99 protein-coding genes, 1 tRNA gene and 5 pseudogenes (1 of these 105 cut by a window edge) are annotated in these 114,355 nt (G+C 71.2%); 51 read left to right on the forward strand and 54 right to left on the reverse strand.

Translation table 11 applies throughout. From position 1 onward, the window contains the following. Positions 1–236: pseudogene (locus ACFY3C_RS16180) on the reverse strand (anti-sigma factor antagonist); the annotation flags it as partial. Between the two features lie 36 nt (positions 237–272). Continuing rightward, positions 273–368, reverse strand: a pseudogene (locus ACFY3C_RS16185) (ATP-binding protein); the annotation flags it as partial. Between the two features lie 388 nt (positions 369–756). Between ACFY3C_RS16185 and ACFY3C_RS16190 the strand changes: the two are divergent. From ACFY3C_RS16190 to ACFY3C_RS16200, 3 genes are read left to right on the forward strand one after another with little or no spacing between them, the layout of a single operon-like run. Beyond that, positions 757–1,530, forward strand: a complete 774-nt coding sequence (locus ACFY3C_RS16190) for a class I SAM-dependent methyltransferase (RefSeq protein ID WP_386572673.1) — start codon at positions 757–759, stop codon at positions 1,528–1,530. 6 nt (positions 1,531–1,536) lie between these two features. Continuing rightward, positions 1,537–2,460, forward strand: coding sequence for a menaquinone biosynthetic enzyme MqnA/MqnD family protein (locus ACFY3C_RS16195; RefSeq protein WP_390771153.1), 924 nt, complete (start codon positions 1,537–1,539; stop codon positions 2,458–2,460). Further along, positions 2,457–3,824, forward strand: coding sequence for a cytochrome P450 (locus ACFY3C_RS16200; RefSeq protein ID WP_390771154.1), 1,368 nt, complete (start codon positions 2,457–2,459; stop codon positions 3,822–3,824). Before ACFY3C_RS16195 ends, ACFY3C_RS16200 begins: the two co-directional genes overlap by 4 nt. A gap of 124 nt (positions 3,825–3,948) precedes the next feature. Here the strand turns inward: ACFY3C_RS16200 and ACFY3C_RS16205 are convergent. Then, positions 3,949–5,211, reverse strand: a pseudogene (locus ACFY3C_RS16205) (beta-ketoacyl-[acyl-carrier-protein] synthase family protein); the annotation flags it as partial. A 197-nt stretch (positions 5,212–5,408) separates the two neighbouring features. Between ACFY3C_RS16205 and ACFY3C_RS16210 the strand changes: the two are divergent. Continuing rightward, complete coding sequence (locus ACFY3C_RS16210) at positions 5,409–6,269, forward strand: helix-turn-helix domain-containing protein (RefSeq protein ID WP_390771155.1); 861 nt, start codon at positions 5,409–5,411, stop codon at positions 6,267–6,269. 234 nt (positions 6,270–6,503) lie between these two features. Next, positions 6,504–7,181, forward strand: coding sequence for a LuxR C-terminal-related transcriptional regulator (locus ACFY3C_RS16215; protein ID WP_386572677.1), 678 nt, complete (start codon positions 6,504–6,506; stop codon positions 7,179–7,181). A gap of 48 nt (positions 7,182–7,229) precedes the next feature. Here ACFY3C_RS16215 and ACFY3C_RS16220 read toward each other — a convergent pair whose 3' ends face one another. Next, positions 7,230–8,207, reverse strand: coding sequence for an aldo/keto reductase (locus ACFY3C_RS16220; RefSeq protein WP_390771156.1), 978 nt, complete (start codon positions 8,205–8,207; stop codon positions 7,230–7,232). A gap of 191 nt (positions 8,208–8,398) precedes the next feature. Here ACFY3C_RS16220 and ACFY3C_RS16225 point away from each other — a divergent pair, with 191 nt between their 5' ends. The 10 genes from ACFY3C_RS16225 (at position 8,399) to ACFY3C_RS16270 (ending at position 16,372) form a co-directional block, all read left to right on the forward strand. After that, on the forward strand, positions 8,399–8,881 hold the full coding sequence (locus tag ACFY3C_RS16225; protein WP_386572679.1) for a hotdog fold thioesterase: 483 nt from the start codon (positions 8,399–8,401) through the stop codon (positions 8,879–8,881). Next, entirely contained in the window at positions 8,878–9,894 is a 1,017-nt protein-coding gene (locus ACFY3C_RS16230) for an AvrD family protein (protein WP_386572680.1), read from the forward strand. The genes ACFY3C_RS16225 and ACFY3C_RS16230 overlap by 4 nt, the downstream gene beginning before the upstream one ends. Further along, entirely contained in the window at positions 9,891–10,892 is a 1,002-nt protein-coding gene (locus ACFY3C_RS16235; protein WP_390771157.1) for a beta-ketoacyl-ACP synthase III, read from the forward strand. Before ACFY3C_RS16230 ends, ACFY3C_RS16235 begins: the two co-directional genes overlap by 4 nt. Before the next feature lie 90 nt (positions 10,893–10,982). Then, positions 10,983–11,246, forward strand: coding sequence for a phosphopantetheine-binding protein (locus ACFY3C_RS16240; RefSeq protein ID WP_386572682.1), 264 nt, complete (start codon positions 10,983–10,985; stop codon positions 11,244–11,246). Positions 11,247–11,250: 4 nt separating this feature from the next. Beyond that, on the forward strand, positions 11,251–11,943 hold the full coding sequence (locus ACFY3C_RS16245) for a histidine phosphatase family protein (RefSeq protein ID WP_390771158.1): 693 nt from the start codon (positions 11,251–11,253) through the stop codon (positions 11,941–11,943). After that, complete coding sequence (locus ACFY3C_RS16250; RefSeq protein ID WP_390771159.1) at positions 11,940–12,233, forward strand: putative quinol monooxygenase; 294 nt, start codon at positions 11,940–11,942, stop codon at positions 12,231–12,233. Before ACFY3C_RS16245 ends, ACFY3C_RS16250 begins: the two co-directional genes overlap by 4 nt. 15 nt (positions 12,234–12,248) lie before the next feature. Continuing rightward, positions 12,249–13,802: an FAD-dependent oxidoreductase gene (locus ACFY3C_RS16255; protein WP_390771160.1), complete on the forward strand. Its 1,554-nt coding sequence runs from the start codon at positions 12,249–12,251 to the stop codon at positions 13,800–13,802. Between the two features lie 33 nt (positions 13,803–13,835). Then, positions 13,836–14,390, forward strand: a complete 555-nt coding sequence (locus ACFY3C_RS16260) for a carboxymuconolactone decarboxylase family protein (protein ID WP_390771161.1) — start codon at positions 13,836–13,838, stop codon at positions 14,388–14,390. Between the two features lie 35 nt (positions 14,391–14,425). Then, positions 14,426–15,406 (forward strand): aldo/keto reductase, encoded by a 981-nt coding sequence (locus ACFY3C_RS16265; RefSeq protein ID WP_389179119.1) that lies wholly within the window; start codon positions 14,426–14,428, stop codon positions 15,404–15,406. Between the two features lie 18 nt (positions 15,407–15,424). Next, positions 15,425–16,372 carry a 3-oxoacyl-ACP synthase III family protein gene (locus ACFY3C_RS16270; protein WP_386572689.1) on the forward strand — a complete coding sequence of 316 codons (948 nt, stop codon included), beginning with the start codon at positions 15,425–15,427 and terminating at the stop codon, positions 16,370–16,372. A gap of 62 nt (positions 16,373–16,434) precedes the next feature. On the opposite strand, the gene ACFY3C_RS16275 is transcribed toward ACFY3C_RS16270, so the two are convergent. The 18 genes from ACFY3C_RS16275 to ACFY3C_RS16360 all read right to left on the reverse strand — a co-directional run bounded on the left by ACFY3C_RS16275 (position 16,435) and on the right by ACFY3C_RS16360 (position 42,209). Then, positions 16,435–17,295, reverse strand: a complete 861-nt coding sequence (locus tag ACFY3C_RS16275) for a helix-turn-helix transcriptional regulator (RefSeq protein ID WP_390771162.1) — start codon at positions 17,293–17,295, stop codon at positions 16,435–16,437. A gap of 122 nt (positions 17,296–17,417) precedes the next feature. Continuing rightward, positions 17,418–18,854, reverse strand: a complete 1,437-nt coding sequence (locus ACFY3C_RS16280) for an MFS transporter (protein ID WP_390771163.1) — start codon at positions 18,852–18,854, stop codon at positions 17,418–17,420. A 96-nt stretch (positions 18,855–18,950) separates the two neighbouring features. Then, the gene (gene gntA / locus ACFY3C_RS16285) at positions 18,951–20,309 is read right to left on the reverse strand and encodes a guanitoxin biosynthesis heme-dependent pre-guanitoxin N-hydroxylase GntA (RefSeq protein ID WP_390771164.1); all 1,359 of its coding nucleotides are present in this window, start codon (positions 20,307–20,309) and stop codon (positions 18,951–18,953) included. Continuing rightward, complete coding sequence (fabI, locus tag ACFY3C_RS16290; protein WP_390771165.1) at positions 20,299–21,150, reverse strand: enoyl-ACP reductase FabI; 852 nt, start codon at positions 21,148–21,150, stop codon at positions 20,299–20,301. Before fabI ends, gntA begins: the two co-directional genes overlap by 11 nt. 45 nt (positions 21,151–21,195) lie before the next feature. Beyond that, a complete protein-coding gene (locus ACFY3C_RS16295) occupies positions 21,196–22,563 on the reverse strand; it encodes a condensation domain-containing protein (RefSeq protein WP_390771166.1) in 1,368 nt (455 codons plus the stop codon). After that, the gene (gene fabF / locus ACFY3C_RS16300; RefSeq protein WP_390771167.1) at positions 22,553–23,827 is read right to left on the reverse strand and encodes a beta-ketoacyl-ACP synthase II; all 1,275 of its coding nucleotides are present in this window, start codon (positions 23,825–23,827) and stop codon (positions 22,553–22,555) included. The genes ACFY3C_RS16295 and fabF overlap by 11 nt, the downstream gene beginning before the upstream one ends. A gap of 12 nt (positions 23,828–23,839) precedes the next feature. Continuing rightward, positions 23,840–25,579, reverse strand: a complete 1,740-nt coding sequence (locus ACFY3C_RS16305) for a thiamine pyrophosphate-binding protein (RefSeq protein WP_390771168.1) — start codon at positions 25,577–25,579, stop codon at positions 23,840–23,842. Continuing rightward, positions 25,576–28,245 carry an aldehyde dehydrogenase family protein gene (locus tag ACFY3C_RS16310; RefSeq protein ID WP_390771169.1) on the reverse strand — a complete coding sequence of 890 codons (2,670 nt, stop codon included), beginning with the start codon at positions 28,243–28,245 and terminating at the stop codon, positions 25,576–25,578. Before ACFY3C_RS16310 ends, ACFY3C_RS16305 begins: the two co-directional genes overlap by 4 nt. A gap of 66 nt (positions 28,246–28,311) precedes the next feature. Then, on the reverse strand, positions 28,312–29,601 hold the full coding sequence (locus tag ACFY3C_RS16315; RefSeq protein ID WP_390771170.1) for an ATP-grasp domain-containing protein: 1,290 nt from the start codon (positions 29,599–29,601) through the stop codon (positions 28,312–28,314). After that, entirely contained in the window at positions 29,598–30,809 is a 1,212-nt protein-coding gene (locus ACFY3C_RS16320) for an MFS transporter (protein WP_390771171.1), read from the reverse strand. Before ACFY3C_RS16320 ends, ACFY3C_RS16315 begins: the two co-directional genes overlap by 4 nt. 8 nt (positions 30,810–30,817) lie before the next feature. Further along, positions 30,818–31,831 (reverse strand): diiron oxygenase, encoded by a 1,014-nt coding sequence (locus tag ACFY3C_RS16325; protein WP_390771172.1) that lies wholly within the window; start codon positions 31,829–31,831, stop codon positions 30,818–30,820. Then, complete coding sequence (locus ACFY3C_RS16330) at positions 31,828–33,090, reverse strand: ATP-grasp domain-containing protein (protein WP_390771173.1); 1,263 nt, start codon at positions 33,088–33,090, stop codon at positions 31,828–31,830. Before ACFY3C_RS16330 ends, ACFY3C_RS16325 begins: the two co-directional genes overlap by 4 nt. Before the next feature lie 35 nt (positions 33,091–33,125). Continuing rightward, positions 33,126–38,057, reverse strand: coding sequence for an amino acid adenylation domain-containing protein (locus tag ACFY3C_RS16335; RefSeq protein ID WP_390771174.1), 4,932 nt, complete (start codon positions 38,055–38,057; stop codon positions 33,126–33,128). 14 nt (positions 38,058–38,071) lie between these two features. After that, entirely contained in the window at positions 38,072–38,824 is a 753-nt protein-coding gene (locus tag ACFY3C_RS16340) for a thioesterase II family protein (RefSeq protein ID WP_390771175.1), read from the reverse strand. Then, positions 38,821–39,030, reverse strand: coding sequence for an MbtH family protein (locus tag ACFY3C_RS16345; RefSeq protein ID WP_386572705.1), 210 nt, complete (start codon positions 39,028–39,030; stop codon positions 38,821–38,823). Before ACFY3C_RS16345 ends, ACFY3C_RS16340 begins: the two co-directional genes overlap by 4 nt. Before the next feature lie 2 nt (positions 39,031–39,032). After that, positions 39,033–40,028: a 2,3-diaminopropionate biosynthesis protein SbnB gene (sbnB, locus tag ACFY3C_RS16350; protein WP_386573118.1), complete on the reverse strand. Its 996-nt coding sequence runs from the start codon at positions 40,026–40,028 to the stop codon at positions 39,033–39,035. A 41-nt stretch (positions 40,029–40,069) separates the two neighbouring features. Then, positions 40,070–41,086, reverse strand: a complete 1,017-nt coding sequence (gene sbnA, locus ACFY3C_RS16355; protein WP_390771176.1) for a 2,3-diaminopropionate biosynthesis protein SbnA — start codon at positions 41,084–41,086, stop codon at positions 40,070–40,072. Positions 41,087–41,261: 175 nt separating this feature from the next. After that, positions 41,262–42,209 carry a LuxR C-terminal-related transcriptional regulator gene (locus ACFY3C_RS16360; RefSeq protein ID WP_390771177.1) on the reverse strand — a complete coding sequence of 316 codons (948 nt, stop codon included), beginning with the start codon at positions 42,207–42,209 and terminating at the stop codon, positions 41,262–41,264. 236 nt (positions 42,210–42,445) lie between these two features. Between ACFY3C_RS16360 and ACFY3C_RS16365 the strand changes: the two genes are divergently transcribed. The 4 genes from ACFY3C_RS16365 (at position 42,446) to ACFY3C_RS16380 (ending at position 46,094) form a co-directional block, all read left to right on the forward strand. Next, positions 42,446–42,736: a hypothetical protein gene (locus ACFY3C_RS16365; protein WP_386572708.1), complete on the forward strand. Its 291-nt coding sequence runs from the start codon at positions 42,446–42,448 to the stop codon at positions 42,734–42,736. A 196-nt stretch (positions 42,737–42,932) separates the two neighbouring features. Beyond that, on the forward strand, positions 42,933–43,112 hold the full coding sequence (locus tag ACFY3C_RS16370; RefSeq protein WP_390771178.1) for a hypothetical protein: 180 nt from the start codon (positions 42,933–42,935) through the stop codon (positions 43,110–43,112). A 47-nt stretch (positions 43,113–43,159) separates the two neighbouring features. Next, on the forward strand, positions 43,160–44,116 hold the full coding sequence (locus ACFY3C_RS16375; protein WP_390771179.1) for a ParB/RepB/Spo0J family partition protein: 957 nt from the start codon (positions 43,160–43,162) through the stop codon (positions 44,114–44,116). A gap of 106 nt (positions 44,117–44,222) precedes the next feature. After that, a complete protein-coding gene (locus ACFY3C_RS16380; protein WP_390771180.1) occupies positions 44,223–46,094 on the forward strand; it encodes a BTAD domain-containing putative transcriptional regulator in 1,872 nt (623 codons plus the stop codon). A gap of 63 nt (positions 46,095–46,157) precedes the next feature. Here the strand turns inward: ACFY3C_RS16380 and ACFY3C_RS16385 are convergent, their stop codons facing one another. Further along, positions 46,158–46,982 (reverse strand): SDR family oxidoreductase, encoded by an 825-nt coding sequence (locus ACFY3C_RS16385; RefSeq protein WP_390771181.1) that lies wholly within the window; start codon positions 46,980–46,982, stop codon positions 46,158–46,160. 206 nt (positions 46,983–47,188) lie between these two features. Beyond that, positions 47,189–47,890, reverse strand: coding sequence for a DUF5324 family protein (locus tag ACFY3C_RS16390; protein ID WP_386572713.1), 702 nt, complete (start codon positions 47,888–47,890; stop codon positions 47,189–47,191). Positions 47,891–48,133: 243 nt separating this feature from the next. Between ACFY3C_RS16390 and ACFY3C_RS16395 the strand changes: the two genes are divergently transcribed. Both ACFY3C_RS16395 and ACFY3C_RS16400 read left to right on the forward strand, forming a co-directional pair. Next, on the forward strand, positions 48,134–48,667 hold the full coding sequence (locus ACFY3C_RS16395) for a peptidylprolyl isomerase (RefSeq protein WP_386572714.1): 534 nt from the start codon (positions 48,134–48,136) through the stop codon (positions 48,665–48,667). Between the two features lie 123 nt (positions 48,668–48,790). Continuing rightward, a complete protein-coding gene (locus tag ACFY3C_RS16400; RefSeq protein WP_386572715.1) occupies positions 48,791–49,678 on the forward strand; it encodes a rhomboid family intramembrane serine protease in 888 nt (295 codons plus the stop codon). A 260-nt stretch (positions 49,679–49,938) separates the two neighbouring features. Here ACFY3C_RS16400 and crgA read toward each other — a convergent pair whose 3' ends face one another. Then, the gene (gene crgA, locus ACFY3C_RS16405) at positions 49,939–50,193 is read right to left on the reverse strand and encodes a cell division protein CrgA (RefSeq protein ID WP_386572716.1); all 255 of its coding nucleotides are present in this window, start codon (positions 50,191–50,193) and stop codon (positions 49,939–49,941) included. A gap of 140 nt (positions 50,194–50,333) precedes the next feature. On the opposite strand from crgA, the gene ACFY3C_RS16410 reads away from it, so the two are divergent. The 6 genes from ACFY3C_RS16410 to ACFY3C_RS16435 are packed head-to-tail and all read left to right on the forward strand — an operon-like array spanning position 50,334 to position 54,601. Then, positions 50,334–51,122, forward strand: a complete 789-nt coding sequence (locus ACFY3C_RS16410) for a DUF881 domain-containing protein (protein WP_390771182.1) — start codon at positions 50,334–50,336, stop codon at positions 51,120–51,122. A 22-nt stretch (positions 51,123–51,144) separates the two neighbouring features. Next, the gene (locus ACFY3C_RS16415; protein WP_390771183.1) at positions 51,145–51,834 is read left to right on the forward strand and encodes a class E sortase; all 690 of its coding nucleotides are present in this window, start codon (positions 51,145–51,147) and stop codon (positions 51,832–51,834) included. A gap of 16 nt (positions 51,835–51,850) precedes the next feature. Then, positions 51,851–52,048 (forward strand): hypothetical protein, encoded by a 198-nt coding sequence (locus ACFY3C_RS16420; RefSeq protein ID WP_186581498.1) that lies wholly within the window; start codon positions 51,851–51,853, stop codon positions 52,046–52,048. After that, positions 52,045–52,683, forward strand: coding sequence for an aminodeoxychorismate/anthranilate synthase component II (locus ACFY3C_RS16425; RefSeq protein ID WP_386572719.1), 639 nt, complete (start codon positions 52,045–52,047; stop codon positions 52,681–52,683). Before ACFY3C_RS16420 ends, ACFY3C_RS16425 begins: the two co-directional genes overlap by 4 nt. Then, positions 52,680–53,837 (forward strand): class E sortase, encoded by a 1,158-nt coding sequence (locus tag ACFY3C_RS16430; protein WP_390771184.1) that lies wholly within the window; start codon positions 52,680–52,682, stop codon positions 53,835–53,837. Before ACFY3C_RS16425 ends, ACFY3C_RS16430 begins: the two co-directional genes overlap by 4 nt. A gap of 14 nt (positions 53,838–53,851) precedes the next feature. Beyond that, positions 53,852–54,601, forward strand: coding sequence for a class E sortase (locus ACFY3C_RS16435; RefSeq protein ID WP_390771185.1), 750 nt, complete (start codon positions 53,852–53,854; stop codon positions 54,599–54,601). A 68-nt stretch (positions 54,602–54,669) separates the two neighbouring features. Here ACFY3C_RS16435 and pknB read toward each other — a convergent pair whose 3' ends face one another. From pknB to ACFY3C_RS16465, 6 genes are all read right to left on the reverse strand, one after another. Then, positions 54,670–56,646 (reverse strand): Stk1 family PASTA domain-containing Ser/Thr kinase, encoded by a 1,977-nt coding sequence (gene pknB / locus ACFY3C_RS16440; protein ID WP_390771186.1) that lies wholly within the window; start codon positions 56,644–56,646, stop codon positions 54,670–54,672. A 172-nt stretch (positions 56,647–56,818) separates the two neighbouring features. Then, positions 56,819–58,300, reverse strand: coding sequence for a penicillin-binding transpeptidase domain-containing protein (locus ACFY3C_RS16445; RefSeq protein ID WP_390771187.1), 1,482 nt, complete (start codon positions 58,298–58,300; stop codon positions 56,819–56,821). After that, positions 58,297–59,745 (reverse strand): FtsW/RodA/SpoVE family cell cycle protein, encoded by a 1,449-nt coding sequence (locus ACFY3C_RS16450; RefSeq protein WP_390771188.1) that lies wholly within the window; start codon positions 59,743–59,745, stop codon positions 58,297–58,299. The genes ACFY3C_RS16445 and ACFY3C_RS16450 overlap by 4 nt, the downstream gene beginning before the upstream one ends. Before the next feature lie 24 nt (positions 59,746–59,769). Continuing rightward, the gene (locus ACFY3C_RS16455; protein WP_390771189.1) at positions 59,770–61,311 is read right to left on the reverse strand and encodes a Stp1/IreP family PP2C-type Ser/Thr phosphatase; all 1,542 of its coding nucleotides are present in this window, start codon (positions 61,309–61,311) and stop codon (positions 59,770–59,772) included. Between the two features lie 140 nt (positions 61,312–61,451). Further along, positions 61,452–61,970 (reverse strand): FHA domain-containing protein, encoded by a 519-nt coding sequence (locus ACFY3C_RS16460; RefSeq protein WP_386572729.1) that lies wholly within the window; start codon positions 61,968–61,970, stop codon positions 61,452–61,454. A 10-nt stretch (positions 61,971–61,980) separates the two neighbouring features. Next, the gene (locus tag ACFY3C_RS16465; protein ID WP_390771190.1) at positions 61,981–62,829 is read right to left on the reverse strand and encodes an FhaA domain-containing protein; all 849 of its coding nucleotides are present in this window, start codon (positions 62,827–62,829) and stop codon (positions 61,981–61,983) included. A gap of 387 nt (positions 62,830–63,216) precedes the next feature. On the opposite strand from ACFY3C_RS16465, the gene ACFY3C_RS16470 reads away from it, so the two are divergent. Then, a tRNA-Leu gene (locus ACFY3C_RS16470) sits at positions 63,217–63,300 on the forward strand. 177 nt (positions 63,301–63,477) lie between these two features. Here the strand turns inward: ACFY3C_RS16470 and ACFY3C_RS16475 are convergent. The 6 genes from ACFY3C_RS16475 to ACFY3C_RS16500 all read right to left on the reverse strand — a co-directional run bounded on the left by ACFY3C_RS16475 (position 63,478) and on the right by ACFY3C_RS16500 (position 74,493). Further along, a complete protein-coding gene (locus ACFY3C_RS16475; RefSeq protein ID WP_390771191.1) occupies positions 63,478–65,232 on the reverse strand; it encodes a hypothetical protein in 1,755 nt (584 codons plus the stop codon). Positions 65,233–65,470: 238 nt separating this feature from the next. Next, a complete protein-coding gene (gene putP / locus ACFY3C_RS16480; protein ID WP_390771192.1) occupies positions 65,471–69,052 on the reverse strand; it encodes a sodium/proline symporter PutP in 3,582 nt (1,193 codons plus the stop codon). A gap of 92 nt (positions 69,053–69,144) precedes the next feature. Beyond that, on the reverse strand, positions 69,145–71,676 hold the full coding sequence (locus tag ACFY3C_RS16485) for a SpoIIE family protein phosphatase (protein WP_390771193.1): 2,532 nt from the start codon (positions 71,674–71,676) through the stop codon (positions 69,145–69,147). Between the two features lie 329 nt (positions 71,677–72,005). Beyond that, the gene (locus tag ACFY3C_RS16490; RefSeq protein ID WP_390771194.1) at positions 72,006–72,698 is read right to left on the reverse strand and encodes a class I SAM-dependent methyltransferase; all 693 of its coding nucleotides are present in this window, start codon (positions 72,696–72,698) and stop codon (positions 72,006–72,008) included. Beyond that, entirely contained in the window at positions 72,695–73,198 is a 504-nt protein-coding gene (locus ACFY3C_RS16495; protein ID WP_390771452.1) for a hypothetical protein, read from the reverse strand. The genes ACFY3C_RS16490 and ACFY3C_RS16495 overlap by 4 nt, the downstream gene beginning before the upstream one ends. Before the next feature lie 2 nt (positions 73,199–73,200). Beyond that, positions 73,201–74,493 carry a molybdopterin-dependent oxidoreductase gene (locus tag ACFY3C_RS16500; RefSeq protein ID WP_390771453.1) on the reverse strand — a complete coding sequence of 431 codons (1,293 nt, stop codon included), beginning with the start codon at positions 74,491–74,493 and terminating at the stop codon, positions 73,201–73,203. 425 nt (positions 74,494–74,918) lie between these two features. Between ACFY3C_RS16500 and ACFY3C_RS16505 the strand changes: the two genes are divergently transcribed. Further along, entirely contained in the window at positions 74,919–75,170 is a 252-nt protein-coding gene (locus ACFY3C_RS16505; protein WP_390771195.1) for a TfoX/Sxy family protein, read from the forward strand. Positions 75,171–75,346: 176 nt separating this feature from the next. Here ACFY3C_RS16505 and ACFY3C_RS16510 read toward each other — a convergent pair whose 3' ends face one another. Then, positions 75,347–76,024 carry a flavodoxin family protein gene (locus ACFY3C_RS16510; RefSeq protein WP_390771454.1) on the reverse strand — a complete coding sequence of 226 codons (678 nt, stop codon included), beginning with the start codon at positions 76,022–76,024 and terminating at the stop codon, positions 75,347–75,349. Positions 76,025–76,288: 264 nt separating this feature from the next. Here ACFY3C_RS16510 and ACFY3C_RS16515 point away from each other — a divergent pair, with 264 nt between their 5' ends. Beyond that, entirely contained in the window at positions 76,289–77,980 is a 1,692-nt protein-coding gene (locus tag ACFY3C_RS16515; protein ID WP_390771196.1) for an acetolactate synthase large subunit, read from the forward strand. 79 nt (positions 77,981–78,059) lie between these two features. Here the strand turns inward: ACFY3C_RS16515 and ACFY3C_RS16520 are convergent, their stop codons facing one another. Together ACFY3C_RS16520 and ACFY3C_RS16525 are read right to left on the reverse strand one after the other, a co-directional pair. Continuing rightward, positions 78,060–78,926, reverse strand: a complete 867-nt coding sequence (locus tag ACFY3C_RS16520) for a potassium channel family protein (protein WP_386572736.1) — start codon at positions 78,924–78,926, stop codon at positions 78,060–78,062. Between the two features lie 328 nt (positions 78,927–79,254). After that, positions 79,255–79,850: pseudogene (locus ACFY3C_RS16525) on the reverse strand (potassium transporter TrkA); the annotation flags it as partial. Between the two features lie 28 nt (positions 79,851–79,878). On the opposite strand from ACFY3C_RS16525, the pseudogene ACFY3C_RS16530 reads away from it, so the two are divergent. The 5 genes and pseudogenes from ACFY3C_RS16530 to ACFY3C_RS16550 all read left to right on the forward strand — a co-directional run. Continuing rightward, positions 79,879–80,160 (forward strand): annotated as a pseudogene (locus ACFY3C_RS16530) (RidA family protein); the annotation flags it as partial. Between the two features lie 415 nt (positions 80,161–80,575). Further along, positions 80,576–81,943, forward strand: a complete 1,368-nt coding sequence (locus tag ACFY3C_RS16535) for a DUF2252 domain-containing protein (protein ID WP_390771455.1) — start codon at positions 80,576–80,578, stop codon at positions 81,941–81,943. Positions 81,944–81,983: 40 nt separating this feature from the next. Next, the gene (locus ACFY3C_RS16540; protein WP_386572737.1) at positions 81,984–82,460 is read left to right on the forward strand and encodes a hypothetical protein; all 477 of its coding nucleotides are present in this window, start codon (positions 81,984–81,986) and stop codon (positions 82,458–82,460) included. Positions 82,461–82,509: 49 nt separating this feature from the next. After that, complete coding sequence (locus ACFY3C_RS16545; RefSeq protein WP_389179173.1) at positions 82,510–83,322, forward strand: hypothetical protein; 813 nt, start codon at positions 82,510–82,512, stop codon at positions 83,320–83,322. Between the two features lie 49 nt (positions 83,323–83,371). Continuing rightward, a complete protein-coding gene (locus tag ACFY3C_RS16550; RefSeq protein ID WP_386573120.1) occupies positions 83,372–83,701 on the forward strand; it encodes a rhodanese-like domain-containing protein in 330 nt (109 codons plus the stop codon). An 18-nt stretch (positions 83,702–83,719) separates the two neighbouring features. On the opposite strand, the gene ACFY3C_RS16555 is transcribed toward ACFY3C_RS16550, so the two are convergent. The 6 genes from ACFY3C_RS16555 to paaA all read right to left on the reverse strand — a co-directional run bounded on the left by ACFY3C_RS16555 (position 83,720) and on the right by paaA (position 88,571). Further along, positions 83,720–84,853, reverse strand: coding sequence for an acyl-CoA dehydrogenase family protein (locus ACFY3C_RS16555; RefSeq protein ID WP_386572740.1), 1,134 nt, complete (start codon positions 84,851–84,853; stop codon positions 83,720–83,722). A 131-nt stretch (positions 84,854–84,984) separates the two neighbouring features. Beyond that, positions 84,985–86,049 (reverse strand): 2Fe-2S iron-sulfur cluster-binding protein, encoded by a 1,065-nt coding sequence (locus ACFY3C_RS16560; protein ID WP_390771197.1) that lies wholly within the window; start codon positions 86,047–86,049, stop codon positions 84,985–84,987. Further along, positions 86,049–86,576 carry a 1,2-phenylacetyl-CoA epoxidase subunit PaaD gene (gene paaD / locus ACFY3C_RS16565; protein WP_386572742.1) on the reverse strand — a complete coding sequence of 176 codons (528 nt, stop codon included), beginning with the start codon at positions 86,574–86,576 and terminating at the stop codon, positions 86,049–86,051. The genes ACFY3C_RS16560 and paaD overlap by 1 nt, the downstream gene beginning before the upstream one ends. Beyond that, positions 86,570–87,289 (reverse strand): 1,2-phenylacetyl-CoA epoxidase subunit PaaC, encoded by a 720-nt coding sequence (gene paaC / locus ACFY3C_RS16570; RefSeq protein WP_389179185.1) that lies wholly within the window; start codon positions 87,287–87,289, stop codon positions 86,570–86,572. Before paaC ends, paaD begins: the two co-directional genes overlap by 7 nt. Beyond that, complete coding sequence (gene paaB, locus ACFY3C_RS16575) at positions 87,286–87,573, reverse strand: 1,2-phenylacetyl-CoA epoxidase subunit PaaB (protein ID WP_094218582.1); 288 nt, start codon at positions 87,571–87,573, stop codon at positions 87,286–87,288. Before paaB ends, paaC begins: the two co-directional genes overlap by 4 nt. Then, positions 87,570–88,571, reverse strand: coding sequence for a 1,2-phenylacetyl-CoA epoxidase subunit PaaA (paaA, locus tag ACFY3C_RS16580; protein ID WP_389179189.1), 1,002 nt, complete (start codon positions 88,569–88,571; stop codon positions 87,570–87,572). The genes paaB and paaA overlap by 4 nt, the downstream gene beginning before the upstream one ends. Positions 88,572–88,879: 308 nt before the next feature. On the opposite strand from paaA, the gene ACFY3C_RS16585 reads away from it, so the two are divergent. Genes ACFY3C_RS16585 through ACFY3C_RS16595 form a run of 3 tightly spaced genes read left to right on the forward strand, consistent with a single transcriptional unit; the run spans position 88,880 to position 91,664 of the window. After that, a complete protein-coding gene (locus ACFY3C_RS16585) occupies positions 88,880–89,686 on the forward strand; it encodes a DUF5819 family protein (RefSeq protein WP_390771198.1) in 807 nt (268 codons plus the stop codon). Next, complete coding sequence (locus ACFY3C_RS16590; protein WP_390771199.1) at positions 89,683–90,912, forward strand: HTTM domain-containing protein; 1,230 nt, start codon at positions 89,683–89,685, stop codon at positions 90,910–90,912. The genes ACFY3C_RS16585 and ACFY3C_RS16590 overlap by 4 nt, the downstream gene beginning before the upstream one ends. Beyond that, the gene (locus tag ACFY3C_RS16595) at positions 90,909–91,664 is read left to right on the forward strand and encodes a TrmH family RNA methyltransferase (RefSeq protein WP_390771200.1); all 756 of its coding nucleotides are present in this window, start codon (positions 90,909–90,911) and stop codon (positions 91,662–91,664) included. Before ACFY3C_RS16590 ends, ACFY3C_RS16595 begins: the two co-directional genes overlap by 4 nt. Here ACFY3C_RS16595 and paaN read toward each other — a convergent pair. Continuing rightward, complete coding sequence (paaN, locus tag ACFY3C_RS16600) at positions 91,661–93,352, reverse strand: phenylacetic acid degradation protein PaaN (protein WP_390771201.1); 1,692 nt, start codon at positions 93,350–93,352, stop codon at positions 91,661–91,663. The genes ACFY3C_RS16595 and paaN overlap by 4 nt on opposite strands. Positions 93,353–93,620: 268 nt before the next feature. Here paaN and ACFY3C_RS16605 point away from each other — a divergent pair, with 268 nt between their 5' ends. Further along, entirely contained in the window at positions 93,621–95,135 is a 1,515-nt protein-coding gene (locus ACFY3C_RS16605; RefSeq protein WP_386572749.1) for a 3-hydroxyacyl-CoA dehydrogenase, read from the forward strand. Continuing rightward, entirely contained in the window at positions 95,132–95,719 is a 588-nt protein-coding gene (locus ACFY3C_RS16610) for a TetR/AcrR family transcriptional regulator (RefSeq protein ID WP_386572750.1), read from the forward strand. The genes ACFY3C_RS16605 and ACFY3C_RS16610 overlap by 4 nt, the downstream gene beginning before the upstream one ends. 2 nt (positions 95,720–95,721) lie before the next feature. Here ACFY3C_RS16610 and ACFY3C_RS16615 read toward each other — a convergent pair whose 3' ends face one another. Next, positions 95,722–96,216, reverse strand: a complete 495-nt coding sequence (locus ACFY3C_RS16615; protein WP_386572751.1) for an Lrp/AsnC family transcriptional regulator — start codon at positions 96,214–96,216, stop codon at positions 95,722–95,724. 175 nt (positions 96,217–96,391) lie between these two features. On the opposite strand from ACFY3C_RS16615, the gene pdhA (ACFY3C_RS16620) reads away from it, so the two are divergent. Genes pdhA (ACFY3C_RS16620) through ACFY3C_RS16640 form a run of 5 tightly spaced genes read left to right on the forward strand, consistent with a single transcriptional unit; the run spans position 96,392 to position 102,140 of the window. Next, positions 96,392–97,537 carry a pyruvate dehydrogenase (acetyl-transferring) E1 component subunit alpha gene (gene pdhA, locus ACFY3C_RS16620; protein WP_386572752.1) on the forward strand — a complete coding sequence of 382 codons (1,146 nt, stop codon included), beginning with the start codon at positions 96,392–96,394 and terminating at the stop codon, positions 97,535–97,537. Beyond that, on the forward strand, positions 97,534–98,538 hold the full coding sequence (locus ACFY3C_RS16625; protein WP_145879093.1) for an alpha-ketoacid dehydrogenase subunit beta: 1,005 nt from the start codon (positions 97,534–97,536) through the stop codon (positions 98,536–98,538). The genes pdhA (ACFY3C_RS16620) and ACFY3C_RS16625 overlap by 4 nt, the downstream gene beginning before the upstream one ends. Continuing rightward, a complete protein-coding gene (locus ACFY3C_RS16630; protein WP_390771202.1) occupies positions 98,538–99,854 on the forward strand; it encodes a dihydrolipoamide acetyltransferase family protein in 1,317 nt (438 codons plus the stop codon). Before ACFY3C_RS16625 ends, ACFY3C_RS16630 begins: the two co-directional genes overlap by 1 nt. Positions 99,855–99,900: 46 nt before the next feature. After that, positions 99,901–100,791, forward strand: a complete 891-nt coding sequence (locus tag ACFY3C_RS16635) for an NTP transferase domain-containing protein (protein WP_390771203.1) — start codon at positions 99,901–99,903, stop codon at positions 100,789–100,791. Continuing rightward, on the forward strand, positions 100,788–102,140 hold the full coding sequence (locus tag ACFY3C_RS16640) for a molybdopterin molybdotransferase MoeA (protein WP_390771204.1): 1,353 nt from the start codon (positions 100,788–100,790) through the stop codon (positions 102,138–102,140). Before ACFY3C_RS16635 ends, ACFY3C_RS16640 begins: the two co-directional genes overlap by 4 nt. Before the next feature lie 75 nt (positions 102,141–102,215). Here the strand turns inward: ACFY3C_RS16640 and ACFY3C_RS16645 are convergent, their stop codons facing one another. Next, complete coding sequence (locus ACFY3C_RS16645; protein WP_390771205.1) at positions 102,216–102,458, reverse strand: SCO4226 family nickel-binding protein; 243 nt, start codon at positions 102,456–102,458, stop codon at positions 102,216–102,218. Positions 102,459–102,609: 151 nt separating this feature from the next. Between ACFY3C_RS16645 and ACFY3C_RS16650 the strand changes: the two genes are divergently transcribed. Further along, on the forward strand, positions 102,610–103,590 hold the full coding sequence (locus ACFY3C_RS16650) for an NAD(P)H-quinone oxidoreductase (RefSeq protein ID WP_386572756.1): 981 nt from the start codon (positions 102,610–102,612) through the stop codon (positions 103,588–103,590). Positions 103,591–103,603: 13 nt separating this feature from the next. Here ACFY3C_RS16650 and ACFY3C_RS16655 read toward each other — a convergent pair whose 3' ends face one another. After that, positions 103,604–104,245, reverse strand: coding sequence for a hypothetical protein (locus ACFY3C_RS16655; RefSeq protein ID WP_390771206.1), 642 nt, complete (start codon positions 104,243–104,245; stop codon positions 103,604–103,606). A 164-nt stretch (positions 104,246–104,409) separates the two neighbouring features. On the opposite strand from ACFY3C_RS16655, the gene ACFY3C_RS16660 reads away from it, so the two are divergent. Then, positions 104,410–104,946, forward strand: a complete 537-nt coding sequence (locus ACFY3C_RS16660) for a bacterial proteasome activator family protein (RefSeq protein ID WP_386572758.1) — start codon at positions 104,410–104,412, stop codon at positions 104,944–104,946. 122 nt (positions 104,947–105,068) lie between these two features. Here the strand turns inward: ACFY3C_RS16660 and ACFY3C_RS16665 are convergent, their stop codons facing one another. Continuing rightward, on the reverse strand, positions 105,069–106,703 hold the full coding sequence (locus tag ACFY3C_RS16665) for a protein kinase (RefSeq protein WP_390771207.1): 1,635 nt from the start codon (positions 106,701–106,703) through the stop codon (positions 105,069–105,071). Positions 106,704–107,046: 343 nt separating this feature from the next. Here ACFY3C_RS16665 and ACFY3C_RS16670 point away from each other — a divergent pair, with 343 nt between their 5' ends. Further along, positions 107,047–108,669: a protein kinase gene (locus ACFY3C_RS16670; RefSeq protein WP_390771208.1), complete on the forward strand. Its 1,623-nt coding sequence runs from the start codon at positions 107,047–107,049 to the stop codon at positions 108,667–108,669. Positions 108,670–108,720: 51 nt separating this feature from the next. Here the strand turns inward: ACFY3C_RS16670 and ACFY3C_RS16675 are convergent, their stop codons facing one another. Further along, a complete protein-coding gene (locus tag ACFY3C_RS16675; RefSeq protein ID WP_390771209.1) occupies positions 108,721–109,764 on the reverse strand; it encodes a phosphotransferase in 1,044 nt (347 codons plus the stop codon). Between the two features lie 134 nt (positions 109,765–109,898). Further along, positions 109,899–110,207: a hypothetical protein gene (locus tag ACFY3C_RS16680; RefSeq protein ID WP_390771210.1), complete on the reverse strand. Its 309-nt coding sequence runs from the start codon at positions 110,205–110,207 to the stop codon at positions 109,899–109,901. A 323-nt stretch (positions 110,208–110,530) separates the two neighbouring features. Between ACFY3C_RS16680 and pdhA (ACFY3C_RS16685) the strand changes: the two genes are divergently transcribed. The 3 genes from pdhA (ACFY3C_RS16685) to ACFY3C_RS16695 are packed head-to-tail and all read left to right on the forward strand — an operon-like array spanning position 110,531 to position 114,167. After that, positions 110,531–111,742 carry a pyruvate dehydrogenase (acetyl-transferring) E1 component subunit alpha gene (gene pdhA / locus ACFY3C_RS16685; RefSeq protein ID WP_386572762.1) on the forward strand — a complete coding sequence of 404 codons (1,212 nt, stop codon included), beginning with the start codon at positions 110,531–110,533 and terminating at the stop codon, positions 111,740–111,742. A 2-nt stretch (positions 111,743–111,744) separates the two neighbouring features. After that, positions 111,745–112,731: an alpha-ketoacid dehydrogenase subunit beta gene (locus tag ACFY3C_RS16690; RefSeq protein WP_145879113.1), complete on the forward strand. Its 987-nt coding sequence runs from the start codon at positions 111,745–111,747 to the stop codon at positions 112,729–112,731. 11 nt (positions 112,732–112,742) lie between these two features. Further along, the gene (locus tag ACFY3C_RS16695; protein WP_390771211.1) at positions 112,743–114,167 is read left to right on the forward strand and encodes a dihydrolipoamide acetyltransferase family protein; all 1,425 of its coding nucleotides are present in this window, start codon (positions 112,743–112,745) and stop codon (positions 114,165–114,167) included. A 74-nt stretch (positions 114,168–114,241) separates the two neighbouring features. Here ACFY3C_RS16695 and ACFY3C_RS16700 read toward each other — a convergent pair whose 3' ends face one another. Beyond that, positions 114,242–114,355: the 3' end of a Bro-N domain-containing protein gene (locus ACFY3C_RS16700; protein WP_390771212.1), read on the reverse strand. The gene runs 852 nt beyond the window's last position; the window shows 114 of its 966 coding nt (coding positions 853–966); its start codon lies beyond the right edge, outside the window; its stop codon occupies positions 114,242–114,244.

The following is a 114,355-nucleotide window of genomic DNA, read 5'->3' on the forward strand; positions in this document are numbered from 1 at the left end:
AGCTCCAGGCTGCGGCCGGCATCGGCGAGGCGGCGGGCGGCCTCGGTGATGGCCAGCTGGCCTTCGGCGGACCAGCTGCGCAGCTCGGTCAGGTCCAGGACGACCGGTCCGGTGCCGCGGGCGACGACCCAGCCGACGGCGCCGCCGAAACGGCGTACCGCTTCCGGGCCCAGGTAGCCGGCGACGGAGAGGATGCCGAGATCCTGTTCGATGGTGTAGCGCCAGTCGATGGTCATGCGGGTGGAACTTCCTTGTGCGGTGGCGGGGAGGGGCAGCCCGCCGGCCCCGGTGTCGGCGAGGGCGCCGTACAGCGGGGGCTGGTAGGGGTGACGGTCGTGGACGGCGAAGGCCAGGCAGTCCCGGCTCGCTCAGGATCAGCACACGACCCCTCGACTTCCTCGCTTGCGAGCACGGCATCCAGCCAATTGCAGAATTTCGCAATTAGTCTATCCGGCAGGCGTGCGGCGCAGGGAGCCGAGCCGAAGCGGGGTGCGGGCCGTCGCGGAGACCGGCCACCTGGGTGAGCTGGGCGGGCCGGCGCTCGGGATAAGGGTGTGCTGAATTCCCGCTGCGACGGGTCGGAGCGTCATGTGCTTTCCACTCCGGTTTCTTCTGCCTTCCTTCTGCCTTCCTTCTGCTTCCGCTGCCGAAGTGGCAGCAAGCTGTCAGTCCGGCGACGGCACTTAACGCGGCCGTCGGCGACATGTTTGGCTACTGAAAGTTCCGTGGAGGCCGGCGTTTTCGGGAAGGCGCGCAATGGAGAAATACGGCGACACCCTGTTCGCGCTCGATCGGGCGGAGGAAATTCGGCTGCGGTTGCTCGCCGAGGTGTTCGACCCCCTGTGCACGCGCACGCTGGAAATGCTCGGCGTGGCGCCTGACGCACGCTGCCTGGAGGTCGGGGCGGGCTCCGGTTCCGTCGCGCAGTGGCTGTGCGGGCAGGCCGGGGACGGCGAGGTGGTCGCCACCGACCTGGATCTGAGGCTGCTGGAGAGCGTGCCGGAGCCGCGGCTGCGCCGGCTGGTGCACGACGTCACCACCGACCCGTTCCCGGACGACTCCTTCGACGTCATCCACGCCCGGCTGGTGCTCAGCCATCTCCCGCAGCGCGACGAGGTCATGCGCCGCATGCTCCGGTGGCTGCGGCCGGGTGGGTTCGTGCTGATCGAGTCGTTCTGCTGGTTCCCCGTGGACAGTTCACCCCACCCCACGTACCGCAAGGTCATGCAGCGCTGGAGCAAACTCATCTGCGGGACGCTCGGCACCGACAGCTGGTGGTCCCGCACCCAGCCGGGTTCGTTCCTCGACTACGGCTACCGCGATGTGGGCGCGCACACGGTCACGCAGAACCTGCGGGGCGGGACCCGGCTGGCCGACTTCTGGCGGCTGACCGTCGACATGTCGCGCGAGCAGCTGCTCGCGGGCGGATACGTGACCCCGTACGAACTCGACGAGTTCTACGCCCTGTTGTGTGACGACACCTTCTGGGACCTGGCGCCCGCGCTGGTGCAGTCCTGGGGATACAAGTAGCCGCCCATGCCGTCCACCGAACTCACCGAACTCGGCGAACTCACCGAACTCGGCGAAGCCCGCCGGGCCGGTGCCGCCGGGCGGCTGCCCCGGGTCGGTCTCCTGTCGTTCCTCAACTGCCGTCCGATCCTGTGGGGACTGCGGCACTCCGGTGTCCTGTCCGGCCTCGACCTGGTGTCCCTCAGCCCGGAGGCGGCCGGGGACCGTCTGGTCGCCGGCGGTCTCGACCTGGGGCCGGTCAGCCTCGCCGCATACCTGCGGCACACCGACGACCTGCTGTTGCTCCCGGGATTGGCCATCGCGGCCGAGGGGCCCGTCATGTCGTGCAGCATCGTGAGCCGCCGTCCCCTGCACGACCTGGCGACCCCGCGGGTGGGGCTGACGTCCACCAGCCGTACGACGGTGCTGCTGGCCCGGTTCCTGCTGGAGGAGCGGTTCGGCCTGACCCCCCGCTACTTCACCGGACCGCCCGACCCGGGGGCCCTGCTGCACCGCGGCGACGCGGCCGTCGTCATCGGCGACCCCGCGCTGCGCGTCCACTTCGGCGGCCTGCCGCGGCAAGGGCGCACGCTCGTGCACGACACCGCGGCGCTGTGGACCGAGTGGACCGGGCTGCCCATGGTCTTCGCCGTCTGGGCCGTACGACGCGAGTACGCCGAACAGCAGCCGCACACCGTGGCCGCCGTGCACCGTGCGCTGCTCGCGGCGCGCGACCGGGGTCTGGCGGAGCTGGAGCAGGTGTCCGCCGAAGCCGCGCCGGGCTCCGGGTTCACCGCCGCGCAACTGCTGTCGTACTACCGGACGTTGCGCTACGGACTCACTGCTGACGGGCTGCGTGCCATCGGCCGCTTCGGTGAGCTGGCCGCAGGTCGCGGACTGGTTCCGGGGGACTGGACCGTCCGGCGATTCGAGTTCGGGAAGGCACGATGAGCGCCGCCGCGACCGGGCCGGCCGCCGCGGGCGCCGAGGGGGTGCCGCGCGTCCTGCTGCGCCTTCTCGACCCGCGGTCCCGGCCCGACCCCTACCCCGTGTACGAGGAGATCCGGGCCGCGGAACCCGTGTGGGTGCCGCACCGGCCCGTGGTGGTGTTCGCCTCCCACCAGGCGTGTGCCGCCGTCCTGCGTGATCCGCGGGCCAGCAACGACCGCCGGCACTCCCTGCTCCACCGGCAGCACGGCCCGGCCGGCGGCTCCGCGGCGGCACTGCCCCCGGTGGAACTGCCGTCCTTCCTGTTCATGGACCCGCCTCGGCACACCGCGCTGCGCCGGCTGGCCGCTCCCGGCTTCACCCCGCGAGCCGTGCGGCGGCTGGTCCCCATGATCAGGGAGCTGATCGACGATCTGCTGGACGAGGCCGCGGCCAAGGGGCGGCTGGACGGCGTGGCGGACCTCGCGTCCCCGCTGCCCGTGACCGTGATCTGCCGTGTGCTCGGCGTCGACACCGGGGAGCAGGGGTGGTACCGCACCCGCTCGTCGCTGCTGGGCCGGGCGGTCGACCCCTATCCGGCGTTTCTAGGCGTGCCCGCCCCCGGTCTCGCGCGGCGGCGCCGGGCCGAGGCCGAACTCACCCGGTTCTTCTCCCGGTTGGCGGCCGAGCGGCGGGCCGCACCACGCGAGGACATGATGTCCCGGCTGCTGGCGGCCGAGATCGACGGCGAACCGCCCTCGGACGAGGAGGTCGTCACCACCTGCCGCCTGCTGCTGAACGCCGGGCACGAGACGACGGTCGGCCTCATCGCGAACGGTCTGCTGACCGTGCTGGAGCACCCCGGGACCCTGACCGGCCTGCGGGCCGATCCCGCGGCTACGGCGCCCGCGGTGGTGGAGGAGATCCTGCGCCTCCAGCCGCCGCTCCAGCTCGTGCACCGCCACGCGCGCGAGGACATGGAGGTGTGCGGCACCCGGATTCCCCGCGGCACCACCATGGTGCTGCTCCTCGCGGGGGCCAACCGGGACGGCGCGGCGTACGGCTGCCCGCACCGGTTCGACACGACGCGCACCGAAGCGGCACCCCACCTGTCCTTCGGGCTGGGCACGCACTACTGCCTCGGCGCACCGCTCGGCCGACTGGAGGCGGAGCTGGCGCTCACCCGCTTCGCCCAGCGGGTCGTCGGACCGGAGCGGGACGGGGGGCCGCCCCGCTACCGGCCGCACGTCGTCCTGCGCGGCCCGGTGTCCCTGCCGTTGCGGACCGCGGGCATCCTCGACCGCACCACCCCCTGGGACGCCGCCCCGGACCCTCCCGAAACCCTCGCCGCTCACGGAACGACCGGTCGTATACGGAGACATGGATGAGTACGGACCAGCAGGGGGACATCGTGTCCCGTGTGGGGATGCCCGCCCTGATGGTGGCGGCCGCCCGCGCCTTCGACCTGTACGCCCGGCGGCCGTAGCGTGCCGCCGGCCTGCGTCGCCGGGGTCATCGGCGGCGCAGCGCCAGGACCGCGTTGTGGCCGCCGAAGCCGAACGAGTTGCTCAGGGCGAGGTCACCGCGGGCGGGCAGGGGGCGCGCGAAGCCCCTGACCAGGTCGAGCGGCACCGCGTCGTCGAGGTCGTCACAGGCGACCGTGGGCGGGATGATCCCATGGTGCAGGGTCAGGGCCGTCGCCACGGCCTCCACGCCGCCGGCCGCTCCCTGGAGGTGCCCCAGGTGCCCCTTGGGCGCGGTGACCGGTGGGGCGACGGTCCCGTCCGCGTCCCCGAAGACGGTGCTCAGGGCGGCCGCCTCCGCACGGTCGCCCTCGACGGTCGCGGTGGCGTGCGCGTTGATGTGCATCACATCGCGGCTGTCGGCGCCGGCGTCCGCGACGGCGCGCCGCAGCGCGGCCGCGATGCCGCGGCCGGTCGGATCCGGCGCGGCCATGTGGTGCGCGTCGGCCGACAGGCCCCACCCGGCGGCTTCGCAGTAGATGCGGGCGCCGCGAGCCAGCGCGTGCTCCTCCGACTCCAGCACCAGCAGCCCGGCCCCCTCGCTGTTCACGAAGCCGTCCCGGTCCTTGGCGAACGGGCGGGACGCGGCCTCGGGTTCGTCGTTGCGGGCGGACAGCGCACGCATCGCGGTGAACGCGGCCATGACCTCGGGCGTCACGGCGGCCTCCGCCCCGCCGGCGAGTACGACGTCCAGCCGGCCGTACCGTATTCGGTCGATGGCCTGCCCGATGGCCTCGGTGCCGGAGGCGCAGGCGCTGACGACGGTGCGGGCCTCCCCGGTGACGTGCAGAGCGAGTGAGATCTGCGAGGCCGCCTGGGAGGGCACCGTCATGGGCGCGGTGAGCGGCGGAACGGCCCGCATGCCCCGCTTGCGCAGCGTGCGGTCGCCGTCGACGAGTACGGGGGCACCGCCGATGATGGTGCCGATACTCACGCCGACCCGCTCCGGATCCAGACCGCTGTCGCGAGTGCCGCCCTCGGCGAACCCGGCGTCCTGCCACGCCTCGTGTGCCGCGAGCACCGCGAACCGGGCGGCCCGGTTCATGCGCCGTGCCTGCGGCCTGGGCAGCAGTTCGGCGGGATCGACGGGCACGGTGCCCGCGATGCGGACCGGATGGTCGGCGAACTCGGGTGCGTCCAGCGGGCGGATGCCCGAGCGGCCGGCCAGCAGGCCTTCCCACAATGTGCCGGTGCCCACGCCCAGCGGGGTGATCGCGCCGAGTCCGGTCACCACCACGCGTCGTGTTCCGGCCGTTGCCCGCCTGGTCGTCATGTCCCCCATGGCAAACGCTTTCCCTTCGGTTCCGTGAGATTTCCGTGTCTTCTTCTTGCGGTGGTTGAACACCGTTCGGAGGGCAAGGCTTCAGGGGCGGTCGCACCCGCGGGAGCCGATGACGCCTCCGGTTAGAGTTGCTCAGTCGATGTGCTGCAGTACGAACGGGGGCAGGCATGACGGAATCGAGCGAAACAGGCATACCTGAGCCGAATGGCACCGGACCGGGTGGAGCAGAATCCGGCCGATGGGAATCGGAGGAATCAGAACCGGCCGAATACCAACTGGAATTCGCCGATCTGCCGGCACTTCTGCGTGCCTGGCGTGCTGAGGCGGGTGAGAAACTCGGCCGCGACAAGGCGCTGCCCCAGAAGGAGGTCGCCCGTCGGATGGGCGTCAGTGAGCGCTGGTACCGCGCGCTGGAGAGCGGGGCCCAGGTCGCGCTCACCCTGGACACGCTGAACCGCCTCGCCGACGCGCTGGACCTCGGACCGGACGAACGTACGGCGCTGTACTGGTACCGGTTGAGCGAGGTCTCGGACGAGCGGCCGCCGCGCAGCTGCGACAGCAGGTTCGCCCGGCTCAGGGAGTTCGTCGACGCGCAGACAACGTTTCCCACCTATCTCATCGACCACGCGTGGAACGTCATCGCCTACAACGATCTGATGGCCCGGTGGTTTCCCTGGGTCCGGGCGTCGCAGGCCAATCTCATGCGCTGGGTCCTGGAGAACCCGGAGTCGCGGGTCTGGATAGTGGACTGGAAACGACAGGCATCCCTGTACCTCGCCCAGTTGAGATTCGCTCTGGTCCGGACGCCGGACGACCCGACGCTCACGGATTTACTGACGACCGTGCTGCGCGATCCTGTGTGCCGAGAGCTGTGGGACGCCGGACCACGCATCATCGCGTTTCGGCAGGGCGGATGTTTCCGCCTGTCACTTCCCCACGTTTCGCAGACCGAGTTGGCTGTCACCGCCCAGGTCCTCCTCCCCGCTTACCGTCCAGGCGTCCGTCTCGTGGCGCTGATGCCGACGTGAGGGGCGCCCTCCCCGGATTCACTGTACACACATTCAAGCCGCTGCAAAGCGGCAAATATTTGCCGCTTGACAGGCTCTGGGGATGCCTGCAATCTCGGTCCAGCGGGCCTCGGTGGCCCAGCGGTTGCGGTCGGTCACTGTACTCGGTGACGGTGACCCACGCGGAGAGTTGACTCATACGATGCGCGGCGTCCGCGCTAAATCCGCGCACATTTTCCGCTGCGGAATGGTGACATGGAAAACGAATTACTCATCGGATGTGACACCGCCCGGACAGCACTCCAACCCCTGACCGACTCCGATTCCCTCGTGGCCCTGCTGGACACCCTGCGCCGGCGCACGGTGCGCGAGCTGCGCCTCGCGCTCCCCCGGCGCCCCTACGACCGCCGGGTGCGGGAGCGGGCCGCGCTGCTGAGCGCCGAACTCGTGGGCCGCGGGGCGCAGGTGCGCGTCCTGCATCTGGCGGACGTGGCCCACGATCCCACCTATGCCCTCGACACCCGGCGGATCGCCGCGTCGGGCGCCCGGATGCGGGCTCTGCCGCACCTGCCGGTGTGGATGGCTGTCGCCGACCGGGACCTGGCGATCGTCCCGTCGGACCCCGCCCTGACCGACGCTCCGGCCGCACTGCTGCGCGGGCGGGCCCTGGTGGGGGTCTATCAGGCGCTGTTCGACCACGTGTGGGGGCACACCGCCGCCTCCTTCGGCGCCGGGGAGACCGACACGCCGGACGAACGGGAGCGGGAGGCCCTGGCGCTCCTCGCCGAGGGGCTGACCGACGAGGGCATCTCCCGCCGGACCGGGCTGTCCGTCCGCACGGTCCGGCGGACCATCGCGGGCGTGATGTCCAGGATGGGCACCCAGAGCCGCTTCCAGGCGGGGGCGGAAGCGGCCCGACGGCAGTGGATCTGAACGGCTTCGCGGCCCCGCCTTCCGGGGCGGGGCTCGGCTGTGGCGGGCCTAAAGCCCCGTGCGGGCCAGGTCCTGGTCGGCGTAGCGCTCGCCGGTGGGCGGGGTGAGGGTGTCGAGGCGGGAGAGCTGTTCGGGGGTGAGGGTGACGGTGTCGGCGGCGGCGTTCTCCTCGACGCGGGCCACGCGCCTGGTGCCGGGGATCGGGACGATGTCGTCGCTCCGGGCGAGCAGCCAGGCCAGGGCCACCTGGGCGGGCGTGGCGCCGGCGTCGGCGGCCACGGACTCCACCTCGTCGACGATCCTGAGGTTCCGCTCGAAGTTGCCCTCGGCGAACCGGGGCGTGGTCAGCCGGAAGTCGTCCGGGTCGAGCTGTCCCTTCGAGCGGATCGCGCCGGTCAGGAACCCCCGGCCGAGCGGCGAGTAGGCGACGAGCCCGATACCCAGCTCGCGAAGGAGCGCCAGCAGCGACTCGGCGGGCTGGCGGGACCACAGCGAGTACTCGGTCTGCACCGCCGTCACGGGGTGCACCGCGTGCGCACGGCGGATGGTGTCCGCCCCGGCCTCCGACAGCCCGACGTGGCGGACCTTCCCCTCCCGCACCAGCTCGGCCAGCGCGCCCATCGTCTCCTCGATCGGGGTGCCGGGGTCGACGCGGTGCTGGTAGCAGAGGTCGATACGGTCCGTGCCCAGCCGCCTGAGCGAGCCCTCGACCGCCGTGCGCACGTTGGCCGGTGAGCTGTCGAGCACGTTCGGGCCCGCGCCCGCGTGCGAGACCAGACCGAACTTGGTGGCGATCACGACGTCGTCGCGCCGGCCGGCGACGGCCCGACCGACCAGTTCCTCGTTGGTGAACGGACCGTAGATCTCCGCGGTGTCGACGAGTTCGACGCCGAGGTCCAGCGCCCGCCGGACGGCACGGACGGCCTCCGCCTCGTCGCTGCCCGCCCCCGTGTAGTAGTCGGACATCGACATGGCGCCCAGTCCGATGCGTGAGACATCGAGCCCGCCGAGCGAAACGCGCTGCACTGAGACCGCGCTCCTTCCATTCCCAGGTTTCGGGCGGGTTACCGCCCATGAACAAGTCTCCCGGTAATCGGCGAAAGCATCACCGGTATGGCAGCAACAGGCCATGAACCTTTCAGGGGGCCCGGCACCGTGTTTGACTCGCAATTGCCCGCCGACGCGGGCCGCGAAAAAACGGGGGCATTATGCCGAACATGATGCTGGGGCCAATACGGGTCGACAGCGCATACGAAGGCGAGCAACTCACCCGGCGCATGGGCATTGAAATCATCACCTGTGAGCCGGGACTTGTCGTGGGCAGCATGCCCGTCTCGGGCAATCGGCAGCCTGTGGGAATTCTGCACGGCGGTGCGAACGCCGTGTTCGCCGAAACGCTGGGCTCCGTCGCCGCTTTCCTGTACGCGGGGCCCGGCGGGAACGCCGTGGGCGTCGACCTGTCCTGCACGCACCACCGCTGGGTGTCCTCGGGGACCGTGACCGGCGTCTGCCGGCCCCTGGACGAGCGGCAGGCCATGGCCTCGTACGAGATCGTCATCACCGACGACTCCGGAAACCGGACCTGCACGGCACGGCTCACCTGTGCCGTCCGGCGCGGCGGCGGCCGCAGACCGGGCCCGCGCACGGCAGCCTCCCGGCACACATCGCGGGACCTTCCCCGACGAACGGAGCACCGATGACCTCGACTTCAGCGCAGACCGTGTCGGCTTCCGTCGACGACCACCTCGGCCCGGCCGAGCAGCGGTTCTTCGGCCGCGGCTTCCGCAGGGTCGCCTACGACATCGGCGAGGTGTCCCTCGCCCGCACGGCGGACGGCTCGCCCCGGGCGCGTACCTCGGTGGGTGTGCGCTACCCGTCCGACTGGTCGAAGAAGGCCGCGGGCACCGATCTGCGTCCGCACTTCAGCACCGTCGACGGGATCGTCGTCGCCGCCCAGCTGGCCGAGGCGTGCCTGCTCGGGCCCGGCACGGATCTGCGCGACGCCTGGCTGCGCTCGGTGCGGATGGCGGCCGGCAGCAGCCCGCAGGAGCAGCTCGACGCGCTGCCGGCGGAGGCGACGCTGCGCCGCACCGGACCGGTCGCGGGCGATTCCGCGCGCGTGGTGTCGGTGGTGGACTGTGCCGTGGGCACCATGCGGGTGCGGTGCGAGATCGAGCACGGGCGGGTGCCGGTCCGGTCCGGGCAGGAGGCTTCCGGGTACTCCGGTCTCGACGCGCTCCTCGGCCCGGCGGGGGATCGTTACTTCGGCACCGGGTTCACCGCCCGGCGCCAGCTCGTCCGCGACGTGCGGGTGGACCACCGGGCGCTGCGGGCCGATGCCGCGCTGGCCGTCGTCCAGGAGGACGGGGTGCCCGTGCCCACGGCCGGACTCGAAGGCGCCTACCAGCCGTCGGTGTCGGTGATCGACGCCTTCGTGACGGCCCTTCAGCTCGCCCAGATCATGCTGTACGACCTCGACGGCATCCGCCGTCAGGACAGCAACACCCTGTGGATGCGGCAGACCACGCTGACCGCCTCGCGCCCGGACCGCCCCGCGGAGGCGATCCCGGTGACGACCCGGCTGGACGACCCCGGCCTGCTGCACCGGTCGGACGGCACCTGGCGCACGCTGACCGTGGTGGGCGAACTCGCCGGCGTCCATGTGCGCTCCGCGGTGACGCACCGGCTCCCGGAAGGGCGCGTGGCGGCATGACCCGAGCGGCAGTGATCGCCGGCGTGGGCGGCTACGTGCCTCCCCGGGTGGTGACCAACGACGAACTCGCCCAGCGCCTGGACACCTCCGACAGCTGGATCCGCACCCGCACCGGCATCGCCCGACGCCATGTCGTCGAGGCGGGCACGACCACCAGCGACCTCGCCGTCGAGGCCGGCCTGCGCGCGCTGAAGAACGCCGGTGCGGACGGCGCCGACCTGGTGATCGTCGCCACCACCACACCGGACCGTCCCTGTCCGGCCACGGCCCCGACCGTCGCCGCCAGGATGGGCCTGACCGACGTACCGGCGTACGACGTGGCGGCCGTGTGCTCCGGCTTCCTCTACGCCCTCCAGGCCGGCACGGCCTCCGTGACCTCCGGGTTCGCCGAACGGGTGCTGGTCGTCGGGGCCGAGTCGTTCAGCACCATCCTGGATCCCGCGGACCGCACCACCTCCGTCATCTTCGGAGACGGGGCCGGAGCCGTCCTGCTGCGGGCGGGCACGCCCGAGGAGCCGGGCGCCGTCCTGGACGTGCACCTCGGCAGCGACGGCTCGATGGCCGACCTGATCACGGTCCGGGGCGGCGGCGCCGAGGAGCGCTCCCGGGGTGGGGAACCACGTCCGGAGGACCGGTACTTCCGCATGGACGGCAAGGCCGTCTTCTTCGCCGCGGTGCGCCGTATGGCCCAGTCCTCGCGCACGGTGCTGGACCGCACCGGCTGGGAGGTCGCCGATGTCGACCGGCTCGTGGGCCACCAGGCCAACACGCGCATCATCCACGCCGTAGCCGAACAGCTCGGACTGCCGCCGGAGCGCGCCGTGCTGAACATCGACCGCGTGGGCAACACCTCCGCCGCCTCCATACCGCTCGCCCTCGCCGACGGCCTCGCCGACGGCACGCTGAGCGCCGGACACCGGGTGCTGCTGACGGCCTTCGGCGGCGGCGCCACCTGGGGCTCGGCCACCCTGACCTGGCCCGCGCTGCCGGTCGGCTGAGACCCGCACCGCTGCTCCGGTTCCCCTGCTCCGGTTCCCCTGCATCGACGACCGCAACAACGACCGTAATCACGACCAGTTGAGGTGACCATGACCGGCTCCGTGTCCACGATGATCATCGAGATTCTCACCGGCAAGTTCGACATACCCGCCGAGGACGTCTCCCGGACCACCGTCTTCGACGACCTGGCGGTGGACTCCCTGGCCCTGCTGGAGATGTCACTGCTGCTGGAGAAGCGGCTCGGCGTGTCCATCGCGGAGGGCGTGCTGACCTCCCAGCAGAGCATCGACGAGGCCGCGCACGCGGTCGAGACGCTCGGCGCGCCGGCGGCCGCCGGTCCGGCCGCGGCCTGAGCCCGTGCGCGTCGTCCTGCTCCGGCACGGGGAGACCGACCGCAACGCCGCCGACCGCTTCCAGGCCCAGGCCGACATCCCCCTCAACGACGAGGGGACGCGGCAGGCGCAGCTGGCCGCGCGTTCGCTGCCGGCGACCGGCTGGGCCGCGGTGTACTCCTCGCCCCTGTCCCGGGCCGCCCAGACCGCCGCCTATGCCGCCGGCCGGCTCGACGTGCCCCACCACCGCGTCGAGGGCCTGCGCGAGCGCCATCTCGGCACGCTCGACGGTCTGCACCGCGCCGAGTTCGCCCGGCGTCACCCGGACACGATGCGGCGGCTGCTGACCGATCCCGCCTACGCCCCGCCGGGCGGTGAGAGCGGCCATGCCGCCCTGGCCCGCTTCGGCACCGCGCTGCACCAGGTCGTCACCGCCGAGCCCGCGGCCGCGCTCGTGCTGGTGGTGGCGCACGGCGGCGTGCTGAACCTGCTGACCCGGGCCCTGGCCGCCGGCTGTGACGACCTGCCCGACGTCCTGGTCGGCACCTGCCGCGCGGTCTGCCTGGACACCGAGTGGACCCCCGAGGGCCGCCCCCGCGTCGCGCTGCGCCGGTGGGACGTCGCCCCGCAGGAGTGCGCCGAGCCGAGGCACACCCCCGCCCCCCTGCCCTTCGTCGACCTCGACGACCTCACCGTCAAGGAAGTGACCCGTACATGAGCATCGAGATCACCGTCGTCTTCGACGTCGTGCCCGACCGCATGGAGCCTGTCGTGGCCGCCTTCGGGAAGCTGTGCGCCGCCACGCGGAAGGAGGAGGGCGCGCTGCGGTTCGACGCGTTCCGGTCCGAGGAGCACGCGAACACGGTCGTGCTGGTCGAGGAGTGGGCCGACCAGGAGGCCATCGACCTGCACATGAAGGAGGCGTACGTCGCCGGCTTCCTCGCCGAGGTCGACGGTGCCTTCGCCCGTCCCGCCCAGGTCCACCGCCTGCGCCCCCTCGGCGGCTGACCGGTGGCGAGCGACATGCAGCGACCGCGCGTCCTGATCGTGGGTGCCGGTCCCGTCGGGATGGTGCTCGCCAGCGAGCTGTTGGCGTACGGGGTCCGGGCCGACGTCATCTCCAAGCTGCGCAGGCAGAGCCCGCACTCCCGCGCCACCATCCTGTGGCCCCGGGTCCTGGAGCTGCTGGACCGCGTGGGCGTGGGCCGCAAGCTGGTCGAGAGCGGTCACTACTTCGACCAGATGAACTACTACTCCAATAAGAAAATGATCGGCCTGGTCCGGTTCGACCGGCTGCGGGGGGTCGGTTACCCGTTCGCCATCACCATCCCGCAGTGGCGCACCGAGGCGATCCTCGAGGACCACCTGACCGAACTCGGCGGCACCATCGACTACGACACCACGTTCGTCGACGGTGACCAGGACGAGGACGGCGTCACCTGCCGGCTGCGGCTGCCCGACGGACAGACGCAGGAGCGCCGGTACGACTACGTCGTCGGCGTCGACGGATACGGCAGCACCGTCCGCGAGGTCTTCGGCTTCCGCTTCGCGGGCCGGACCCTGCGCACCCGGCTGGCCATCACCGATGCCGAGATCCTCGGCGAGACCACCAGCAGCGAGGCGGCGTACTACCTGACCCGGACCGGCAACATGGTGCTCGCGCCGCTGGGCGACGGGATCTTCCGGGTCGGCGCCAGCGTGCCCGACGACTACCGGGACGACACCCCGGGCCGCGCCTTCTTCGAGAAGCTGCTGGCCGAACGCGTCCCGGGCGCGCGCCGGCTCGGCGACATGCGGTTCAGCGGCATCTTCACCGCACACGTCCGCTCCGCGAGCACCTACAGCCGCGGACGTGTCTTCCTCGCCGGGGACTCGGCGCACGCGATGAGCCCCTCCGGAGCACAGGGTGTGAACACCGGCATCCAGGACGCGGTCAACCTCGGCTGGAAGCTCGCCGGGGTGGTACGCGGCGACTACCGGCCGGACCTGCTGGACAGTTACGACACCGAACGCCGGCCCGCGGTCGACGAAGTGGCGGGCCTGTCCACCCGGCTCGCCCGGATCGGTCTGTACAGCACCCGGCACCAGACCCTCGCCCGCGACGCCGTGTACCGGCTCGGCACGGCGACCGGGGCCCTCGGGAAGGTCCTGGCGCCGAAGCTCGCCCAGATCGACACCCACTACGGGCCCCGCCCCCGCCGGCACACCCTGGTACCGGGCGAGCGGCTGCCGCTGGGCTGGCGCACGACCAGCACCGAGCCGGTCCTCGCCGTCGACCGCTACACGGTGCTGCTCTGGCCGGGCCTGGAGTACCGCTACGAGCGCTGGACGAGGACCGTGGACACCCTGCGCGCCAAGGTGAGCGGCGCCGAACTCACCGACCTGGGCGGCCGGCCGCCCGGCCTGCTCCTCGCCAAGCTCGGCCCGTCCGCCCAGGCCCTGCTGGTCCGCCCCGACGGCCACCTCGACGCCGTCGAACCGCTCGACGACGACCCCGAGTCGGCCGTGCACACGGTGACCAGGGCACTCGCCCGACACCTGCACGACACGGCGCCCCGCACCGCCGTACCCGCCTGACCCACGAACCCCGCACAGCACAAGGAGACCCCCATGGCCCCCCGTGTCACCCTCACCGACGTCGCCGACATGACGCCCGAACAGCGCGCGGTGTACGAGAAGTTCCAGTCCAATTTGACCCGTGCGCTGCTGCTGACCAAGAACTCGGCCGCCGCCCACCTCGCGCTCGGGGCCACCTTCACCGTCGGGCTGCTGACCCTGCGGGACCGCGAGGTGATCGTGCTGCGCGTGGCCCGGCTGCGCGACAGCGAGTTCGAGCGCATGCTGCACTACCCGCTCGCCCGGCAGGCCGGCCTGGACGACACCGAGATCAAGGCGATCGAGGAGGGCCGCTACGACGAGATGCCCGCCGACCGCGCGGCGCTCGTCCGCTACGTCACCGACTGCATGGTCGACCACAGGGCGAGCGAGGAGGCGTTCCGTGCCCTCAGCGCCTTCTACTCGCAGAACGAGATCGCGGAGATCACCCACCTCGCCGGGCACAGCGCCATGACCGCCATGTACCTGGCCAGCCTGGACATCCCGCTCGACGAGGGCATCGCCTCCTGGGGCCGGCTGACCGAGGTGCAGGACCAGGTCGGCAGCTGAGGACACGCACGCGGAACGACCCGAGAGGAAGAACGTTGCAGTACGTGCGGCTGGGCTCGTCCGGCCTCAAGGTGTCCCGGCTGGCGCTGGGCTGCATGAGCTACGGCGAACCCGGGCTCGGCACCCACCCGTGGTCGCTGCCCGAGGACGACAGCCTCCCCTTCGTCGCCCAGGCCCTCGACCTCGGCATCAACTTCTTCGACACCGCCAATGTCTACTCCCTCGGCACCAGCGAGGAGTTCCTGGGCCGCGCGGTGCGGAAGCTGACCCGGCGCGAGGACGTGGTCATCGCCACCAAGGTGTACGAGAAGCTCACCGACAACCCCCTGTCCGGAGGCCTGTCGCGGTCGGCGATCATGCGCGAGGCCGACGCGAGCCTGCGCCGGCTGGGCACCGACTACATCGACCTCTACATCGTCCACCGCTGGGACCACGACACGCCCGTCGAGGAGACGATGCAGGCCCTGCACGACCTGGTCCGCATGGGCAAGGTCCGCTACCTCGGCGCCTCCTCGATGCACACCTGGCAGTTCGTCAAGGCGCAGTACACCGCCGACCTGCACGGCTGGACCCGGTTCGTGAGCATGCAGAACCACTACAACCTCATCAACCGCGAGGAGGAACGGGAGATGCTCCCGTACTGCCGCGCGGAGGGTGTCGGCGTCACCCCGTGGAGCCCGCTGGCCCGTGGCCGGCTGGCCCGCCCCTGGGACACGGAGTCGGCGCGCACCGCCGGCGACCCGGTCCAGGAGCGGTTCTACGGGCCGACCGAGCAGGCCGACCGGGCGGTCGCGCGGGTGGTCGCGGACATCGCGGCCGAACGCGGCATCCCCATGGCGCAGGTGGCCCTCGCCTGGCTGCTGCGGCAGCCGGCGGTCACCGCCCCCGTCGTCGGCGCGACCCGGCCGCACCACCTGAGGGACGCGGTCGCGGCCCTGGACGTGGCGCTCGACGACACCGAACTGACCCGGCTCGAGGCGCCCTATGTGCCGCACGCCGTCGTGGAATACGTCTGACCGGCAGGTGGAGGAATCATGGGAATAACCGACTACGCGCTGGCGATGCCGAGCGGGAAGCGGAGCGTCGACGAGGTCAGCCGGGAGTCCGGGTACGGCCTCGACAAGCTCGGCAAGATCCTGCCGTCGGGGAAGTTCTCGGTGCTGGCCGAGGGCGAGACCGTCTGGAGCCTGGGCCGGGACGCCGCCGCCCGGATCCTGGAGCGGAACGCGGTGCCGCTCGACGAGATCGGTCTCGTCCTCTACGCGGGCTCCAGTGAGTGGGGCACCCCCTTCTGGTCGCCCGCGGCCAAGATCGCCCATGAACTGGGCATCGCACAGGCGCACTGCTACGAGGTCTCCAACTTCTGCAACGCGGGCATGGTCGCCGTCAAACTGGCGGACGACCAGGTGCGGGCGGGCACGCACAAGTACGCGCTGGTGATCATCGCGGACCGGCTCAGCGAACTCGTCGAGTACGGCACCGGCTACATCGAGCTGTTCAACTTCGCGGACGGCGCCGCCGCCGTTCTGGTCTCCGCGGACGCCAAGTACGAGGTCCTCGGCGCGGCGCACCACACCGACCCGCAGTGGGTGGACTCGTACTACGGGGAGATCAAGGACGGCGAGATCAAGGTCGAGCGGGGCGACAAGCTCGACGGGCTCGGCGACGCGTTCCTCGACAACTTCACCACGCTGACGCACCGGGTCCTCGCCGACATCGGGCGGGAGGTCGCCGATGTGGCCTACTTCCTGGTCACGCACGGCAACCAGGACACCCACCGCGCCTACTTGGCGGCACTCGGCGTGGACCCCTGCCGCAGTGTCTTCCAGTACCGGCTGGACGGCCACCTCGGAGGGGCCGACCCGCTGCTGGCCCTGGAGGAGCTGGAGCGGGAGGACCGGATCACCTCCGGCGACCTGGTGATCGTGGCCACGGCCGGGTCGGGCTTCACCTGGGGAGTGACCGCCGTCCAGCGGACGTGACGCGTCGCCTCAGCCGACGGCACCCCAGTCCGTGAGGGCTGGGGTGCCGTCGTTTTCGCAGGTCAGTGATGGTGGACCGAGTCCAGGTCCACCATCAGCAGCTGCAGCGCCGCCTCGTGCGGGGAGTCCGGTTCCGCGTGGTAGAACTTCAGGATGTTGCCGTCCTGAAGATCCGCCGACTGGTACATCAACTCCAGTTCACCGACGACCGGATGGTCGAAGAGCTTGCTGCCCTCGATGCAGTTGGACACCCGCTGCCGGCACCACAGGGCGGCGAACTCCTCGCTCTGGATGGTCAGTTCACCGATCAGCTCGGCCAGCTGCGGATCGTGCCGGTGGTCTCCGGAGATGAACCGCAGATACGTGACGTTCGACTCCGACTCCGTGGCCCAGTCGGCATACAGCGACCGGACGTTGTCGTCGAGGAAGTTCATCTTGATGACGTTCGGCCGCTGTTCGGGGCGCTCCGGAGCGTCGAAACCGAGGTGCGGCGCGAACAGCCGGTGGTAGAGGGAGTTCCAGCCGAGGATGTCGCAGCGGTAGTTCAGCACGGCGGCCGCCACGTTGCCGAGCGATCCCAGCAGCATCCTCGTGGACGGGCTCACCTGGTCGTCGTGCGGCGCCGGCTGCTGCGGGTTCTGCACCGGCGTACCGATCTTGAGCAGGTAGTCCCGCTCGTCGGCGCTCAGTTGCAGGGCGCGGGCGATGGAGAGCAGGACCTGGGGTGAGGCGTGTGCCGTCTGCGCCTGTTCGAGCCGGGTGTAGTACGTCTGACTGACACCCGCCAGCGCGGCCACTTCCTCGCGGCGCAGCCCCGGTACCCGACGCGAGCCGCGGGCCTGCAGTCCCATCTGTTCGGGACGGACGCGCTCACGCATCTGCCGCAGATAGCTGCCGAGGTCCGTGTTCACGATCTCTTCCACCCTTCTCATTATGAAGTCCCCTGCGGGGGAGGCAATGCGGCCACGGCCGGGAGCACGGGACGGGGGATGGGCCGCGCTCCCGGCCGTGAGTCTTGGGGGAAACCGGGTTTCCTCGTGCCGCGTTACCGCTGTGCGGCCTTGCGGTGCAGCACCAGCCACAGGAGCAGGCCGACGGCGATCTGGCAGCCGGCGTCCACGCCGATCGCCGTGTGGATGCCGCTGAGTTCCTCGGCGGCACTCACCGTGCCGTGGCCGATGGTGGCGGCGAACACCGCGCTCACCAGCGGGATGCCGATCGCGATGCCGACCTGCTGGCTCTGGGTGGCCATGCCGGTGGCCATGCCCTGCATGTCGGAGTCGACGGAGGAGGTGGCGATGACCATGAAGGACAGCGCTGCCGTCATGGAGAAGAAGGCGTTCACGAACTGTGTGGCGATCAGCGGGATCAGCCAGTTCCGGTCCGAGGTGGCCCACAGCGCCGGGAGCATGAACGCGCCCTGGAGGGCCAGGGAGACACCGAGCATGGTGCGCGGCGAGACCCGCTGCAGGATCCGCGGACCGACCGTGCCGGCGATGATCTGCCCGACGCCGATACCGAGCAGCACCAGGCCGGCGACCATGGACGACAGACCGAGGACGCTCTGCACGTACAGGCCGGTGAAGAAGATCAGCGCGGTCTCGCCGCCGAAGATGAACAGGGCGGCCAGGTTGCCCAGGGCGATGTCGGGCTTCTTAAGAACCCGCACCGGGACCAGGGCGTCGGACGTACGGCTCTCCACGACCCAGAAGACACCCAGCAGGACGGCGGCGGCGACCAGCGCGGCCACGGCCGGGAGGTCGAGTCCGCTCTCGCCGGCGCGGGTGACGCCGTAGATCCCGGCGAACAGGCCGAGGGTGATCAGTACGGCGCCGGGCAGATCGATACGGCTGCGCTGCTCGGCCCTGCTCTCGTCGACGACGAGTGGCACGACGAGGATCGCGGCCACGGCCACGGGGATGTTGATGAAGAACGCCCAGCGCCAGGAGAACACGTCCGTGAGAACACCGCCGAGGATCGCGCCGACGCTGAACCCGGAGCTCATCATCACGCTGTTCAGGCCGAGCGCCCGGGTGCGCAGGGAGGGCTCGGTGAAGGCGGTGGTGAGCAGCGCGAGCGCGGCCGGAGTGACGGCTGCGGTGGCCAGGCCCTGGAGCGTGCGGGCGATCAGCAGCATCGTCGGCGAGTCGGCGAGTCCGCCCACGAGGGAGGAGACGGACAGGACGACCATTCCGGCGGTGAAGATGCGCCTCCGCCCCACGTAGTCGCCGACGCGGCCGAAGACCAGGGTGCAGCCGGCGGCGCACAGGGCGAACGTCGTGGTGATCCACTGCAGGCTTCCGGTGGCGAACCCGAGAGCCGTACCGACTTCGGGCAGCGCGACGTTCAGGACGGAGAAGTCGGCGGCCATCATGAACTGCGAGGCCAGGAGCACCACAAGGGCGGCGACCTGACGTCCGGTCATCCGGACCGGCGTCGACTGCGCGGCCGCAGTGGTCGTGGCGGTGTCAGCGGTTGTCATGTGTCCCAGGCTCCGGTGTACGGCCGCGGCCAGCCAGATCCCCCTTGACGGCAGTCCTGCGGAGACTGTCACTGCCAGTGCCACCTTCGCGGTGCGTCAGCCTCCGGTGCGGGCCGTGAAGGGGCAGGTCCAAGTCTGCTCCGTCATACGGCCGCTGTAGTGGCGGGCCTCGTCGCGGTACGTCAGCAGGCTGGGGTTGGCCGTGCCGTGCAGGGCGTCGTCGCGCTCCCTGATCTTCTTGCGCATCTTGAAGAAGGTGCGGCCCAGGGCGTTGAACTGCAGATGCGAGTTGAACACCAGGGCGGGCAGGGCGAAGCGGCGGCTGGGGCGGGAGGCGCCGGGGTGCAGGCCCACCACGAAGAAGGGGTGGCCGAAGAGGGAGAGGGCGAAACGGGGGGAGGCGGGGTCGGAGTCGTAGAGGCCGGTCCAGGGGTGGTGGCGGCTGTCCTCGTCGTGCAGGGCCTGGAGGTGGCGCCAGACGGTCTCCTCGAAGGTGCGCTCCGAGGTGTCCGGGAGGCGGTCGAAGGTCACGACGAACGACGAGAAACTCTGCGCGCTGGGTTCGAAGGAGTCCAGGAAGGTGCGAAGGGCGTCCAGGTTCGCACGGACGGCCTCGGGGGACGCCGGTTCGCCGCAGTGCCGGTGGGTGATCCGGCCCCGGCGCAGCGCGGCCTTGGCCCCCAGGCAGACGAAGTCCTCCCGGCCGATCAGCTCCGCCAGCGCCGCGCGGGCGGCCTCCCCGGCCAGCGGCCGGCGGGACAGGATCCGTGCCGTGGACACGGTGACGGGGGAGCCTGCCTGGTCGGTGACCGTGACCTCCACGGTGACCAGGCCGCCGCCGAGCGCCTCGCGGGCCTCGACCAGCCTGCCGCGGGCTGTCAGGACGTCCCCGGCGCGGATCGGGCGGAGATGGCGGTAGTCCTGCGACAGGTGGGTGGCCGAGGCGTAGTCGTAGCCCAGCAGGTGCCGCTCCAGCACCGGCAACTCGGCCCCGGCGGCCAGCCGGACGGCGAAGGTGGGCGGTGCGATGACATCCGGGTGCCCCAGCGCGCGGGCCGCCGCCCGGTCACGGTAGACGGGGTTGGGGTCGCCTATGGCGTCCGCGAACTCGGCGATACGGTCCGCCGTGACTTCGACGGGCCCGACGAGTGCAGGGTCCTTCGGACGGTCCGGTGTCGGGGCGTTGGACGTCGCGCCGTCGGGCGTCGTGGGCCCGGGTGTCGCCGGGGCGGCCGGGGTGCCCGGTCGTGTCGGATGGTTGGGTGTCGTGGTCTTGGGCGTGGTGGGGGTGGCTGGGGTGCCCGGTTGTGTGGGGTGGTCGGGGTTCGCGGGCTCCGGTGTTGCTGGGGCGGCCGGGATGCCCGGTCGTGTCGGGCCGTCGGGGTTCGCGGGCTCCGGTGCCGCAGGGGCCGCCGGGATGCCCGGTCGGGTCGAGGGCAAGGTGTCAGCGGGCATGGAAGCCCCCGTCCCCGACCGCGTGGGCGCCGCCGTCGACGTGCAGGATCTCGCCTGTGGTGGCCGGGAACCAGTCCGAGAGGAGGGCGACGCAGGCCCTGCTCACCGGGGCGAAGTCGGCGGAGCGCCAGCCCAGTGGCGCGCGTTGGTCCCACTCCCGCTCCGCCTGGCCGGGGTCGGTGTCCTCGCCGTAGGTGGCGTGGCCGGCCGGGGTGCGCAGGGGGCCGGCGGCCACGAGGTTGACGCGGATGCCGCGCTCGCCGAGGTAGGCCGCGAGGTAGCGGGCGCAGGCCTCCAGGCCCGCCTTGGCGACTCCCATCCAGTCGTAGCCCGACCACACCTGGCGGGCGTCGAAGTCCAGGCCGACCACCGAGGAGCCCTCCCGCAGCAGGGGGAGCAGGGCGGCGGTGAGGGCCTGGAGGGAGACGGTGGAGACCTCGAAGGCGGTCGTGGCCTCCTGCCGTGACGTGCTCAGGAAGTTGCCGCCCAGGGCTCCGGGCGGGGCGAAGGCCACGGCGTGCAGGACGCCGTCGAGGTGGTCGGTGTGTTCCCGGACCCGGTCGGCGAGGGTGGTCAGGTGGTCGTCGTCGGTGACGTCCAGCTCGACGACCGGGGCGGGCCGGGGCAGCCGGCGGGCGATCCGCTCGACCAGGGAGAGGCGGCCGTACCCGGTCAGGATGACCTCGGCGCCCTGCTCCTGGGCCGCGCGGGCCACGTGGAACGCGATCGAACGGTCGGTGAGCACCCCGGTGACCAGGATGGTCCTGCCCGCCAGCAGGCCCGACGGGCCGGACGTGAGCCCGGTGGCGGGTGCGGCCGGGGGTGGGGTCGAGGGGTTCACCGGGTTCACCTTCGGGTCGTCCTTTCAGGAAGTGAGGGCGCGCGCTCAGGAAGCGAGGGCGCGCACGCGGGTGCGCAGGGCCGCGGTGGTGAGGTCCGGCTCGTGGGCGGTTGCCTCGACCACGGCCGTGACCGTGTCCAGCAGCGGCCTCGGGTCGGGCAGGGCGCGGGTGTCGTAGGCGAGGGTCGCCTCGACGCAGTCCGGCCGGTCCATGTAGTAGTTGAGCCAGATCGCCGCCGTGGCCGGGCCCACCGGGCGCTCGCCCTGCCACAGCGGGGCGAGGAAGTCGCGGCTCGCGGTCGTCGCCCTGGTCCGCGGGCCGAGGGCCAGGGGACGGGCCGGCGGCAGGATGTTGACGCCGATGGTGCGCGGGGCCAGCGGGGCGACCTCGCGGATCGAGCGGCCGTACGTGGGCGGCAGGTCCTCGTTGGCACGGGCGTGCGCGGTGATCCAGTCGCCGACGGCCGCCGGTTCGGGGCTCGGGGGCAGCAGGACGACGGGCTCCACCAGGGGGCCGACGACCAGGACGTCCTCCTGCCGGGTGTGGCCGTGGCGCAGGCTGAGCAGCGGCTGGGGGCCGTCGGACCACAGGCCGGCCGCCAGGGAGGTGGCGGCGAGCAGGACGGCTGCGCGGCTCAGAGAGCTGCGGGCGGCCGCCTCGGTCAGGGCGCCGGCCAGCCGCTCGGACAGCGGGCCGTCGAAGTGGCCGTCGTCCTGGAAGGCCGTGGGCGTGGTGCTGCCCGGCAGGTCGAGCGGTGGTCCGGGCAGCGGGTACGGGGCGAGCAGGTCCTGCCAGCGGGCGAGGCTGCGCTCGCGGACCGACTCCTCGGGCAGGTCCCGCAGGAAGCCGGCGAAGTCCCGGCCGCGCGGGGTGTATTCGCCGCTGCGGTACGCGCCCGCCACCGCCCGGGTGATCAGGCCCAGCGCCCAGCCGTCCAGCACGGAGTGGTCGAAGGAGAAGGCCAGCAGCGGCTCCTGCTCCTCTCCCGTCTGCGTCGCCCGCAGCAGGACGACCCGGCCGACGGGGTCGTGGCACAGGTCGGGCTTGTCGAACACGACCGGGGCGACGACGGCGGCCGCTTCGGCGGAGAGCCGGCCGTCCGTCACGGTCACGGGGACGTCGACGGTCTCCAGCTTCAGCGGGACCGGCTCGCGCCGTTCCAGGCGCGGCCCGGCGTCCGTGGCCCGCAGCCGCAGGTGCAGTACGTCGGTGGCGAGGGTGACCCGCTCGACGGCCGCGGTCAGCCGCTCCTCGTCGAGCGGACCGTGGATCCGGAACAGGTTCCACGGCAGCTCGGAGGGGTTGCGGCGCAGATATCCGGCGGCGTCCACCTCGCCGTTGGCGAGCGCCCGCACCGGCATGCCGTACGCCGGAAGCGTCGCGCCGCCCGGGTTCACAGGCTCACTGCTCACGGTCCGCCTCCCAGGAGCGCAGGACGAGTACGGCGTTGTGGCCGCCGAAACCGAAGGAGTTGCTCATCGCCACGTCCACCCGGTGTTCCTGGGCCTGGTGCGGGACGAAGTTCAGGGCCTCGTCGATCGGGCGGTGGCAGTTGATCGTCGGCGGCACCACCCGGTCGCGGATGGCCAGGCCGGCGACGATCGCCTCCAGGGCGCCGGCGGCGCCGATCAGGTGCCCGGTCATGGACTTGGTCGAGCTGATCGGGACGCGTTCGGCGTGCGTGCCGAAGACCGCCCGGATCGCCGCGACCTCCGTGCTGTCGTTGGCCTGGGTCGAGGTGCCGTGGGCGTTGATGTAGTCGACGTCCGCGGGTTCGAGGCCGGCGTCGGCGAGGGCGCCCGCCATCGCGGCACGGGCGCCGCGGCCCTCGGGGTGCGGGGCGGTCCAGTGGTGGGCGTCGGAGGTGGACGCGTACCCGGCGACCTCGGCGAGGACGCCCGCGCCGCGGGCGCGGGCGTGCTCCTCGGACTCCAGGACCAGGACACCGGCGCCCGCGCTCATCACGAAGCCGTCCCGGTCGGTGTCGAACGGGCGGGAGGCCTCGGTCGGTGCGTCGCCGCGGGTCGACAGCGCGCGGGCGTTGCCGCTGGAGGCCAGATCCAGCCGGTTCAGGATGTGTTCGGCGCCGCCCGCGAGGGCGATGTCGACCTTGCCGTGCCGGATCCAGTGGGCGGCCTCGCCGATCGCGTCCGCGCCGGAGGCGCAGGCCGTGCTCAGGGCCCGGGTCGGCCCGGCCGCTCCGAACCGGAAGCTGATCTCGCAGGCCGCGCTGTCGATGGCGCCGGTGATCTGCGCGAACGGGCTGACCTTGCGCGGGCCGTGCTCCGACAGGGCGGCGAAGTGCCGGCCGTGGGCGGCCATGGCACCGTAGCCGCTGCCGATGAGGACGCCGGTGCGGGCGCCGCGCTCCTCGTCGAGGACGAGACCGGCCTGCTGCATGGCCTCGCCGGCCGCCGCGTAGGCGTACTGGGCGTAGGGGTCCATGCGCCGGATCTGCGGGGGCTTGAGGTGGTGGGCGGGGTCGAAGCCCTTGACCTCGCCGCCGAAGGCGGTGGCCAGGCCGGTGGTGTCGACACCGGTGAGCGGGGCGATGCCGCTGCGACCGGCCCGCAGCGCGGCCCAGGTCTCGTCGACGGTGAGGCCGAGCGGGGTGACCGCGCCCCAGCCGGTGACCACCACCCTGCGGCCGGCCGCCGCCGTGCGTGTCGTGGACATGAGTCTCCCCCTCTACTTCTCGCCCGGCTCGGGGAGCGCGGGGAAGTCGCCGCCGGCCACGTCGGCGCCGAACATCGCGTCGGTCAGCCGTACCGGCACGTTGAGGACGACGACCTCGCCGGCGGCGGCCTTCTCCCAGGCCAGCGCGACGTCGCCGGGCAGGGAGGCCTTGTCCCGCACGGTCACCTGGTGCAGTCCCGGCAGTTGCGGCGCCTGCGCTCCGACGGCCTCGGGGTCCACGAAGGCGTGGTCGCCGACCGGGTGTTCGCGCTGGTCCAGCTGGACCTGGAGCCAGCCGTAGCCGCCGTTGCGCAGGACGACGTAGAGCAGTCCGCCGCTGTGCGCGACCGCGGTGGGCAGGTCGGCGGCGGCCATCGCGAAGGCGCCGTCGCCGACGAAGGCCACCACCGGCCGCCCGGGCGCGGCGATCTTGACGCCGAGCGCGGCGGCGGCACCGAAGCCGAGGCTGGTCTGCTCGGACGGGACGACGCTGCCGGCGCCCGCGTGGCAGGAGTAGAGCGGGTACTTGTACGACCACATGTCCTGCAGGCCGTTCTCCTGCACCAGGATCCGGTCGGCGGGCAGGGTGGCGTCGAGTGCCCGCAGCACCTCGGCGATGTGCAGGTCCGGCGCCTCGGCCAGCTCGTCGAGCAGCGCCTGGCTGTCGGCGTGGATCTCGTCGTGCACGGCGCGTACGGCCGCCGCCCAGCGGCCGTCGGCGGGTTCGGCGGGCAGTGCCGTGAGCCAGGACCGTACGGTCGCGCCGGCGTCGGCCAGCACCTTCGGTCCCCGCAGCATGGTCTGGAAGTCGGCCGCGGCCAGGTTGACCTGGATCACCGGGATCTCGCGGCCGAGCGCGGCCGGCCACTGGAAGGTGGCGGTCTCCTCCAGCCTGCTGCCGAGGGCGACGACACAGTCGGCCTCGGCCCACAGCCGTGCCGCCTGCTCGGGGGTGTACAGGCCGGCCAGTCCGCAGAACTGCGGGTGCGCCTCGTCGACCGCGCCCCGGCCGGAGGCCGTGCAGGCGATCGCCGCGCCGGTCCGCTCGGCCAGCCGCTCGACCTCGCGGCCCCCGTTCGCGTGCCGCATGCCGCCGCCGACCAGCAGGACCGGCCGGCGGGCCGCGCGCAGCGCGTCGAGCGCGGCGGAACCGGCGGGCAGGGCCACTTCGTACGGCGTCTCCGCCGCCACCGGCACGGTCAGGGCCCCGGCCTCGGTGGGCGCGGCCTCGGCGAGCAGGTGCTCGGGGAGTTCGACGTAGACCGGTCCGCGCTCGTGGCGGGCGACCAGCAGGGCGCGCTGCAGGGTGGGCACCAGCCGGTCGGGGTGGTCGACGCGGGCCGCGTACTTGACCAGGGGGCCCACGACGGCGAGCTGGTCGAGCTCCTGGAAGGCGCCGCTGCCCCGGTGCTGGGCGCCGGTGCCGCCGCTGAGCAGCAGCAGCGGCACGGCGGACGCGGAGGCCTCCAGCAGGCCGGTGACGGTGTTGGTGACCGCGGGGCCCTTGCCGACGACGGCGACGCCGACCTCGCCGGACTGCAGGGCCCAGCCGGTCGCCATGAACAGGGCGTTGCGCTGGTCGCGGCTCAGGACGAACCGCAGGCCCGCCTCGTGCGCGGCCTCCAGCGCGTACATGTCGTCGCCGGGCAGGCCGAAGACGGTACGCGTCCCGGAGGCGGCCAGTACCGCGGCGGCCGTCGTCCAGGCAGCGGCGGCGGTGGCCCCGGAGGAGGTGTCGGGTGTGTTGCTCATGACCTTCCCGGCAGGTAGTCGGCGACGGCCTTCGACAGCAGCAGCGGCTCGGTGTGCCGCTTGCGGTCTACGGCGATGTAGTTGGCGCGGATGCCGCGGCCACCGAAGGGCTTGTTGCCGTCCTCGATGTCGATGAGGGTCTCGTCGACGCTCACCATGTGGCGCTCGCGCAGGGCCTCCACGGTCTTCGGCAGGGAGCCGAAGACGGAGGCGGCCATGGCGCGTTCCGCGTAGTAGGGGTGACGCAGCACCTCGTTCAGCCAGTCCTCGGAGGAGAAGGGCACCACGTTGAAGACGGGCGCGAACATCTCCGGGGGCAGGAACAGGGTGTCCGTCGGGTGGATCAGCACGGTCGGCCGCACATGGCGGTCCACGAAGTCGATCCGGCCGCCGGCGGCCACGAACTCCCGCTTGCCCCGCAGGTAGTCCAGGGTCGTCTCGAACGCCTCGTCGTAGAACATGGCGCTGTAGTCGGCGGTCGAGTCGTACGGGGCGCCCAGGCGCAGGGCCTCGACCCGGCGGGAGAGCAGGTTGCAGAACTGGGCGCTGACGGAGGTGTGCACGAACACCGCGTCCGGGCCGAAGCAGTCCTGCCCGGAGTTGAGCATGCGCACCCGGATCAGGCCGTCGACCGCACGGTTCAGGTCGGCGTCGGCGCCCACCACGTACGGGTTGATGCCCTGCCCGAAGAAGCAGAACACCGTCTCGCGGGGCAGCTGTTCGCGGATCGTCTCGGCGTTCTCGTAGGACCCGGTGAAGACCAGGACGTCGGACTTCTTGCCGACGTTGTCCAGAAACTCGCGCTGACCACTGTCGTCGAGCACCAGCGGCAGGTCGTGCACGGTGCTGATCAGCTTGTGCAGGGCGCGGGTCTGGGAGTCGATCATCCGCGACGGCCGGAAGACGATCCGCCGGCTGTACAGGCTGGGGATGACGACGTACAGGATGTAGCCGTACAGCGGGATGTTCGACGGCATCAGCACGCCGATCTGGCCCGCGGCCGGCGGCCGGTAGCGGGAGATCTCGGCGACCGCGCCCTCCAGCGCCTCGATGGAGGCGTCGATCTCGTCGGCCGCGGTGCGGTGGTTGGAGACCTCGGTGAGGATGCGCAGCACCTCGGGGCGGCGCTCGGCGAGCAGCCGGGCGACGTCCTGGAGGACGGTGATCCGGTCGGTGAAGGGGACCGCGGGACCGGCGGGCTTCGCGGCCCGCTCGGCCGCCTTGGCCTCCTTGGCCTCCTCCGCGCGGCCGCTGCGCAGCGCCGCCTGCGCCATGTAGCCCAGCGCGGTCAGGTTGGCCTTGCCGTTGGTGTGCTCCGGGAACTCGGACACCACGAGCACCTTGTTGGGCTGCTCGTACTCGGCGACCAGGCCGGCGAAGACGCGCCGCCAGTGGGCGGCCGGGCGCTCTTCGGGGTCGGCGACCACGAAGACCAGGTCGGTGCCGAAGCGGCCGTTCTCCACCGGCACGACCCGCACCGGGCGGCCGCACTCGCTGGCCTTGGCGGTGATGGCGTCGGGGTAGAGGGTGTTGCCGAACCGGTGGACGGCGGCCTTGCGGCCCAGGATCCGCAGGTTGCCGTGCTCGTCGAGGAAGCCGAGGTCCTGGGTGCGGTGGACGGTGCGCTGGTTCTCCCGGACGCGGCCGCCCGGCTCCAGCATGCCCACCATCAGGTCGGGCGTGTGCACGATGACCTCGCCGACCTGGCCGGCCGGCAGCGGGCGGTCCTCCTCGTCGACGACGGTCACCGTGATCCCGTCGAGGGGGCGCCCGCATTGGTGGGGGTTGTCGGGCGCGGCCAGCGCGATGTTGCCGGCCTCGGAGCTGCCGTAGCCGTCCAGCAGGGGCTTGCCGAGGCGCTCGGTGAAGCGGCGCTGCAGGTCGTCCTGGAGCGGCTCGCCGCCGACGCACCACATGCGCACCGACTCCAGCAGCGCGGTGGACGCGCGGCCCCGGTCGAGCAGGCGCAGGATGCCCTCGTACACGGCCGGTACGGAGTCGACGACCGTGACGCCGAGGTCGACGACCGCCTCCAGGGCGAGGTCGGTGCGCCGGCTGGGCAGCAGGACCAGGCCGGCCTTCGCCTGCCACCACAGCAGCAGGATCGACAGGCCGTACTGGTGCGTGAACGGCAGCAGCGGCAGCAGCACGTCGGACTCGGTGTACTTCATCCGGTCCTGGGTGCGGGAGACGTTGGCCAGCACCGAACTGCCGGAGCGGACCACGCCCTTGGGGCGGCCGAGGCTGCCGGAGGTCCACACGATCAGGGCGTCGGGGCGGCGGGCCCAGCGGTCGAAGGACAGCTCGGCCGGCTCGCCGTCCTCGTCGGCCGCCGTGCCGAGTTCCTGCAGCGGGATCCACGGGGCGTCCAGCTTGGCGAAGGCGGGGGCCTGTTCCTCGTGGTCGGAGATGAAGAAGTCGGCGTTCGCCTCCTCCACCAGGCGGGCGAACTGGTTCGGGGTCACCCCGCGGTCCACCAGGCCGACCGAGACGCCCATGTCCATCAGGGCGAGGGTGGTGAGCACCGAGGCCGTGGAGTTCGCGGCCGAGAGCAGGACGCGATGGTCACCGTCGACCCCGCGGGACCGCAGCGCGCGTGTCACGCTCGCGCAGGAGGCCCTGACCTCGCGCCATGAGCGGTTGCCTTCATTGCGACTGATCAGCACCAGAACAACACATCCAATCTTCGAACCGGGTCGCCTCGACGCTAAAAGGGGCTGCTCAAGCGGGAATCAAGCGGAAATCCGCTCGGATTCCAGGGATTTCAAGGGCTCCGTTTCCGCAGGTGCCATCGGCTCCGTGACGTAGCAGCCGGCGGACTCCAGCGCGCGGATCGCCGCGAGATCGCGGTCGAGTTCCGCCTCGGTGTCCGCGACGAGCGAGACGTAGCCGGGGGAGGTCGCCATGTCGACGGTCCGGCGCACGGGACGGCCCTCGCGGACACCGGTGACCAGCCGCTCGAAGGCGGGCAGGGCGGTGAAGCGGTCGTGCCAGGCCGTGGCGGTGCCGGCCCGGCCGTTGATCAGCCAGACGTTGCGGACGGTCCTGCTCCAGCGCACCTCGGTGTCCCGGAAGGCGTGAAAGCCCTCCGGGTCGGTGAGGGCGAGGGCGAGCAGTTCCACGTGCGAGGTGCCCGAGTGCCGCTCCAGGACGTCGGGCAGCATGGCGCCCATCAGCCGGGCCCCGGTCTCGATGAGCACCGGACCGTCGGCGGTGAGCATCACCTCGCTGTGCGCGGCCCCGTCGGTGATGCCGAGGGCGGTGACGGCCGCCACGACGTACTCGACCAGTTCGGCGACGTGCGGGGCGGTGAGCGGCAGCGGCTGCTGGTAGTCGTACAGCGGCGCGCCCTCGGGTCCGTGGGTCTTCGCCGACAGCCAGACGTCCGACACCTTCTGTACGCCGTTCACGGCGACCGTGTTGACGATGTACTCGGTGCCGACCAGGTACTTCTGCACCACGGCCGAGGGGTTGGGGTTGCCGAAGTAGTCGGTGCCGGCCATGACGGCCGCGGCGGCCGAGCGGACCTCGTCCTCGGTGGTGCAGATGTGCACGTTGTCGGTGCCGGCGCTGGCGGCCGGCTTGACCACGACCGTGCCGCCCGCCGCCCGGAACCAGTCGACCGCGGCCTCGGGGTCGGTGGTGCTGAAGCCGACCGGTGCGGCCAGGCCCGCCGCGGCCAGGCGCCGGGCCATGGCGTACTTGTTCCGCCGGGCCTCCACGCCCTCGAACCGGTTGCCGGGCAGGCCCAGTTCGTGGGCGAGGGTGTCGGCGAGGACCACCCCGCACTCGGTGCCGGCGACCACCCGGTCGACGCCGGCCTCCTTCAGGGCGCGGACGGCGTCGGCCGGGTCGGGGAAGTGGCCGAAGTCGTGGCTGTAGAGGGCGGGCCGGAAGGAGGGCAGCAGCCGGGGCGGGGCGATCTCCTGGCTGCGCAGGTGGACCACCTCCACACCCCGTTGTCCGAGCTTGTGGGCCAGCAGGCTGCCGGTCGAGTAGCCGTCGACTATCGCGATCTTCACTGGGATACCCCCGCGTTCTCCGGAGCCAAGGTGGTGTGGACGGTGTTCTTCTCGCGGGCACGCAGCCGCGCGTCGCAGACGAAGGCGAGGGCGGCGATGGCGGCGGCGGTCGCGCCGAACACGGCGAACGCGGTCCCGGGGCCGCCGTGGTCCAGGCCGGTGCCGGCCAGCGGGGAGCCGATCACGTTGCCGACCAGGATGGCGCTGGCGTAGGTGCCCATCGCCACGCCCTTGGTGCCCTCCGGTGCGATCCCGCTGACCGCGCCGGCGCTCGCGGACAGGGCCGGGGCGACGAACAGGTTGGCCGGGACGGCCAGCAGGCACAGCCAGTACCACTGGGTGGCCAGGCCGATCGGCATGCACAGCAGGCCGAGCACCGCGGTCAGCGCGAACACCGACGGCGGACGCTTCATGGCGCCGTAGAGGAAGCCGCCGGCCACGGAGGCGACGCCCGCGAGGACCAGCAGCAGCCAGCTCCAGGCGAGCTGGTCGTGGCGCTGGAGCGTACCGATGGCCGCGACCTCGAAGCCGACGACCGCGATGGAGGTGGCCACGGTGACGCCGAGCGCGCACACCATGCGGGCCGTCAGCCAGCTGCGCAGACCGGGCGTTCGGCCGCCGGTGGGGCGGGCCTGCTGCAGCGGCGGGTTGAGCACCAGGTAGGCCACGCCCACCAGGAACTGCAGGCCGCCCATCACCAGGAACGCCACCGTGGGGGAGGCGGTCGAGGCGAGCAGGATGCCGACGGTCGGGCCGACCATGTAGGCGATGTCGGTCGTCATCGCGTCGACCGCGTAGGCGGTGTGGCGGGTCTCCTCGGTGACCATGCCGGCCAGGGCCAGCCGGATCACGGTGAAGGCGGGCAGCGTGGTCAGGCCGCCGAGGAACGCGGCGCCCAGCAGGGCCGGGTAGGGCAGGAAGTGGGCCAGGCTCCAGAACACGGCCTGGGCGGTCACCAGCAGGCCGAAGACCCGGCGCAGTCCGTAGCGGTCCAGGCCGCGCCCCTGGAGCGGGGCGCCGAGGCCGGCGCCCGCCGTCCAGCAGGCGGCGACCAGGCTGCCCGCGGCGAAGCCCCGGTGCAGATGGCCCACGATGTGCAGGATGAGCACCGAGGAGATGCCGAGGCCGGGCATCTTCGCCAGCAGCCCGATCACCATCAGCGACCGCAGGCCGGGTTCGGCGAACAGCCGTCGGTAGGTCGAGAACATGTCGTCTCCTAGGCCTTGGCGGCCGGTTCGTCCCAGGGCCAGTCCACCTGCTCCAGGAGGTCCATCTCCGAGAGCAGGCCGCGCAGCCCGCTGAAGTCGCGCACCAGGTTGCGGCGGCCCGCGTCCTGCTGCACCTCGGCGATCATCCGGTCGGCGCCGGTGACCCCGTGCAGGGTGAGGATGTGCCGCCAGGTCCGGTAGTCGTTGGCGACGAACGCCTCCAGGCCGGTGAGCATGGTGTCCACGAAGAACCTGCGCTGGTCCTTGGAGAGGAAGTCGTAGACGGTCTTGGCGAGTTCGCCGGTGATGGAGGAGTGGCAGATCTCGTCGCGGTTGTGCAGCTTCACCGTGGTGGAGTTGATCTCCTGGATGTCCGGGTCGTCGGACAGCAGGTGCAGATAGGCGCTGATCGACGTCTCGGAGACGGTGGCGAAGGCCAGCGTGGTGAGCTTGCGCTGCCACTCCTCGGTGCAGGCGGCCCGCAGTTCCTCGTGCCGGTGCACGATGTGCGGGGCGGGCAGCACCGTGTCCGGCAGCGTGATGCCGCGCTGCTGCCGCGTGATCGTGCTGGCGTTGAGGTGCATCAGCGTGTGGTACTGCTCGTCGACCATGGCCTGGGCCAGCGAGGTCTCCAGTGCGGGCCCGCCCAGGGAGGGGAACTCGCCCTCGATGACGTAGGCGAACGCCGGGTTGGCGATGCGCTGTTCGGCCATGATCGTGTGCCGGTTGTAGGCGAGCCAGGACCAGCTCAGCATCGACCGGCGCACCTCGGGCGGCAGCCCGTCCCAGACGGGGTGGCCGACGAACGGGACGATCCGCTCCGGGTAGTCCGGGCGGGCCGTGTCGAACAGGTCCTCCAGCTCGGGTTCCTTGCGCTTGACCGCGGCACGCCGGTGCCAGTTCCCGGCCAGGCGGGTGATGACGGCGTTCTCCACCGGGTCGGTGGGGTCGTACGGCGGGAAGCCGGGGATCTCGATCAGGCCGCCGGCGTGCGGGGCGTCGTTCAGGGTGGTGGTGGTCATCGGGACTCCTCGCCCCCCTCGATGTCGTAGAACTCGGGGCCGTCCAGGTAGCACAGGGCGTTGACGTCGCGTTCCACGACCTCGGCCGACGGGTGGACGAAGCCGATCGCGAGGGTCTTGGTGGAGTCGTCGACGGTGCGGACGACCGTGTCGCCGGGCCGGACGAACATCTCCACGTTGTTGAAGCTCTCCATGCCCCGGACGACGTCCAGCAGCGGGTAGGAGCGCAGGGTGCCCGCGGCCGGCGCCGTCGGCCAGCACACCGACACATGGCGTTCGAGCCGGTAGGGGCGCTGGTGGGTGGCGAGGAAGCGCTCGGGGCGCAGATAGGCCTCCACGGTCCAGCCGATCTGCGACTCCCCGGCGCCGAGTTCGGCGTAGTAGGGGGTGTTCGCGCCGGCGATGCGGGCGCCGACCTCGACCAGGCACGGCCCGTCGGCGGTGACGATGACCTCCAGGTGGGCGGGGCCGTGCCGGATGCCGAGGGCGTCGAGGACCTGCTGCGCGTACTCGGTCAGCCGACTGCGGACCGGGGCGTCGTGGGCGATCAGGTGGCCGCCGGCGATGCGGTCGCGGACCCCGGGCACCGACATCTTGCTGTACTTCCAGATGTCGGTGACCCGGTGGTGGCCGTCCCGGCTGACGGTGTCGACCACGTACTCGGCGCCGACCAGGTACTCCTGGGCCACGGCCGCGGTGTTGGGCTCGGAGAAGACGGTGGTGCCGGCGAGGATCGCCTTCAGCGCGACCGCCGAGTCCTCGGGGGTGTCGCAGACGGCCACGCCGTCGTTGGCGGCGCTGCGCAGCGGCTTGACCACGATCCGGCCGCCGACCTCGCGGTGGAAGTCCATCAGCTCCTGCGGGTCGCTGACCAGTTTCTGCCGGGCGCCGCGCACGCCCGCCGCCTTGATCGTCTCGATCATGACGAACTTGTCGCGGCGGGCGGGCGAGAGCCGGGTGCCGTTGGTGGGGACGCCCAGCGCCTCGCTGAGCGCGTCGGCCAGCTCCACGCCGTACTCGCCGGCCGCGATGACCGCGACGGGCGCGTGCCGGGCGACGGCCCGGACGGTGTCGGCCGGCACGCCCCGGTGGACGATGTCGTCGCTGAAGGCACTGGTGTCGAAGGCGCCCCGGTAGCACTGGGGCACCTCCTCGGTGCTCTGTACGCGTACGACGTCGCAGCCGCTGTCCCAGAACGCCTGGGCGAGCGCGTAGCTGGACGGGTAGGCGTCGACCAGGACGACGCTGGGTTTGCTCATGTTCGTCTCTCTCTGTGTGCTCACGGTCTGTGTGCTCACGCCGCCGCCTCGACGGCCTTCGCGAGGCCCGCGACGGTCGGGTTGCGGAAGACCAGGACCGGGGAGACGCGGTGGCCGAGCCGCTCGCTCAGCCGGGCCGCGACCGCGGTGATGGCCAGCGAGTTGCCGCCGACGTCGAAGAAGTTGTCGTCCGGCCCGAAGTCCCCTTCGAAGCCCAGGCACTCCTGCCAGACCTCGGCCACCAGCGTCTGCTCCTCGGTGGCGTGCTCCCGGGCGGCCGCGGGCGCGCCGGCCGGCCGCGGGTCGGGCAGCGCGTCCCGGTTGACCTTGCCGTTCGGGGTGAGCGGGATCTCCTCGATGACCGTGAAGCTCTGCGGCAGCATGTACGGCGGCAGCAGGTCCACGAGGTGTCCGCGCAGCCCGGCCGGGTCCGCGTCCCGCAGCGGAGGCTCGGGGATCACGTAGGCGGCGAGCTGCTCCACGCCGGTGCTGGTCCGGCGCACCGCGACCGCGCAGTCCGCGATCGCCGGATGGTCGCGCAGCGCCGACTCGATCTCGCCGAGTTCGATGCGGTAGCCGCGCACCTTGACCTGGTGGTCGTTGCGGCCGAGGAAGACCAGGTTGCCGTCGGGCAGCAGCCGTACCACGTCACCGGTGGCGTACATCCGGGCGCCGGGCTCCTCGGCGAACGGGTCGGGCAGGTACGCCTGCGCGGTGCGCGCCGGCTTGCCCAGGTAGCCGCGGCCGACCGCGCTGCCGCCGACGTACAGCTCGCCCCGGCAGCCGGGGACCACCGGGCGCAGCCGGTCGTCCAGGACGTACAGGCGGGCATTGTCGGTGGCCTGGCCGAACGGGACGCTCGGCCGGTGGGCGTGCCGGTCGACCAGGTCCTCGGTGATCGGGCAGAACGCGGAGGTGACGGTCGCCTCGGTGGGGCCGTACTCGTTGAAGACCCGGCAGCCGGGGCGGGTGACCTCCAGGATGCGCCGGGCCACGTCGTGGGGGACGGCCTCGGCGCCGGTGAACACCAGCCGCACGGAGGCCAGGCGGGCCGCGCAGTCGGCGCCGGACTCCAGCAGGATGCGCATCTGCGAGGGCGTCGCGTTCAGCGTGGTGATGCCGCGCTCGGCCACCTCGCGCAGGAACGCCTCCGGGTCGTAGGCGGCGGTGGGGCCCGCCAGGTGCAGCTGGGCGCCGGAGACCAGGCACTGGAAGATCTCCCACACCGAGTTGTCGAACGCCACCGAGTGGTTCAGCAGCGCCCGGTCGTCGCCGGTCAGACCGCACAGCCGCTGGTTCCAGGCGAGGAAGCCGGTGATGTTGGCGTGGGTGATGGCCACACCCTTGGGCCGGCCGGTGGAACCGGAGGTGTAGATCACGTAGGCCAGGTGGTGGGGCTCCGCCTCGTCCACCGGCCCGGGCTCGGGCAGGTCGTCGGGGTCCTGGCCAACGGGGAGCACCCGGACCGAGCCGTCGAACAGGCCCGCCGAGGGGTGCCCGGGGTCGGCCACCACCAGGCGTACGCCGGAGTCCTCCAGCAGGTACTGCAGGCGGTCCGCCGGGTAGCCGGGGTCGAGCGGTACATAGGCGCCGCCGGCCTTCAAGACGCCCAGCAGGGCGACCACCAGCTCCACCGAGCGCTCCAGGCACACACCGACCAGCTGCTCGGGCCCGACGCCCTGCGCGCGCAGCACACGGGCCAGCGCGGCGGCCCGGCGGTCGGTCTCGGCGAAGGTCAGCGAGGTGCCGTCGCCCGCCACGCACACCGCGTCCGGGGTGGCGCGCACCTGCCGCTCCCACATCCGCACCAGGGTGCTCGGCTCGGGCAGCGGCTCGGCGAGGTCACCTGCGGCCAGGGAGCGCAGTTCCCCGGCGGAGAGGATCTCCAGCTCCGACAGCCGGGCGCCGCGGTCCGCCACCATCTGCTCGATCACCCGCAGGAGGTGCCGGCCGAGGCCCTCGACGAAGTCCTCGTCGAACAGGTCGGTCGCGTACTCGACGGAGACGCTGAGGTCGCCGTCGCCCACCGCGTGGTCGGTCACGTCGAACGCCAGGTCGAAGCGGGCGGTGCCGAGGCGGCCTTCCAGTTCCTTGCGGTCGTGGACCTCCGGCAGGGCGCCCGCCGGGGGCTCCTCGTGCAGGGCGAAGAGCACCTGGAAGAGCGGGTTGCGGCTCAGGTCGCGCTCCGGGCACAGCTCCGCCACCAGCTTCTCGAACGGCAGCTCCTGGTGCGCGTGCGCCTCCCGGGCCACCTTCCGCACCCGGCCGAGCAGTTCGGACCAGGTGGGGTCGCCGCTCAGGTCGGTGCGCAGCACGGCCGTGTTGACGAAGTAGCCGCACACCTCGGCGGTCTCCGGGCGCGTCCGGCCGCCCATCAGGGTGCCGACGGCCACGTCGGTCTCGTCGGCGTACCGGCCGAGCAGCACCTGCAGCGGGGCCAGCAGCCCCATGAACAGGGTGACGCCCTCGGCGCGGCAGGCCGCCCGCAGCCGCCCGGCCAGCTCGGCCGGGACGCGCAGGAACGTACGCCGGCCGCGGTGGCTCGTGACGGCCGGGCGGGGCCGGCTGGTGGGCAGTTCCAGCGCGGGCACCCCGGCCAGCCGCTCCCGCCAGTGGGCGAGCAGCCGCTCCAGTTCGGCGCCGCTGATCCGCTCGTGCTCCCACTGGGCGAAGTCGGTGTAGGTCACCGGCAGCGGTGCCGGGGACGGCCGGCGGCCGGCGCGCAGGCCGGTGTAGAGGTCGCCGAGTTCGTGCACCAGCAGGTCCACCGAGGTGCCGTCGCAGGCGATGTGGTGGATCGTCAGCAGCAGCACGTCCCGCTCGGGGGTGCGCAGCACGTCCGCGCGCAGCAGGGGTGCCCGGTCGAGGGCGAAGGGCGCGCGGATCCGCTCGGTCAGCAGTGCCGAAAGCGCCTCTTCGGTCACCTCCGTGCACGGCACCCGGACGGGCGCGGCCTCGCGCAGTTCGGGGCGGAGCCGGCCGTCGGTGGGGACCAGCGCGGTGCGCAGCGCCTGGTGGCGGTGGACCAGCGCGGTCAGCGCCTGCTCCAGCACGGGCAGTTCGGCCCGGCCGTCCGGGAAGCCCACCGTGACGGGCAGGTGGTAGGCCGGGACGTCCTCGTTGACCTGCTCGAAGAACCAGATGCGCTCCTGCCCGAAGGACAGCTCGGCCCGCGTCGCCGGACGGATCGGCTCCTCGTCGACCGCCTCCAGCTCCTCGACCGCGGCCGCCAGGGCGGCGGGTGTCGGATGCGCGAACACCGACTGGACGCCGACCGGCACCCCGAGCACCTCGCGCAGCCGCGTCACCGCGCGCACCGCCGCGAGCGACTGGCCGCCCAGACCGAAGAAATCGTCGTACGGCCCCACGTCCGTGAGCCCGAGGATCTCCGCCCACACCGTGCGCACCGCGTCGGTGTGCGCCGGCAGCGGACCGCCGGCGGCCTGTCGGTCCGGCTCGCGGACGCGGTCGTAGCCGAGGGCGAGCACGGCGCCCCGGTCGGCCTTGCCCGCGGGCGTGCGCGGGAGCGCGTCGAGGACGGCGTAGCCCTGGGCGACCATGTGGGCCGGCAGATGCGCGGCGAGGTGGTCGCGGACCCGGCCGGGCAGCTCGGCCGCGGCGCCCCGGGCGTTCGGCGCGGCGACCAGGAAGGCCACCAGCTGGTCGCCGCCGGCCGCCTCGCGGTCGACGACCACCACCGCGTCCGCCACCTCGGGGTGGCTGCGCACGCAGGCCTCGATCTCGCCGAGTTCGATGCGGTAGCCGCGCACCTTGACCTGGTGGTCGTTGCGGCCCAGCAGCTCCAGGTCGCCGTCGGCGCTCCAGCGGGCGAGGTCGCCGGTGCGGTACAGGCGCCCGGTGCCGTCACCGAAGGGGTCCGGGACGAAGCGCTCGGCGGTGAGCGCGGGCCGGCCCAGATAGCCGCGGGCCACGCCCTCGCCGCCGATCCACAGCTCGCCGGTGACGCCCGGCCCCGCCGCGCGGCCGTGCTCGTCGACCACGTACAGGCGGGTGTTGGACAGGGCGGTGCCGACCGTGACCCGGTCGCCCGCCCGGTCGACGCGGGCCGCGGTGGCCCACACGGTGGCCTCGGTCGGCCCGTACAGGTTCCACAGGGTGCCGCCGGTGGCCAGCAGATCGCGGGCCAGCTGCGGGTCCAGGGGCTCGCCGCCGGACAGCAGGACCCTGCCGTGGCCGGCCCGCCAGCCGGAGGCCACCAGCATCCGCCAGGTCGTCGGCGTCGCCTGGACGACCGTCACCCGGCCGTCCTCGATGGCGGCGGCCAGCACCTCGGGGTCGGTGTTGGCGGCCTGCGGGGCCATGACGACGCTCGCGCCGAGGGTCAGCGGCAGGAACAGCTCCAGCGTGGAGATGTCGAACGACAGCGGGGTCAGCGCCAGCACCCGGTCGTCGGGGGCGAGCCCGGGGCGCTCGGCGACGCTGCGCAGGAAGGAGGAGATCGCCGCGTGGTCGATGGCCACCCCCTTGGGCAGGCCGGTGGAGCCGGAGGTGTAGATGACGTACGCGAGGTGGTGGGGCCGCGCCGGAGAGGTGAACGGCGCGGCCGGTTCGGTGGGTACGTCCTCCACGAGCAGCAGGTCGACCGACCCGGGCACCGCGCCGCGGATCCGCTCGCGGTGCGCGCGGTCGCACAGGACGAGACCGGCACCGGAGTCCTCGGTCATGTGCCGCAGCCGGTCGGCGGGGTAGCTCGGGTCCAGCGGCAGGTACGCGGCGCCCGACTTCAGGATGCCGAGCAGGGCCACGGTCATGTCGACCGAGCGGTCGAGGCAGACACCGACCAGGGACTCCGGGCCGATGCCGCCGGCCTGCAGTGCGGCGGCGAGCGCCGTGGCCCGGCGGTCCACTTCGGCGTAGGTGGCCTGTCGCGGGCCCGCGACGACGGCGACCGAGTCGGGAGCCGAGGTGACCCGCTGCTCCCACAGGGCGACCAGGGTGGTCGACATGAACTGATCCTTTCTCAGCCCCACGCGGGGACGGTGCGCGTGATCGTTTCGGCCAGCTGCTGTTCCGCGCCGCGTACGTAGAGGTGTCCGCCCGGGAAGCGGCGCAGCTCGAAGGCGGCCGTGGTGTGCTCGCGCCAGCCGGCCAGCTCCACCGCGTCGACGGTGTCGTCGTCGGTGCCGGCGAGGACGGTGAGGGGACAGGGCAGCGGCGCCTCGGGCCGGTGCGCGTACGTCTCGCACACGGTCAGGTCGGCGCGCATCAGCGGCAGCAGCAGCTCCTGCAACTCCGGGTCGAGACCGGCGAGTTCGACGTCGGCGAGGCGGGCGAGCAGGTCCGCGTCCGGCAGGTGGTGCAGCGGGTCCCGGTCCGGCAGGCCGGGGGCCCGCGTCGCGGACAGGAACAGCCGGGCGGGCAGGGCCGCGCCCAGGGCCCGCAGCCTTCGGGTCACCTCGAACGCCACCAGCGCGCCCATGCTGTGCCCGAAGAAGGCGTACGGCAGCCCGGTGTGCCCGGCGATCAGCGGCGCCAGCTGGGCCACGACCGCGTCCAGGGACGTCAGCGGCTCCTCACCGAACCGGTTCTCCCGTCCGGGCAGCTGTACGGTGCACACCTCGACGGTGTCCGGGACGTGCCGGGCCAGCTGGTAGGCGGAGGCGCCGGCACCGGCGTGCGGGAAGACGAACAGGCGCCGGCGCGCGGTGTCCTCCCGGCTGCCGAGGCCGCGCAGCCACAGCCGGTCGAGGGCGGGGGTGGTCTCGACGGTCATCGCCGCGCCGCCCGTTCCCGGCGCACGGACAGCGGAGTCAGGTCGGTCCACACCGCTTCGATGTGGTCCAGGCACTCCTGCTTGGTGCCCTGCTTGCCGGCCGGGGTCCAGCCCGCGGGCAGCTCGCGGCCGGCGAACCAGATCGAGTACTGCTCCTCGTGGTTGAGGACGACGAGGTAGCGGTCCTGGGTGTCGCTCGCGGTCATGGTCACACCCCCACACCGTCGAAGAAGCCGGCCTGCGGGTGGCCGCCGCCCGCGGCGACGACCCGGTCGTGCACCCACTTGCCGACGGCGAGGTCCAGCACGCCGAGGCCGAACGGGGAGAAGACCGCCGGGCGGCCGGGGTGCCGGCGCAGCCGCTGCCGGAGCAGGTCACCGAGGGTGCCGTCGACGAAGTCCCGGTTGCCGGTGCGCTGTTCGGCCAGGTGCAGCGAGGTGCGCTCGCGTACGGCGTGGTCGACGTCGTCGGTGAAGTTCTGCGCGGCGAGGATCAGCTCGGGGGCGAGGTCGCGCAGCGACAGGTGCAGCACCACCGGGTTGTGGGCGAGCAGCCGCGCATCGTGCAGGTGGGGCTCGCCGGCCACGGTGGTGAGGACCACCAGGTCGCAGTCGGTGAACGCGTCCTCGACGCGGTCGGCGATCACGACCTCGGCGTCGGTGTGCTCCGCGACGACGGCGCCATAGCGCTTCGCGGCGTCCTGGTCGAGGTCGAACAGGCGGAAGCTGCCGATCTCCCAGTCGAGGTCGCGCAGGAACTTCCAGACGTGCTGGGCGATCAGACCGGTGCCGACGATGCCGACCCGGCGGGCGCGGCGCTCGCCGATCAGCGTCTCGGCGCCCAGGACGGCGGAGGCGGCGGTCCGGGTCGCCGAGATGATCGACGACTCCATGCATGCGAACGGGAAGCCGGTGGCGCAGTCGTTGAGGATCAGCGTGGCGGAGGCGCGCGGGATGCCGTGCCGGGTGTTCTCCGGGAAGCTCGCGATCCACTTGTTGCCGGCCACCTCGAACGCGCCGCCCAGGTAGGCGGGCAGGGAGATGATGCGGGCCCGGTCGTTGTGCGGGAAGCGCAGGAAGGAGCTGTGCGGGTTGGCGCTCTGCCCGGCGTCGTGGGCCAGGTAGGCGGCGCGGACGACCTCGACGAGCTCCGGGCGGTTGTGCTCGACCTGGGCGGCGATGTCACCCGCGTCGATCACCGTCATGGGCGGTGGGGTCAGGGTGGGCACGGAAGGGTCCTCCTCCTTCAGTTGGCGGCCAGCGCGGCGACGGGCGAGGCCAGGGCCTCTTCCGCGAGGAGCTGCTGGAACCAGCCGGGGTTGTAGATGGTCTTGGCGTAGGCATGGCCCCGGTCCGCGGCGATGAAGGCGACCTTGGGGCGGCGCGCGCCGGGAGGGTTGCGGGCGAAGTAGCTCTGGATGGCTGCGTAGCAGCTGCCGGTCGAACCGCCCGCGTACAGGCCGTACCTGGCGGTCAGGGCGCGGCAGCCCTCGACCGCGCGCACCTCGGAGACGATCTCGACCTCATCGATCAGCGCCTGCTCGCACAGGGGCGGCACGATGCTGGAGCCGATGCCAGGGATGCGCCGCTTCTTCGGCGGCCCACCGAAGATCACCGAGCCCTCGGTGTCCACGGCCACCACCACGCAGCGCGGGAAGGCCTCCTTGACCCGATGGGAGACGCCGGCGATGGTGCCGCCCGTCCCCACCCCGACGAACAGGTAGTCGATCGGGCCGGCTTCCGCGATCAGCTCGGCGGCCGTGAAGCGGTAGTGGGCGTCACGGGCGTCCGGGTTGGCGTACTGGTTGGGCCAATAGGCCTGGCCGAGTTGCACCAGGAGTTCCTGCACCCGGGCCAGCCGGGTGCGCAGATATCCGCCGGCCGCATCCCGGATGGAGACTTTCTCCACTCTCCGGCACAACAGGCGCAGATGTGCTTCGGTGGCCTCATTGCAATTGGGGTCGATCACCGGCACGAAGGAAATTCCCAGCATGCGGCAGTAAAAGGCCAGCGCCAGGGCGAAGTTGCCCGACGACGACTCGACCACCGTGGTGTTCCGCGTGATCTCCCCACGGGCGATGGCCCGTTCCAGGATCCACAGTGCCGAACGGTCCTTGGTGCTGCCGGTCGGATTGCAGAACTCCAGCTTGGCGACAATGTCGCATTCGTCGTCCGCCAATGGAATCAGCGGGGTCCCCGCGAGACCGGAGCGGAGCCGTCCTATCCGGTCGATCAGGGTTTGGTCAGCACGACTTTGAAGCATGCGGCGACTTTGGCACGCGGTTTCCAACCCCGGCTCAACCGCGACTCAAGCGAAGCGCGGGAAGGGGGAAACGGCGAGGAACGAGTCCGGAAACGGGACTCGGGAGGCCGCGGGCGGGCCCGTCCGACCGCACCCCGTGGACAGTTGGACGGGGTGCGGGCGGGCGCCGCTCTCGTCAGTCGTCCGCGCCCGGCAGATAGCCGCGGCGAACCGCCTGCACGCCCGCCTGGAAGCGGCTGCGCGCGTCCAGCAGCGTCAGCAGCGCGGCCATGGTGCGGCGCACCGTCCGGTCCGACACACCGAGTTGGTGTGCAATCGCCTCGTCGGTCAGCCCTTGCGCCATGAGCCGAAGCACTTCAGCCTGATGCGTGGTGAGTGTCTTGCGGCTGCGCTCGGGACGCGTTCCGATGGGCCGCGCGGACTGCCACACGGTCTCGAACAGTGCGTGCATCAGAGCGATCGTGCCCGGGTTGTCCACCACGACCGCACCGGCTCCGGTGTTCTTGCTGTCCGTGGCGATGAGTGCCGTACGCCGGTCTATGAGAATGAGGCGATTGGGAAGTGTGGGGGTGGTGCGGACCTGGGCGCCCTGGGCGGCCAGCCATTCGGCATGGGCGACGGTGGGCGGATCGCGTCGGATGCTGTCCAGATAGACCGTGCGCATCCGGACGCCCCGATTGAGCAGCCGCAGATTGAGCGGGCGCGAGGCGTCCATGTTCTCCGGGGTCTGCGGACCTCCCGGAGCGAACGTCAGGAATTCCTCCTGGACCTCCTTGGTGAGGATCTCCAGATGCTCCCGGATGGCCTCGACACCGGACAGGAAATGGAATCCCGGGCCGGCGGCCGGGGTGTACTGGTCCGCGAACTGGGCGATGGTCTCCGCGACCACCGCACGGCTCGCCTCCACCCGCTGCTGGTGCGCGGCCAACTCCGCCTGCTGCTGGGCCAACAGCGCCTCCAGCGCGAGCATCGGGTTCACCGGACGCACCCGGGACTCGTTCTCCGCCGAGGTTCTGACCAGCGCCAGCCGGCTCAACCGGTCCAGTGACTCCCGTACCTCGTGTTCGGACAGACCGAGATCGTCGGCCCACTCGCCGACATCGCCGTCCGGGCGCGCCAGCATCGTCCGATACACAGCCTCCGAGGCCGTGTCTATCCCGAGTCCGGAAAGCAATGGGATCTCCTTCTTCGACACCCTGGTCCCCCTTGCTAGGGCTCTCTGTGCGGAGACAGAAATGCATGTGGAGATTACACGAATGGGGGGACGTCAGCCGTGACGGAGATCGCTTCCGCCTATGCCGTCCCGGAAAGCGTTGTCCCGGGTGGCAAAGCCACCGTCTTACCGTGGAGTTGTAATTGATGTACCTCGTCCACCTGCACCTGGGGCCGCATCCGGCCGGCCTGGAGCTGCCCGAGGACACCGCACAGGCCGTCACCGACACCGCCCCGCCGGCCGCGGCGCTGCGTCATGTCACCGTGCACGCCTCGGACGAGCCCGCCGTCGGCCTCTACCTCGCCGCCGACGGGCCGCAACAGGCCGAGTCGACGGCCCGCCTCCTGTGGTGGAGCACGGTCGCCGCACGGCCGCGGCTCGGCGGCTGGCCACTGCTCGGCATCCGGGTCACCATCTCCCTGCCCACCGCCCGCTGACCCGCCCGCCGGCCCGCGCACCGGCCGTGACCAGCACCGGACCCCGGACTTGTCCGCCAGCGGACATGTCCGCTCTGCCCGCCCGGAAACCCCTTCTCCTGGCCTGCGACCCCGGGTGAAATTCAGTTGTCGGACCGATCACGACCGGATCGGCCACAACACGAACGATCACGCAACTGTTGAAGGGGAGACGACGATGCGTCGAATTGCTGTTCTCGGGGCTGCGATCGCGGCGGTACTGGCGATCGTGACGGGGGCGACGCACCACCAGGAGCACATGGCGCAGCAGGCGGGAGACGCCGGCTGGCAGCGGGCGGGCTCCACCACGGTTCTCGCCGACGCGCAGGCCGTCCCGGGCGACGCGGGCTGGCAGTAGGAAACCCGGACGACCAGGGCGCCCGCGAATCCCGCTTGGAGGCTGTCATGGCCGAAACGGCCTGCCGGAACGACGCCGAGTACCTGCTCGCACTCCGCGGTGAACTGCTCGACCTGCCGGTGCAGGACATCCCCGTCGACACGCTGCGGGTGACGGACTCACCCCGCAGCAGGGTGGAGGACCCCGGCCACTCCCGGGTCCTGGCCCAGGCCCAAGACGCACTGCCGCCGGTGATCGTGCATCGCCCGAGCATGACGGTCGTCGACGGTGTCCACCGGCTGCGGGCCGCACAACTACGGGGCCGCACCACCATCCCCGTCCGCTTCTTCGACGGCAGCGCCGAGGACGCGCGCCTGCTGGCAGTCGCCCTGAACGTCACCCACGGCCTGCCGCTGACCCTGGCGGAACGCACCGCAGCCGCGGAACGCATCCTCACCGCCCGGCCGGACTGGTCCGACCGGGCCGTGGCCTCCCTCGCGGGACTCTCCGCCGGCAAGACGGCCGAGATACGGCGCCGGGTGCTCGACCCGGCGGTCCCCGGCACGAAGCGGATCGGCCGCGACGGGCGCGCCCGCCCACTGGACGCCTCCCACGGCCGCGCCCTGGCCGCCGCCCTGCTCACGCAGGACCCGACAGCCTCGCTGCGCCGGGTCGCCCGGGAAGCCGGGATCTCACCGGCCACCGTCGCCGACGTCCGCGCCCGGCTCGCCCGCGGCGACGACCCCGTCGGCCCCCGCCACATTGCCCGCCGGACACCCGCACCCGCGGCACCGAAGCCCGCACCGGACGTGGGCGAGATGCACCGCCGGCTGCGCCGTGACCCGGCGCTGCGCTTCAGCGAGACCGGACGGTCCTTCCTCCGGCTCCTGGAGGCGGGCGCCGCACTCGACCGACACCGGGAGGGGATCGCCGCAGGACTGCCCCCGCACTGCCGGGCCGCCGCCGCCCACCTGGCCCAGGCCTACGCACAGAGCTGGGAACTGTTCGCCAACGAGCTGCAGTGACGCACTGCGGCACCGCGCCGGCCGTACGAACTGCGGCCCACACCGGCAGACCCGGACATCGGGCCACCGCCCGACCGAAGTCCGCCGGACAACGGGGAGAAAACCAATGCGAGTCAACCTTCTGGGACCACTGGAGATCTACACCGGCGAAACCGGCGTCAACGCCGTCCCGGCCGCGCAGAAAGTACGCCAGACCCTGGCCGTACTGGCACTGAACGCCAACCGGGTCGTGCGCTTCGAACAGCTCATGGAAGAGCTGTGGGAGGACAACCCACCCGCCAGCGCCCACACCGCACTGCAGACCTACGTGTACGAGATCAGGAAACGCTTCGCCCTCGGCAACCCGAGAAGCGGCAGCCGCGACCGCGACACCGACCGGCCCGTACTCGGCACGGCAGGCGGCGGCTACCAGCTCAGCCTGCCCGAGGACCAGGTGGACGCCTTCCGCTTCGAGCCGCTCCTCGCCCGGGCCCGCAAGGAGTTCCGCGCCGGCGACCACCGGCGCGCCCGCGACTCGGTCGCCGCGGCCATGGCGCTGTGGCGGGACGCGGCCCTCGTCGACGTCCGCAAGGGACCCCTGCTGCAGGCCGAGGCACTGCGCCTGGACGAACTCCACACCAGCGCCACCACCCTGCGCATCGAGGCCGACCTCCAACTGGGCAGGCACCACGAGCTGATCGGCGAACTCACCTCCCTCGCCGCCCTCGAACCCACCAACGAGACCGTCCAGCGCAACCTGATGACGGCCCTGTACCGCACCGACCGCCGCGCCGACGCCCTCCGCGTCTACCAGCGCGCCCGCTCCCAGATCGCGGACGAGTTCGGACTCGACCCCTCACCCGAACTCCAGGCCCTGCACACCGCCATCCTCCAGTCCGACGCCAGCCTGCTGCGACCGGCCGAACCGTCCCCCGCACCGCGCACGCCCGCCCCCACCCCCCGCGTGCCCTGCCATCTGCCCGCACCGCAGGAGCGACTGACCGGCCGCAGCGGTCAGCTGGCCCGCGCCACCGGCGCGCTCACCGCCCGGACGGCGCCCGGACCCGCACTCGTCGTGGTGAGCGGCGCCCCCGGCACCGGCAAGAGCGAACTGTGCCGGCACGCGGCCCGCCGGGCCAGCGGCCACTACCCGGACGGCCAGCTCTACGGCCGCCTCCTCGACGACGCCGGACGACCCGTCCGCCACGCCGAGATCCTCCGCTCCTTCCTGCGCGGACTCGGCGCGACCGAGGACCTGCTGCACCTGGGCGCGACCGACCTGAGCCTCATGTACCGCACCTGGACCGCCGACCGGCGCGTCCTGGTGGTCCTCGACGACGTGACCGGCCCGGACGACCTCGACCTGCTGCTCCCGTCCGGCTACGGCTGCGGCGCGGTGATCAGCAGCCGACGGCGGCTGTTCGTCTCCTCCAGCACCGAACACGTCGAGCTGGACCGGCTGCCGCTCGACGACTGCCTGCACCTGCTGGTCTCCCTGGTGCCCGAGCACCGCATCACCATGGACCCGGACGGCGCCCGGCAGTTGGCCGAGCTGTGCCACGGCCTGCCCACCGCCCTGTTCGCCGTCGCCGCCCGACTCCGCCTGCGCCCGCACTGGACGGCCCGTCAGGCAATCTCCTGGGCGACGACCGCCGCACAGGCCGGTGAGGATCCGCTGGGACTGCGGGCCGCACTCGAACGCACCCTCACCACACTCCCCGCCCACCTCCGCCGCGCCGCGGACACCCTGCTCTCCCCGACCGCCCCCGGCCGGCCCGCACCCGCCTCGGCGGCCGCCCTCCTCGGCACCGGCGAGCAACAGGCCGCGACCCTGCTCGAAGAGCTGGTGGACGCCTACCTGTTGAGTGCGACGACCCCTGCGTCCGAAGACGGCTGCTACAGCTGGGAGCCGGCGCCCCGGGCGCTGCGGGAATCGGTACGCCGCGCCGTTCCGGCGGCACCCGCCGACAACACCGTCCGGCATCCCATGGCGGCCTGACGGCAGCGGCCGCAGGCCCACGCCGGACCAGGATCAGCCGAAGCACACGTCACGGACGCCGCCTCACCCCTTCTTCAGGCGCAGAGCGGTGCGGACGACGAAATCGCTGACGGCCGCGGGCGCGAGACGCAGCAGCGGCGCCGCCACCGCCCCGGGCCCCACGCGGTAACGGCGGTGCGGCTTCTGCGCGAGAAGAGCCCGGCGCACGGCACGGGCCACGGTCTCCGGGCCGGGCGGCGACCACGAGGCGACGAGCCGGCGGGCGGCCATGTAGCCGTTCGCATACCGCGAGTCGGCCGGAAAGTCCGCCAGCCCCCTGGAGAGCATGGGCGTGTTGACGAAGCCGGGCTCGATCAGACAGGCGTGGACGCCACTGCCGGCGATCTCCATACGCAGGCTGTCGGTCAGAGCCTCCAGTGCGTACTTGCTCGCGCAGTACCAGCCGGTGAACGGGACGGAGACCAGCCCCCCGAGCGAACTCACCTGGACGATCCGCCCCTCCCCCCGGCGCCGCATACCCGGCAGCACCAGCCGGGTCATCCGGGCCGCGCCCAGCAGGTTGACCTCCAGGGCGTTCCGGGCGTCCTCCTCGGACACGTCCTCGAAGGCGCCGACCGGTGCGACCCCCGCGCTGTTGACCAGAGCCCAGGGTCCCCCCTCCGTCAGCTCGTCGATCTCCATGACGGCGTCCTGGCAGGAACGCGGGTCCGTCATGTCGAGGAGGACGGTGCGCACGGTGAGGCCGACTTCGGCCGCGGCGACCGCGAGCTTCTCGGCCTTGTCGGGGGTGCGGGCGGTGCCGATGACGTGGAACCGGCGGGCGGCCAGGTCGAGCGCGGTGGCCTTGCCGATGCCGCTGGTGGCTCCGGTGACGACGACGGTCTTCAAGGGGCGGTCCTTGTGAGGAGGGTGGGGCGGGCCGAGCCGCCTCTCCGGATTTGATCACTTTATGCACAACTATGTCGCATATCGCCGTCAATATCCGGCAACCAGAACGAGCCGTGGGGCGCACGACCCACACGTCGTCCGCCCCACGGCCCGGCCGGCACCCGAGCCGACACCCGGAAGGTGCCGGCCCACCCCAGTCCTTGTCGTCAGTCCTTGTCGTCGCGGTCGGCCGCGTCCTCCTCGGCCTGCTTCGCCTGGACCTCCGGGTCCAGCGACGAGGAGCCGGTGCCGTCCACCGAACTCAGCCGGCCCGACTCGGGCACCTCCGTCGCGGCGGGCGGCTCCACCAGCCAGTCGGGGTTGGCCTGCTTGTCCCACCACTTCCAGGCGAAGAACGCGCCCCCCGCCACCAGCCCGAACAGCGCCAGCACCTTCAGGGCACGGCCCCTGCGGGAGCGCCGCTCGTTCCTGCGAGCCAGCTTCTGGATCTCCTGCGCCGAAACCTGACCGCGCAGCGCGACCAGGGCGGCGGCACCCCGCGCGGCGGCCTCGTCCGCCACCGGAGCGGCAGCGGCCATCGCATGCTCGATCTTCGGACGGGAGTACTCGGCCGCCTGTCGGGCGGCCTTCCGGGTCAGGTCGGCGGCCTCCTGCGCGGCCAGGTCCACCTTCGGCGGCACATGCGCGAGAGCCTGCTCCAGCCGCGGGGCGAGCCGGGCGTCGTACTGCACACGGGCCTGTTCGGCGGCCTGGGACACCACGGGCGCCAGCCGCACGCGTGCCTCCTGCGCGTAATACGCGGCACGCTCCTTGGCCGTGTCGGCGTAGGGCGCCACCACTTCCGCGGCGTGCAGCACGCTGTCCTTCGCCGAGCCGGTCGCGGCGCGCACGCTGTCGATGCGGGTCACGGGTTTCCTCCTCCTCGGTGGCGTACGGTAATTCGCCTTTCCACCCTTTTAAGGATCATGCCTGCCAACAGCCCGCGCGTCATGCGAGGGCGGGCATATGGGTGCAACAAGGCCTTCCTGTCGACCCTGCCACGAATCCCCGCCGGGCGCTCCCCGCGCGGCGGAACTCACGGCGGCCGGGCGTCGCCGACCCCGCACCGTGCGAGGATCGGGGAGTCACACGAGGACAACGGAAGGCATGCCGTGGCCGAGCAGCTCTACGCCACCCTGAAGACCAACCACGGCGACATCGTGGTCAAGCTGTTCCCGAACCACGCGCCCGCGACCGTCAGGAACTTCGTCGAGCTCGCTCAGGGCGAGCGGGAGTGGACGCACCCGGGCACCGGCGCGGTGACCCACGACAAGCTCTACGACGGCACGATCTTCCACCGGATCATCGGCGGCTTCATGATCCAGGGCGGCGACCCGCTGGGCAACGGCATCGGCGGCCCCGGCTACGAGTTCGCGGACGAGTTCCACCCGGACCTGCGCTTCGACCGGCCCTACCTGCTCGCCATGGCCAACGCGGGCCCGGGCACCAACGGCTCCCAGTTCTTCATCACGGTCAGCCCCGCCGTGCACCTGAACCGCAAGCACACGATCTTCGGCGAGGTCGCCGACACGGCCGGCCAGAAGGTCGTGGACGCGATCGCCGCCGTGCCGACCACCCTCCCGAACAACCGGCCCGTCAACGACGTCGTCATCGAGACGGTCGTCGTGGAGAAGCGCCAGGGCTGAGCCCGGGCGCACCCCGGCATCCGCCCCGAGGAAGCACAGGGAACCAAACGTCCCGCTCGTCCGTAGGGAAGAGCGGGGCGGGGTATGGGCCGGGGGACAAGCCACGACCAGCAAGGGGATCTCATGGAACAGGCCGAAGGCAGCACGCAGGACGCCCGGAGCCTGCCCGGGTGCTACCGGCACCCGGACCGCGAGACCGGCGTGCGCTGCACCCGCTGCGAGCGCCCCATCTGCCCCGAGTGCATGGTCAGCGCCTCGGTCGGCTTCCAGTGCCCGGAATGCGTCCGCAGCGGATCCGGCACCGGACACGCCCCGGCAGCGTCCCAGCCGCGCACGGTGGCGGGCGGCACGGTCACGGCCGACCCGCGGCTGGTCACCAAGATCCTCATCGGGATCAACATCGCCGTGTTCATCGCGGTGCAGGCCAAGAGCTCGCTGCTGAACGACCTGGTGCTCTACGGCGCCTGGCCGCTGAAGCCGTTCACACCGACGTCGGGTGTCGCCGGGGGCGAGTGGTACCGCTTCGTGACGTCGATGTTCACGCACCAGGAGTACTGGCACATCGGCTTCAACATGCTGAGCCTGTGGTGGATCGGCGGCCCGCTGGAAGCGGCCCTCGGCCGGGCCCGCTATCTGGCCGTCTACTTCGTCTCCGGGCTGGCCGGCGGCGCGCTGACCTACCTGCTCACGCCTCCGACAACGGCCTCGCTCGGCGCTTCCGGAGCGATCTTCGGCCTGTTCGGCGCGACCGCGGTCCTGATGCGTCGGATGAACTACGACATGCGGCCGATGATCGCCCTGCTGGTGATCAACCTGATCATCACCTTCAGCCCGGGGATGAACATCGCCTGGCAGGCCCACATCGGCGGCCTGGTCGCCGGTGTCGTCACCGGCTACGCCATGGTCCACGCCCCGCGCGAGAAGCGGGCGCTGGTCCAGTACGGCACCTGTGCGCTCGTCCTGGCCGTGGTGGTGGGCATGGTGCTGCTCAGGACCGCTCAGCTCACCTGATACCGAACCGTTGTCCACAGTGCGTGCCGAATCTTGTGCACGCTGTGCGGGAACAGCTGTGCCCCCTGCCGCTCGGATGCGTTTCCACAGGTCGGGCAGGGGGCGAACGGATGTATGAGGGCCAGTAGGGCAGTCACACCGGCGTCAACGTCCGATGGGTTATCCACAGATCGTAGTCTTTTCCCCAGGCGGGGTGTGGAAATCGAACCAGCCTGTGGATAACTCAGTGAACAGCCCTGGGCAGAGCTAGCGCGGACCCGCTACTTCCACTGCGTGGAGACACCGAACCCGGCGGCGATGAAGCCGAAACCGACCACGATGTTCCAGTTGTCCAGGCTGTCGATCGGCAGCGAGCCGTTGCTCACATAAAAGACGACGATCCAGGCCAGGCCGATGAGGAACATGGCCAGCATGACCGGCGCGACCCAGGCGCGGTTGGTGAGCTTGATGGCCTGCCCCTGCTTCGCGGGCGGCGGCGTGTAATCGGCCTTCTTGCGGATACGTGACTTCGGCACGAGGGTCTCTCCTGTCGATGCGCTGCGTGGCCGCGCAGGTAACTGGGTCGGTCCGGGGCAGCGTACAAGGGGACACTTAGTGCTCCCCCGGGCGTCCGTTAGCGTAGTGCTTCCGCGGCGCCGAAGGAGATAAGGGTACGTTGAGCAATTCTGCCGACTCCCCCGGGACGGGATCAACGGGTTCCGGCCCGTCTCGTGGACTTCGTTTCCGCCCGGTGCGGCTCCTCACCATCGCCGTCTTCGCGCTGGCCGGCCTCATCTTCTTCACCAGCTTCAACACGGCCAAGGGCACCGACATCCGCCAGGACGGTTCTCTGCTGAAGCTGTCCGACCTGATCCAGGAGCGCAGCCGCAAGAACAAGGGGCTGGACGAGTCCAACGCCACGCTGCGTGACGGTGTGGACGCGCTCGCCGAGAGCGACGACGGGAGCACCAAGGCCCAGGACGAGAAGCTCCGGGGCCTGGAGGACACCGCGGGCACCCAGAAGCTCACCGGCAAGGCGATCAGCGTCACCCTCAACGACGCTCCGCCGAACGCGACCGCCAAGCTTCCGGGCTACCCCGAGCCGCAGCCCGACTACCTGGTCATCCACCAGCAGGACCTCCAGGCCGTCGTCAACGCCCTGTGGCAGGGCGGGGCCAAGGGCATCAAGGTCATGGACCAGCGGCTGATCTCCACCAGCGCGGTGCGCTGCGTCGGCAACACCCTGATCCTCCAGGGTCGCGTCTACTCACCGCCGTACAAGATCACCGCTATCGGGGACCCCGGGAAGCTGCAGCAGGCGCTCGCCGCGAGCAAGGCGATCCAGACCTACATGGTGTACGTCAACGTCTACGGCCTCGGCTGGAAAGTCACCGAGGACGGGACGGTGACTCTGCCGGGCTACTCGGGCACAGTGGATCTGCACTACGCGAAGCCAGTGGAGTAGGTCCCCCCGTCAGGAGCCGCCGGTGCGCGTGATCGTCCGGACCGTCAGCGAACTGTGCATCACCGTCGGCGCCCTGATCGTGCTCTTCGTCGTCTACGTGCTGTTCTGGACCGGCGTCCAGGCCGACGGCGTCATGAACGACCAGATCGACCAGCTGCACCGGCAGTGGTCGAAGGGGAGCGTCGAGTCCGCCGGGGGGAGCACCGGGGCCGCGGCGAGTGCGGCGGAGCCGGCGGCGTACCACTACGGCAGGCCGTTCGCGATCATGTACATTCCGCGGCTCGGTTCCACGTGGAACAAGCCGGTGCTGGAGGGCACGGGCGCCGACGTGCTGAAGAAGGGCCTCGCCCACTACACCGGGACCGCCCGGCTCGGTCAGGAGGGCAACTTCGCGGTCGCGGGCCACCGGCGTACCTATGGCGACCCCTTCAAGGACTTCCCGCGGCTGCGGCCGGGTGATGCGGTGGTGCTCACGGACGGAACCACCTGGTTCACGTATCGGATCGACAAAGGGCCCTACAAAACCGTGCCGGCGGACGTTGAGGTGATCGACCCTGTGCCACGTAAGTCGGGGTACACCCGTCCGGGCCGGTATCTGACGCTCACCACGTGCGATCCGGAATGGGGGCACAGCCACCGGCTGATCGTGTGGGCGCACCTTGACTCCACCCAGCCCGTGGAGTCAGGCGAACCGAAGGCGCTGCGCCGTTAGTCTGGTGCAGTACGGCGTGAGTCAGGTGCCGTGGTGGAACGGAAGGGACGGCATGTACGGCTGGATCTGGCGGCATCTGCCGGGGAACGCGTGGGTGAGGGCGCTGATCTCACTCGTACTGGTCCTGGCCGTGATCTATGTCCTGTTCCAGTACGTCTTTCCCTGGGCCGAACCGCTGCTGCCCTTCAACGATGTGACGGTGGACAACCAGTGAGTGCGCGGATTCTCGTCGTCGACAACTACGACAGCTTTGTCTTCAACCTGGTCCAGTACCTGTACCAGCTGGGTGCCGAGTGCGAGGTGCTGCGCAACGACGAGGTGTCGACGGCGCACGCCCAGGACGGCTTCGACGGTGTGCTGCTGTCTCCCGGGCCCGGTACGCCGGAGGAGGCGGGGGTGTGCGTGGACATGGTCCGCCACTGCGCCGCGACCGGTGTCCCCGTCTTCGGTGTCTGTCTCGGTATGCAGTCGATGCAGGTGGCGTACGGCGGTGTGGTGGACCGGGCGCCGGAGCTGCTGCACGGCAAGACCTCCTTGGTGGAACACGGGGGCAAGGGCGTGTTCGCCGGGCTGCCCTCGCCCTTCACGGCGACCCGCTATCACTCGCTGGCCGCCGAGCCGGCCACCGTCCCGGCGGAGCTGGAGGTCACGGCCCGCACGCACGACGGCATCATCATGGGCCTGCGCCACCGCGCACTGCCGGTCGAGGGTGTGCAGTTCCACCCCGAGTCGGTGCTGACCGAGCACGGGCACCGGATGCTGGCCAACTGGCTGGTGGAGTGTGGCGACCAGGGTGCGGTGGCGAGGTCTGCGGGGCTCGCCCCGGTGGTGGGCAGGGCCACGGCGTGACCGCGCTGCGCCCGGAGCGCGAGGACTTGTACGGGGAGACACCGTACGAGTCCTACGGCTCTGCGCCGTACGCGGCCGCGGGCGACGCCCCTACGGCGCCGATGCCTCTGATGGCTTCGGCGCCTCAACCACATCAGGGGCAGACATATAGGGCGCCCGGGATGCCTCCGACGGCTTCGGTGGACGAGCAGGCGACCACGCTGCTGCCGCCGATCGACGACGAGACGGTGGCGCTGCGGATCCCCGATCCGCCGCCGGGCCCGCAGAACGGGTCCCTACGCGCCTCTGCAGCCTCCTCGGCCTCATCCACCACCGGAACCACACCGGGTGGCCGTGCGGCCCGCAGAAAGGCCGCCAAGCGGCGCGGTGGCCGCCATGGCGGGAGCCGAGGGCCGGCGGGCGGGCCGGACACCCCCTCGCAGTCCGCGTCGCAGCGGCCGCTCTCCCGTGTCGAGGCCCGACGTCAGGCGCGGCTGCGCAAGCCGAGCCCGGCCGTCGTCGCGAGCCGGGCGATCGGCGAGGTGTTCATCACCACCGGCGTGCTGATGCTGCTGTTCGTCACCTACCAGCTGTGGTGGACGAACGTCCGCGCTCATGCGCAGGCGGGCAGTGAGGCACACCAGCTGCAGGACGACTGGGCCAGCGGCAGGCGGGCCCCCGGGGTGTTCGAGCCGGGGCAGGGCTTCGCCATCCTGGACATCCCGAAGCTGGACGTGGTGGCGCCGATCGCGGAGGGCGTCAGCAACAAGAAGGTGCTCGACAAGGGGATGGTCGGCCACTACGGCGAGGGCGCGCTGAAGACGGCGATGCCGGACGCGAAGACCGGCAACTTCGGACTGGCCGCGCATCGCAACACCCATGGTGAGCCGTTCCGGTACATCAACAGGCTCGCGGCCGGCGACGCGATCGTGGTCGAGACGCAGGACACGTACTTCGTGTACAAGGTGACCTCGATGCTGCCGGTGACCCCGCCGTCCAACACCAGTGTGCTGAACCCGATCCCCAGGGGCTCCGGATTCACCGAGCCGGGCCGGTACATCACCCTCACCACCTGTACGCCGGAGTTCACCAGCAAGTACCGGTTGATCGTCTGGGGCAAGATGGTCGAGGAACGCCCGCGCAGCAAGGGCAAGCCGGACGCGCTCATCGAGTAAGGCAGAGGGAACAAGTGGCAGCGACCGCCGACGAGACCGAAGAGCACACCGACGCGTCCGACGAGGCCCCGGCCCCGCGCCGCCGCCCCGGCCGGATCGCGCTGGCGGTCAGCGCCTTCGGCGAACTCCTCATCACGGCGGGCGTGTTGCTGGGCCTGTTCGTCGTCTACTCGCTCTGGTGGACGAACGTGATAGCGGACCGCAAGGCGGACCGGGAGGCCGACAGGGTCCGTGACCACTGGGCCCACGCCACCGACTCGGGACCCGGCGCGCTGGACACCAAGGACGGCATCGGCTTCCTGCACGTGCCGGCGATGCGCAACGGCGAGGTCCTGGTCGAGAAGGGCACGGGCACGGACGTCCTCAACGACGGCGTGGCCGGCTACTACACGGACCCCGGCAGGGCCACGCTCCCCATGACCGGCAAGGAGGGCAACTTCACCCTCGCCGCGCACCGGGACGGCCACGGCGCGAAGTTCCACAACATCGACAAGGTGGAGAAGGGCGACCCGATCGTCTTCGAGACGAAGGACGACTGGTACGTCTACAAGGTGTACTCGATCCTCCCCGAGACCTCGAAGTACAACGTCAAGGTCCTCTCCCAGATCCCCAAGGAGTCCGGCAAGAAGAAGCCGGGCCACTACATCACCTTGACGACGTGCACCCCGGTCTACACGTCCGAATACCGCTACGTGGTGTGGGGCGAGCTGGTCCGCGTGGAGAAGGTGGACAGCAAGCGGACACCGCCGGCGGAGCTGCGCTGAGACGCCGCACCTATGAGTGGGCCCCTGCCGGAACTTCCCGGCAGGGGCCCACTCATAGGTGCGGGGCGTCAGCCGTTGGTGCCGCCGAAGATGTTCGTCCCGCCGTTGTTGTTGCCGCCCTGGTCCACCGTGAACAGGGTGACCGTGTCGCCCTGGTTGACCGTGGTGCCCGGGGTCGGGTTGGAGGTGACGACGACGGCGTTGTCGTCCTGGGAGCCCTGGACGGCGACCTGAAGACCCGCCTGCTCGAGCATCTTCCGGGCGTCCTTGAGCTTCTGGTTCTGGACCTGCGGGACCTGCGTCTGCTGCGGGCCCTGCACCTTGCCGACGTTGATCACCACGTTGGTGTTCTTGAAGACCTGCTCGCCCGCCTGCGGGTTGGTCGAGAGGACCTTGCCGTCGTCGTCGGGGTTGTTGGTCGGGGTGTCGTTGCAGGTCGGCACCAGGCCCAGGTTCTGCAGCTCGGTCTTGGCGTCGTCGCAGGACTTGCCGACGAGGTCGCTGGGGATCGTGATCTTCTCCTCGGCCTTGGCGACCGTGAGCGTGATCGTGGAGCCCTTCTCCTTCTTCGTGCCGCCAAGGGGGTTCTGGGCGGTGACGACACCCGGGGTCTGCGTGGAGACCTCGATCTTCTTGTCGACCGTGAAGCCCTTGTCCTTCAGCTGGGACTCAGCATCGTCGAACTGGATGCCGCGGACGTCCGGCACGGTGACCTTGGGGGCGCCCGTCGACACCACCAGCTTGATCGTGTCGCCCTTCTTGACGTCCGTACCCGCCTGGGGGTCCTGGGTGCAGACGTTGCCCTTCGGCTGGTTGTCGCAGGGCTTGAAGGTGGGCTTTGCCAGTTTCAGGTCGCGGTTGGTGGCCATCTGCTGGGCGGTGGCGTAGCTGTTGCCGACGAAGTGCGGGGCTGCGAAGGTCTCGTCCGTGTTCTTCTGGCTGAAGACCCACTTGCCGATCAGGATCGCGCCGATCAGGACCAGCACGGCCGCGACCACGAGGAGGATCGTGGAGGTGTTGTTCTTCTTCTGCTGGCGGCGCCGGTCGGGGCGGTCGTCGTAGCCGTAGCCGCCGTCGTCCGGGTTCATCGGGGGCAGCATCGACGTGGCGCCGGCCCCCGCATCCGGACGCAGCGCCGTCGTCGGCTGGTCGTCGGGGTAGCCGCCGTAGCCGACCGCGCCCATCGCGGCCGTCGCCGCGACCGGCTGGCCGTCGAGGCAGGCCTCGATGTCGGCGCGCATCTCGTCGGCCGACTGGTAGCGGTAGTTCGGGTCCTTGACCAGCGCCTTCAGGACGATGGCGTCCATCTCGGGGGTGATCTCGGGGTCGAAGACGCTCGGGGCCTGCGGCTCCTCGCGGACGTGCTGGTAGGCCACGGCCACCGGGGAGTCGCCCACGAAGGGCGGCCGTACCGTCAGCAGCTCGTAGAGGAGACAGCCGGTCGAGTAGAGGTCCGACCGGGCGTCGACCTGCTCGCCCTTGGCCTGCTCCGGGGAGAGGTACTGCGCCGTGCCGATGACCGCGGCGGTCTGGGTCATGGTCATGCCGGAGTCGCCCATGGCCCGGGCGATGCCGAAGTCCATCACCTTGACCTGGCCGTTGCGCGTCAGCATGACGTTCGCCGGCTTGATGTCACGGTGGACGATGCCGTTGCGGTGGGCGTACTCCAGGCCCTGGAGGATGCCGATGGTCATCTCCATCGCGCGCTCGGGCAGGAGCTTGCGGCCGGAGTGAAGCAGCTCACGGAGTGTCGAACCGTCGACGTACTCCATCACGATGTAGGGGATCGAGACCCCGTCGATGTAGTCCTCGCCCGTGTCGTAGACCGCGACGATCGCGGGATGGTTGAGCGAGGCGGCCGACTGGGCCTCCCGGCGGAAGCGGGCCTGGAAGGAAGGGTCGCGTGCCAGGTCGGCGCGCAGGGTCTTCACTGCCACGGTGCGGCCGAGCCGGGTGTCGTGCGCGAGGTAGACCTCCGCCATGCCACCACGGCCGAGCACCTGGCCCAGCTCGTACCGGCCGCCGAGGCGACGCGGCTCTTCCATAGCTACCTACCAGCCCTCTCCGTCGGTCTCGGCCGCGCACGTCCGTGTGCGGCCGAAGGCTGCCGTCCGGGCCTACCGTACCCGGCTCGCGTTGTGTGACCTGGCCAAGCCCGTAACCCGATACAGGACCGGTATCGCAACGTGCAACGATGTGAAGGGGACGTGTGCAGGGTCACTTCTTGGTGCTGATGACCGCCTCCATGACGCTCTTCGCGATCGGGGCGGCCAGGCCGCCACCGGAGATGTCGTCGCGGTTGGCGTTCTCGTCCTCGACCACCACGGCCACGGCGACCGGCGAGCTGCCGTCGCTGAGCTTGGCGTATGAGATGAACCACGCGTACGGGTTGGCGCTGTTCGCCACACCGTGCTGGGCGGTACCCGTCTTGCCACCGACGGTGACGCCGCCGCCGATCTGCGCCCTCTGACCGGTGCCGCTCTTGACGACGGTCTCCATCATCGACTGCAGGATCTGCGCGTTCGTCGGCGACAGCGGGCGGCTCAGCTCCTTCGGCTCGGTCTTGGCGACCGGGTCGACGTTGGAGGACTGCAGCTCGTCGACCATGTACGGCTTCATCAGCCTGCCGTCGTTGGCGACGGCCGAGGCGACCATGGCCATCTGCAGCGGGGTGGCCGCGGTGTTGTACTGGCCGATGGAGGACAGGGCGGTCTGCGACGAGTTCATGTGCTCGGAGAACACCGAGGCGTTGGCGCGGACCGGGGTGAACTGTTCGGAGTCGAAGCCGAACTTCTTCGCCTCGGCCAGCATCTTGTCGTTGCCGAGGTCGGCGCCGATCTTGCCGAAGACGGTGTTGCAGGACACGCGCAGCGCCTCACGCATGGTCGCGTTCTTGCAGGGGATGTTCCCCTCGTTCTTCAGCTCGGTGGTGGTGCCCTTCATGATGTAGGGCAGCGGGGAGTCGGTGTTCTCGTCCGCCGACTTGTACCGCCCGTTCTCCAGCGCGGCCGCGGCCGTGACCACCTTGAAGGTGGAGCCCGGCGGGTAGGTCTCGCGCAGCGCCCGGTTCAGCATCGGGTCGGCCGGGTTGTTCTTCTTCTGGAGCTTGGTCCAGTTCTTGGAGTCCACGTCGGTGGAGTTGCCCGCGAAGGACGAGGGGTCGTACGACGGGTACGAGGCGAGCGCGAGGATCTTGCCGGTGGACGGGTCGAGGGCGACCACGGCGCCCTTGCCGCCCTGGTTCTTGAGGCCCTCGTACGCCGCCTTCTGCGCGGCCGCGTTGAGCGTGGTGACGACGTTGCCGCCCTGCCTCTGCTTGCCCGTGATCATGTCGAGGGTGTTGCGGAAGAAGAGCCGGTCGTCGGTGCCGGTGAGGATGCCGTCGTTGATCTTCTCCAGCTGGCTGCTGTCGAAGGCCTGCGAGGAGTAGCCGGTGACCGGGGCCCACATGGGCCCGTTCTTGTACGTGCGCTTGTACTTGAAGTCGCCGCTCTTGGACTCGACGGATCCGGTTATCGGGTCGCCGTCGACGATGATGTCGCCCCGCGGGTTCGCGTACCGCTCGATGGCGACCCGGCGGTTGTCCTTGTCGGTGCGCAGCGCGTCGGACTTCACGTACTGGAGCCAGTTGTCGCGGATCAGCAGGGCGAGGACGAGGAGTCCGCAGAAGATCGCGATCCGGCGCAGGGGCTTGTTCATGACGGGCGGACCACCTGGGTCATCTCGGCGTCGGGGTTGGCTGCGGGCGTGGGCGCCGGCCGGCGGGCGGTGTCGCTGATGCGGATCAGGATGCCGATCAGCGCCCAGTTGGCGATCACGGAGGAACCGCCGTAGGCGAGGAACGGCATCGTCATACCGGTCAGCGGGATGAGGCCCATCACACCGCCTGCCACGACGAAGACCTGGAGGGCGAAAGCGCCGGACAGGCCGATGGCGAGCAGCTTGCCGAACGGGTCGCGGGCGGCGAGGGCGGTGCGCACGCCGCGTTCCGCGATCAGGCCGTAGATCAGCAGGATCGCCATGATGCCGGCCAGGCCCAGCTCCTCGCCGAAGGTGGCGAGGATGAAGTCGGAGTTGGCGGCGAACCGGATCAGCTCGGAGTGGCCCTGGCCCCAGCCGGTGCCGAGGGTGCCGCCGGAGCCGAACGCCCACAGGGCCTGCTGCAGCTGGTCGGAGTGGACGCCGGTGACGCCCGGGGTGCGGCTGAGCACGTACTCGTGCATCGGGTTGAGCCACGCCTGGACACGCACCTGGATGTGCGGCTCGAAGCTCGCCACGCCGACGGCGCCGACCGCGGACATCAGCAGACCGAAGACGATCCAGCTGGTCCGCTCGGTGGCGACGTACAGCATGATGACGAACATTCCGAAGAACAGCAGCGACGTACCGAGGTCGGTCTCGAAGACCAGGATGAGGATCGACATCGCCCAGACGACGACGATCGGGCCGAGGTCGCGGCCACGCGGCAGGTACAGGCCCATGAAGCGGCGGCTGGCCAGCGCCAGCGCGTCCCGCTTCACCATCAGGTAGCCGGCGAAGAAGACCGCCAGCACGATCTTGGCGAACTCACCGGGCTGGATGGTGAAGCTGCCGACCTGGATCCAGATCTTGGCGCCGTAGGTGAGGTCGGCGCCGAGGCCCGGGACCAGCGGGAGCAGCAGCAGGACCAGCGCGCCGACCATGGAGATGTAGGTGTAGCGCTGCAGGACCCGGTGGTCCTTGAGGAAGAACAGCACAGCGACGAAGAGCGCGATGCCCATCGCGGTGTAGATCAGCTGGTTGGTCGCCTTGCCGCCGGCCACGCCGATGCCCTGCAGCAGCTTGGACTGGTCGAGCCGCCAGATGGCGACCAGGCCGAGACCGTTGAGCAGGGTGGCCAGGGGCAGCAGCAGCGGGTCGGCGTACGGGGCGAACTTCCGTACGACGAAGTGGGCGATGCCGGCCAGCAGGCCGAGGCCCAGGCCGTAGGCCAGCAGGCCCGCGGGCACCTGGTCGTCGAGGGCCAGGCCCACGTTGGCGTAGGCGAACACCGGGATGGCCACGGCGAAGATCAGCAGGGCCAGCTCGGTGTTGCGACGGCTCGGTGCGCCGATCGCGCCGATCGTGGACGTGTGGTGGGTCGGCGAATTCGAAGTACTGCTCATCGTGTGACAGGGCCTCTCACGGCTTTACTGCTTGCCGCACTGATCGACGACCTTCTGCTCATCCTCGGAGAGGCTCGGGCCGGGATTGGGCGTGGCGGTCGCGGACGGGGTCGGGGACTTGGACTTCGGAGACGTCGTGGAGGCCGACGGGTTCGGCGTCGGTGATGCCTTGGACGTGAGGGAGGTACGGGTGGTTCCCGTGGTGCCTCCGGCCTCGCCCTGGCCCGTCTTGGCGTTCTTCTCGGTCTCCGCTGCCGTGCGTTCCGCCTGCTTCTTGCACGCGGAGGCCTGCACGGACAGTGCCTCGATCTTCGTCTGGGCCTGCTGCAGACCACCTGCCGCGATCGTGTTCTTGACCTGCTTCTGCTGGTAGGGCGGCAGGTACTTGAGTTCGATCTCGGGGTGGTCCTTCTCCACCTCCGAGAGCGACACCCACGCCAGGTCCTGGCTGATGCCGCGGTACAGCGCCACGTGCTCGCCGCTGGTGCCGACGTAGTACTGCGTCTGTGTCCAGCGATAACCGCTGTACAGGCCGCCGCCGATGACCGCGAGGGCCAGGCCGCCGTAGAGGGACCGCTTCAGCCACTTGCGGCCCTTGCGCGGCTTGACGAAGTCCTCGTCGGTGTAGTCGCCGAAGCTTCCGGCCGGGATGTAGCCGGTGTCGCCGGAGCCGGGCGGGCCGAACTCGCCGCCGCCCTGTCCGTGGCCCTGGCGGCCGAGGTGGGAGGCGCGGCCGGCCGGGGTCTGCATGATGCCGTTGTCGTGCAGGTGGTGCTGGTTCTCGGCGACGGCGCCGACCACCACCGGGGTGTCGGACAGCTGCCCGGCGAGGGTGTCCCCGGTGTCCAGGTCGAGGACGTCGGCGACGATGACGGTGATGTTGTCGGGGCCGCCGCCGCGCAGCGCGAGCTGGATCAGCTCCTGCACGGTCTCCTGCGGGCCCTGGTAGCTGGCGAGGGTCTCCTCCATCGTCTGGTGGGAGACGACGCCGGACAGGCCGTCGGAGCAGATCAGGTAGCGGTCGCCGGCCCGGACCTCGCGGATCGACAGGTCGGGTTCGACGTGGTCGCCGCTGCCGAGGGCGCGCATCAGCAGGGAGCGCTGCGGGTGGGTGGTGGCCTCTTCCTCGGTGATCCGGCCCTCGTCGACGAGCCGCTGCACCCAGGTGTGGTCCTGGGTGATCTGGGTCAGCACCCCGTCGCGCAGCAGGTACGCCCGCGAGTCGCCCACGTGCACGAGACCGAGCCGCTGCCCGGTCCACAGCAGGGCGGTGAGGGTGGTGCCCATGCCCTCGAGCTGGGGGTCCTCCTCGACCATGGCGCGCAGCTGGTCGTTGGCGCGCTGCACGGCGGTGCCGAGGGAGGTGAGGATGTCGGAGCCGGGCACGTCGTCGTCGAGCGTGACCAGGGTGGAGATGACCTCGGAGGAGGCGACCTCGCCGGCCGCCTGGCCGCCCATGCCGTCGGCGATGGCGAGCAGGCGCGGACCGGCGTAACCGGAGTCCTCGTTGCCCTCCCGGATCATGCCCTTGTGCGATCCGGCGGCGAAGCGCAGTGACAGACTCATGCGCACCTCGCCAGTCGGCTCCGGGTACAGCCGGTCGTGTCGAGCCACACTGCCCACCCTCCGGTCGGGAGCGCGCCGCAGACCGGGGTGCGGCCTGCCGCTGCGTGCTCGCTCCGCTCGCGCTCACTCATGACGTAGCACTACTTCCGCAGCTCGATGACGGTTTTGCCGATGCGAATCGGCGCGCCCAGCGGGATCGGTGTGGGGGTCGTCAGCCGGGACCGGTCCAGATAGGTGCCGTTGGTGGAGCCGAGGTCCTCGACGATCCACTGGCCGTCGCGGTCCGGGTAGATCCTGGCATGGCGGCTGGAGGCGTAGTCGTCGTCCAGCACGATCGTGGAGTCGTGTGCCCGGCCCAGGCTGATGGTCTGGCCCTGCAGCGCGACGGTGGTGCCGGTCAGTGTGCCTTCGGTCACAACCAGCTTGGTGGGGGCGTTGCGGCCGCGTCGGCCGCCGCCGCCCTGCTGGGCGCGCTGCTGCGGGGGCGCGGACTGCTGCCGGGCCGCCTGCTGCGGGCGTGCGGCCTCTCTGCGCGACCCGCGCTGGGTGACACGCGTACCGAACAGGTCGCTTCGGATGACCTGCACGGCCACGATCACGAACAGCCACAGTACGGCCAGGAAACCCAGCCGCATGACCGTGAGGGTCAGCTCTGACATTGCCCCCGCTTCACCCTTCGGCTTGCCGGTAAATGATGGTGGTGCTGCCCACGACGATCCGCGAGCCGTCGCGGAGCGTAGCGCGGGTGGTGTGCTGCCCGTCCACCACGATGCCGTTGGTGGAGCCGAGATCCTGGATCGTCGAGGGCGTTCCGGTCCGGATCTCGCAGTGCCGGCGGGAGACGCCGGGGTCGTCGATCCGCACGTCGGCGTCGGTGCTGCGGCCCAGCACCAGCGTCGCGCGGGAGATCTGGTGGCGGTTGCCGTTGATCTCGATCCAGTAGCGGGTGCGCCCGCCGCTCGCCGGGGCGGCCGAGGGCCGCTGCGCGGCGGGCTGGGGGTAGCCGTAGCCGCCGGGCCGTGCGCCGGGCGGCGGCGCGGACGGCATCGGGGGCGCTCCGGCGGGAGCGGCGGGCGGGTGGCCGTAGCCGCCCTGGCCGGGGCGGCTGGCCGGAGCCGAGGGGGCCGCGCCCTGCTGGCTGGCGGAGGAGGCGAGGGTGCGCGAGCGCACCCGGTACAGGCCGGTGTCGAGGTCGTTCGCCTTCTCCAGGTTGACCTTGATCGGGCCCATGAAGGTGTAGCGCTGCTGCTTGGCGTAGTCGCGCACCATGCCGGCCAGCTCGTCGCCGAGCTGCCCGGAGTAGGGGCTGAGGCGCTCGAAGTCCGGCGCGCTCAGCTCCACGATGAAGTCGTTGGGGACCACGGTGCGGTCCCGGTTCCAGATGGTGGCGTTGTTGTCGCACTCCCGCTGGAGCGCACCGGCGATCTCCACCGGCTGGACCTCGGACTTGAAGACCTTGGCGAAGGTGCCGTTGACCAGACCTTCGAGACGCTGCTCGAACTTCTTCAGGACTCCCATGGGGCACCTCCTCCGTCGCTGACGCTGCTTCCTTGCCCTGCTCTGTGCCGCTGTCCTGCCCGGTACTGCTTACTGATCGTATCTACGCGTCCGGCAATCAGCCGGTTCCCCGAGCGGCTGCCCTTCGAACCCCTCCAGACAAGGATCGTAGAGGCGGACACTGACCAGTGTCCCGCACCCTGCTGTGCTCCCGGTCCGCCTCCTGGGGAGATGCCCTGGACCGGTACGAGGTTGATACGTGACCAGGGACTCCCTGAAACGTGGCCGGGTACGGGGTGGGGACCGGGGGCCGGGAAGGGATGTGAACCCACCCCGTACGGCGTGCTAATGTTCTGCATGTCGGAAGGGGCCAGCCCGAAAGGGACGGAGCCGGAAGACACACCCAATGCGCGGGTGGCGGAATAGGCAGACGCGCTGGATTCAGGTTCCAGTGCCCGCAAGGGCGTGGGGGTTCAACTCCCCCCTCGCGCACAGAGAGAAACCGACGAAACGGGTCTCTGCCGGTGACGGAAGTCACGGCGGGGGCCCTTTTCTCGTTGTGTCCGGGTTTGTGAGGGATCGCACACCTGGGAACGGACATAGGAGACCCCATCGGTGAGCCATCTCACCGATGGGGTCTACGGCTTTTCTTCAAGTGATGTCGTGTTGTTACCTGGGGGCTTGCCCGGCTAGGCGGCGTCGGGTGTGAGGTGCCCGGTCGGGGTCCAGGTCTTCGGTTCTTTCGTCTGACGGCGATGGTGGGTGCGCCGGCGTGGTCGCTCGCCGCCGAGGGACAGAGTGTCCAGCCACTTTTTGATCCTGCGGCGGTTGGCGTGGGCCAGTTGGAAGGCGAGCAGGATCGTTTGCGCTGCGATGCCGCGGATGCGGCGGGAGCCGGCGGATTCGATGCCCTCGGCGAGGGGGTTCTTGGCGTAGCCGTTGTAGCCCTCGACGCTGTTGCGGAGCCGGAAGTAGACCTTCTGCCATTCGGGGCCGCCGTATTCCAGGGCCTGCCAGTGCTTGGCTCCGGTCTCGGGGCTGATGGTGATGGTGCGCCGGCGGCAGACCTTGAGCGGGCCGACCGGGCTTGGCTCCGGGTCGACCAAGGGGAGATGGATTCCGCGGCCCATGGTGCGGGGCTTGATGGAGCACTGGGCCTTGCCTGCCTCGGCGGGCCGCGATCAGTCGGACCCAAGTTTCGCGGTCGATGCGGTCGGCGTGCAGGTCGATGGTGGCGGTGATGAGGGGCTGGGGCATGGACGGGCAGTACCAGCGGCCTTCGACGAGGACCGCGCCGTGTGTTCCGCCCTGCTTGCCGAGCTGGTCCGCGCGGTAGTCGTAGACGGGCTTGTAGCCCATGGCCCGGACAGGGATCTGCCATTCGTCGGGCTCGGAGTTGTTGTAGGCGCGGTCTCCGGCGAGGAATCCGGGTTTGTATCCACGCTCCCGGAGTCGGTTGAGGATCTTCAGGCCGTTGTACGCCGGACGGTGACCGGGCTTGTCGAGAGCCGCGCCGAGCACAAGGGCGGGGAGGACATCGGGGTTTGGTGTGCCGTCGTCGAGGAGCACGGCGTCGTGTTCGGCATCCCGGGTCACGATGAGGTGGGCGTCGTAGCCGAAGAGGTACTTCTTCTTGAGCGAGGGCTTCTTCTCGCGCAACGGGGTCTTTGACCGGCCCTTCTTGGCGGGTGCTGGGGCAGGGCGCATGGAATCGGCGACCGGCGTGTCGGGGTCTCGGTGGTCGCCTTCGCGCACGTACCAGCCGGCGTCCGGGTCTGTGGCGAGCTCCGGCCCGTTCGTGCGGCGGCCGCGAGAGAACGTACGGACCGGTGTGGCGTCCACACCCAAGGACACCTCCGCCAGCTCGCTCAGCAGACCGTGGAGAGGCCGTACGGAAGCGTCGAGCAGGAACTCGGTGAACAGGGCCAGCCGCCGCTCCCGTTCGGCGAGTTCGTCGGCGTCCGCTGCCGCTGCGAGGTCCTGGGCCTCCCCGCGGGACAGGTGCCCGTTGGGCGGCAGCGGTGACGGGTTCATCGCGTCCTTCATCGCGTGGAAGAGGCGGCGGACGACGGCGTAGGCCGCCTCGAACCCCTGGTCGTGGTCTTCGTGCTCGGGGATTTCCAGCAGCGTGCGCAGCCGCGGGGTGATGCGGAAGTACAGGATGTCGGTGACCCGTTCCAGGACGATCTTGCCGCCGGTGTCCTGGGTGCACAGGTGAAGGCCGATCAGGAGGCTTCTGATGTGCAGGGTGCGGTGTCGGCCGCGTGGGAGGTGGACGAACTCCTCGAGGAGCGGGACGAGTCCACTGGTGTCCACCTCCTCGATCGCCGCTTCGACGTCGGCGTCTGTGATGAGCCTGCGCTTCTCGCGCATGGCCATCAGGCGCTCGTGGCGCTCGGTGGGCACCCGGCGGAACGTCGTCACCGTGCCCCTCGCACCAATTGGGCCGCTTCCTCGGCCGGGACGGCGACTTGCTCAATGCCCCTTGAGACCTCGGTTCCGAGGTTCTGGACTGGTTCGCCTGGAACCCCATGCGGGAGCCTCCGCGCATCGTTTCGTGAGAGTTCCGGGACCCCAGCCGCCATGCGGGCCCGCCTACCTCACTCCCGGCCCGAGGTGGTGCGGCGGAGGGCGTGCCGCTGCGATACAGGCGTCGAGGTGGCTAGGCGACGGTGCCGTCCGGAACGGCCTGTTCCGTCCAGATGATCTTGCCGGTCGTCGTGTAGCGGGTGCCCCAACGGCGGGCAAGCTGGGCCACGATCAGCAAGCCCCGCCCTCCCTCGTCGGTGGTCCGGGCGTGGCGCAGGCGTGGCGATGTGCTGCTGGCGTCGGAGACCTCGCAGATCAGGCTGCGGTCCCGGATCAGGCGGAGGCAGACCGGCCCTCTCGCGTGGCGGATGGCATTGGTGACCAGTTCGCTGACGATGAGCTCGGTGGTGAACGTCAGATCGAGTATGCCCCACTCCGTCAGCTGCTGGGCGGCGAGGGCGCGGGCGTGCGCGACGGTGGCCGGATCGCTGGGCAGATCCCAGGACACGACCCGGTCCCGGGGCAGGACACGGGTCCGGGCGAGGAGCAGTGCCGCATCGTCGGACGGCGGGCCGACCAGCAGGTCGTCGATCACCCTGCGGCCGCTCTCCTCCAGCGTCGGCCGGGGCGCGGCGAGGACATTACCCAGCCGGGAGAGTCCGACGTCGATGTCCCGGTCGAAGGACTCGATGAGGCCGTCGGTATAGAGCGCGATGAGGCTGCCTTCGGCCAGTTCCATTTCGACGGACTGGAAGGGGAGATACCCGAGGCCGAGTGGCGGTCCGGCGGGCAGGTTCACGATTTCGGCGCCGCCGTCGGGACCGACGATCACCGGCGGGAGGTGACCGGCCCGGGCCAGCGTGCACCGCCTGCTGACCGGGTCGTAGACGGCGTACAGGCAGGTGGCTCCCATGAACGCGGTACCCGCGGCGGCGTCCTCGGCCGCCGTCGATCCGTCGCTGCCTTCGGCCCCCATGAGGCCGATGACCAGGTCGTCCAGATGAGCCAGCAGTTCGTCCGGAGAGTGGTCGAGATTGGCGAGCGTGCGTACGGCGGTGCGCAGGCGTCCCATGGTCGCCGCTGCGTTGATGCCGTGCCCGGCCACGTCCCCGACGACCAGTGCGATGCGTGCTCCGGAGAGCGGAATCACGTCGAACCAGTCGCCGCCCACACCAGTGGGGGCATCCGCCGGGAGATACCACGACGCCACCTCCAGAGCAGACCCTCCCGTCAGTTCCTGCGGCAGCAAGTAGCGCTGCATGGAACGGGCCGCGGTGCGCTCGCGGGTGAAACGGCGCGCGTTGTCGATGCACACCGCGGCGCGGGAGACGAGTTCCTCGGCGAGACGTACGTCGTCCTGCTCGAACGGGCCCAGTCGCCGGGAACGGGCGAACGTCGCCGCGCCCAGGGTGACCCCGCGCGCCCGCACCGGAACCACCATCACCGATCGGATGTCGTACTCGCGGATGGAGGCGCCTGTCGACTCGTCCTGGGTCACCCACGGGCTGGTGGTCTGGTCCAGAGTCCGTTCCACGAGGGTTCTGCTCTCCAGCAGGCATCGGGTCACGGGTGAGGAAGGTGCGCGCCGAACCGTCTCTCCCACTGCCAGCGTCGCCTCGGGGCAGCCCTCACGCACCGACTGCTGCCCCGCGCGCCGGATGACGGGTGCCATACCGACCGGCCCTGGGGCCGGCTCCTCACCTCTCGTTACCGAGTCCAAGAGGTCGACGGCGACGAAGTCGGCGACGGAGGGCACGGCGTTGTCGGCCAGTTCCTGTGCGGTCCGTGTCACGTCCAGGGTGCTGCCGATGCGGGCAGCGGCGTCGTTGAGCAGGGCCAGGCGTTCCTGGGCCCGCCAGCGCTCGGTGACGTCGATGACCATGTACCAGACACCCACGTTCCGGCCGTTGCGGTCCTTCATGGCGAAGAAGGAGGCGGAGATCGCGCGGATGTGGTCGGGGTCGGTGTGGCTGGGGCCGCGGTACTCATAGTCCATCACCGAATCGCCGGTCTCCAGAACCCCGCGCAGCTGCTCCTCAAGAGCCTCGGCCTCCGCCTTCGGCAGTACTTCCGCCATGCGTCGGCCCAGCCGCCGTTCGAGGGGGATCTCGCGGTCCAGTGGCTCGTTGACCCAGACGTACCGCAGGTCCGTGTCGAGGACTGCGATGCCGACCGGTGCGTGGGCGAGGAAGGGAGTGAGCACCAGCTGGCTCACTCCGCCGCCCGGCATCCGCCAGAAGGCCGTTTTCGGGGGTCGGCCGACGAACCTGCCGAAGACCAGCGCGGCGACCGTGGCGACCAGGACGCCCGGGACCATTTCGTACACGCCCGACTCGAGAGGGCCTAGCAGCGGATTGATCTTCTTCCACAGCAGCACGGTTGCCGCACCCGACACGATCCCGGCCATGGCCCCGGCCCAGGTCATGCGCGGCCAGTACAGCGAGAGAAGGACGACCGGTCCGAAGGCGGCACCGAAGCCTGCCCAGGCGTAGGCGACGATACCCAGCAGCCCGCCGCCCCTGAGCGCGATCACGAAGGCCACCAGGGTCACGACGACGACAGCGGCGCGACCGACCCACACCAGTGCCCGGTCTGAGGCGCGCCGGTGGAGGAACGCGCGGTAGAAATCCTCCGTGAGAGCGACGGACGACACGAGGAGCTGACTGTCCGCGGTGGAGATGATCGCAGCCAGTACGGCGATCAACATGACCCCGGCACCCCACGGATCGAGCAAAGCCCGGCTCAAACTGATGTACACCGTCTGCGGGTCGTGGAGCGGCGTGCCGGTCAGCGCGATCCCCACCAGGCCGACGACCGTGGCGCCAGCGAGCACGATGATGACCCACCCGGTTTCGATACGTCGGGCCGCGGGGATGGCGCCGGTGCTGCGGATTCCCATGAAGCGGGCCAGGATGTGCGGCTGACCGAAATAGCCCAGACCCCAGGCGAGCAGCGAGATGATCGCGACAGCGCCGAGCGAGCCGCCGGCCGACCACTGTCCGTCCGTGAAGCCGACCTTGGCACCCATGTCCAGCAGGCCGGGTGTCTTGCTGTTGAGGGTGTCGCGCAGCGCACCGAAGCCGCCCAGTGCCCCGATGCCGATGACGGGGAGCACGAGCAGGGCGAGGAACATCAGTGTGGCCTGCATGACGTGCGTGAGGCTCACGGCGAGGAAGCCGCCCAGGCACGAGTAGATGACGATCACCAGGGCGGTCAGGGCCACCCCGAGCCCGAACCTGACATCGAAGATTTGTTCGAACAGCAGCCCGCCGGCCACCAGCCCACTGGCGACGTAGACGGTGAAGAACACAAGAGTGACTGCCGCCGAGACCATCCGAAGCGTCCGGGTGCGGTCCTCGAACCGCTCCTCCAGATAGGCCGACAGACTCACGGCGTTCCCGGCGCGCTCGGTGTAGGTACGCAGCCTCGGCGCGACGAACAGCCAGTTGGCGTAGGTGCCGAGCACCAAGCCGACCGCGATCCAGCTGGCACCGACGCCGGCCGCGTACACCGCTCCGGGAAACGCAAGAAACAGCCAGCCGGACATGTCGCTGGCCCCTGCGGACAGGGCGGCGACAAACGCGCTGAGCCTGCGGCCCCCCAGGGCGAAGTCGGCGAAGGTGTGAGTGCGGCTGTACGCCCAGACACCTGTCCCGACCATGACGGCCACGTACACGATGAACGTGACCACGATCGGCGCACTCAAGTCGAACATACTGCCCTCACCTGCGTGGTTTCTGGGCACGGGCGCCACTGTCGCACGCCTGACAGCTCGTAGCTCCTACTAGGTAAATGTACAGATGTCGGTCACTGGGGGCCGGAAACACCGCGCGCGCGGGGGCTCACCCGCTCACTACGGGAGTCTGTCCCATCGGGCTTGGGCAACCCGATCAGGAGCAGCGTCACGTCGTCGTCATGCTTGGCCGTCTCCGGAATGAGGGTTCTGATCAGCCGGTCAGCGGCTTGATCGAGGCTCTCCGGATCCGGAGGAGCGCCCTTCAGCGCGTCGTCGAGAGTGTGGGCGAGGATGTCGATCTGGGCCTCGATGTCGGTACCGGGCCTCTCGACCAGTCCGTCGGTGTAAAGCGCGAGAGTGCTGCCCGGTGGCAGCGGCTGGGTCGTCTGCCGGAACGGCACGCCGCCGCCACACGAATCGTTGACGCCCAGCGGCACACCGACCGGTGCCTGCAGCCGGCGGGCGGGCCCGCCAGGGGGCAGGACGATGACCGGGAGGTGTCCCGCCGAGCACAGAGTGACCTCATGGCCGCTCTGGTCCACCACCAGGTAGACGCAGGTGACGAGCTGGTCCGCCAGGTCACCGACGAAAGCATCCAGCCCGGTCATCAGCTCACTGGGAGGTACGCCCGTGCGGGCCAGCGCGTGGGAGGCTGCGCGCAGCTGGCCCATGACGGCCGCTGCCTCCAGCCCCCGGCCCATCACGTCGCCGACGACGATGCCGGTGCGGTCCCGGTCCAGGGGAATGACATCGAACCAGTCGCCGCCGACCCCGGGGTCCTGGACGGACGCCAGATACCGGTGGGCGCTGGGCAAGTGGGGCAGACGGGACGGCTCGCCCATGAGACTGTGCTGCAGGGTGTAGGCGATGCGTCGGTGCTCCTCGTAGCGCTCGGCGCGTTCGGCCTCGGTCTGCCTGCGTTCGGTGATGTCCCTCACGGACAGGAACACCAGCGTCTCCTCATCGGCCTGGAGCCTACTGAGGCTCACCTCGACGGGGAACTCACTGCCGTCGCTGTGCAGCCCGTACAGGCCCCGGTCCAGGACGATCGGCTTCGGGTCCGCCTGCCTCAGGTAGGCGCCGAGGAAGGCGCTGTGCCGTCGACGTCGCGGGACGGGAACCAGATCGATGACCTGGGTGCCGACGAGGTCGGCCGGCGCATGTCCGAACAATCGTTGCACCTGAGCGTTGGCCATGGCGATGGTGCCGTGGCCGTCCGTGATCAGGGTGGCGTCAGGCGCGGATTCCAGCAGCGCCAGGAAGCGCTGGTGAGCGCGCCGGACCTCGTGCTGGGCCGCGACTCGTTCTGTGATGTCGGTGACCACGCCACCTATCGCGTAGGGCTTGCCGGACGACGTGGTGAGCGGGAACAGACTGGTGAGGAGGTCCCGTGGCCCTCCCGGCAGGGCGAGCAACTCCTCCCGCTGCACGGGGGTACCCCCTGCCAGCATGGCGAGGTCTGCGGCCCGCGCCTGACGCGCGAGGTCGGACGGCATGACATCCCGGTCCCGGCGGCCCAGTACCCGCTCGCGGGACAGGCCCAGGCTCTCCTCGAACGTCGTGTTGACCGCCAGGAAGCGCCCGTCCAGGTCCTTGATGAACACCACCGCGGGTGTGTGGTCCATGAACGCCTGCAGCAGTTCGTTCTGTCGCACCTGCCATTCCGCACGGGCGTGCGCCACCTCGATACGGCGGCCCACGACCAATGCCGAGAAGATGACCGCGGTGAACACGGCCACGTGCCCGCACACCAGCAGCGCGGTACCCAGACGTGTCCCGAACAGCGCCGCGTCCTCACCGGCCACGACGAGCCAGCCCAGCAGCGGCGGTACGACCAGGACGGTGGCGAACAGTCGGCGCCCCAGCGCTCCCGTCGTACCCGCGTTCATCAGCAGTCCGGCAGGACCCCGGTCCGGCCGGGCGAGGAAGGCGGCGATGCCCAGGAGCACCAGAGCCAGGCCGGTGTACAGGGCCATGCCTTTGTAGGCGCCGAACCGTTCCAGTTCAGGTACGGCGTACGCGGACCCGTACAGCCGCAGCATTCCCAGCGTGAGAACGGCCAGGCCCAGGACCTGACTCGTCCAGGCGGGAAGCCGGGACGAGCTCGCGCACAGGGCTGCCACGCCCCCGATCATCAGTGCCGTGGCCGTGTTCGGTGCCATCCGTCCAGGCACCTCTGTCGCCACCCGCACCGTGTCGTCCCTGAAGAGCAGTTCATCGATGCCCAGGCCCACCCCGGTCAAGTACTCCACAACGGTGAGCCCGCCGATCAAGGCCGCCAGGGCTGCGGCCCCACGGGCTGCGGTGATCATCCAGGGCGTGACGGATCTGCGAGCCACCAGAAACAGGGAGATTCCGAGTGCCAACAGCGCCACGACGGTGTTTGCGTTCATGGTCGCGTCGGCACGGGGCATGCGTCTCAGGACGTCGATGCCGAAGACCCAGCCGGACAGACCCGCCGCGCCCAGCACAGCGGCCACAACGGCCGCGCCCTGAGCCACGACGCGAGCAGCATCCAAGGCGGACTGCTCATACGGCAGGTCCGCGGCCTGCTCTGCTCCAGGCGCGCCGGGCAACTCGGGCGCCTGCTGCTCTTCCGGCACGGAACACTCGTCTAGGTGGATGAACGACTGAATCGCCACTCACACCCTAAGTACTTTGACCTCTCAGCGCCCTGGTCCGCGCGCCCCTGCCATCCCCCGGTCGTGCCCAGGACCGACTCCGTCAGCCGGTCCGACTTGACGCCGTTCTCGAGCCTGGCATTCCAACTTCATTGGGCGACCGTCGCCCACGAGGCGCTCCAACGGTACGGCCCCAAAAGGTGATCGATCACGTCACGGCCGCCGGACCGATGGAAACCCACCAAGCACGCCCTGCAAAGTCGAGGGCCCGACAGGTCCCGGATGGGACGCCCGCGATTCTGCCCTCCTCGTCATGGTGGTCCCACGTCAGGACGGCCCGTGAATGATCTTCCGTGAGCCAGGGTGACAAAACATCGGTGCCCGCTCGTCCATTGGTCGGTGACGCTGAGGCCAAGGTCCTCGGCCACCCTGCGGAGGGCTCCTCGTCCGAGCCGCGCCCAGGGAAAGGGGGGCCCGCTATGGCCCTGGAGGTCCTCGAACCGGGCGGTGCACAGCTCCTCGACGTCGTCGGGGTCGACCTCGACGACGAGGCGACCCGCCGGCGCGACGAGCCCACGACAGCGGTGCAGCAGGCTGCGCGGGTCCCCTCCGATACCGATGTTGCCGTCGATGAGCAGAAGGGTCTGCCAGCCTCTCTCGGCCGGCAGACGGTCGAAGACCGATCGGCAGAGTGCGAGCCCACCCAGGGCACTGGTCAGCGCGACCGCGCGAGGTGCGATGTCGACCCCGAGGGCGAAGACTCCCCGGCCGAGGAGTTCTCTGCACAAACGGCCTGGCCCGCAGCCGACGTCGAGGACGGGCCCGACGCAGCGTTCCAGCACGGTCTTGTCGGCCACTGTGGGCCGTGCGTGCCAGCGGTGGACCGGCATCCGGACACGGTGCCCGGCCGCCAGCCGCAGGTACACCGGCCCGCAGGCCGGTCGCAGAGCCAGCGCGTACGGATCCTCGTCGCCGTCGTACAGCTCGTCCTCGTCACCCGTCATGGTGTGGCGCCACGACCGGCGGCGGGCTGGCTCTCGTCGCCGCGGCCGGCCCGCCGTACGCGACGAAGGCTGAGCGCGAAGGCCACCGCGGAGGCACCGAAGAGCACGCCGGTGATCGCCAGCCATCGGCCGAGGTAGACGCTGTCGGACAGCCCGGTGTCACCGGGGTGGGGCACGGCAAGAGGAAAGACGAGGGGGAACCAGACCAGCAGGAGCAGACCTGACAGGAAGGCGGGGACGCGCAGGTAGTTGATCCACGGCACCATCGGTGCGTCGGTGGCACGATGCCTCAGCACGGAGAGTGCCGACAGGTCGGCCAGCGAATACAAGGGCAGCAGGATGAGGTCGTGGAGGACGGCCGCACCGACGAACCAGATCGCCACCTCCAGCGGCCGGACGGCGAACAGGCGCACCATGGCGTATCCGGTGAGGGCGAACGAGGCGATCAGGACCAGAAGGTGCAGAGGGCCGGAGCCGTACCAGCGGACGAATCGTGTCATGGTCACGGCCTGAAGGTGATCCGGTGGACCCACTTGGTGTTGTTCACGCCGGGGTTGGCCGGGACGATGATGCGAGCCGGGTAGCCATGGTCGAGCGAGAGGTCCACGCCATTGACGCGGAGCGCGAGCAGGCTTCGGGGATCGCGGATCTGGTTGCCCCGCAGCACGACCCTGGTGAACGGGCCCGGCGGTTGGATGGATTCGACCAGGACGCTTCCGGCCTCGGTCATGCCGGCCAGGGCGGCGAGGTCGGCCAGCCGGAGGCCGCTCCGGTGCTGGTCGTCCGTGGACCATCCCTCCACGCAGGCGATCGGCAGCGCGGCGGCGTGGTGGGGCATCGTCAGAAGCTGCTCGCGTGTGAAGACCTGCGGGGCTCCGCGTCCGTGCACCTCCAGCCGCCAGTTGGGTCCGACGAGCGCGGGGGTGACGCCGACCTTCGCCGCCGTCTTGTTGATCTGGAAGCTGTTCGGGCCGCTGCCCGGATCGCGATTGTGCGGTGCGAGCAGCGCGGTGCCGCGCAGCCACCCGCCAATGCTCTGTCCGGCGGTCACGGCGAGGAGGAGCAGCGATCCCACGCCTACCATGCCCACGGCGCCGCGGCGGGTCATCGTCGGCTGAGCGGGGGCTCCCGCCACGAGGCCGTCGGGGTCGGGTGGTTCGGGCACGGTGTGGGCGAGGTCGGTACGCAGCTCGACGCTCAGACTGCGCGAGCGCAGGGCTCGTGTCATCCGGCCGAGCCTGAGGCACACGTGGACGACGAAGGCGGCGATGAACACCCAGGCGCCGTAGAAGTGCAGGCGATAGAAGGAGCCCGGGAAGACGTAGTAGAGCTGGATGTTGAGGATACCGGTGACGAATTCGAAGATGACGCCGCCGACCAGCATCAGCAGCGACAGCCGCTCGAGTCCGTGGGCGATGGAGCGCACCGGCAGCCATTCGAACAGCTTCGGGATCACCGACCACAACTTGGCCAGTAGAACCGGCACGAGGACCACGCCCAGCGTCACGTGGACGCCCTGGAGCAGCCGGTACAGCCAGTAGGGGTGTGTGGGCCAGCTGAAGAGGTAGAAGCCCAGCACGTCCTTGTCGGGGGTCTCGTCGTTGAGGGGGCTCAGGTCGGGGTTGTAGGAGGCGTAGGAGAGCAGTCCGGTGGCGAACAGCAGCGGAATGCCGATCAGGAGGACCAGGCCGAACACCGATGTCAGCCAGGGCCCTCGGATCGGACTGCGCCAGAATCCGGGACGGAACGGCCCCGGGGGGTGGGGGAAGCTGCCCGACGCGCTGTGCCGTTGCACGAGTCCGAGCACGGCCCGCGGCAGCGGCAGCAACCGCAGTGCCACGTAGGCGCTTCAGTCGCTCCAGCGCTGGCTTCTCTTCCGACCTGCGGCGTCGCGACCCACCGGTTTTGGCCGGACCCGACGGCCGGCCGCCACTTGCCATCGGCCGTCTCCTCCAGTCTTCGAGCTGCGCTCGCACAAGGACGGTCGCAATGCCGCGACCCATGTCGGACAACAGGGCACTTACAAGCTGGCACAGGGCAGGTGAGCTGTCCGTGCCTGAGGTGCAAGCGGGTGTCCGTCGCAAGCCGAACGGCGGAACCACCGCCTCGGGAATCTCCAGACCCCCATGCCTCGTGGTCGCGTCACACGCATCAGGAGTCGGGTGTTCTTCCACGGCCGTTGGGTCGACCGTGCCGTGGGAAGGGCTGGCCGAGCGAATCATGGAACGGCTGGGCACGGACCCCGACATCACCGAGAAGCGGATGCTCGGTGGCATCGCTTTCCTCCACCGCGGCAACAGGGCCGTCGGCGTGAGTGGCGACGGCCTCACGGTCCGGGTCTGCCCCGAAGCAACCGAGGAAGCTCCTGCTCGGCCAGGCACGAGGATCTTCGACATGACCGGCCGCCCGATGCGCGGCTGGGTCGCTGTCGCGGGCCCCGCGGTCGCAGAGGGCGAGGTGCTCGGCGAGTGAATCGACGAGGGCCACGCCTTCGCTGCGAGCCTACCGACTACACCACCCGAGCCGAACCCGCCGACATCCTGGTGGCTCTCGAGGCGCTGGGCTGAAGATGCAGCACCATGCCACGCTCGGCGGGGAGACGGACGCTGCTTCCGGGCTGCGCGCGGCTGCCCCGGCCGCTCGTGTCCCTACCGGTGTTCGGGGTTCTCGTAGTCGCGGCGGCAGCCGGCGTCCCAGGCGGTGCGCTGGTTGCCGTAGGCGGGGATGCCGCCGAGGTCCTTCAGCGCCCGGGCCAGATGCAGCAGGTTCCAGGTCATGAAGGTGGTGTTGCGGTTGGTGAAGTCGTTCTCCGGGCCGCCCGAGCCGGGGTCGAGGTAGGAGGGGCCGGGGCCTGCCTCGCCGATCCAGCCGGCGTCGGCCTGGGGCGGGATGGTGTATCCCAGGTGCTGGAGGCTGTAGAGGACGTTCATGGCGCAGTGTTTGACGCCGTCCTCGTTGCCAGTGATCAGGCAGCCGCCGACGCGGCCGTAGTACGCGTACTGGCCGGCGTCGTTGAGCAGGCTGGAGCAGGCGTAGAGGCGTTCGATCACCTGTTTCGTCACCGAGCTGTTGTCGCCCAGCCAGATCGGGCCCGCCAGGACGAGGATGTCGGCGGCCAGGACCTGCTGGTAGAGGTCGGGCCAGGCATCCCTCTCCCAGCCGTGCTCCGTCATGTCGGGCCACACGCCGGTGGCGATGTCGTGATCCACCGCCCGGACGACATCCACCTGCACGCCCTGCGCGCCCAGGATGGCGGTGCTCCGGTCGATCAGCCCCTGGGTGTTGCTGACCTCCGGCGAGCGCTTGAGGGTGCAGTTGATCACCATGGCCCGCAGGTCGTCGTAGCGGGCCGGCGGTGTGTCGGTGGCGGGCGACGAAGCGGTCACACGGTCCTCCCGGAGCTTTCTGCGCAGCACGATGCTCGGCGGCGCGTGTTCACATCCGGCTCCAGCCTGCGGGACGACCGGAGCGGCCGCCATCACAGTGCCGCCGAACGGCCTCGGCATGCTCGGGGCATCGGTGTCCGCACGGCCGCCTCGGTCGGCGGTCTGTGAGTGGCTGGGGTCGGTGGGCGTGCCTACGTTCGTGTCATGGGCAGCGAAGACGCGAGCGAGTCGCGGGACACGGCAGCGGTGGAGGACGTCGCGCACCTGTTGGTGCGTTGTCTGCGGGCCGAGGGTGTGGAGTACGTCTTCGGGATTCCGGGCGAGGAGAACATCCGGTTCGTCGACGCGCTGAACGGCTCCGGGATCCGGTACATCCTGGTGCGGCACGAGCAGGCCGCCTCGTTCATGGCGGAGATCTACGGGCGGCTGACCGGGCGGGCAGGAGTGTGCTCGGCGACGCTGGGGCCCGGTGCGATCAATCTGCTGCTCGGCACCGCGGACGCGATGACCAACAGCTCCCCGATGGTGGCCTTGGCGGCGCAGGGGTCGCTGCGCCGTATCCACAAGGAGTCGCACCAGGTCATCGACCTGGTGTCGATGTTCGCTCCGGTCACCCAGTGGTCGGCCCGCATCGAGTGTCCCGACGCGGTACCGGAGATGACCCGCAAGGCGTTCAAGACCGCGCAGAGCGAGCGGCCCGGTGCCGTGTTCCTGGCGGTGCCGGAAGACATCGAGGCGGAGCGTCCCGCCGAGCCGCTGGCACCCCTGCAGATCGACGCGGTGCACACTGATGCGCCGTCGCCCTCACAGATCGCACGTGCGGTGGAGGTGATCGCCGCTGCCCGGCACCCGGTCGTGCTGGCAGGTCACGGCGCTGCCAGAGCCGGAGCCACAGCCGCCCTCGTGCGGTTCGCCGAGCGGCTGAACATCCCGGTTGCGACCACCTTTCACGGCAAGGGTGTCTTCCCGGACGACCACCCGAACGCTCTCGGCGCGGTCGGATTCATGCGGCACGACTACAGCAACTTCGGCTTCGATGCGGCCGACGTGCTGATCTGCGTGGGCTACGAGATCCAGGAGTTCGACCCGGTCAAGATCAACCCGAACGGCGACAAGCGGATCGTCCACGTGCACCGCTTCCCCGCCGAGGTGGACGCCCACTATCCGGTCGCGGTGGGCGTCGAGGGCGACCCCTCACAAGCGCTGGACGCACTCGCGGCAGCACTGCCCGACGGGCTCACCTACGACTTCGGCAGCAACGAGAAGATCCGGACGCTGCTCGACGAAGAGCTCCAGTACGGGCGCGACAACGAGGCGTTCCCGCTGGTGCCGCAGCGCGTCGTGGCCGACGTGCGCACCGCGCTGGACCGCCGCGACATCGTCCTCGCCGACACCGGCGCCGGGAAAATGTGGATGTCCCGCCTCTACCCCACCTACGAGCCGGACACGTGCCTGGTCTCCAACGGCTTGTCGACCATGGGGTTCGCCCTGCCGGGCGCGATCGCAGCGAAGCTGGCACGGCCGGACCGGCGCGTGCTGGCGATGATGGGCGACGGCTCGTTCCTGATGAACTCCCAGGAACTGGAGACCGCTGTCCGCGAACACATCCCGCTGGTCGTCCTGGTCCTGGTCGACGAGGAGTACGGCCTGATCACTTGGAAGATGGAACTCGAGATCGGCCGTCACAGCCACACCCGGTTCACCAACCCGGACCTGGTCGCCTACGCCGAGAGCTTCGGCGCCCGCGGCTACACGATCGAAGCCGCCGACCAGCTCCTGCCCGTGCTGCGCCGCGCCCTCGACGCCGACACGGTCTCCGTGATCGCCTGTCCCGTCGACTACTCCGAGAACCTGCGTCTGACCGACCGACTCGGCAGTCTCCACGGCCCTTTCTGACCTGACAGCCCAGGACTCCGGGAGAACGGCCGGCATCGACGCATGTCAGCCTCGGAGCGACTCGTCGTCCCAGGCTTGCTCAGGGGCTTCCGTGGTCGCGGGCGTAGGCGGCCAGGACCTGCTGCCGTGTGCCCCCGGTGTGCAGGAAGCGCTCGTCGAGCACAGTTGCGAGGTCATCGAGTGCGGTGGCGAGCACGGCGGCGGCGCTCCGGGCGTCCAGGCGCTCTGTTCGCCTCGTCCGCTCGGCGAGGTCGGCGACGTAGCCGAGGGTGAGGGCCAGCGAGATGTCGCCGGGTCCGTCGTGGAAGTAGTAGGACTCGGGGTACTGGAGGAAGTCCACACAGGTGCGTGCGATGTCGGCAGCGAGTTGGCCGAGGGCGGCGGCCCCCACGTCGGAGGCCGGTTGCCCGGCAGTCGGACCGGCGCGGCGCAGCTGGGAGATGCGCAGTGCCAGCGCCCGTCGCCGGGCCAGAGCCGGATAGATGCCGAGGATCCAGGAGACGGTGGCGGTCAACAACGCGAAGCCGACCAGCGCCTCCAACGGTGCGACGATGCGCAGCCAGTCGGCGGAGGGTGCGATGTCGCCGAGGCCGAGCGTGGCGACGGTCACCAGTGAGAGATACAGGGCGTCCACCGGTCCCGAGTGCTCGGACGCCTTCAACGTAGGGGAGTAGGAGAACGCTTCCGGCATGTGCGGCCAGTACACCAGGGCCCAGCCCACGGCCACGGCGCAGGCCCACGTGGCCACCACGGTCACCATGCCGACAGGCCCGGCCAGCCCGGCGGTCCTGCTGCTCTCGCGGCCCCGGGTGGACAGCCGCCACAACAGCGACATGACGACCCTGCTCAGACCCCCGTGCCGGGTGGGGTGCCACAGGGTGTGGAACACGTCCCGCAGGATGATCAGCACCACCGCCGCGCCGATCAGTGTGACCAGCCATTCCATGGGACCTCCCGGGCTCACCCGCCTCGGGTCCAGCATGCGGCGATCCCCACCCGGAGACGACCATTCGCCACGCCCCAGCCGATCGGGCCGGAGTTGGCACGTCGGCGCCGTCAGCCAGCGGACACACGGCCGAGCCGGCGCACCCTTCGGTGAAATGGCGATGGCCGTGGCAATCCCTGGCACGGCGTAGATTTCGAAAGAGCCCGTGTGCACTCGCGACGGGGACCCGATGAGAGCAACCACCGCACGTCGGACCGTAAAGGCACCGAGGCAGCCGCTTGACCGGTGTCCTGGTCCGCCACCAGCTCCTGCACGCGGCGGCCTTGGCGCCGACCCGCCCGTCGGCGTCCGAACCCTCCGCTCCTGCGGGATCGTTGGTGGTCGACGACAGCAGGGCCAATGTGCACATGCCCGCGACGGCGACTTGGCCGTGACCCGGTGGTGCGCGCTCCACGGCGCGCAGCAGCAGCCCGTCGGTCTGGACGACCTTGATCGTGCCCGCGACGGCGACGGCGACGGCGGCGGCCGCGAGCGCGGACGCGGGCGCCGCCGTGTCCGCGTCCGCGTCCGACAGGACCGTGGTGGAGGTGTCCAGGGCTTCGGGGGCCGGACCGGACACTGCGAGCGCGGCGGCTTGGTCCAGGAGTTCCTCCAGGTGCTGGCCCAGCCTGCGGTTGTAGAGGCGGATGACCAGACGAAGCCGCGGGTTGAGCCGACGGGCGGTGGGGTCTCGTCCGTCGGTGAGGACTCCCCACGGGACACGGCTGCCTACACCCGGCTCACCAGCGCTGCGGCGCGCACTCGTGGGGTGGCGCAACCGTTCCGGTGCTCGGGCGGCACGACAAGGGTGACCCGCTCCCCGTACACCGTGGTGAGCTCGGCGGCCGGCCGCTCGGCCAGCGCGCCGTCACCGCAGACGATCACGTGTCCCGTGCCAGATTTCGGCCCGACGTCGGTCGGCGAGGGTGACTTCGCCGCTCAGGTCGAGCGGTGCTACCTCAACATCGGCACCGCCCTGGCCGAGGTCGGTGCCTCCCTCGACAAAGTGTCGAAACTGACCGTCTACGTCGTCGACTGGACCCCTGACAAGATGACCCTGCTCATGGAAGGGGTCACCCGGGCGGTCGCGAAACTGGGCGTCACCCCGGCACTCCCCGCCACCTTGCTGGGCGTTGCGGCGCTGGACGTACCCGAGCACCTGGTCGAGATCGAAGCCACCGCAGTCGTCGACTGACCAGGCCCTCTTCGCCCGGGGCTGCATGAACTGGCTTTATTCATGAGTTGTTTGAAGTCGTCGGCGCGGCGCTGCTCGGCCTGCTCGCCACCGGAGTGCTCTCAGGCTGACCACCTGGGCACTGGGCCGGACTGCCGGGCGGATGCCTGACGCTGGCGCCGCCCTTGGCCGCCTGCTGGGTACGCCTCGTCCACGGCGGGTGCCGGGGGTTATGGGGTTCTCCACAGGCGCCGAGTTGTCCACAGGGTGTGACGCGTTTCGGCCACCGGTTGTACCGTCTGGACGAGTTGATGTTCGAGCTGATCCGCGTGCGAGCACGCGTGCGGTGTCTTCGGGGGAGGCGGTCGCGGTGACCGAGAGCGGTGCGGGAGCGGCGGAATCGGCCAGGCAGGCGGCGGCACCCCGGTTGCCCCGGATGCGCGGGTTCGCCGCATGGCCGCCCCAGGGCTCGCCCAAGGAGGAGGGCAAGGCGCTGCGGGAGAGCGTGCCGCGCAGCGCACACCGCACCCTCGACCTGGACGGCGCCCGCCCGGACGCGGTCACCGCGGTCGAGGAGTCCAACGCCGGCCGCATCCCCGAGCTGACCCCGATACGGGTGGGCCGGATGGCGGCCACGCCGTTCGCCTTCCTGCGCGGCTCGGCCGGACTCATGGCTCACGACCTGGCGCGCACCCCCATGACCAGGATCGGCGCCCAGATATGCGGCGACGCGCACGCGGCCAACTTCGGCCTGTACGGCGACGCCCGCGGCGGCCTGGTCATCGACCTCAACGACTTCGACGAGACCGTGCACGGCCCCTGGGAATGGGACCTGAAGCGGCTCGCCGCCTCGCTGGTGCTGGCCGGCCGCGAGGCGGGTGCCGACGAGGACACCTGCCGCAAGGCGGCAGGCGACGCGGCCGGCGCCTACCGGCGCACCATGCGGCTGCTGGCCAGGCTGTCGGCGCTGGACGCCTGGAACGCCATCGCGGACGAGGAACTGGTCTCCCACGCCGACGCCCACGACCTGCTCGGCACCCTGGAGCGGGTCTCCGAGAAGGCACGGGCAAACACCAGCGGCCGGTTCGCGGCGAAGTCGACCGAGGAAGTGGCCGACGGCGGACGCCGCTTCGTCGACGCGCCCCCGGTGCTGCGCCGGATCCCGGACGCCGAGGCGGCCGCGGTGGCCGCGGCCCTGGAGCCGTACGTGGCGACGCTCTCCGAGGACCGGCTGCCCCTGCTGGCCCGGCACGCGGTGCACGACGTCGCCTTCCGGGTCGTCGGCACCGGCAGCGTGGGCACCCGGTCCTACGTGGTGCTCCTGCTGGACCACCGTGGGCAGCCGCTGGTGCTCCAGGTGAAGGAGGCCCGCCCGTCCGCGCTGGTCCCGCACCTGGCCACGGCAGGCTTCGCGGCGGCGCCGGTGGAGCACGAGGGACGCCGGGTGGTCCTCGGCCAGAAGCGGATGCAGGTGGTCAGCGACATCCTGCTCGGCTGGACGACGGTCGACGGGCGGCCCTACCAGGTGCGCCAGTTCCGCAACCGCAAGGGCAGCGTCGACCCGGCCGCGCTCGCCGCCGACCAGGTCGACGACTACGGCCGGATGACCGGCGCCCTGCTGGCCCGCGCCCACGCCCACAGCGCCGACCCGCGCCTGATCGCCGGCTACTGCGGCAAGAACGAGGAACTGGACGAGGCGATGGCCGACTTCGCCGTCGCCTACGCCGACCGCACCGAGGCGGACCACGCCGAACTGGTGGCGGCGGTGCGGTCCGGGCGGATCGCGGCCGAGATGGGCGTGTGACGGCGGGGACGGGGAAGGCGAGGGCCGAGGTGGTGGTGAGGTGAGATACGTCGAGCTGACCGACGGCGAGGACGGGTACCCGGGGTTCATCGACCCCCGGCCCTACCTCGACCGGCTGCCCGCCCTGGCGGCCGAACTGCCGCCGGGCGCCCGCGCGTTCGCCACCGACCCCGGGCACTACGACTTCGGCGGCAAGCGCTGTGTGAAGGACCTCCGGCCCGAGCGGGTGCGCCGCAGCGGCGACGGGGACGTCGAGATCCGCTTCCGGCACAACTGCTTCAAGCACGACGAGGACCTTCTCGTCCGCTACAGAGGCGTCTCCCGCTTCCAGTCGGACGTCCTGGGCGTCTGCGACCCCGCCTCCCTCGGCGACGTGATCCTCGACGAGATCCTGCCGCACCCCGGCGGCTGCACCCACGAGCTGGCCTGCCGGCCCGGCACGCTCGTGGTCGCCTGCCGGGACCTGGAGGCCGAGTGGGTACCGGCCGACTGCCCGGACGCGCCACCGGCCGGCTGAGCCAGGGCGTCTTGGGCGACGGGTTTCGGCCGTGGCCTACGCTGGTCGGGTGACGACCCCGGAAGCTGAGCAGTCCCAGGCACCGCGGCCCGAGGAACGGCTGGAACAGGCCGTGCGGGCCGCCGAGCAGGCGTTGATCGAGTACGAGATCGCCGTGGAGACGTTCCGCGTCGAGGTCGAGAACTTCTCCCGGCTGCACGAACAGCGCCTCGGCCCGCTCTACACCCGCATCGAGGAACTGGACGCGCTGATCGCCGAGGCGAAGGCCGCCCGCACCGGCGACCCCGAGGACATCCGACGGGCCGAGGAGGCCCGCGCACATGTGCTGCCCATCCCCGGCGTCGAGGAACTGCTGAACGGCTGGATGGACGGCAACGGCCTGTTCCCGGAGGCCGCCGCCATGCTCACCGATCAGGCGGTACGGCCCCCCGAGCGGGTACGGCCCAGCGAGGAGGCCCGCAAGCTCTACCGCGACCTCGCCCGCAAGGCCCACCCCGACCTCGCCCAGGAGGAGGCGGAGCGGCAGCGGCGCGAGGAGTTCATCACCCGCGTCAACGCCGCCTACGCCCGCGGCGACGAGACCCTCCTCGCCGAACTGGCCGCGGAGTGGGCGGCGGGCCCGGTACCGCCCGAGCGGCGCCCCAGCCCTGCCGAGGAGCTGTACGCCCGCCTGGAATGGCTCACCCAGCGCAAGGAGCTGCTCACGCTGATCGCCCGCGAACTCGAGGACGGCGCGATCGCCGGCATGCTGCGCCTGGCCCCCGACGACCCCGACGCCCTCCTCGAAGAGATCGCCGCCCGCCTGCGCGCCGACATCGAACAGCGGGAGACCACGCTCGCGGGCCTGCAGGGGCAGGGATGAACACCGGCGTCGGTCGGGTAGCGTCGGGGACATGAGTTTCGGAGCTGTTGTGCCCACGGTCGAGGTCGCGGACCTCAAGGACGACGACTTCCTGCTGGACGTCCGCGAGGACGAGGAGTGGGAGGCGGGCCACGCCGCGGGGGCGCTGCACATCCCCATGAGCGAGTTCGTCGCCCGGTACGGCGAGCTGACCGAGGCCGCCCCGCAGGACGGCCGCGTCCACGTGATCTGCCGCTCCGGCGGCCGCTCCGCACAGGTCGCGATGTACCTGGGCCGGCAGGGCGTCGACGCCGTGAACGTGGCCGGCGGCATGCAGGTCTGGGAGGCCACGGGCCGCCCGGTGGTCACCGACGCCGGGGCACCCGGCGCGGTCGTCTGACCTTCTCGTCGGGCGGGGTCAGCTGAGCGGGTGGGCCGCCAGCAGGTCCCCGAGCGTCTCCTCGTACGCCGCGGCCGGGCCCAGCGCCAGCTCCAGCTGCTTGGCCCAGGCGTGGTACCGGTGCAGCGGGTAGTCGGTGTCCGCGCCGAACCCGCCGTGCAGGTGCTGCGCCGTCTGCACCACGCGGCGCACGCCCTCCGCCGCCCAGATCTTCGCCACGGCGACGTCTCCGGCGGCGGGCAGCGCTCCCGGTGCGCCCGAGGCGATCCGCCAGGCCGCCTGCCACAGGGTGGCCTCCATGGCACGCAGATCGATGTACCGGTCGGCGGCCTGGACGGCGACTGCCTGGAAGGTCGCGATCGGGTGGCCGAACTGTTCCCGCTTGCCGGTGTACTCCCCGGTCATCCTCAGTACGCGCTCGCCCAGACCGAGGGCCAGCGCACAGGTGCCGGTGGCCAGCAGCGCGTGCAGCCACTCCCAGGCACCGTCGGCCTCGATCAGGTCGCCCGCCCCGATCCGCACGGACCGCAGCCGCAGCTCGGCCAGCCGCTCCCCGCTGGTGGAGAACTGCTCCGCGAGCACCAGCCCGTCCTGCGCGCACGGCACCACCGCGAGCACCGTCCGGTCGGCGTCGGTGTGCGCCGGCACGAGGACGAGGTCCGCGTCGTACGCCCACGGCACCGCCGTCTGCACCCCGTCGAGCACCCAGGCCGGCCCGTCCCGCCGCGCGGTGACGGCGAGCCCCGCCGGGTCGTGTCCGGTACGACCGTGCGCGGCGACGGTCAGCACCAGCTCACCGCGCCCCGCCCGGGTCAGCAGCCGCTCTCCCAGCTCCTTCGCGCCGTAGGCCTGTACGGCCGCGGCCGCCGCGCTGTGCTCCAGCAGCGGCACCCGGGCGAGCACCCCGGCGGACTCGCGCAGCACCAGGCACAGCGCGATCGCGTCGAGCCCTGCCCCGCCGTACCGCTCGTCCAGCAGCAGGCCGGTCAGGTCCGCGCCGGCCAGCCGGGACCACAGCGCCCGGTCGAAGCCCTCAGCCACGGCACCGGTGGTGAGCGCCGGACTGGGCACCGCGTCCGGCGCCACCCCGGCGAACACCCCCCGCGCCGCCTCGGCCGCCGCCAACTGCTCCTCGCTGAAGGTGAAGTCCACGGCCTGTCCTCCCGGCGGGTCGGGTCAACTGACGGTTCGTCCGACGCATTCGGCATTCGCCTGACGAGCCGTCAAGATAGAACAGGTTCTAAAAGAAGGGAACGGGGAGGGAGCCGCCTTCGAGGCACGCCTCAGCGGTCGAAGTCCAGTTCCACCTTCTCCGTGAGCGGATGCGACTGGCAGGCCAGCACATAGCCGGCGTCCGTCTCCTCCGCCTCCAGCGCGAAGTTGCGGTCCATGCGCACCTCGCCCGAGACCAGGAAGGCCCGGCAGGTTCCGCACACCCCGCCCTTGCAGGCGTAGGGCGCGTCGGAGCGGTTGCGCAGCACCGTCTCCAGCAGGGACTCGCCGTCCTGGACCGGCCAGGTGCCGCCGCGTCCGTCGAGCCGGGCGGTGACGGTGCTGTGCGCGGGCACCGGCACGCCGGCCGCCGGGGCCGCCCCCGCGTCCACGTGGAAGATCTCCTCGTGAATGTGGGCCCGGTCCACGCCCAGCTCGCGCAGCGCCTTCTCCGCGCCCTCGACCAGCCCGAACGGCCCGCACAGGAACCATCCCGCCACCTGGTCCACCGGCAACAGCGCCGGCAGCAGCCCCGTGAGCCGCTCCCGGTCGAGCCGGCCGGAGGGCAGGCCCGCCTGCTGCTCCTCGCGGGAGAGCACGGTCACCAGCTGCAGCCGCTCCGGGTAGCGGTCCTTCAGGTCGGCGGCCTCCTCCAGGAACATCGTCGACGCGGCCGTACGGTCGCTGCGTATCAGGCAGAACCGGGCCTCGGGCTCACGTGCCAGCAGCGTGGAGACGATCGACAGCACGGGGGTGATGCCGCTGCCGCCGACGATCGCCGCGTACAGGCCCGGTGCCGGTTCGAGGGTGAAGCGTCCGGCCGGGGTCATCACCTCCAGCTCGTCGCCGACGTTCACCTCCTTCAGCGCGTACGTCGAGAACGCGCCGCCCTCGACCAGCCGCACCCCCACCCGCAGCGTGGCCGGGCCCTCGCCGGCCGGGTCGGGGGCCGGGGAGCAGATCGAGTACGTCCGCCGTATCTCCACGCCGTCCTCGCGCCGCCGCAGGGCGAGGTGCTGGCCCGGTGCGTGCCGGTACTCCTCGCGCAGCTCGGGCGGGACGGTGAGGGTGAGGGCGACGGAGTCGTCGGTGAGCCGGTCGACCGCGGCCACCGGGAGCGGGTGGAAGCGTGCCATCACAGCTCCTTGAAGTGGTCGAACGGTTCACGGCAGGACAGGCAGCGGCGCAGCGCCTTGCAGGCGGTGGAGGAGAACCGGCTCAGCAGCTCGGTCTTGGCGGACCCGCAGTGCGGGCAGCACACCGGGTCGGTGTCCTCGGTGAGGGTGCGGGTCGCGCCCAGGGTCAGCGCCACCGGTCCGGAGTCGTGGCGCACGCGCGGGGGAGCGATGCCGAACTCCTGGAGTTTGCGGCGGCCTTCGGGCGTGATGTCGTCGGTCGACCAGGCGGGGGTGAGCACCGTGCGGACGTTGACTTTGAGCACGCCGTGGGCGTGCAGCACCCGCTCGATGTCCACGCTCATCGCCTCGACGGCGGGACAGCCGGTGTAGGTCGGGGTCAGGTCGACCTCGACCGCGTCCGGGCCGCTGATGTGCACCGCGCGCACCACGCCCAGCTCGTGGAGCGTGAGCACGGGCAGTTCGGGGTCGGGCACCGAGCCGGCCAGCTCCAGCAGCTCCGCCTCCAGGGCGGTGGCGATCACCATGACGCCCCCGGGTGGCTACGGTGCAGGTGCTGCATCTCGGCGAGCATCCGCCCGAACGGCTCGGTGTGCAGGCCCTGGCGGCCGGCGCCCGCCGACCACGCGCCGGTGCGCGGCCCCTCGGGGACGGTCAGGGTGGCCCGGCCGAGGACGTCCGTCACGGACCGGAGCCACTGGGCCTCCATGCCCGCCCAGTCGGCGTCCAGGCCCTCCACCGGCTGGAACATCTCCCCGGTGAACCGCCACAGCGCCTCGCAGGCCCGCTGCATCCGCTCCCGGCTCGACTCGGTGCCGTCGCCGAGCCGCAGCGTCCACAGCTCGGCGTGGTCGCGGTGGTAGGCGACCTCCTTGACGGCCTTCGCGGCCAGCGGTGCGAAGGGGCCGTCGGCCCCGGCCAGTTCGGTGTAGAGCAGCTGCTGGTAGGTGGAGAAGTACAGCTGGCGGGCGATGGTGTGCGCGAAGTCGCCGCCCGGCTGCTCGACGAGCTGGAGGTTGCGGAAGGAACGCTCCTCGCGCAGGTAGGCCAGCTCGTCCTCGTCGCCGGCCATCGAGAGCAGTACGCGGGCCTGGCCGAGCAGGTCGAGGGCGATGTTGGCGAGGGCGACCTCCTCCTCCAGGACCGGGGCGTGCCCGGCCCACTCCCCCAGGCGGTGGGAGAGCACCAGGGCGTCGTCGCCGAGGGCGAGGGCGGCGGTCGTGGTGACGGTCGCGGTCACAGGTGCTTCACCCCTTCCGGGATCTCGTAGAAGGTCGGGTGCCGGTAGGGCTTGTCGGCGGCCGGCTCGAAGAACGGGTCCTTCTCGTCGGGCGAGGACGCGGTGATGGCGGCGGCCGGGACGACCCAGATCGAGACGCCCTCGCCGCGCCGGGTGTACAGGTCGCGGGCGTTGCGCAGGGCCAGCTCCGCGTCCGGTGCGTGCAGGCTGCCGGCGTGGGTGTGGGAGAGGCCGCGCCTGGAGCGCACGAAGACCTCCCACAGGGGCCAGTCGGTGTTGGTCATGCCTGCTTCGCTCCCGTCTCACCGGTGTGCTTGGCCGCGTAGGCCGCGGCTGCTTCCCTTACCCATGCGCCCTCGTCGTGGGCGTTTCTGCGCTGGGTGATCCGCTGCTCGTTGCAGGGGCCGTTGCCCTTGAGGACCTCCCAGAACTCCGTCCAGTCGATCGCGCCGAAGTCGTGGTGCCCCCGCTCCTCGTTCCACCGCAGGTCCGGGTCGGGGAGGGTCAGGCCCAGGGATTCGGCCTGGGGGACACAGATGTCGACGAAGCGCTGGCGCAGCTCGTCGTTCGAGTGGCGCTTGATCTTCCACTCCATGGACTGCGCGGAGTGCTGCGACTCGTCGTCGGGCGGGCCGAACATCATCAGCGAGGGCCACCACCAGCGGTCCACCGCGTCCTGCGCCATCGCGTGCTGCTCCTCGGTGCCCTTGCTCAGGGCCAGCAGCAGCTCGTACCCCTGGCGCTGGTGGAAGGACTCCTCCTTGCAGATCCGCACCATGGCGCGCGCGTACGGGCCGTAGGAGCAGCGGCACAGGGGGACCTGGTTGGTGATCGCGGCGCCGTCCACCAGCCAGCCGATCGCGCCGACGTCGGCCCAGGTCAGGGTGGGGTAGTTGAAGATCGAGGAGTACTTCTGGCGGCCGCTGTGCAGCTTGTCGAGCAGCTCCTCACGGCTGGTGCCGAGGGTCTCGGCCGCGCTGTACAGGTACAGGCCGTGGCCGGCCTCGTCCTGGACCTTGGCCATCAGGATCGCCTTGCGGCGCAGGCTGGGCGCGCGGGTGATCCAGTTGGCCTCCGGCTGCATGCCGATGATCTCGGAGTGCGCGTGCTGGGCGATCTGCCGGACCAGGGTCGCGCGGTAGGCCTCGGGCATCCAGTCGCGGGGCTCGATGCGTTCGTCGGCGGCCACGGCCGCATCGAAGGCGCGCTCGTACTCCGCCGTGTCGCCGGCGGTGGTCCGTGCGCCGTCCGCGTCCGTGCGGTGCGCGGCTGCTGTGGCCATGCGTTCCCCCTGACCTCGGGCTTTCCTGGAACATGTCCCGACCGATCGTTCGGTCCGTGCGCAATCAATGGTGTGCCGGGCCGCTGCGGGTGTCAACCGCTGTGGAAAACCTCCCGTGCCACCTGTGGATAACCGTGGGTGGACGGCACGGCGTGGCGAGAGCCACTGAGCCGGCTCGTACCCGGGGCTGCGCCGAACGGCCGGTGCTGAGTACCGTTCCGTGCGAGTGCTACGGAGTGGCGCTCGGGAAGAGCGCGGCGCCTGTGGTGGCGCCGGGACGGCCGAACGGAAGCGGGGGACGGGGCGGAATGGACGCGTACGACGAGGACTCGCAGGCCCTGCGCGGGCCCGACGGGTCGACCGGGGCGCGTCGCCCACCGGACCCCGAACGCCAGGAGGATCCCGCCCTGCAGGCTTCCGGCGACCCCGACGGCTCCCCGGCTCCCGGCTCTCTGCCCCCGGCACCCCGCACCGGCGTCGCCGCCCTCTCCCCCCGCTACCAGGTCGGCGCGGCGGTGGCGCTCGCGATCGTGGCCGTCGCCGCCTGTGTGCATCTGGGCATGGTGTTCCTGAGCCTCGCGCCGGCGAACACGGTGACCAAGCAGCACGGCAAGGCGATAGAGGAGTGGGTGTACCCGGAGTTCGAGCAGAACTGGAAGCTGTTCGCCCCGAACCCGCTGCAGCAGAACATCGCCGTCCAGGTGCGTGCCGAGGTGCGGATGAAGGACGGCAGCCTGCGCACCACCGGCTGGACCGACCTCTCCGCCCAGGACGGCGCCGCCATCGACGGCAGCCTGGTGCCCAGCCACACCCAGCAGAACGAGCTGCGCCGCGGCTGGGACTTCTTCGTCGCCACGCACGGCACCGACAACCAGCCCGTGGGCATGCGCGGCGCGCTCTCCCAGCAGTACGTGCGCCGGATCGTGGTCATGCGCATGCACCGGACCGACCCGATCAGCAGGGAGGGCGTCATCCAGCGCGTGCAGGTCCGCTCCAGCACCACGAATGTGCAGCCGCCGAAGTGGAGCCGCGAGAAGATCTCCGACAAGCCCGTGTACCGGCTGCTGCCGTGGTGGACGGTGCCCTCCGACGAGGCCGCCGGAGGTGTGCGGTGAACCGTCTGTCCCTGACGCTCTCGCGGTGCATCGCCCGCGTCACCGAGTCGGCGCTCGGCCCGTACCAGAGCGCCGTCATCCGCATCGGCTTCGCCGCGACCTGGCTGCTGTTCCTGCTGCGCGAGTTCCCCCACCGCCAGGAGCTGTACGGTCCCGACGGTCCCTGGGGCTGGGACCTCGCCCAGCAGCTGATCTCCGACAACCACGCCTTCACGGCCCTGATGTGGTCCGACGGACAGGCCTGGTTCGAGACCTTCTACCTGCTGACGATCCTCGCCAGTGCGGCCCTGCTGCTGGGCTGGCGCACCCGGACCGCCTCCGTGCTGTTCATGGTCGGTGTGCTGTCGCTGCAGAACCGCAGCGTCTTCGTCGGTGACGGCGGCGACAACGTCCTGCACCTGATGTCCATCTACCTGGTGTTCACGCGCTGCGGCCAGGTGTGGTCGCTGGACGCGCGCCGGGCGGCCCGCAACGAGGCGGCACGCGCCCGTGGGGAGCAGCCCCGCCCCGACCGCGTGGGAGCCGTGCTGTGGGCGGTCCTCGGGCTCGCGCTCGGGGGTGTGACGCTGGCCGGCCGGTTCGACAGCGGCTGGCTGGTGCCCGCGCTGCTGTGGACGGCCTGGGTGGGCCTCGGTCTGTGGTGGGCGATACAGCGCCGGGCGAGGTCGCAGGAGCCGCGGATCCTGCTGGACGTGATCGCCAACATCCTGCACAACGGTGCCCTGGTCGTGATCATGGCGGAGGCCTGCCTGATCTACGCCACCGCCGGCTGGTACAAGATCCAGGGCTCGCGCTGGCAGGACGGCACCGCCGTCTACTACCCGCTCCACCTGGACTACTTCTCGCCCTGGCCGGGTCTTGCCGACCTGATGTCCTCCAGCGGCACGATCATGATGATTGCGGCCTACGGGACGGTCATGGTGCAGGTCGCCTTCCCGTTCACGCTGTTCAACCGGCGGGTCAAGAACGTCCTGCTGGTGGTGATGATGACCGAGCACGCCGTGATCGCGGTCGTCCTCGGCCTGCCGTTCTTCTCGCTGGCGATGATCACCGCGGACGCGGTCTTCCTGCCGACCTCCTTCCTGCTGCTCCTCGGCGGCTGGGCGGCACGCGCATGGGGACGGCTGGGACGCCGCGGCGAGGGCGGCGAGGGCGGCGAGCCTACGCTGCCGGCGCAGCGCACCTCGGAGGACAGCACGCCGGGACGCGTAGGGTTCACGGCATGACCGACCCGGTGACCCAGTGGCGCGAGCGCGCCGGCGGCGCCGTGCTGCTCGACGGCTTCCACGCCCTCAAGCACGCGCTGCGCTTCGGCGCGGAGGTGCCCGTCGCGGTCACCACCGACCGGCGGGCGGCGCTCGCTCTCGCCGGGGAACTGGCCGGGGACGTCAGGGACGCGTTGGACGCGCTCCTGACGGAGGTGCCGCAGGAGACGTACGCCTCGCTCGTGACGCGGCCCCATCCGACGGGCGTGGCCGCCCTGGCCGTACGGCCGCCCCGCGAGGCCAATCTGCGGGCGCTCGCCCACATGCCCCGCACCGCGCCGATCGTGGTCCTCGACAACCCGCGCAACCTCGGCAACGCCGGGGCCGTGATCCGGCTGGCCGCCGGTTTCGGTGCGACCGGGGTGGTCACCACGGGCACCCTCGACCCCTGGCACCCCACCGTGGTGCGCGGCGGAGCGGGGCTGCACTTCGCGACCGCCGTGGAGCGGCTCGAGGCCAAGGAGCTGCCCGCCGGGCCGCTGTTCGCCCTCGACCCCGAGGGCGACGACATCCGGGGCACCAAGCTGCCGGACGACGCCGTGCTCGCCTTCGGGTCGGAGCGCAGCGGTCTGTCGGCCGAGCTGCGCGCGCGTGCCGACCACCTGCTGGCACTGCCGATGCGCCCCCAGGTCTCCAGTTACAACCTGGCCACCAGCGTGGCCATGACGCTGTACCACTGGAGTGCCACCGGGGGCGCACCCACGGCTTCCTAGGCCTCCCGGCGGACCTCCACCACCCGGAAGCGGTTGGCCACGAACGCGCCGTCGGTGAGGGCCGCGTTCGCCGCCGGGTTGCCGCCCGAGCCGTGGAAGTCGGAGAAGGCGGCCGTCTGGTTCACGTACACCCCGCCGATCAGGTTGAGGGACAGCTGGGCGGCCTCCTCCAGGCAGACCTCCTCGACGGCCTGCGTGACGTCCTGGTCGGTGGTGTAGGCGCCGACGGTCATGGCGCCCTTGTCGCGGACCGTGCGGCGCAGCAGCTCGACCGCGTCGGCCGCCGAGTCGACCGCGACGGCGAAGGAGACGGGGCCGAAGCACTCGCTCATGTAGGCGGCCTCGTCGTCCGGCTTGGCGCCGTCCAGCTTGACGATCACCGGGGTGCGGACGACGGCGCCCGGGAACTCCGGGTTGCTGATCTCGCGCGAGGCCAGGGCGACCTCACCGAGGCCGGCCGCCGCCTCCAGACGGGCCTTGACGTCCGGGTTGACGATCGCGCCCAGCAGGGCGTTCGCGCGGGCGTCGTCGCCGAGCAGGCCGTCGACCGCGCGGGCGAGGTCGGTGGTCACCTCGTCGAAGGTCTTGGGGCCCTCGTCGGTGCGGATGCCGTCGCGCGGGATGAGCAGGTTCTGCGGGGTGGTGCACATCTGGCCGCTGTACAGGGACAGCGAGAAGGCCAGGTTGGACAGCATGCCCTTGTAGTTGTCGGTCGACTCCATGACGACCGTGTTGACGCCGGCCTTCTCCGTGTAGACCTGCGCCTGGCGGGCGTTGTCCTCCAGCCAGTCGCCGAAGGACGTCGAGCCGGTGTAGTCGATGATCCGGATCTCGGGGCGGGTGGCCAGCGTCTTGGCGATGCCCTCGCCGGGGTGCTCGGCGGCGAGCGCGACCAGGTTCGGGTCGAAGCCCGCCTCGGTGAGCACCTGCCGGGCGACCTGCACGGTCAGCGCGAGCGGCAGCACCGCACGCGGGTGGGGCTTGACCAGGACCGCGTTGCCGGTCGCCAGGGAGGCGAACAGGCCCGGGTAGCCGTTCCAGGTCGGGAAGGTGTTGCAGCCGATGACCAGGCCGATGCCGCGCGGGACCGGCGTGAACTGCTTGGTCAGCGCCAGCGGGTCGCGCTTGCCCTGCGGCTTGGTCCACTCGGCCGTCTCGGGCGTGCGGACCTGCTCCACGTACGCGTACGCCACCGCTTCCAGACCGCGGTCCTGGGCGTGCGGGCCGCCCGCCTGGAACGCCATCATGAAGGCCTGTCCACTGGTGTGCATGACCGCGTGCGCGAACTCGTGCGTCCGGTCGCTGATCCGCTTCAGGATCTCCAGACAGACCACGGCACGGGTCTCCGCGCCCGCGTCCCGCCAGGCCCGCTGGCCGGCCTTCATCGCGGGCAGCAGCACGTCGACGTCCGCGTGCGGGTAGGTGACGCCCAGCTCGATGCCGTACGGCGAGACCTCACCGCCGACCCAGTCGTCGGTGCCGGGCTGGCCGAGGTCGATGCGGGTGCCGAGGAGGGCGTCGAAGGCGGCCTTGCCCGCGGCCGCGTCCAGGCTGCCGTGCTCGCCGTAAGCCTTCGGATGCTCGGGATGCGGGGACCAGTACGCACGCGTGCGGATCGCTTCCAGGGCCTGGTCGAGAGTGGGCCGGTGCTTCGCGATCAACTCGTGCGCGGTCAGTTCGGCGGCCATGCGGGACCAACTCCTCGTCTGGAGAACTCATCGTCGAGTTCATGACCTGGGCGGAATCAGAGGCGGGAAAATCTGGAGGTGTGGCGCGAAGCGCTTCGTTCGGGGTGAGGGTGCGCGACGGGCGGATCTGGAGGTGTGGCGCGATGCGCCTCGTTCAGGGTGGTGGTGGGCGACGGGTGGGCGGTCAGAGCTAGAGTAACCGAACGATCGGTCGGTACAAGGGGGCCTGCCGCATCTGTGGACAACGTCGTGCGGGAGGATCGCGCACATGACAGCACTCGACCTCAGCAGGCCTGTGGCCGTCGTCGGCACCGGCACCATGGGTCAGGGAATCGCCCAGGTCGCGCTGGCCGCCGGCCACCCGGTGAAGCTCTACGACGCCGTGCCCGGGCGGGCTCAGGAGGCGGCCGAAGCGATCGGCGCCCGGCTCGACCGGCTCGTGGCGAAGGACCGGCTCACCGCCGCCGAGCGGGACGCGGCCCGTGCCCGGCTCACGCCCGCGGACAGCCTCGCCGAGCTGTCCGACTGCACGCTGGTCGTCGAGGCCGTCCTGGAGCGGCTGGACGTCAAGCAGAAGCTCCTGCGCGAGCTGGAGGACGTCGTCGCCGACGACTGCCTGCTCGCCACCAACACCTCGTCCCTGTCGGTGACGGCCATCGGCGGCGCGCTCGTCAACCCCGGCCGCTTCGTGGGCCTGCACTTCTTCAACCCGGCCCCGCTGCTGCCGCTGGTCGAGGTCGTCTCCGGGTTCGCCACCGACGTCACGTCGGCCACGCGCGCGTACGAGACCGCCCGCGCCTGGGGCAAGACCCCGGTGGCCTGCGCGGACACCCCCGGCTTCATCGTCAACCGGATCGCCCGACCCTTCTACGCCGAGGCCTTCGCCGTGTACGAGGCCCAGGGCGCCGACCCGGCCACCATCGACGCGGTCCTGCGCGAGTCGGGCGGCTTCCGGATGGGCGCGTTCGAGCTGACCGACCTGATCGGGCAGGACGTCAACGAGTCCGTCACCCACTCGGTGTGGCAGTCCTTCTTCCAGGACGTCCGCTTCACGCCCTCGCTGGCCCAACGGCGGCTGGTCGAGTCCGGGCGGCTCGGCCGCAAGAGCGGGCACGGCTGGTACGACTACGCCGAGGACGCCGAGCGGCCCGAGCCGCACACGGCCGACAAGGAGCGGCCGCCCGCGTACGTCGTCGCCGAGGGCGGCCTGGGCCCGGCGGCCGAACTGCTCACGCTGGTCCGTGAGGCGGGCATCGAGGTCCGCGAGGAGGGCGAGGACAACGGCACCCGGCTGGTGCTGCCGAGCGGCGGCCAGCTGGCCCTCGCCGACGGCCAGACCTCCGTGGAGTTCCGCGACGTCGTCTACTTCGACCTCGCCCTCGACTACCGCAGGGCCACCCGCATCGCCCTGTCCTCCTCCCAGGACACCGCGCCACAGACCCTCGCCGAGGCGATCGGCCTCTTCCAGGCGCTAGGCAAGGAGGTGAGCGTCATCGGCGACGTCCCCGGCATGATCGTCGCCCGCACCGTCGCCCGGATCGTGGACCTCGCGCACGACGCCGTCGCCAAGGGCGTCGCCACCGAGGAGGACATCGACACCGCGATGCGCCTCGGCGTCAACTACCCGCTCGGCCCCTTCGAGTGGAGCCGCCGGCTCGGCCGCGGCTGGGCCTACGACCTGCTGGACGACCTGCACCTGCGCGACCCCTCCGGCCGGTACGCGCCGTCCCTCGCGCTCTACCGACACGCGTACGCCACCGACAAGCGGGAGGGCACCTCATGACGACCGCCAAGCGCGACACGTACACCCCCGAGACGCTGCTCTCCGTCGCCGTCCAGGTCTTCAACGAGCGCGGCTACGACGGCACCTCCATGGAGCACCTGTCCAAGGCGGCCGGTATCTCCAAGTCGTCCATCTACCACCACGTCAGCGGCAAGGAGGAGCTGCTGCGCCGGGCCGTCAGCCGGGCTCTGGAGGGCCTGTTCGGGATCCTCGACGAGGAGCACGCGCGCGTGGGGCGCCCCGTGGAGCGTCTGGAGCACGTCGTGCGGCGCATGGTCGAGGTGCTGATATCCGAGCTGCCCTACGTCACGCTGCTGCTGCGCGTGCGCGGCAACACCGAGACCGAACGCTGGGCGCTGGAGCGGCGCCGCGACTTCGACCACCGGGTCGCCGAGCTGCTGAAGGCCGCCGCCGCCGACGGTGACGTACGCGGCGACGTGGAGGTGCGGCTGGCCACCCGGCTGGTCTTCGGAATGATCAACTCCGTCGTGGAGTGGTACCGGCCCGACACCCGCGGCGCCAGCGGCCGCGAGGTGGCCGACGCGGTGGTCCTGCTGGTCTTCTCGGGCCTGCGGCAGAGCTGATCTCAGGTCGGCTCCAGGTCCTCCTCCTCGAACACCAGCAGGGTGCGGGTGCTGAGCACCTCGGGGATCGCCTGGAGCCGGGTGAGCACCAGCTCGCGCAGCGCCCTGTTGTCGGGCGTGTGCACCAGGAGCAGGACGTCGAAGTCACCGCCCACCAGAGCGATGTGGGAGGCGCCGGGCAGCTGCCTGAGCTGCTCGCGAACCGTGCGCCAGGTGTTCTGGACGATCTTCAGCGTGACGTACGCCGATGTGCCGTGCCCTGCCCGCTCGTGGTCGACGCGGGCGCTGAACCCTCTGATCACGCCGTCCTCGACGAGACGGTTGATGCGCGCGTAGGCGTTGGCGCGGGAGACGTGTACACGCTCGGCGACGGACCGTATCGAGGCGCGGCCGTCCGACTGCAGGATCTTCAGGATGTCCTGGTCTATGGCGTCCAGCGGACGCGGTGACGGCAGGACGCCGTCCTGCGGTCCATCGGCCATTTGTTCAGCTGCCATGTCCCCCCGCTTCATCGCTGTGGACGTCCTGCATTCATTGCAGGTTGTGGAGAACCGTTTGTCCACAGCCTGACGGGGCCTGTAGCCAAAATGTGCCGTCGACCGAACAATCGGTAGGTGAGGCGGGTCACAGCCGACACGCCTCCCGTAGCCGCTCCCACGAGGAGGTGCCGTCATGACGGTCATGGAGCAGCGAGGCGCGTACCGGCCTTCGCCGCCGCCCGCCTGGCAGCCCCGTATGGACCCCGCGCCGCTGCTGCCCGACGCCGAGCCCTACCGCGTCCTCGGCACCGAGGCGGCGGCCAAGGCCGACCCGGACCTGCTGCGCCGGCTGTACGCACAGCTGGTGCGCGGCCGCCGGTACAACGCCCAGGCCACCGCGCTCACCAAGCAGGGCCGTCTCGCCGTCTATCCGTCCAGCACCGGCCAGGAGGCCTGCGAGGTCGCCGCCGCCCTGGCTCTCGAGGAGCGCGACTGGCTGTTTCCCAGCTACCGCGACACCCTCGCCGCCATCGCCCGCGGCGTGGACCCCGTGGAGGCCCTCACCCTGCTGCGCGGCGACTGGCACACCGGCTACGACCCGTACGCGCACCGTGTGGCGCCGCTCAGCACCCCGCTGGCCACCCAGCTCCCGCACGCGGTCGGCCTCGCCCACGCCGCCCGCCTCAAGGGCGACGACGTGGTCGCGCTCGCCATGGTCGGCGACGGCGGCACCAGCGAGGGCGACTTCCACGAGGCGCTGAACTTCGCCGCCGTCTGGCAGGCACCGGTGGTCTTCCTGGTGCAGAACAACGGCTTCGCCATCTCCGTCCCGCTCGCCAAGCAGACCGCCGCGCCCTCCCTGGCCCACAAGGCCGTCGGCTACGGCATGCCGGGCCGGCTGGTCGACGGCAACGACGCGGCCGCCGTGCACGAGGTCCTCAGCGACGCCGTACGGCACGCTCGCGCGGGCGGCGGCCCGACCCTGGTCGAGGCGGTGACGTACCGCATCGAGGCCCACACCAACGCCGACGACGCCACCCGCTACCGCGGCGACTCCGAGGTCGAGGCCTGGCGCGCACACGACCCGATCCAGCTGCTGGAACACGAGCTGACCGAGCGCGGCCTGCTCGACGACGCCGGCCGCGAGGCCGCCCGGCAGGACGCCGAGGAGATGGCAGCGGACCTGCGTGAACGCATGAACCAGGACCCCGAACTCAACCCCATGGACCTCTTCGACCACGTCTACGCCGAGACCACCGCGCAACTGCGCGAGCAGCGCGCCCTGTTGCGCGCCGAGCTGGAGGCGGAGCAGAACGACCAGGAAGGCGACCACCGATGACCACCGTCGCCGTCAAGCCCGCCACCATGGCGCAGGCCCTCACGCGCGCGATGCGCGACGCGATGGCCGCCGACCCCACCGTGCACGTCATGGGCGAGGACGTCGGCACCCTCGGCGGTGTCTTCCGGGTCACCGACGGGCTCGCCAAGGAGTTCGGCGAGGACCGCTGCACCGACACCCCGCTCGCCGAGGCGGGCATCCTCGGCACCGCCGTCGGCATGGCCATGTACGGGCTGCGCCCGGTCGTGGAGATGCAGTTCGACGCCTTCGCCTACCCGGCGTTCGAGCAGCTGATCAGCCATGTCTCCCGGATGCGCAACCGCACCCGCGGCAGGATGCCCCTGCCGATCACCGTCCGCGTCCCCTACGGCGGCGGCATCGGCGGCGTCGAGCACCACAGCGACTCCTCCGAGGCCTACTACATGGCCACCCCGGGCCTGCACGTCGTCACGCCCGCGACCGTCGCCGACGCCTACGGGCTGCTGCGCCAGGCCATCGCCTCCGACGACCCGGTCGTCTTCCTGGAGCCCAAGCGGCTGTACTGGTCGAAGGACTCCTGGAACCCCGAGCACCCCACGGACGTCGAGCCCATCGGGCGCGCGGTGGTACGCCGCCCGGGCAGCAGCGCCACGCTCATCACCTACGGCCCGTCCGTGCCGGTCTGCCTGGAGGCCGCCGAGGCCGCCCGGGCGGAGGGCTGGGACCTGGAAGTGGTCGACCTGCGCTCCCTGGTGCCGTTCGACGACGAGACGGTCTGCGCCGCCGTCCGCCGCACCGGGCGCGCGGTGGTCGTGCACGAGTCGACCGGGTTCGGCGGCCCGGGCGGCGAGATCGCGGCCCGCATCACCGAGCGCTGCTTCCACCACCTGGAGGCGCCGGTGCTGCGCGTGGCCGGCTTCGACATCCCCTACCCGCCGCCGATGCTGGAGCGGCACCACCTGCCCGGCGTCGACCGCATCCTGGACGCCGTGGCGCGCCTGCAGTGGGAGGCCGAGGGCTGATGGCACAGGTGCTGGAGTTCAAGCTCCCCGACCTCGGCGAGGGCCTCACCGAGGCGGAGATCGTCCGCTGGCTGGTGCAGGTCGGTGACGTCGTCGCCGTCGACCAGCCGGTCGTGGAGGTCGAGACGGCCAAGGCGATGGTCGAGGTCCCCTGCCCCTACGGCGGCGTGGTCACCGCCCGCTTCGGCGAGGAGGGCACGGAACTGCCCGTCGGCGCCCCCCTGCTGACGGTGGCGGTCGGCCCCCAGACTTCCCAGGCCACCGGCGGGGACACCGAGGGATCGGGCAACGTCCTGGTCGGCTACGGCACCTCCGAGGCGCCGGCGCGGCGCCGGAGGGTGCGAGCGACGTCGCCTGCCAACGGGACGGCGAAGGGGCCCGCTCTGGCACCGCCCGCCCCCGCACCCGCGGCGGCACCCGTGCTCGCCGAGGGCCCCGTCCCCGTGATCTCCCCGCTGGTGCGCCGGCTCGCCCGGGACAACGACATCGACCTGCGACAGCTGTCCGGTTCGGGCCCCGACGGGCTGATCCTGCGGGCCGACGTCGAGGGCGTCCTGCGGGCCAGGGCAACCCCCGCCCCCGCCTCCGCGGCGGCGGAACCGGCCGCCCCCCTGTCCCCCATCCGCAACGGCATCCGCATCCCCCTCAAGGGCGTCCGCGGTGCCGTCGCCGACAAACTGTCCCGCAGCCGCCGGGAGATTCCCGACGCGACCTGCTGGGTCGACGCCGACGCGACGGAACTCATGCGCGCGCGGGCCGCGATGAACGCGGCCGGAGGACCGAAGATCTCCCTCCTCGCACTGCTCGCCCGCATCACCACCGCCGCCCTCGCCCGCTTCCCCGAGCTGAACTCCTACGTCGACACCGGCGCCCGCGAGGTCGTCCAGCTCGACCAGGTGCACCTCGGGTTCGCCGCGCAGACCGAGCGCGGGCTGGTCGTGCCGGTAGTCCGGGACGCCCACGCACGCGACGCCGAGTCGCTGACCGCGGAGTTCGCCCGGCTCACCGAGTCCGCCCGGGCCGGGAAACTGACCCCGGGGGAACTCACCGGCGGGACCTTCACGTTGAACAACTACGGGGTCTTCGGTGTCGACGGCTCCACGCCGATCATCAACCACCCCGAGGCCGCCATGCTCGGCGTCGGCCGCATCATCCCCAAGCCCTGGGTGCACGAGGGCGAGCTGGCCGTGCGCCAGGTCGTCCAGCTCTCGCTCACCTTCGACCACCGGGTGTGCGACGGCGGCACGGCAGGCGGCTTCCTGCGGTACGTGGCGGACTGCGTGGAACACCCGGCGGTGCTGCTGCGCATGCTGTGACGCAGGCGAAGGCCTGAAGGAGGAGAAGGCAGGACATACTCGGGGGGTGACCGACAACGCTCCCGCCGCCCCCGGGACCGCCCCGCCGTACGACGCCGTCGTGCTGGCCGGCGGCGCCGCCCGGCGGCTCGGCGGGGCCGACAAGCCCGGGCTGCGGGTCGGCGGGCGCGCCCTGCTCGACCGGGTGCTTGCGGCCTGCGCCGGCGCGGCCACGACCGTCGTCGTCGCCGCCCCCCGGCCCACCGCCCGCCCGGTGCGCTGGGCGCGCGAGGACCCACCCGGCGCCGGACCGGTCGCCGCGCTGGAGGCCGGCCTGCGGCTCAGCACCGCCGAGCACGCCGTCGTCCTCTCCGCCGATCTGCCATTCCTCGAAGCGGCCACGCTGGAGCGGCTGTTGACCGCCCTGCGGGACACGGGCGCCGACGGCGCGCTGCTCACCGACGCCGACGGCCGCGACCAGCCGCTCGTGGCCGCCTACCGCACCGCCGCCCTGCGCCGCGAACTGGCCGCCCTCGCGGCCGGCCACGACGGCCTGACCGGACTGCCCCTGCGCCGGCTGACCGGCGCCCTCGAACTCACCCGCGTCCCGGACCCGCTCGCGTCCTTCGACTGCGACACCTGGGACGACCTCGTCAACGCCAGGGCACGCATCAGGGAGCATGGGCACGTGTTGGATGAATGGATTTCCGCAGTCAAGGACGAGCTGGGCATCGACCTGGACGTCGACACCGGCGTCCTGCTCGACCTGGCCCGTGACGCCGCTCACGGTGTGGCCCGGCCCGCCGCGCCCCTGACCACCTTCCTCGTCGGCTACGCCGCCGCCCTGGGCGGCGGCGGCCCCGAAGCCGTCGCCGAGGCCGCCCGCAAGGCCGTCGCCCTGGCGCTGCGCTGGGAGGAAGAGAACAGCGGGGGCGCGTCCGCCCCGGACGCCGGATGACCGCCCCCGGCATCCGGGCCCAAGCGCCCGCCGAGGACAGCGACGACCTCGACGTCGAGGAGGCACTGGCCCTCGTGAGGGAGCCCAAGGACGACAGCAGCGGACCCGCGCCCTCTTCCACCGGGGACCGGCACCGGCACGAGCGGCACAAGGCCACCCCCTGGCCCCGCGCCCGCGAGATCGCCGCCCGCGCCGCCCGCTCGGGCGGCCGCCGCACCCCCGTCTCCGTCTCCCTCGCCGACGCCCTCGGCCTGGTCCTCGCCGCCCCCCTCGACGCGCTCACCGACCTGCCCTCGTTCGACACCTCGGCGATGGACGGCTGGGCGGTCGCCGGACCCGGCCCCTGGGAGATCCGGGACGAGGGCGTGCTCGCCGGACACGCACAGCCCGAGCCGCTGACCGACGGCGAGGCGGTCCGCATCGCGACCGGTGCCCGCATCCCGGCCGACACCACCGCCGTCCTGCGCACCGAACACGGCCGCACCGACGCCCAGGGCCGCCTCCACGGCACCCGGGAGGTCAGCCACGGCCAGGACATCCGCCCGCGCGGCCAGGAGTGCCGCAGCGGTGACCAGTTGCTTCCCATCGGCACCCTCGTCACCCCGGCCGTGCTGGGCCTCGCGGCGGCCGCCGGGTACGACACCGTCACCGCCGTCCCCCGCCCTCGTGTCGAAGTTCTCGTCCTCGGCGACGAGTTGCTCGCCGAAGGACTCCCGCACGACGGGCTGATCCGGGACGCGCTCGGCCCCATGCTGCCGCCCTGGCTGCGTGCGATGGGCGCCGAGGTGACCGCCGTACGCCGACTGGGCGATGACGCCAAGGCCCTCCACAAGGCGCTCACCGCCTCCGGCGCCGACCTGATCGTCACCACCGGCGGCACCGCGGCGGGACCCGTCGACCATGTCCACCCCAGCCTGGAACGCATCGGCGCCGAATTCCTCGTCGACGGCGTCAAGGTGCGCCCCGGCCACCCCATGCTGCTGGCCCGCACCAAGGAGAACCAGCACCTGGTCGGCCTGCCCGGCAACCCCCTCGCGGCCGTCTCCGGCCTGCTCACGCTCGCCGAGCCTCTGCTGCGCACTCTCGGCGCCCGCCCCGCCCCGGAGCCGTACACGCTGTCGCTCAGCGAGGCGGTGCAGGGACATCCGCACGACACCCGGCTCGTCCCCGTGGTGCTGCGCGGCGACCGTGCCGTACCGCTGCACTACAACGGCCCGGCCATGCTGCGCGGGATCGCCGCCGCAGACGCGCTGGCCGTCGTACCGCCGGGCGGGGCCCGGCAGGGCGAGGAGGCGGAGCTGCTGGACCTGCCGTGGGCGGCGGCCGGAATCGGGGTGTGTTTCACGTGAAACGTCCGGGCTGTCAAGCCCCCCGCCTACGGTCTCTCCGCGAGGTGGGGGCATGTTCGTGACTCGGACGGTGACTCACATGGTCAGCGGCACCGCGTGAATCTCGTCGGGCTTGCTGGCGCCGCCGCGTTCGTGGGCGCGCTGGACCGCTTCGGCCGAGGGGCCCTCGGTGAGGCAGTAGACCGTGCCGGACTCGGGGTCCGCCCAGGCGTGCTCGAAGTGCACCCCTTCTTCCTTCTCGACCGCCAGTGCGCCCTCGCGCAGCTGGTCGACTGTGATGCCCTGCATCCCGTGGTGGACATCCATGAACCGCGTCATGTCCACCGCACCTCCTTCCGCTCCTCGGAGTGCCGCTCGCGGCTCTCCTTCCATGCTGCGCTCGCGAGGCCTCCGCGGCCACAGATGACGCCGGCCGCGACTGAGCGGGCCTGCCCGGAAGAGGACACCGGCGGGGAGTAGCGTCGCGCGCATGCATGCGATCACGATTCCCGAACCTGGTGGTCCCGAGGCGCTGGTGTGGGACGAGGTGCCCGATCCGGTGCCCGGCGCGGGGGAGGTGCTGGTCGAGGTGGCGGCCAGCGCCGTCAACCGTGCCGACATCCTGCAGCGGCAGGGCTTCTACAACCCGCCGCCCGGCGCGTCCCTCTACCCGGGCCTGGAGTGCTCCGGCAGGATCGCCGCGCTCGGCCCCGGGGTCTCCGGCTGGGCCGTCGGCGACGAGGTGTGCGCGCTGCTCTCGGGCGGCGGCTACGCCGAGAAGGTCGTCGTCCCGGCCGGGCAGCTGCTGCCCGTGCCCCGCGGCGTGGACCTGAAGCGGGCCGCCGCGCTGCCCGAGGTGGTCTGCACCGTCTGGTCCAACGTCTTCATGATCGCCCATCTGCGCCCGGGCGAGACCCTGCTGGTGCACGGCGGCTCCAGCGGTATCGGCACGATGGCGATCCAGCTGGCCAAGGCCGTCGGCGCCAAGGTCGCGGTGACCGCCGGGACGAAGGAGAAGCTGGAGCACTGCGCCGAGCTGGGCGCGGACGTGCTGATCAACTACCGCGAGCAGGACTTCGTCGCCGAGATCGGGCAGGCCACGGACGGTGCGGGCGCCGATGTCATCCTCGACAACATGGGCGCGAAGTACCTGGACCGCAACGTCCAGGCCCTCGCCGTGAACGGGCGGCTCGCGATCATCGGCATGCAGGGCGGGATCAAGGGTGAGCTGAACATCGCCGCCCTGCTGAACAAGCGGGCCGCCATCAGCGCGACCTCGCTGCGGGCCCGGCCGCTGAGCGAGAAGGCCGCCATCGTGGCCGCCGTACGCGAGCATGTGTGGCCCCTGCTCGACGCGGGCCAGATCCGCCCGGTCGTCGACCGCGAGCTGCCGATGCCGGAGGCGGCCGAGGCACACCGGGTGGTGGAGGCGAGCGGGCACGTCGGCAAGGTGCTGCTGGTGGCGCCGTAGCCGGCCGTCCGGATCAGCCGCGCCGTACCCGCAGGCCCACGAACGCCAGGCCCAGGCCCAGGCCGATGAGGACCAGACCGGTGCCCAGCGGCAGGATCTGCAGGGTCGGTTCGGCGGAAGCCTGGCCCTGGTGGACGGCGTTCTGGGCCGCGGGCTGCTGTGGGGGCTGGGCGGGGTTCAGTCCGGCCTCCGCGGGCGATTCCGAGGCTGCCGACGCCTGGTCCGGGGTGACCGCGGTCTCCGCCTCCTCCGGGTAGCCGTCCTCGGGATCGGTGTCGGGGGCTCCGGTGACCGTGCCGGTGTCGTCGTCGCCCTCCTCCTCGGCGGCCGGTCCGTCCGGCCGGCCCGGCCGCAGCCGGCCCTCACCGGCGCGGCTCCCGGCCCGGGACGGCTCGGCGGGAGCGGAGGGCGAGGCCGAGTCGGAATCCGAGTCGGAATCCGAGTCGGAATCTGAGTCGGAGTCGGAGTCGGTGAACCGTGCCGCCGGCGAGGCCGAGGCTCGCAGGGCGGGGGACGGGGACGCCGAGGGCGCGGGGGAGTCCGGTGGGGCGGCCTCCGCGCCGTACGCGGTGGCTGTGCCGCACACCGGCACGGCCGCCGCGAGGACGAGCAGCAGCCGCAGAAGGCGGAGCGTCAGTCGCAGCCATGGAGTCACGGCGGTGACCTCCCAGAGCCAAGTCGTCGAACTTCGACGAAAGCCAGCCTCACATTTCATGGCAGACAGGGCATTCCGGATTGGGCCGACAGGTCTAAACGGTGGATCAGCCCCATGAGGGGGCACCACGGTGATGAGGTGTAGGCGTGCGAGAGAATGGCGGCATGGAGATGCCGAGGAACGAACGGTCGCCGGAGAATCCCCAGATCCTGGTCGTGGGCCAGGACGGCATGGCGATTGGCGGCGGCGGAGACGAGGACTCCCGCGAGACCCCGGTGACGGAGCAGGTCGAGCAGCCGGCCAAGGTCATGCGGATCGGCAGCATGATCAAGCAGCTCCTGGAGGAGGTGCGTGCGGCTCCCCTGGACGACGCGAGCCGGGCCCGGCTCAAGGAGATCCACCGCAGCTCGGTCAAGGAGCTGGAGGACGGGCTGGCGCCGGAGCTGGTCGAGGAGCTGGAGCGGCTCTCCCTGCCGTTCACCGACGACGGAACCCCGAGCGATGCGGAACTGCGTATCGCGCAGGCTCAGTTGGTCGGCTGGCTGGAGGGCCTGTTCCACGGGATCCAGACGACGCTGTTCGCCCAGCAGATGGCCGCGCGGGCCCAGCTGGAGCAGATGCGCCGCGCGCTGCCGCCGGGCATGGGCCACGACGGCGAGGATCACCACACGGGCGGCCGCTCGGGCGGACCGTACCTGTAACCCCCGGTTGAACCTGTAGCCCCCGGCTGACCTCAGCGCGAAGGGCCCGGCGCAAGTCCGCCGGGCCCTTCCTCACGTCTGCCGTTCTACGGCCGTGCCGGCCGTGGTGCGGCCGCCGGCCGCTAGGGGTTGCCCGTCGACACGTTCAGCTGGATCTCGACGTTCTTGGGGTCGACGTCCGTGCCCTGCTTGGGGAACTGGTCGATGATCGCGCCCTCGCCGTACGTGTTCTCGTCGACCTCCTTGGTCGTGATGCGCCAGCCTGCGGCAGCCGCGCAGTCCTTGACCGACTTGATGTACTTGAACCGGAAGTCCGGGAGCGTGATCTTCTTCGGGTCGTTGTACGACTCCTGCGGCTCTGTGCAGTCGGTCTTCTCGACCGTCTTGGTCGTGTCCGGACCCCGGTAGCCGTCCGCGTGGGCCGACGCGGAGGGGCTGGCGCCGCCGCCTCCCTTGTCCTCCTCGCCGCCGCCGTTCAGCGTCAGCGCGACGACCAGGCCGACGACCGCGACGAGGGACACCACGATCGAGCCGATGATCACCGGCTTGTTGCTCTTGCCGCCGCCTGTGCCGGAGGACTGCACCGCGGTCTGGGGCGTGAGGTTGTACGGCGGCGGGGTCGCGGGGGCCTGCTGTCCGTACCCCACTGGCGGGGTCTGGTAGCCGGCCTGCTGCGGGTAGCCGTAGGCCGGCGCGGGGGCCGGGGTCGGCGCCGGGGTGCCGTACGGGCCCGGAGCCGGGGTCGGCTGGTACGGCGTCTGGACCGGGCCGGTGGGCGCCGGGGTGGCCTGGTCGACCGGCGGGAACACCGCGGAACCGACACCCGCGCCGCTCTGCGTCGGGCCGGAGCCCGGCACGATGCTCGGCGCCGCGGCCTGGAGGGAGGCGGCGACGCGCAGGCACTCGTCGCGCATGGACTCGGCGGTCGGGAAGCGCTCGTTCGGGTTCTTCTTCAGCGCGCGGGCGATCAGTGCGTCCACCGCGGGCGGAAGGGAACGGTTGATCGAGGACGCGGCGACCGGCTCCTCCTGGACGTGCGCGTACGCGATCGCCAGCGGGGAGTCCGCGTCGAACGGCAGCCGCCCGGTGACCAGCTGGAACAGCATGATGCCGACCGAGTACAGATCGGAGCGGGCGTCGACGCCGCGGCCCAGGGCCTGCTCCGGGGAGAGGTACTGCGGGGTGCCGACGACCATGCCGGTCTGGGTCATGGAGGTGACGCCGGACTGCATGGCGCGGGCGATGCCGAAGTCCATGACCTTGACGACGCCGCGCTTGGTCATCATCACGTTGCCCGGCTTGATGTCGCGGTGGACCAGCCCCATCTCGTGGCTGATCTCCAGCGCGGCCAGCACGTCCGCGGTGACCTTCAGGGCCTTGTCGGCGGGCATCGCGCCGTACTGCCGTACGTCGGCGTCGAGCACCGAGCCGAGCGGGCGGCCCTCGATGTACTCCATGACGATGTACGGCATCGTCGCGCCATCAAGATCGTCCTCGCCGGTGTCGAAGACCGAGACGATGTTGGTGTGCGTGAGCTTGGCCACTGCCTGGGCCTCGCGGCGAAAGCGCTCGCGGAAGGCCTGCTCCCGGCCCAGCTCGGTGTGGAGCGTCTTGATCGCGACCTGGCGGTCCAGCACGGCGTCGTACGCCAGGTGAACCGAGGCCATGCCGCCTTCACCGAGCAAGTCACGCAGCTGGTAGCGACCGCCGGCCAGCGACCTTCCCGCGTACCGGCCCTGTGCGCCGTCCTGGCTCATCTCTCCGCGTCCCCCACTGGCCGTCCGGCGCCGTCATTGAGCGAACAAGCCTTGATCGAATGTGTCATTCCCGGCCAAGTCTGCCCCAGGGCACTGACACGTCAAGCTCGGTGCCCGTTCCGTGACCGTACGCGAAAGAAGCGTCGCGGAAGCGTTACAGCGGCCGTACGACCAGTACACAGAATTTGCACGAGAGCGCGTGCTAGAGGTTTCATGACCGGTCAGTCTCGGGCCGGTCCCGGCACCGGATCCGGACCGGCGGCCCCCACGAAGGCTGTAGCGTGGCCGACGGAGACCGTAACAACACCGCGCGCACCGCGGGCAGAAACGACGGCGAGGACCGATGGCACAGACGCACAGCGCCCAGGGCCCGTCCGACCCCGAGGCGACTGGCGGCGGCATGTCAGACACGCCGGAGATGTGGGGCAACGGCGGGCTCGTCGGCGACGGCCGGTACCGCCTGACCCACCGGCTGGGCCGGGGCGGCATGGCTGAGGTGTTCGCCGCCGAGGACGTCCGTCTGGGCCGCACGGTCGCGGTCAAGCTGCTCCGTGCCGACCTGGCCGAGGACCCGACGTCCAAGGCCCGCTTCACGCGCGAGGCCCAGTCGGTGGCCGGTCTCAACCACCACGCGATCGTCGCCGTGTACGACTCCGGCGAGGACTACGTGGGCGGCCAGTCCGTGCCGTACATCGTGATGGAGCTGGTCGAGGGCCGCACCATCCGCGACCTGTTGCTGAACGCCGAGGCGCCGGGCCCCGAGCAGGCCCTGATCATCGTCTCCGGCGTGCTGGAGGCGCTCGCCTACTCGCACCAGCACGGCATCGTGCACCGCGACATCAAGCCGGCCAACGTCATCATCACCAACAACGGTGCCGTCAAGGTGATGGACTTCGGCATCGCCCGCGCCCTGCACGGCGCTTCGACAACGATGACGCAGACCGGCATGGTCATGGGCACCCCGCAGTACCTGTCGCCCGAACAGGCGCTCGGCAAGGCCGTCGACTACCGCTCCGACCTCTACGCGACCGGCTGCCTGTTGTACGAACTTCTCGCGCTCAGGCCTCCGTTCACCGGTGAGACGCCGCTCTCGGTGGTCTACCAGCACGTACAGGACATCCCGACCCCGCCGTCCCAGTTCGCCGACGCCTGCCCGCCGGAGCTGGACGGCCTGGTGATGCGCTCGCTGGCCAAGGAGCCCGACGACCGGTTCCAGACGGCCGAAGAGATGCGCGGCATGGTCCAGTACGGCCTGCAGATGCTGTACGACCAGGGCGGCCACACCGGTACCTGGAACACCGGCCCGGTGACGACGCACGAGGGTCGGCACACCCCGGCGGGCGGCTTCGCGGGGACGACCGCGATGCAGCACCCCGGCGAGTTCGGCGCCGGCACCACGCAGATCCCGCAGCCGATCCTGCCCGGCGGGTACGGCAACGGCGACGACGGCGGCTTCGAGGGGCACGGCAACAAGGGCAGTGGCCGCGGCAAGCTGTGGATCCTCGCGGTCCTCGCGGTGATCGCGATCGCGGCCGGTGTCGCGATCGCGCTGAACAACACGGGAGGCGGCAAGGGCGAGGGCACCGATCCGACGCCGAGCCACTCGCAGACCACGAAGGACGACAAGGCCTCCGAGACGCCGTCCGACAAGGACACCGAGCAGCCCACGGACACGTCCACGGACGACAGTTCGAACACGGACGGCGGCTCGGGCTGGACGCCGTCGTACACACCGTCGACGGCCCCGTCCGACACGGCCACCTCCGACCCGACCACCGAGCCGACCACGCCGGAGCCGACGGATCCGGCGACCACCCCGACGGACGGCGGTACGGACACGGGCACCACGGACGGCGGTACGGACACGGGTACCACGGACGGCGGCACGGACACCGGTACCACGGTCGGCGGCACGGACGCGGGCAGCACGGCCGGCACCACGGTCGGCAGCGGCACCACCACTTGAAGGCCGCCGACGCCGTCCGCCCCTCCGACGCCCTGAGGAAGCACGGCTAGTTCACTCGACGAAGGCGTCGCACACCGCCTCGTACTCCCGGGTCCACCACACCGCGAGCGCCGAGGCGGCCGGGAACTGGCAGTCCGCGCGCGTGTCGCCGCGTTCGTAGTGCCAGCGCAGCATCCAGAAGTCGTTCAGGCGCTCCCACCACACCCGGTGGACGGCCGCCGCCAGCTCCGAGGGAGTGGCGCCGGCCGCACGTCGGTACGCGCGCGCGTACGCCCGCACCTTGGGCAGGTCCAGCATCCCTGCGGGCCGTACGAAGAAGATCGCGGCGGCGCGTACGGCCTCCTCGGCGCGGGGCTGCACGCCGAGCCGGTCCCAGTCGACGATGGCGGCCGGGGCGTCCCCTTTGTAGAGCAGGTTGAAGGGGTGGAAGTCGCCGTGCACCCAGCCCACCGAGCCGCCGCGCGGGGGGCGCCGGTCGACGTGCTGCTCCAGGAGGGCGCGGCGTTCCAGGAGGCGGTGGCGGGCCAGTTCGTCGAAGGCGTCCGCGGGGCGGTGGCGGCGGACGTGGGCGAGCAGGTCGTCGATGAGGGCGAAGGTGTCCGCCGGGTCGGCGCTCTCCACGGGATGCGGGCTCGTGGCCGGCCGCGTGCGCCCCTTGGGGGGCATCACGCGCTCCAGGCAGGCGTGCACGGCGCCCAGGAGCGCCCCCAGGCGCGCGCTCTCTTCGCGGGTCAGCTGGCCGCCGTGGCGGTGCCTGCCGTCGATCCAGGGGTGCAGGGCGTAGGCGTGGCCGCCGACGACGGCGACCGTACGGCCCTCGCGGTGCGCGAGCGGCTGGGCGACCGGGACGCCGAGGTCGGCCAGGCGCTGGGTGGCCCGGTGCCGGCGTTCGATGGCGGCCGGGTCGGCGGTGTCCGGGTCGAAGTGGTGCTTGAGGAAGTAGCGGCCGCGGGTGGTGCACAGCCGGTAGCCGCGGTTGAGCAGGCCCTGGTCGACGGGTTCGCAGGTGAGGGCGGTACCGGCGGCGTACAGGCGCAGCAGGGCGCCCAGAGGGGGCGCGTGGGGTACGGGGGGTGGTACACATGAGCGCGGCACGCGCCAGATGTTAGGGCACGAAAAGCGGCCGTGAGCTGGGGCTTATCACAGGCAGTCGCCGCTGGTCGCTTTCGGTCACGCTGTGCACCGTGACGAACGCGGACCCTTGAAAGGGCCGGTGAAAGGCCGGCCTTTCAGGTAAAGCCCCGGTAAAATCTAACCGGTCCCTCAATGGCTTCCGCGCTTTTCCCCTGCATACGCAGAGTTCGGCGAGCACGCCGGAAACGTAGTTCTTGATCGTTTTGGCAGAGGCCTGCCGGCGGCCCGCCGAGCACCGTGGCGTCGGGCCGGGTGGCCGGAATCCGCGCCGGCGCGTCGGCCGTCGTACCGGCCTCGCCGATCATCTCGATGTCCGCTTCGACGGGGAGTGTTTCGGGGACTACGTGGCGCACGACCTCGTGGTCGGCGAGCGGGAATACCCGGATTTTTCCGTCTTCGCGCACGAGGGCAGTGTCACACATTGACTCTTCCCGTGCCCGGGGTGGCCGGGATAACGTGCCGTTGCTCCGGCCTCCTGCAAGGCTGTGACCAGCGGCCTTCCAGCCTCAGCGGATTTACTTGGAAATCCAAGCAAAAACGCAGGTCAGGAGGGGTTTCACAGAAATGTGGAGCACTGGGTAACGTGAAAGTTGCAGGGCGCTCGCCGGGGCACCTGTCACGCCTGTTCCCGGCCGAGTGGCACCCACCCCGTGCCCGGTGGTCGAGAACAGGTGAGCCGCACTGGCCTACCGGCAACCCCGGGGGCCGGACCGACGGAGGAGCACACGTGACCGTGGACAGCAGTGCCGCGCGCAAGCCGCGACGCAGCGCCGCAGGCAAGGCCGGCACCACCGGCAGCAGTACCGGGACCACCGGCACCAAGCGCACCACCCGCACCACCAAGAAGAGCACCGACCCGGAACTCGTGCAGCTCCTGACGCCCGAGGGCAAGCGGGTCAAGAACGCCGAGTACGACGCCTACGTCGCCGGGATCACCCCCGAAGAGCTGCGCGGCCTGTACCGCGACATGGTGCTCACCCGCCGGTTCGACGCCGAGGCCACCTCCCTGCAGCGCCAGGGCGAGCTGGGCCTGTGGGCCTCGCTGCTCGGCCAGGAGGCCGCCCAGATCGGCTCCGGCCGGGCCCTGCGCGACGACGACTACGTCTTCCCGACCTACCGCGAGCACGGCGTCGCCTGGTGCCGCGGGGTCGACCCGGCCAACCTGCTCGGGATGTTCCGCGGCGTGAACAACGGCGGCTGGGACCCGAACAGCAACAACTTCCACCTGTACACGATCGTCATCGGCTCCCAGACGCTGCACGCCACCGGCTACGCGATGGGCGTGGCCAAGGACGGCGCGGACTCGGCCGTCATCGCCTACTTCGGCGACGGCGCCTCCAGCCAGGGCGACGTGGCCGAGTCGTTCACCTTCTCCGCGGTCTACAACGCGCCGGTGGTCTTCTTCTGCCAGAACAACCAGTGGGCCATCTCCGAGCCCACCGAGAAGCAGACCCGTGTGCCGCTCTACCAGCGCGCCCAGGGCTTCGGCTTCCCGGGCGTGCGCGTGGACGGCAACGACGTGCTGGCCTGCCTCGCGGTCACCAAGTGGGCGCTGGAGCGCGCCCGCAACGGCGAGGGCCCGACCCTGGTCGAGGCGTACACCTACCGCATGGGTGCCCACACCACCTCCGACGACCCGACCCGCTACCGGGGCGACGAGGAGCGGCAGTCCTGGGAGGCGAAGGACCCGATCCTGCGCCTTCGCCGGTTCCTTGAGGCCTCAAACCACGCGGACGAGGGATTCTTCGCGGAACTCGAGGCCGAGTCCGAGGCGTTGGGCAGGCGAGTGCGCGAAGCGGTCCGCTCCATGCCGGACCCGGACCACTTCGCCATCTTCGAGAACGTGTACGCGGACGGGCACGCGCTCGTCGACGAGGAGCGAGCCCAGTTCGCCGCCTACCAGGCGTCGTTCGCGGACGTAGAGGCAGAGGGGGTCTGATCATGGCAGCCGAGACCAAGACCATGGCGCTGGCCAAGGCGATCAACGAGTCGCTGCGCCGCGCACTGGAGACGGACCCCAAGGTCCTCGTCATGGGCGAGGACGTCGGCAAGCTGGGCGGTGTCTTCCGGGTCACCGACGGCCTGCAGAAGGACTTCGGCGAGAGCCGCGTCATCGACACCCCGCTCGCCGAGTCGGGCATCGTCGGCACCGCGATCGGCCTGGCCCTGCGTGGCTACCGCCCGGTGGTGGAGATCCAGTTCGACGGCTTCGTCTTCCCGGCCTACGACCAGATCGTCACGCAGCTGGCGAAGATGCACGCCCGTGCGCTGGGCAAGGTCAAGATGCCGGTCGTCATCCGCATCCCCTACGGCGGTGGCATCGGCGCGGTCGAGCACCACTCCGAGTCCCCCGAGGCGCTGTTCGCGCACGTGGCGGGCCTGAAGGTGGTCAGCCCCTCCAACGCGTCCGACGCGTACTGGATGATGCAGCAGGCCATCCAGAGCGACGACCCGGTGATCTACTTCGAGCCCAAGCGCCGCTACTGGGACAAGGGCGAGGTCAGCACCGAGGCGATCCCCGGCCCCCTGCACAAGGCGCAGGTCGTCCGTGAGGGCACGGACCTGACCCTGGCCGCCTACGGGCCGATGGTGAAGCTGTGCCAGGAGGTCGCCGCCGCGGCCGCCGAGGAGGGCAAGTCCCTGGAGGTGCTGGACCTGCGCTCGGTCAGCCCCCTCGACTTCGACTCCATCCAGGCCTCGGTCGAGAAGACCCGCCGCCTCGTCGTCGTGCACGAGGCCCCGGTGTTCTTCGGCTCCGGTGCGGAGATCGCCGCCCGGATCACGGAGCGCTGCTTCTACCACCTGGAGGCCCCGGTGCTCCGGGTCGGCGGCTACCACGCCCCGTACCCGCCGGCGCGCCTGGAGGAGGAGTACCTGCCGGGTCTGGACCGGGTGCTCGACGCCGTCGACCGTGCCCTGGCGTACTGAGGAGAGGGTTCGTGACGACGATGACGGAAGCTTCCGTACGCGAGTTCAAGATGCCCGACGTGGGCGAGGGACTCACCGAGGCCGAGATCCTCAAGTGGTACGTCCAGCCGGGTGACACGGTCACCGACGGCCAGGCGGTGTGCGAGGTCGAGACCGCCAAGGCGGCCGTCGAACTCCCCATCCCCTACGACGGCGTGGTCCGCGCGCTGCACTTCCCCGAGGGCGCCACGGTGGACGTGGGCACGGCCATCATCGCGGTGGACGTGGCCGGCGGCGCACCGGCGGAGGCTCCGGCCGAGCAGCCGAAGGCGGAGCCCGAGGAGGCGCCCAAGGCGGAGGAGCCCAAGCCGGAAGGCCGCCAGCCGGTCCTGGTCGGCTACGGCGTGGCGACCACCTCCACCAAGCGCCGCCCGCGCAAGGGCCCGGAGGTCGCGGTGCCGCTCGCGGCCCAGGCCATCCAGACCGAGCTGAACGGGCACGGCGCCGCCGTCCCCGCCCAGCCTCGCCCGCTGGCCAAGCCGCCGGTGCGCAAGCTGGCGAAGGACCTCGGCGTCGACCTCGCCACGATCACGCCGTCCGGCCCGGACGGCGTGATCACCCGCGAGGACGTCCACGCGGCGGCGACCCCCACGGCCGCCGAGCCGGCCGTGGCAGCCCTGGTCACCGCCCCTGCTGTGGCCGCTCCCGCCGTGACGGCTCCTGCCGTGACCGCTCCCGCAGCGGCGTACGACGGCGCCCGCGAGACCCGCATCCCGGTCAAGGGCGTCCGCAAGGCGACCGCGCAGGCCATGATCGGCTCCGCGTTCACGGCGCCGCACGTCACGGAGTTCGTGACGGTGGACGTGACGCGCACGATGAAGCTGGTCGAGGAGCTCAAGCAGGACAAGGAGTTCCAGGGCTTGCGGGTGAACCCGCTGCTCCTGATCGCCAAGGCTCTGCTGGTCGCCATCAAGCGCAACCCGGACATCAACGCGTCCTGGGACGAGCCCAACCAGGAGATCGTGCTCAAGCACTACGTGAACCTGGGCATCGCGGCGGCCACCCCCCGCGGTCTGATCGTCCCGAACATCAAGGACGCCCACGCCAAGACGCTCCCGCAGCTGGCCGAGTCCCTGGGCGAGCTGGTGGCCACGGCCCGCGAGGGCAAGACGTCCCCCGCGGCCATGCAGGGCGGCACGGTGACCATCACCAACGTCGGCGTCTTCGGCGTCGACACCGGCACGCCGATCCTCAACCCCGGCGAGTCCGCGATCCTCGCGGTCGGCGCGATCAAGCTCCAGCCGTGGGTCCACAAGGGCAAGGTCAAGCCGCGCCAGGTCACCACCCTGGCCCTGAGCTTCGACCATCGCCTGGTCGACGGCGAGCTCGGCTCCAAGGTGCTCGCCGACGTCGCGGCCATCCTGGAACAGCCGAAGCGGTTGATCACCTGGGCCTGAGGGTCCCCGGCCCTGTAGCCTCTGAGGCTTGAAGGGGGCGGCCGCAACTTCGGATTGCGACCGCCCCCTCTCTCTCAGGGCTGGTTCAGCACATACACCGGCGCGCCGTCCTCAGTCGCGCCCCGCGAACGGATGCAGGCGTGCTTGCGCAGCAGGCGGAGGCATTCGTTGACGCGGCGCACCGACAG

Source organism: Streptomyces sp. NPDC001410, assembly GCF_042895235.1.
In the GTDB taxonomy this organism is placed as follows: Bacteria; Actinomycetota; Actinomycetes; order Streptomycetales; family Streptomycetaceae; genus Streptomyces.

Coding starts and splice junctions, on each gene's coding strand:
- sbnB (WP_386573118.1), bottom strand. CDS start 40,028: ATGACGGTGATCGACGCGGGTGACATCGCCGCCCAGGTCGAGCACAAC.
- paaB (WP_094218582.1), bottom strand. CDS start 87,573: ATGACCAACACCGACTGGCCCCTGTGGGAGGTCTTCGTGCGCTCCAGG.
- ACFY3C_RS16280 (WP_390771163.1), bottom strand. CDS start 18,854: ATGACAACCGCTGACACCGCCACGACCACTGCGGCCGCGCAGTCGACG.
- paaD (WP_386572742.1), bottom strand. CDS start 86,576: ATGGTGATCGCCACCGCCCTGGAGGCGGAGCTGCTGGAGCTGGCCGGC.
- fabF (WP_390771167.1), bottom strand. CDS start 23,827: ATGTCCACGACACGCACGGCGGCGGCCGGCCGCAGGGTGGTGGTCACC.
- ACFY3C_RS16630 (WP_390771202.1), top strand. CDS start 98,538: ATGGCACAGGTGCTGGAGTTCAAGCTCCCCGACCTCGGCGAGGGCCTC.
- ACFY3C_RS16465 (WP_390771190.1), bottom strand. CDS start 62,829: ATGGGAGTCCTGAAGAAGTTCGAGCAGCGTCTCGAAGGTCTGGTCAAC.
- ACFY3C_RS16505 (WP_390771195.1), top strand. CDS start 74,919: ATGGAACGGCTGGGCACGGACCCCGACATCACCGAGAAGCGGATGCTC.
- ACFY3C_RS16605 (WP_386572749.1), top strand. CDS start 93,621: ATGACAGCACTCGACCTCAGCAGGCCTGTGGCCGTCGTCGGCACCGGC.
- ACFY3C_RS16585 (WP_390771198.1), top strand. CDS start 88,880: ATGGACGCGTACGACGAGGACTCGCAGGCCCTGCGCGGGCCCGACGGG.
- ACFY3C_RS16360 (WP_390771177.1), bottom strand. CDS start 42,209: ATGCTGGCGCGCCCGGACGGCGATGTCGGCGAGTGGGCCGACGATCTC.
- ACFY3C_RS16335 (WP_390771174.1), bottom strand. CDS start 38,057: ATGTCGACCACCCTGGTCGCCCTGTGGGAGCAGCGGGTCACCTCGGCT.
- paaN (WP_390771201.1), bottom strand. CDS start 93,352: ATGGCCGCCGAACTGACCGCGCACGAGTTGATCGCGAAGCACCGGCCC.
- ACFY3C_RS16495 (WP_390771452.1), bottom strand. CDS start 73,198: ATGACACGATTCGTCCGCTGGTACGGCTCCGGCCCTCTGCACCTTCTG.
- ACFY3C_RS16610 (WP_386572750.1), top strand. CDS start 95,132: ATGACGACCGCCAAGCGCGACACGTACACCCCCGAGACGCTGCTCTCC.
- ACFY3C_RS16250 (WP_390771159.1), top strand. CDS start 11,940: ATGAGCATCGAGATCACCGTCGTCTTCGACGTCGTGCCCGACCGCATG.
- ACFY3C_RS16690 (WP_145879113.1), top strand. CDS start 111,745: ATGGCAGCCGAGACCAAGACCATGGCGCTGGCCAAGGCGATCAACGAG.
- ACFY3C_RS16445 (WP_390771187.1), bottom strand. CDS start 58,300: ATGAACAAGCCCCTGCGCCGGATCGCGATCTTCTGCGGACTCCTCGTC.
- ACFY3C_RS16455 (WP_390771189.1), bottom strand. CDS start 61,311: ATGAGTCTGTCACTGCGCTTCGCCGCCGGATCGCACAAGGGCATGATC.
- ACFY3C_RS16450 (WP_390771188.1), bottom strand. CDS start 59,745: ATGAGCAGTACTTCGAATTCGCCGACCCACCACACGTCCACGATCGGC.
- ACFY3C_RS16345 (WP_386572705.1), bottom strand. CDS start 39,030: ATGACCGCGAGCGACACCCAGGACCGCTACCTCGTCGTCCTCAACCAC.
- ACFY3C_RS16560 (WP_390771197.1), bottom strand. CDS start 86,049: ATGGCACGCTTCCACCCGCTCCCGGTGGCCGCGGTCGACCGGCTCACC.
- ACFY3C_RS16400 (WP_386572715.1), top strand. CDS start 48,791: ATGGAACAGGCCGAAGGCAGCACGCAGGACGCCCGGAGCCTGCCCGGG.
- ACFY3C_RS16380 (WP_390771180.1), top strand. CDS start 44,223: ATGCGAGTCAACCTTCTGGGACCACTGGAGATCTACACCGGCGAAACC.
- ACFY3C_RS16305 (WP_390771168.1), bottom strand. CDS start 25,579: ATGAGCAACACACCCGACACCTCCTCCGGGGCCACCGCCGCCGCTGCC.
- ACFY3C_RS16235 (WP_390771157.1), top strand. CDS start 9,891: ATGACCCGAGCGGCAGTGATCGCCGGCGTGGGCGGCTACGTGCCTCCC.
- sbnA (WP_390771176.1), bottom strand. CDS start 41,086: ATGCTTCAAAGTCGTGCTGACCAAACCCTGATCGACCGGATAGGACGG.
- ACFY3C_RS16640 (WP_390771204.1), top strand. CDS start 100,788: ATGACCGCCCCCGGCATCCGGGCCCAAGCGCCCGCCGAGGACAGCGAC.
- ACFY3C_RS16650 (WP_386572756.1), top strand. CDS start 102,610: ATGCATGCGATCACGATTCCCGAACCTGGTGGTCCCGAGGCGCTGGTG.
- ACFY3C_RS16645 (WP_390771205.1), bottom strand. CDS start 102,458: ATGACGCGGTTCATGGATGTCCACCACGGGATGCAGGGCATCACAGTC.
- ACFY3C_RS16210 (WP_390771155.1), top strand. CDS start 5,409: ATGACGGAATCGAGCGAAACAGGCATACCTGAGCCGAATGGCACCGGA.
- ACFY3C_RS16595 (WP_390771200.1), top strand. CDS start 90,909: ATGACCGACCCGGTGACCCAGTGGCGCGAGCGCGCCGGCGGCGCCGTG.
- putP (WP_390771192.1), bottom strand. CDS start 69,052: ATGTTCGACTTGAGTGCGCCGATCGTGGTCACGTTCATCGTGTACGTG.
- ACFY3C_RS16255 (WP_390771160.1), top strand. CDS start 12,249: ATGCAGCGACCGCGCGTCCTGATCGTGGGTGCCGGTCCCGTCGGGATG.
- paaA (WP_389179189.1), bottom strand. CDS start 88,571: ATGGCCACAGCAGCCGCGCACCGCACGGACGCGGACGGCGCACGGACC.
- ACFY3C_RS16520 (WP_386572736.1), bottom strand. CDS start 78,926: ATGGAATGGCTGGTCACACTGATCGGCGCGGCGGTGGTGCTGATCATC.
- ACFY3C_RS16460 (WP_386572729.1), bottom strand. CDS start 61,970: ATGTCAGAGCTGACCCTCACGGTCATGCGGCTGGGTTTCCTGGCCGTA.
- pknB (WP_390771186.1), bottom strand. CDS start 56,646: ATGGAAGAGCCGCGTCGCCTCGGCGGCCGGTACGAGCTGGGCCAGGTG.
- ACFY3C_RS16625 (WP_145879093.1), top strand. CDS start 97,534: ATGACCACCGTCGCCGTCAAGCCCGCCACCATGGCGCAGGCCCTCACG.
- ACFY3C_RS16270 (WP_386572689.1), top strand. CDS start 15,425: ATGGGAATAACCGACTACGCGCTGGCGATGCCGAGCGGGAAGCGGAGC.
- ACFY3C_RS16535 (WP_390771455.1), top strand. CDS start 80,576: ATGCGCGGGTTCGCCGCATGGCCGCCCCAGGGCTCGCCCAAGGAGGAG.
- ACFY3C_RS16230 (WP_386572680.1), top strand. CDS start 8,878: ATGACCTCGACTTCAGCGCAGACCGTGTCGGCTTCCGTCGACGACCAC.
- gntA (WP_390771164.1), bottom strand. CDS start 20,309: ATGCCCGCTGACACCTTGCCCTCGACCCGACCGGGCATCCCGGCGGCC.
- ACFY3C_RS16320 (WP_390771171.1), bottom strand. CDS start 30,809: ATGTTCTCGACCTACCGACGGCTGTTCGCCGAACCCGGCCTGCGGTCG.
- ACFY3C_RS16375 (WP_390771179.1), top strand. CDS start 43,160: ATGGCCGAAACGGCCTGCCGGAACGACGCCGAGTACCTGCTCGCACTC.
- ACFY3C_RS16670 (WP_390771208.1), top strand. CDS start 107,047: ATGGCACAGACGCACAGCGCCCAGGGCCCGTCCGACCCCGAGGCGACT.
- ACFY3C_RS16200 (WP_390771154.1), top strand. CDS start 2,457: ATGAGCGCCGCCGCGACCGGGCCGGCCGCCGCGGGCGCCGAGGGGGTG.
- ACFY3C_RS16490 (WP_390771194.1), bottom strand. CDS start 72,698: ATGACGGGTGACGAGGACGAGCTGTACGACGGCGACGAGGATCCGTAC.
- ACFY3C_RS16510 (WP_390771454.1), bottom strand. CDS start 76,024: ATGGTGATCAACTGCACCCTCAAGCGCTCGCCGGAGGTCAGCAACACC.
- pdhA (WP_386572752.1), top strand. CDS start 96,392: ATGACGGTCATGGAGCAGCGAGGCGCGTACCGGCCTTCGCCGCCGCCC.
- ACFY3C_RS16190 (WP_386572673.1), top strand. CDS start 757: ATGGAGAAATACGGCGACACCCTGTTCGCGCTCGATCGGGCGGAGGAA.
- ACFY3C_RS16660 (WP_386572758.1), top strand. CDS start 104,410: ATGGAGATGCCGAGGAACGAACGGTCGCCGGAGAATCCCCAGATCCTG.
- ACFY3C_RS16225 (WP_386572679.1), top strand. CDS start 8,399: ATGATGCTGGGGCCAATACGGGTCGACAGCGCATACGAAGGCGAGCAA.
- ACFY3C_RS16215 (WP_386572677.1), top strand. CDS start 6,504: ATGGAAAACGAATTACTCATCGGATGTGACACCGCCCGGACAGCACTC.
- ACFY3C_RS16330 (WP_390771173.1), bottom strand. CDS start 33,090: ATGAGCAAACCCAGCGTCGTCCTGGTCGACGCCTACCCGTCCAGCTAC.
- ACFY3C_RS16260 (WP_390771161.1), top strand. CDS start 13,836: ATGGCCCCCCGTGTCACCCTCACCGACGTCGCCGACATGACGCCCGAA.
- ACFY3C_RS16240 (WP_386572682.1), top strand. CDS start 10,983: ATGACCGGCTCCGTGTCCACGATGATCATCGAGATTCTCACCGGCAAG.
- ACFY3C_RS16340 (WP_390771175.1), bottom strand. CDS start 38,824: ATGACCGTCGAGACCACCCCCGCCCTCGACCGGCTGTGGCTGCGCGGC.
- ACFY3C_RS16195 (WP_390771153.1), top strand. CDS start 1,537: ATGCCGTCCACCGAACTCACCGAACTCGGCGAACTCACCGAACTCGGC.
- ACFY3C_RS16615 (WP_386572751.1), bottom strand. CDS start 96,216: ATGGCAGCTGAACAAATGGCCGATGGACCGCAGGACGGCGTCCTGCCG.
- ACFY3C_RS16325 (WP_390771172.1), bottom strand. CDS start 31,831: ATGACCACCACCACCCTGAACGACGCCCCGCACGCCGGCGGCCTGATC.
- ACFY3C_RS16365 (WP_386572708.1), top strand. CDS start 42,446: ATGTACCTCGTCCACCTGCACCTGGGGCCGCATCCGGCCGGCCTGGAG.
- ACFY3C_RS16370 (WP_390771178.1), top strand. CDS start 42,933: ATGCGTCGAATTGCTGTTCTCGGGGCTGCGATCGCGGCGGTACTGGCG.
- ACFY3C_RS16665 (WP_390771207.1), bottom strand. CDS start 106,703: ATGAGCCAGGACGGCGCACAGGGCCGGTACGCGGGAAGGTCGCTGGCC.
- ACFY3C_RS16515 (WP_390771196.1), top strand. CDS start 76,289: ATGGGCAGCGAAGACGCGAGCGAGTCGCGGGACACGGCAGCGGTGGAG.